Consider the following 115,343-nt stretch of genomic DNA (forward strand, 5'->3'; position numbering starts at 1 on the left):
ATCCATTTCCAGTCCGTATCGATTCCGCCTTCGAAAATCGGAGCATGAGTTGAGTACAACATGTTGTTGGCGATAACCAAGGCTTCAGGCAAAAGTGAGCGGTTTCGTTCACCAATCCCCCAATCAAAGGTAATCGCAGCACCCTTGACGTCAATGATGGTGTTGTTTTCAATCCGGACACGTTTGACCTGTTCGTACCCGTTGTCTTTCGTGTTGACGATACCCGCCGCAAAAGAGATAGCACCGTCCATGCGATCATCGATCTGGGCTATGTAGTTGTTCCTGATGACATGGTCTTCACCGATGATGCGGATCCCACCCGAGCGTGGCTTTTCGTTACCAAGAAAGTAGTTCTGCTCAACCAGAGCTCTGTGCCCGTGACGCAAGGTCAATGTGCCGGCTGACTCGCGGAAGGTGTTCGCGCGGAACACGTTGTCACAGGCCTTATTTGAAATGATCTCGATTTCGCCGTCGACACGTTCGAAGAGATTTCTTTCCACCAACACCGCGGTGCTGGTCTCGTGGTATGTGCTTGTCCCGATGCGGATCGTTTCGAACCCGTTTCCGTCGCCCGGCGGACGGTCAAGAAAATGGTTGTTGTCGATACGGTGGTGGGTGGTGATCTGATCACTGACCCATACACACACGGTCACACCCGAGTGGTTCTGGCCTTTGAATCGGCAGTGATCCACGCGATTATGCTGGCCGTATAGCGACACCCAGAAATAGCGGGTCTTGGGGTCTTCGGGGTTGTATTCCTTGATTTGCGTGTTCGTCAGCCGGCAGTGGACGGCGTCTCCCAACGGCCCGCGGAATTGGATCACGTGACTCAGATCACCGGGTGCGCCGCCGACAAAATTGAGGCCGCTGACCATCAAATGACTGCCAGAGATTGAAAGGTTGGACCGGCCGGTTAGCGTGACGCCGCCAGGGGTCTGGGCTCGTAAGGTGATCGGGTCCGTCTTGGTACCGTGTCCGGCAAAGACAAGTTCGGCGTCGGTCCAAACCCCGTCGGACATCACCACCGTATCGCCCGGCCGGATCGATTCCATTGCGGCCTCGAGTTCTTCAATATTCTGGACCACAACCTCTGTCGCATGGCTCAAGGAAAGCGGGCAAAGGAAAAGCAGTAGGACGAATAATCTCATATCGATGACCTCAGTTTCTGTTCGGTTCTTGAGAAAAGCTGCGGTAGCACCAGGATCAACACCGCCAAACCACCCGGCTCGGGGATCTGCAATTGCCCACTGATATTGGTTCCACCGGCGCCAAAATTGTCCGCCCAAACGGTGTAGTCCGCCGCATCGACCACGCCGTTTCCGTTGCCGTCTGCGGCGAGGTTGGTGGTTGAACCGAAGCTGTCGGCCCAGACGGTGTAGTCCGCCGCGTCTACCGTTCCGTTTAGGTTGTAATCCCCGGAGATGACCATTGCTTCCAGCAACGCATCGAGTTCACCGGAAGTAAGATCACTATCCATGTGAAATATAAACGCATCAAGCTGCGCATCACGCTCTCGGCGGCCCAAACGAAACTCCAGGGGCATACCGACGTTGGACTCGCTGATGACAAACGTCTCGCCCGTTACCCAATCAAATAGACCATCGCTAGACAACGTCTCGGTGACGCTTGGGTCTGCATCGAACCCGTCAGGAGAATAAAAAGAATCGGTCGAGCTACTGAATCCGCGCGCCCGGTAGTAAGCGGTATACACCCCCGCGTTGCTAAACAACAGGTCATAAACGGCGAGGGTTTCGTGGGAAACGCTCAGATCAGTACGGGACCCGGAGGGGGATTCGAGGGCTGCACCGTTCGAAGCCGCGACATCCTGAACGGCGGTCCACACGTCGCCGTCGCTGTCGGGGTCAAGGATGTGCGAGTAATCCTCGGCCTCAATCACGAGGTACGGCCCACTCGGTGCCGTGGGGATGCCGAGAATCCAATCCGCGCCGACGTCATCAGTGGTCAACGGCTTACGGACGATCTGCGCGGTTGAAAATTCATCGGCTCCGATGTCGACCACACCGATACGGGCCTGGCCATCCATATCGGTGGTGATCGAACTGAGAGCGATTCCGCCTTCGATCGCGGGGCTGCTGGAAGACAGCCGCCACAAGCCATCGCCCCCCACCTCGAGCAACGGATCGACTTCGTTGATGCCTGGGCGTGAGGGAATACCAAGGCTTGTGCCGTAGGCGATGTTGTTCTGCCAGGTCCATCCACTGCCTTCATTACCATCGAACAGCGGGTCTTGGGAGGAGTAGATCAGGTTGTTGGCGAGGGTCACGTATTCGGCCAAAACAGTACGGTCGCTTGTGCCCAGGCCATGGTCGAGCTTGATGGCAGCACCATCGACATCAACAATCGTGTTGTTGGCGATCAGGGCGTTCTTGACCTGCTGATATCCGTTTGCGGGTGTATTTTCGACACCCGCAGATATCGAGATTGCGCCATCGGCCCGGCCGTCGGTGTTGGCGATGTAGTTATTGATGATGACGTGATCTTCACCGATCACGCGGATGCCTCCGGTACCGGCCTTGTCTTCCCCGAGAAAGAAATTGCCTTCTACGGTGGCACGATGGCCGTGGCGAAGGGTGAGGGTGCCGGCCGCTTCGCGAAAGGTGTTGTATTGAAAAGTATTCTCGTTCGACTTGTTCGAGATGATCTCGATCTCACCGTCGGTACGCTCGAAGAGGTTATTTTCGACGACAATGTTGGCGTTGGTGCTGCCGAAGGCACTGGTTCCCAACCGGATAGTTTCATAGCCGTTCTCCGGTCCCTGAGGTCGATCGGCGAAGTAGTTTGAGTCGATTCGGTGGTTGGCCGTACTGCCGTCGAGCCAGGCGACCAAGGTGACACCCGAATGGCTTTGACCGGAAAAGGTTGAGTGATCGACTCGGTTGTTTTGGCCGTAGAGCGAAACCCAGAAGTACCGCGTGCCCGAGTCGCTGGGGTTGTAGTCTTTGATCTGGGTATTGGTGACACGGCTGTAGCTGGCGTTGCCCTCCGAGCCACGGAATTGGATGACGTGATCACCTTCGCCAAGCGATCCATTCTCGAAATTCAGTCCATCCACGACAAGGTGGCTACCGGAGATGGCAAGCATGGAGGTGCCGGTGAGCGTGACACCCCCGGGCGTCTGGGCGCGAAGCGTGATCTCGCTGCCAGTCGTACCAAAGCCCGCAAAGTCGATTTGCTGGTCCACCCATGTGCCGTTGGTCATCACCAGCGTGTCGCCGGGCTGGGCCGTCTGCATCGCGGCCGAGATATCCGCGGCAGAAGAGACCGCGATCTCAGCCGCACTAAGCGGCATTGCCATACAGAGCCAGGTAGATGAAAAACCTACCGACACCTGTATGAACAGTGCTTTTGAAAAACTAGATACCAAAACCGTATTCCAATTCAAAGCAAGCGAAATGCATTCAACTCAACCCATTCCATTTAGCCCTAACGGACACTCACCGGCTGTCCTGGGTAATGCCTTCCCAGTCATCGGTACGGAACGGCGAAGCAGGAAGGCCCTCCGCGTTAATCAGATTGGCCCAGTACGGGTTGTCCGCCCAGGCATAGCGCACCGCCAACGGCGTCTTGACCTTGGCTTCAGAGACGACCAACCGATCACCTTCAACCACGGCTTTGGCCCAGCGGAACTTGCGGTCCGATCCGGCGATCACAAAGCCTTTGATGGGGCCTCCTCCTCGAGCTTCGAGGCCAGACCCGATGTTCTCGAACTCGAGATAAACCTTGTCGTCAACAATCTCATAACCGGTGTAGATCGGCCCGCTGTGGATGAGGTCATTACCATACGCCTCGGACAGGGCCCAACGCGCCAGCCGTTTGCCGATGGGCTCTTTATCAACCGGGTGGATGTCGGTGGGATCGCCGATATCGATCGTGACCGCAAGCCCAACTTCGTCTAACTCCTGCGAGACATGCAGCTGTGCCTCCCGCAGTTCCGCCCAGCTATAGACACCAGGCGGAACGCGCGGCGGGACTTCGTAATTGGGCAGCTGCACCACACCAAATGGCAGAGAGCCCTGCCCCCAATGATCGCGCCATGAGTGAATCATCTCGCCGAGCAGTGGCTCGTACTGCATCGCCCGCCAAGTGTTCGACTCGCCTTGGTACCACACCGCCCCGCGCACCGCGTAGGGAATCAGCGGGTGGACCATCGCGTTGAACAAACCACCAGGAGCGTAGCGAGCCGGAGGCTCTGAAGGCTTCTTGGCCTGAGGATCACCTGCAGCGACCGCGGATTCGTAGGCTTTTAGATCCGCTTTGTACTTTGCGATACGAGCTTCCCAACGCTCGGGTATGGGGCTGAGTTCGGGATTGGCCGAGAGACGGCTCAGTGGTGTCCACGCTTCCGCGGGCGTGCCGCCATAGGCAGTGTGGATCAAGCCAACCGTCACACCGAGCTCACGCTGCAACTCCGCCCCCATAAAGTAGGCCACGGCACTGAACATCCGTGCCTCGGACGGCTCACATTCAGCCCAGCGGGCATCGACATCATCCTGAGGCTCGTCCGCGATAGCCCGATCAACACGGAACAGCCGGAGCCCTTCACGTTGTAGATCACGCTCGATTCTCTCATCGTCCCAAATCTTGATCAGGCGCATATCCATATTGGATTGCCCCGAGCAGAGCCATACCTCGCCGACCATGACGTCCACGAGTTTCAGGTCGGTGTTTCCCGAGTTCACTTTCAACTCGTAGGGACCACCCGCGGGCATCGACTGAAACGCCGCCTTCCATCGCCCTTCCGCATCCGCCCGGGTTGTCACGGTTTGTCCATTGAAAACCAGCGACACTTCCTGCTGCGGCTCAGCCCATCCCCAAATGGGCACTTCCTTATCGCGTTGCAGCACCATGTGGTCGGCGAACACAGCTGGCAGCCTGAGCGATTGCGACATCGCGCTTGTCACACAAAAAAGCAGGATCAGCCACAAGCCATGAGTAGCGAGTAAACCACGGCTTTGCATTACTCGGGCTCCGCAGAGTCAGCGGCCTCATCGGCAACTGCAAGAGGCTCGGGCTTATCAAATGTATCGAGGAATACGAGGGATTCGAACTCGACCTTAGACGTGCCCGGGTCTTGGTTGTACACCCCAGCCTTGAAGTAGCTCGGCAAACCATTCCAGTAATTCACATCCATATCGACTTTGGTCTCGCCTTCAATCGTTACAACCATCCGCCCTTGGTGGATCACGATCTCCGCATCGAAGAACCCATCGGGACGCGGGCCAAGGTCAATGTTCTTCGTCGCCAGGTTATCGAGCGAGATCGGCTTGCTGGGGTCTTGGGGGATGCGGATCGCAGCCCAGAGGTGATCCTGGGTCTTGCGGTAATCGCCTCGCCGTGTGATACGTAGCAGGGGCTTGTTGAGTCCGTCGTCACCGCTCTTCTTGTCATGAATCTGAAGGAAGGTGAACTGCTCAAGGCCAGGCGTTTCTGGGACATGGACGCGGACCCTGGCGAGCAGGCGTTGAGGTGTTTGGGTAGCGGTATCCCAATCACCGGTCATCTGGCGCAGCTCGGAACGCTTGCTATCGCCGGTGACCGTAAAGGTCATGTAACGCTTCGATTCATCGAGGAAGAAGTATTCGTTGGCTGCACCCCTGAACTTTCCCTGGTTGATCTTGGTGGGCGAACTCGTCGGGGCCTGGAGCTTCGAGTCATCCAACACCGATCGGAATTGCTCCAAGTCGTACGGCACAGCCTGGCTAGACGCGGGTTGCAACCCGACCATCAATACCACTGCCACGAATAATCGCATCTGTAATCGCAAGACCATGCCTCCATTTGAGTTGTTTATTTGCTATTCAAAAGCGAGGAATCACGAGGGCTCTGCAGCAGTTTCAATCCCCATCGCCTCGGGCTTAGGTTGCGGTGCGCGCGAGCCCGCCCAATACAACAGGCCGCCGATTACCCCCACGAATCCGCCTACAAATAGGATGCCCAGCCGGCCCTCGAGCGGATTTGGCAGCACAATCAAGCAGCAGATGAACCCACCGATCACGATGGCGAAACTACCCATGATTTTCAATTGACTCAGATCATTGCCCTCGCCGACCTCGGCCTTGAAGTCGATCGGTCGATGCATCTTCTCGAAGAATTCATCGACCTGGCCTTGGTACGCAGGTGAAGCTGTCGGCCAGAACGGGATGGTCAACAAAAACCCGACCGCTCCCGCCGCGGAATTCGCAAAGACAACTGTCGCAAACGCCCAGGTAGTTCCAAATAGCGCTTCGCTGTAGAACCCCATGGCCGAAACCGTGAATCCCAGCGTAATCGAAGCGATCGCGGACCAGGCTGGGGCGCGGCGGATCAACAACGCCAGAAGCATCGGGATCGCCATAGGCAAGGCTAACATCGCGCCAACGTCAAGCATCAGGTCAAATACGCCCTTGCCATCCTGGGCCACAAAATACAACGTCAAGCCGATGATGGAGAGACCAAAACCCAGCGACGCGATCTGCGCCATACGCAATCGCGGTTTGGCATGATCCATCTTGACGCCAAACAGGCGAGCAAGCGCGGGAATGATGTCGCGAACCAACATGGCAGCGTTCTTGTTCAGGCCGCTGTCCATCGAGCTCATCGTTGCGGAAAGCATCGCAACCACCATCAGCCCGGTCATGCCGACCGGCAAGAGGTTCATGCTGGCCACGGCGTAAGACGCTTCTTTACGCTTGTCTTCCGCCATCCCCAATACGCCCATGACATCGGCCTCAAACAACAACCGCCCGGTCATCGGGGGGATGAACCAGATCACAGACCCCATGACCATTAAAAGCCCGGCGAGCAAAGCCGCTTTACGGGCGTCCAGGCCGGTCTTCACCGCGTAGTAGCGTTGCGACGCCATGACCGTATTCATCTTGACGATCTGTGCCAGGAAGATTGCCGACGCCCAAATCCAGGTGTACGTGTTTTTACCGGTGAATCGCCCTTCCTTGTTGATCACCGCGTAGTCATCGGTCAAGCCTTTGGAGTCGATCTGTGAGAACAAACCGCCAACGCCCCCGAGTTCCCGGAGGCAGAGGTAAGCCATCAGGATCGTGATCGGAATCAGAATCAGCGTCTGAAGGAAATCGGTCGCCATCACCGCCCAGCTGCCGCCGACGGTCGAGTAGATGAGCACGATAACCCCGATAACAATCACGACGTGCTCGACTTTGTAGCCAAAAACCGCCGAGCAGAAGATGGAGAGTCCAAAGAGCCATAACGAGGCATACGCAAGGCCAAGGACCACAAAAATCCAGGCGTAAAGTTGCTGAGTCGCCGGACCAAACCGCGCGCGGATGGCTTCGGGAACCGTCACCACGCGCAACTGACGGAACCAGGGGGCAAAGATCACCCCCGCCACAAGATATCCCGCAGCGTTGGCCATGAAGATGATCATGACCGACCACCCCGCCTCGTAGGCCGCCCCAGCCGCCCCGGTAAACGTCCACGCGCTGAACTGGACCATAAACGCACTGGCCCCGACCAACCACCACGTGCCCTTACAGCCGTTACGGAAGTAATCGCTATCGTCTTTGTTGAACCGCTTGACGACTGCGCCGATCGCGATCAGCAAGACGAGGTAGACGCCAATGACGGAATATTCAATCCAACCGTTGGACAATGTTCGCTCGCAGTAGCAAAGAATATCAGTGCGGGAAGAGGAAAAACAGAGTGTGCGTTTTACCGCTCACCCTATTAATTTGAGAGTTGTATCCGGAGTGTGCCAATGAATTATTGATGGCCGCCGTAGTCATACCCACGAGTCCCAAGGGGATCCCGTAGAGTAACCGCCGCCTCATCGGTTGTAACCGAAGCCGCATGGCCATCGACATAAACATAATTGGCTCGCGCATCGAATTCATCGAAGTCCAAACCGCTGTGGCGATCCGGCTCGCCGCCGCGGAAGCGGCGATTGATGTCGGGATTAAGACGCCAGAACACGCTTCCGCTCGAAATCGTGGGCTTCAAACCATACGGTTCAAAACTATCACCATTAATGATCCAATTCGAGGGGCCGGTCATTTGATCATACTTGAACCAACCTGTAGTCGAATCGCCCGTACTGCTCGAGTCGTGTGGAGTTGGATCGTATTCAGGCCAATTCAAAGTAGTAGGGGTGGGTGTGCCGTTCAAAATTTGAGGGACTGATCCCTGGATCAAGTAGGGGCTCATACCATATCCCGTTTTTGAATCCCCAGTGCCAGTCGCTTCGGTACGCGACAGGTCAAACTCAGGGCATGTGAAGTTTTCGCTGATGAATTTATCACGATCGCCAGTTGCAATATCTCGTTTGGCCTGATTCATGGTGTAAGCCAATACTTCGTACCAGAACACATTGTTGCTGCCTGCACCGCTAGGATCTAGGTTGGTAAGAGACGTTAGCTGCTGGCCAGGTACGATTACATCCTTGTAGTCATTCCCATAGACCGCATGAGCTTGTCCAATACCGCGAAGATTGCTTAAACACGCCATATCGCGAGCTGCTTTTCGTGCTGCCCCCAGTGCAGGAAGCAAAATCCCAATCAGCAAAGCAATAATAGAAATCACCACTAAAAGTTCAATCAGGGTAAAAGCGTGACGTTTCATGGGACATCTCCGAGTGGAGTAAAGGTGTTCAGATAAGAAAAGCAGGGAAACTCCCGACGCCGCCTCTCGGCGACATCGGATAGGAGGGGATTCGACTTATTTGCTCGACCGACGACGCAGCAGGGCTAGACCACCCAGGCTGATCAGAGCCATCGAGCCGGGCTCGGGAATTGGGTTGTACACGACGTTGACGCGGGTCAGGTCGATACCGTTGTCCATCTCACCAGGGGTATTCGACGTGCCGAATGCATTGGTGGACGCCCCGAAGGCGAGCATGCCGAAATCGAACGATACCGGGCTGTCGTCAGTATCGCTGTGGGTGACACCCAGAAAGGTCGAGGAGATATCCAGTTCATCCGCGAGGGTACGCTCGATGGTGATACTGAGTGTATACGCGGTGTTGGGGGCGAAGACGTAGCCCATGTCAGCACTGCTGCTCAACGAGCTGATCCCCGTGTTCGTACCCAGTAGACGGCCGGAGGTCGACGGGTCGGACCGGCGTATCTGGATGTCCGTAGCAGGGTCTGACGGCTCGACGTCCAGCTCGACCATAAAGCCGGGCAGTCCGCTGTAGTCGGCGTTGGGACTAGCCGTGCTGTAAGACGTGTTCTGGGCGAGCTGGCTCGCATTATCACGGCCGAGGTGATCAAACACCCCAAACTTGAAGTCATCACCGCCGGTGGTACTGATCGAAGTTGGGGTGGTGAAATCGATGGTGGCGACAAGGCTCTCGCCCTGAGCGAGACTAACGGTGTCAAACAGGGCGTGCATTTGACGGCCCGAGGGGCCGGTGACCAGGCCGATGGAGTTCGCGTTGAACTCGATGGCGGTGGAGCTTGACGAGCCGAAGTACGCAGCATCGGTCGAAACCGTGCCGTCCACGGCGAAGTTGTCGTCAACCACGACCACTTGGCCGACTGCGGGCAACGAAAGCGCTGCAGAGGCAACAGCCAACGCTGCGACATGCTTGAGTTCAACAACGGCTAGTGAGTTCGACATAATCAATTCCTCCAATGATGAGCGAAGAAGCATCAGAAAATGAAACAAGAAGAGAGAACGGTTTAACCAAAGCGCCCGAGGCCAAGCCGGCTTAGTCGACATCCACGAGATCCACGAGCGTGGGCTCGACCAGAATGTTGGCACGGGCGTAGATCTCGGGCTTATCGATACGCTGCATCAGCTGTTCAACCGCGAGGGTGCCGATACGGTCCGGGCGGATGTCGATGGTGGCGATCTGAGGCGACAGGCCCGCCAGCATGGGGTCGTTGTCACACGCCACGACTGTGACGTCACGGCCCGGCTCGATAACACGGCTACGTAAAGCCTCAAACACCATGGGCGTCATCTGACCACGCGGGACAAACAACCCCGTCGGCGGCTCGGGCAAAGCGGCAAGACGGTCGATCAAGCTGTTGATAAATTCACGCTTGGCCCGGAAGTCGCCCGCTGCGAAGCTGGGCGATTCCTGGTCACGAATGATTTCACAGGCCACACCAGCGTCTTCAGCCGCCTGGGCGAATGACTCGGCCCGAACAGGGAAGCCTAGGTGAGTCGCATCGACATAAAGAAAAGCCACGCGGCGGTGGCCCCGGTCGATGAGATACTCCGCCGCAAGCCGGCCGATGGCGTCGTTGTCGGTGACCACGCGGTCACCCCAATAGCCCGAGCGCGATCGTGCACTCATTACCCAGACTGCCGGAAAACGACGAAGCTTTTCAGCAAACTCACCCCGAGGGGCGTTGCCGTGCAGGATCAGGCCGTCGATCTCACCCCGATCAACCACCGAAGGCAGCCGGGTGTTATCACGGACCTGGCCAAGCGTCATGCTGTAGCCCTGATCGCCGAGCGCGGTTTCAACCGCATGGATCGCTGCCGCAGAAGCCGGGGCGATCAGGGGCGTCGCCTCGGTCCCAATCATCAAGACCGCCACATTTCCGGTTCGTGCCGCCCGGCCCGATTTGGGCTGAGGGCCGCGACGCTTGACCGGCGGGACATAGCTGAGCTTTCGCATCGCAGCCTGAACCCGAGACGCCACCTCGACCGAGACACCGGGCTTTTGGTTGATGACCCTCGACACGGTGGTGTGTGAACACCCGGCAAGTTTGGCGACCTCGACAATTGACATGCCTCACAGTGTAACAGGACAAAACCGCAAGTCAATGGAAATTCAAAGAAATTAAAATTAAATCAACACACTTTAATTACATGTTTTTATTGTACTTAAGACTTTTATGTCATATTTTCACAATTTATCATGTTAAATACTTGCACATAAATCTGCGGACTGTTATCGTGTTTTCTTAACCTTATCCCCTCACATACAACTCTCGACCACGATGGAATTCACATCATGAATCAAGCCTCTCCACTTAAAACAGGACTATGTGCCGCCGGCCTTTTCTTTGGGCTCACGACTGCAGCCTGCAACGCCGCCCCACCCCAAGAGCTTCCCGAGGTATATCTGACCGATCCTGCCCGACTGGCCGAGGTCCAGGCTCGCGTCCAAGCAGGCGACCCCGCGCTCGAACCCGCTGTAGCCGCGCTCATCGAAATCGCTGAAGAGACCATGGAACTCCCCATGGTGTCGATCGCCGACAAGCCTTCGACGCCTCCCAGCGGCAACAAGAACGACTACGTCAGCCTCTCCCCTTATTGGTGGCCCAACCCCGACACCGAGGACGGACTGCCCTACGTTCGACGTGACGGCGAAATCAACCCCGAACGTGATCTCTATGACGTCAACAAACTCGGCGACTTCGGCAAGGTCGTGAGCTGGTGCGGCTTCGCCTACTACTTCACCGGTGATGAACGCTTCGCAGAAGAAGCGGTGAAGCGTATCGAACATTTCCTGATCGATCCCGAAACCCGGATGACGCCCCGGATGCAGTACGGCCAGTTCGTTCCCGGCGTGAACAACGGCCGGAAGTACGGCGTCATCGAAACACTCCGACTCCGTTGGGTGCCCGACGCGATCAGCCTCCTCGAAGGCTCTGAAGCGATGACCCCCGAGGTCATGTCCGGCGCGAGGCAATGGTTTGCCGATTACGCCATCTGGTTGAACACCAGCGAGTTCGGTACCGGCGAGCGAGACGGACCGAACAACCACGGCACCTGGGCGGAAGCTCAGATCGCCTACTACTCCGCTTTCGCGGGGGACTGGGACACCGTCAAAGAAATGGCCGATCGCGTGCCCGAACGGATCGCTCACCAGTTCGAGCCCAATGGCGAACAGCCCATTGAGATCGAACGGACCAAAGGCCTGGACTACACCGAGTTCAATCTCCGCGCGATGACCGAACTGGCGGTCTTGGCCGAGCGCGTTGGCGTGGATCTATGGTCTTTCCAGACCGATGACGGCCGGAGCATCCGCCAGGGCTTCGACTTTGCTATGCCCTACTTCGCCAGCGAAGCCGATTGGCCCTATAAGCAAATCACCCCGCATCAGAAGAAACACGACTGGTATGTGCAGTCGCTGCGGCGGGCCTCGATCGCCTATGACGACCCTCGCTTTGAAGAAGTCATCTCCAAACTCGACGGCATCACCGGCAAAGGCATCGTCTTCCGCGACCTGATCATCTCGCTTCCGGCTGAATCCGAGTAAATCCGCCGCCGATTCACCAACCCTTTTTACTGACTCAGATAAGCATCTCCAAGGAGTAAAACCCGATGAAGTACGCACGGCTCGGCGAGACCGACATCAAAGTCTCAAAGATCGCATTCGGATGTATGTCCACGGTCGCCAACCCGACCTACGATGGCCTCGAAGACGCCGAGGGTATTGCCACGATCCGCTCGGCCCTCGACCACGGCATCAACTTCTTCGACACCGCACCCGCCTACGGCGATGGCGCGTCCGAAGACCTGCTCGGCCGAGCGTTGCAGGACGTCCGGGACCAAGTCATTATCGCCAACAAGGTCAGCAGCCAGGTGATGTCAGCAAAAGAGGTCGTTGAAGAGTGCGAGAAGAGCCTCAAACTCCTCCGCACCGACTATATGGACCTCTACCAGATCCACTGGCCTCGCCGTCAAGTGCCCCTCGAAGAAACGCTCAAGGCGATGGACGACCTGCTCAAGCAGGGCAAGGTCCGTTCCCTGGGGGTGTGCAACTTCGGCATCGAAGACCTGACCGAAGCGTTAGGAAGCGATGTGCCGTTGGTGTCCAACCAGATCGCTTACAGCCTGCTATCTCGGGCTGTGGAATTCGAGGTAGAAGGGTTGTGCGAACGATACGGGATCGGGTTCCTGTGCTACTCGCCACTCGCCCAGGCTTTGCTGGCCGGCAAGTATGAGTCCGCCGACGACGTTCCCCCGGAACGGGCACGAACACGTATGTTCTCAAAGGATCGCCCCCAGTCCCGTCACGACGAAGACGGCTGCGAAGAACAAGTCTTCGCCGCGATCGCCGCGATCCGAAAGATCAGCCATCGCGTGGGCCGCTCCATGGCCGATGTTTCTCTTGCATGGCTGCTACACCAAGATTCGGTGACATCCATTCTCGTCGGCGCCAGTCGGCCAGACCAGGTCGCGCGGAACGCCGCTTCGGCCCAGGTCCAACTGTCCCAGGACGACTTGGACGAACTGGATGCGGTGACCCAACCCGTGAAGTTGGCTATGGGCGGCAGCCTCGATATGTGGGCAACCCCGTCGCGCATCCGCTGATTCAGCGTCCAGCGCTTAATGTCCTCTTGAGAGCCCATCATGATTAGCGAAGCAAGCCAACCTGTTCACCCGATCCGCACCGGTATTGTTGGCCTGGGACGCAGCGGATGGAACATCCACGCCAAGACCCTGGCGGCACTACCCAAACACTTCCGGGTTTCGGCCGTGACCGATCCCGAATCCGAGCGCTGCCTCGAAGCCCGGCAGGGATTGGGGTGTCGAATCTACAACGACTTCGCAGAAATCATCAATGACGACGCACTCGACCTGATCGTCATCGCCAGCCCGAACCATCTGCATACCGACCAAGCGATCCAAGCGATGGCAGCGGGCAAGCATGTCGTATGCGAGAAGCCGTTCGCACTGAGTATTGAAGATGCCGACCGTGCAATAGCCGCCGCCGAAGCTTACGACCGCGTACTCAGCCCCTTCCAACACAGGCGGTACGAGTCACACTTCCTCAAGGTGCAAGAGATCATCGAATCGGGCGCACTGGGCCGTATCGTGCAGGTGCGTATGGTCTGGCACCAGTTCACCCGCCGATGGGACTGGCAGACCCTGCGTCGCTTTGGCGGTGGGCTACTCAACAACAACGGCTCGCACCTGATGGACCACGCTTTGCAGCTCCTACCCCCCGATGTCGAGCCCGACGTGTGTGCGGACCTCAAGCAGGTGCTGACGCTGGGCGATACCGAAGACCACATCAAGATTGTGATGAAGGCCGAAGGCTGCCCGACATTGGATGTCGAACTTAGCAACGCCGTGGCGTACCCCCAAGACCGCTGGCTGATCAAAGGGGATCGCGGCGGTTTGCGTGGAACGCCCGAACACCTGCAGTGGCGCACGATGGATTGGGACGCTCTCCCCCCACGCCGGCTTGAAACCGCCGCCGCGACCGGACGTGAGTACAGCAAAGACGACATCACTTGGACCGAACATACTTGGTCCCCCCCCGCCGACGAACCCTCGGCCTACGAACGTTACTACCAAGACCTGTATACAACGATCCGAACCGGACAACCTCTGGCAATCCAACCACAAAGCGTCCGCCGACTGATCCGAGTGCTTGAACGCTGCTACGAACAATGCGACGTCATGCCCGCGTCACCAACCTCGCTTTGAACCTATCCCTCGAACAAGCTCTCGGAGGCCCTTCGAAGATGTACCCCAGCCTGATGCCCGATCTCATCGGCATCGACCTCAAACCCCATCAATCGATCGAGCTTGCCGCCAAGCACGGCTTCGCCGGAGTTGATCTCCGGCTCACGCGTCACTTGGCCTGGATTGAGGCGTATGGCCCCGAGGCCCTCGCCGATCTCATGGACGAACACGGAATCCGTGCGGGTTACGCCTCTATGCTGACAAGGACGCTCTCGGCTTCGCCTCCCGAATGGAACGAAACCCTCGAACTGCTCCCACGGATATGCCGCTGCGCCGAATCACTCGGCTACACCCGCGCGGGTGTGGTGGTCTTGCCTTACGACGATCGGTTGGACTTCCCCGCTAATCGCAAGCACCACCTTGATCGTCTGGCCCAAGTCGCGCCGATCATGAACGACCACGGGATCCGTATTGGGCTCGAATACGTTTCACCCAAAACCCGCCGTGCCGACGCCACGTTCACGTTCATCCACAATATGAACATGATGCTGGAGCTGCTGGCTGACGCCCGCCAACCCAACCTCGGCCTGATGCTCGACAGCTTCCACTGGCACGCCGCGAGTGAATCAACGCAGAACATTTCACAACTCAACCGCGAGCAAGTCGTGGTCGTCCATGTTAACGACGCCCCACGCGACACCCCGGTAGAACAACTCGACATCCGTGAACGAGAGCTACCCGGACAGACCGGAGTGATCAATCTCAACGGCTTTATCCAAGCCCTGGCAGAACTCGGCTACGACGGACCCGTTACGTCGGAACCCACCAATGATCGCTGGCCGAGCACTCCGGCAGATATCGCCGCCAACCAGACCTACCAGTCCATTCACAACATGATTGCATCTGCCCGGTCTAACACGAACAACAGGGCGTCATCTTGATAACGATCCGTGACATCCGCGTCATTCTTACCGCACCAATGGGTAGAAACTTGTTGGTCGTCAAAGTCGAAACCTCCGAGCCCGGACTCTACGGCCTGGGCTGCGGCACGTTTACCCAACGATACTTGCCTGTGCGTTCAGCCGTGTTGGACTATCTCCGCCCCTTGCTGGTTGGCCGTGATATCGCCCGGATCGAGGAGCTATGGCGGCTCATGATGTTCAACAGCTATTGGCGTAACGGCCCTGTATTGAACAACGCGGTGAGTGGCGTCGACATGGCGCTGTGGGACCTCAAAGGCAAACTCGCTAAGATGCCGCTTTATGACCTATGGGGCGGAAAATGCAGAGAGGCTGCTGCCGTTTATCAACACGCCGACGGTGAGACACTCGAGGAGCTCTCGGACCACGTGCAACAACAACTCGACCAGGGCATGCGCCATGTCCGCATCCGATTCGGAGGCAGCGCTGCCGGAACCCGCGCAAGCGGAGAAACCGGCGGCTTGGCTTACGGCGGGCCCTCCGACTCACCCGCCCGACGCCCCGACGGAGCATTGGAAGGCGCCTACTTCGACCCGCGCCACTACACCCTCTCCACGCTCAAAGCGTTGCAGCACGTCCGCGAACGATTCGGTGATCAAATCGAACTGCTCCACGATGTGCACGAACGACTCACACCGATCGATGCGATCGGCTTCGCCAAAGACTGCGAAGAGTTCAAGCTGTTCTTCCTGGAGGACGCCTTGTCACCTGAGGATGGAGCGTGGTTCGAGAAGATGCGTTCCGCGACCACCACACCCATCGCCGTCGGCGAGCTGTTCAATCATCCGAATGAATGGATGCCGCTGATCGAAAACCGCTGGATCGATTTCATCCGGATGCACGTTAGTCAGATGGGCGGATTGACCCCTGCCCGCAAAGTCACCGCGACCGCCGAATCCTTCGGCATACGCACCGCCTGGCACGGCCCCGGCGACGTTTCTCCGGTGGGTCATGCCGCCAACCTTCACCTCAACCTCACCGCCCCGAACTTCGGCATCCAGGAGCTGCAGCCGTTCACCGGCCCTACCCCAGAGGTCTTCCCCGGATGCCCGGAATACCGCGACGGCTATTTCTACCCAAACACCAAGCCCGGCATCGGTGTCGATCTGAACGAAGCTCTCGCCGAAAAATATCCGTGCGATCCATCCGTTATCCAGTGGACGCAAGCTCGGCTACCCGATGGAACTTTGGTTAAGCCATAGCCAACCGCTCCCCCACCCAGTAGCGATTGTGTGATCGCTTGAATCGCATCAACTACACCTTCTCCTCCGCTGCTGCGTAGCGGATGGGGGCCGGTTAGCGCACGCGCTGAGCTTTCTTCCACTGCTTATCAAGCCGTTTGTCTGACACCGGGATCGAGGTGCCCAGCTCCTGAGCAAACAGCGACACCCGCCACTCCTCGAGCATCCAGCGGTAGGTCGTGAGTTCGTCGTTGCCCGGCTTCGCGTCCGCGGCAAAACGACGATAAGGGTCGAGACGTGAGGCGAGTTGGGCCGCCAAAGTCTGGTCACGATCGACTTTTCCTTCGTCGAGCTTGCGCAGCCGGGCCTGTGCTGCGCTCAGGTAACGTGGCAGGTGCGCAAGCCATTCGGCCGGGGTCTGCTTCACGAAGCCCGGGGGCAGGAGTTCGTGCAGCTGCTCCTGCGTCTGCCGGATCGCAGGCTCCCAGCCCGGCGGGCAATTCGCGGCCAGTTTGTCGAGTTCCAGTTTTAGCTGTTGAGCCCTCTGCAACACGGACAGCGTGAGCGACACGCCACGGGTAAGCGCTGCGTCCAACTCATCCCGCCCTGCAGCGAGCAACGCCTCGAACGCCGCCGACGATCGCGGCGGGTAGTCGGCGATGCGCTGGCGATAAACCTCGCTCACCGCATGCTCAGCGAGTTGTTGCGACAAATCGTCATAGCTCCCCATCGGGCTGTACAGCAGCCGGAGCTGGTCGGCCTCGGGGGCATACTTAATCTGATCCCGCAGTATCGGCTCCTGCACCAGCGTCGCCAAACGCAACACCCCGGCGCGGTGCATCGCCTCGGCTCGCTCGGGCGTCTCCACCGTACTCAGCCCGATCGTGCTTCCCTCGTCGATCAGCGTGGGATACGCCAGCAGCGTGTAGCCCGCGGGGTTGATCTCGACCTGCACCGGCAACTCGTCGATGTCCGGCCACTCGCGCAACCCCTCGCGTTGCCACGCCGGGTCGCTGAGGTTCGCCGCGGCCTGCCCCGCTTCTGCGCCGAGGTCGTCTTGCAGCTTGCCAACGTCGCGCCCCTGCTCGAGCACCTTACCGGACTCGTCGACCACCGCGATGTTCATCTGGTGATGCGCTTCGATCTTCGAGAGATCGAACAACGCCGGGTCCAGCCGTTCCCCGGCGATATCACTGAGCGCCTCCGCCACCGCCTCGAGAAACTCGCCCTCACCAAACGCGATACGTTCCACCGCCTCGGCGGCCGAGGTCGGCGCGGGGACCAGAGGCTTGCGGTACTGCTTGGGCAGGCTGCGGATCAGCGCCGCGATGCGTTCGGCCAGCAGACCGGGCACACACCAATCCACCACCGTCGGCTGCAGCCGCCCCAGCGCGTGCAGGGGAACCTGAAGCGTCACGCCGTCGTCCGCTGCACCCGAGTCGTACTTGTAATCCAGCGAAAGTTTCATCCCCGCCGCCGCCAGGTGATCCGGCCGGCCGTCGTCTTCCGGCGCGTCACCCGCAAGCAGGTCCGACTCCTGCATGAACAACACCTGCGGGTCGTCGCGCTCGGCCTGCTTGCGGAAGCGGTTGAGCTCGGCCACGCCGAACACGTCCGCGGGCAAACGTTTGTCGTAGAACTCGAAACGCGCCTCGGCGTCGGCGATCAGATCGAACCGCCGCTGCTTGGCCTGCATCTTCTCAATGCGTTCGCGGAGCTGGCGGTTGTGATCGAAGAACGGGGCGCGGATGTCGGCGTCCTGCTCAACCAACGCCTCCTGAATGAACATCTGCCGGGCGAGCGCGGGCTCAACCTTGGCAAAACGGATACGGCGTTTGGGCACCAGCACCAGCCCAAACAGCGACGCCTTCTCGAACGCCGCCACGAAACCGCCCCGCCTCACCCAGTGCGGCTCGCGGTGCGTCAGCTTCACCAGCGAACCCGCGATCGGCTCGACCCAGTCCGGGTTGATCTGGGCACACGTCCTCGCAAACTGCTGCGAGGTCACCACGATCTCGGCGCACACGATCCAACGCGGCTTGTTCTTGTTCTTCGCCAGTGCCGAGCCCGGCCAGAGCTTGAGCTTGGTGTTGTGAGCCCCGGTGTATTCATACACATCGGTCTTGAGCGCGACGTTCGACAACAAACCCGCGAGCAACGCTCGGTGCACCGCGTCGCTCATCTTGTCGATGCCGTCTTCACCCGTGACCCGCCGGGACGATTTAAGCCCGGCCTGCTTGGAGAGGTCCACGAGCTGCCGGTGTAGGTCGAACCACTCGCGCAGCCGTGGGTAGCTGATGAAGTGTTTCTGGCAGCTCTTGCGGAACTGGTTGTTGGACAGCCGGGCCTTCTCTTCGTGGACGAAGTCCCAGAGCTTGAGCAGCGACAGGAAATCGCTGGCCGGATGAATAAACGCGGCGTGAGCCTGATCGGCGGCCTGGGCGTGTTCGTTCGGACGCAGCCTCGGGTCCTGGCCCTCTAGGGCCGAGGCGATGATGAGTACCTCCGCGAGGCTGCCTTCGTCCGCTGCGGCGAGCACCATCCGCCCCACCCGCGGGTCGATCGGCAGCTTGGCGAGTTGCTTGCCGATGGGTGTGAGCCGTCCGTCCGGATGGATCGCCCCGAGCTCACGCAGGGTCTGCGTGCCTTCACGGATCGCCGCGGCCTTGGGGGGTTCGAGGAAGGGGAACGTCTCGATGTCGCCCAGGCGCAGCGCCGCCATGCGCAGGATGACCGCGGCCAAACTGGTGCGCAAAATCTCGGGGGTGGTAAACGCATCGCGCTCGGCAAACTGCTCTTCGCTGCACAACCGGATGCACACACCCGGCGCGACGCGTCCGCAACGCCCCGCCCGCTGATTGGCCGAGGCCTGCGACACCGCTTCGATGGGCAGGCGCTGCATGCGTGTGCGCGGCGAGTAGCGGCTGATGCGAGCGGTGCCGGGGTCGATCACCGCGGTGATGTTGGGCACCGTGACCGACGACTCGGCCACGTTGGTTGCGATCACCACGCGGCGGGTGTTGCCCTTGGGGTTGAACACCTTCTGCTGCTCGGCATTCGACAGGCGGGCGTAGAGCGGCAGGATTTCGATGGGCTTGCCGCGCGAGAGATGCGGGCTGTGCTGCACGTGGCTGCGCAGGGCTTTGGCGGCCTGGCTGATCGCACGTTCGGTGGGCATGAACACCAGCACGTCGCCGTCGGTGGCGCTGGTGACTTCGTCGAGTGATTCGCAGAGTGCGCGGTCGAGCGCGGGGCCGTCGAGCGCCGCGTCGGCGTCTTCCGCGTCGATGGTGTGGTACCGCATCTCCACCGGGTAGGTTCGGCCGGAGACCTCGATGATCGGCGCGGGCTTGAATTCGCCCTCCACCTTCTGGCCGAAGTAGTCGGCGAAACGCTGCGGGTCGATCGTGGCGGAGGTGATGACGAGCTTCAGGTCGGGTCGTCGCGGCAGCAGGCGTTTGAGGTAGCCCAACAGGAAGTCGATGTTCAGCGACCGTTCGTGCGCTTCGTCGATGATGATCGCGTCGTACGCCAACAAGTCCGGGTCGCGCCCGAGCTCGGCGAGCAGCAGGCCGTCGGTGAGGTAACGGATGTGCGTGAGCGGGCTGGACTGATCGTTGAACCGTACGGCATAACCCACCGAATCGCCGAGCCTCACGCCGAGCTCCTCCGCCACTCGGCTGGCCAGCGTGCGGGCGGCGATCCGGCGGGGCTGGGTGTGGGCGATCATGCCGCCGACGCCGTGCCCGAGGTCGAGCAGGATCTTGGGGAGCTGCGTGCTCTTGCCCGACCCCGTCTCGCCGCAAACAACCGTGACCTGATGGTTGCGGATCAGCTCGGCGATGTCGTCACGCTTCTGCGAGATCGGCAGCTCATCGGGATACGACACCGTGGGCTTCGCGGCTTCACGCTGACCGCGCCGTTCGACCGAGGCGTCGAGCTGTTCGTGCAGACGCTTGAGGTTGCGGTCGTGGGGCTTGTTGGCCTTGCGGGCGTCGCGGATCTTCTTCGCCAAACGCTTGAGCGCCGCCTGGTCCGACACCATCGCCTGAGCGTAGCGCTTACGGCCGGGCAGGTCAGCGGATTGGTGGTCGTTCTCGCGGTTCACGGGGCGATATGTTAGCTGGTGAAAAAACCCGGGTGACGGATCGGGGTTAGGCAAAGACCTTCAGCATGCAGCGGAACGCTCAGCTCTTGTGCTTGCGGTGCCCGCGGTGATTGAGCAGCGAGAAACGCGGGGGTTCGTAGTGACGTTCCGCGGTGAACGGCTCGAGGAAGTGATCGCCCAAGTCTTCCTGCCTCACGAAGAACGCGTTCGCCCCCAGGTACTCACAGCCCACCAGCGACATGCCCGCTTCTCGGCTGATGCGCTCCAACGTTTTCAGCCCCGCACCGAAGTAGTTGCTGCCATCGGTCCACTGCCCCGCCGGGTCGTACGGCACCTGCCAATCCACGCTCGGCGGGACCGACGCGTTGTATTCCACACACGCCACCCGCGGCTGGTAACCCGCCTGCAACAACGCCTCCCAGACGTGCCCGGTATTCATGTCGATGTCCAGCGAAACAAAGTCGAACGCCTCGGGCACCTCAGCACCGCGTAGCACGTCCGCCACGTTCTCCCGGGTCACGGCGGTCGATACGATCTTCAGCCGGCCATCCGCGAGCTCTTCGGAAAAGTGTTGCCGGGCCTGAGCCACCGCGGATTCATCCGCCTCGATCCAGACGCCACGCCAGCCGATTTGCAGGAGCAACCTTGTGTTATTTTCCAGGCCGTCGCCCACGCCGATTTCGACGAAGAAGCGATCGCTCGTGCCGACGCGTCGAAAGACCTCGGCGATGATGCCGTCTTCGCCGTTCTGGCTGAACATCTGGGTCTGGTGCGGCACCAGACACTTCGGGTCGGCGTAACGCGGCGCGGTCATGATCGCCACGTCCTGCGCCTGGATGATGCCCGCTTCTTTATCGATCCACGTGTGCACACGGATCGATTCGACCTTTTCATTCAACCGCGAGACTTCTTCCCGCAAGCCGTTGATCGCCTGTTCGAGATCGCGCCCCGAGTGGGCCGGGGTGTTTGGATCTCGCAGCTTGCTCAACCAGCGTCGAAGCACGGCGGGCCTTTCGGGATGGGACGCAGACGCCGGGTCAGGTGGCCGACAGCTCGAGCATGCTCATCGCTTGCTGCACGATGTGCTCGGAGCTGAGGTTGCAGTAACGCAGCAGCTCGTCGGGCGACTGCCCGGACTTGGGCAGGTGCTTCACGTGCATCTGGTTGATGGTGAAGCCGTCGCCCGTGGCGGACAGGGCGTCGGCGACGGCCGAGCCCATGGCGTTGCCGTAGTTGTCTTCGAGCGTGAGGACCATGCCGTTGTTCTCGTTGGCGAGGTCGGCGATGGCTTCTTCGTCGAACGGCAGGCTGTACATGTCGACAAGCGTGGCGTCGATGCCCGCTTCGTCGAGCTGCTCCAAGGCGCGGTTGGCTTCGTGCACCATGTAGCCGCTGGCGAGGATTAAGAGGTCACGGCCTTCGATCAGCAGCTCGTGTCCGCCGAGGACAAACTCGTCTTCGGGGCCGTAGAGGAACTCGGTGTCGGGACGCAGCGTGCGGAGGTAGGCGAAGCCTTCGTACTCGGCCATCTGCTGCACCAAGGCGTAGCACTGATACGCATCGGACGGCGTCAGCACGACCATGCCGGGATGTCCGGTCTGGGTCCGCATCGTGGCGAAGCTGCGAGCGAAAGCGACGTCACACAACGCCATCTGCGAGGGGCCATCCGCGCCGAGCGTCGCCCCGGCGTGGCTGCCCACGAGCTTGATCGGCTTGCCCGAGAGGATCGCCATCTCGATCTGGTCGTAGGCCCGCACCATGAATTTGCCGAACGTCGAAACGAACGGCACCTTGCCCGCGGCGGACATCCCCAGCGCGGCGCTGAGCATGTTCTGCTCGGCGATCTTGCATTCCACGAAGCGCGAGGCCAAGGCGTCGTCTTTCTTGAACGCATCGGCGCCGGTCGAGTTGCTGACCTCGGCGTCGAGGGCGACGACGTTGGAGTGGGCGTGGCCCGCGGCGCGGAGGGCGATGCCGTAGGCCTTGCGGGTGGCGAGCTTGCCTTTTTCCAGCACGCTTTCCATGCCGAAGGCTTTGAGGGCGTCGTCGAAGGACTTCACGGCGTGGTGCGTGGCGGCTTCGGGCTTGTCGGCCGGGAGCATCGGGATCTTCAGGGGCGTGTCGGCCGCGGCGCCGATCTGACGCTCGGTGGCGGAGAGTTCTTCGAGCACGGCATCCAGGGCTTCGCCCGTCGGCGCGGTGCCGTGGTGGCCGTTGCCTTGCTGCGAGGCGCTGCCCCAGCCCTTGACGGTGCGGGCGACGATCGCGACGGGTGCGGCTTCGGGGTCGTGTTGTTTCTGGGCGTGGGTCGACAGGGCTTCGACGATGGCCGAGGGCTGGTGGCCGTCGATGTCGAGGACTTCGTAGCCCGCGGCTTCGAGCTTCTTGACCAAGGTGTCGGCCGACTGCTGCGGCGAGACTTCAGAGGTTTGGCCAAACGCGTTGGCGTTGAAGATCGGGCACACGGCCTTGAGGTCGTGGTCACGGATGAAGTCGACCGCTTCCCAAATCTGACCTTCGCGCGACTCGCCGTCACCCATAATGCAGAAGATGCGTTTGTCCAGGCCGTCGAGCTTGGCGGCGACCGCGAGGCCTGCGGCGACCGAGAGGCCCTGGCCCAGCGAGCCGGTGGCGGCGTCGAAGAACGGCATGCCGAGCGCGGGGTTGGGGTGGCCGTCGATCGGCGAATCGAGCTGACGCAGGGTCATCGCCAAGTCACGGGTCACCGGCTTGAGGTCGTTGTTCGCGTCGCGGTAGTGGATGCCCAGGTCCGCCATCGCGGCGTAGACGACGGGCACGGCGTGTCCTTCGGAGAGCACCAAACGGTCGGCCGAGGGGTGCCCGGGGTTGGCCGGCTCGTGCCGCATGTGGGTGTAGAGCAAAGCCGAGATGAGGTGCACCAGCGAGGCCCCGGTCGAGGGGTGGCCCGAGCCCGCCGACCCGGTGATCTGATAGGTCAGCTTGGCGAGGTCCACGGATTTTTGGTGCAGGGTCGAATCGAGGGACATCGCGGCGGGTTCCTTCCGGGAAAATGGCAAAAATCGGGTCGGGGCTCGGCATCCAGCCTCAAGCCCACACAGCTCCAAAATCGAGCAAGCGGGGATTATACGGGCGATCCACAACCCGCGCGGGCTAGAAAATCATGGGTGGATTAATGTTGAAATCGCCTCGGACCGCGGTATGATACACGTCAGTTTAACCGGTTAACCTCGGCGTTTTCACTTCTAACTGCCACATTTTCCGCCGTTTCCAGCCTCTCGCCCCACCCCACTCACACGCCTGCCCCGGAGTCCCCATGCCTGCCACTCCAAAACGTCTTTCCCACCTCCCCCGATTGCTTGCCCTCCTGGGCACCGTGGTGACCGCCACCCTGAGCCAAGCCGCTCCCCCCGCTGAACGCCTCGCCGAGCGGATCAAACCCGCCGATCTCGACGCCCAATCCGTCCTGATCCTGCACTACCACCGGCCCGACGGAGACTACGACCGCTGGAACGCCTGGGTCTGGACCGACTCGGGCGAAGGCAAGTCCTACGCCTTCGAGCAGGAGACCGACTTCGGCCGAGTCGCCATCATCCCCGTGGATCACCACCCCGACCGCTACGGCTTCATCGTCCGCCGGGGCAACTGGGTACTCAAAGACATCGACCGCGACCGCTTTGTCTCCCCCGACAAGACCAATACCAAACGCCGTGTCACCGAAGTCTGGGTCAACTCCGGCGACCCCGAGGTCTACGTGGATGGACAGGCCATCGACCTCTCGCCCAAACTCATCGCTGCGTTCCTCGATTCACCTAAGCAGCTCGCCTTGGCCAGCACCACGCCGCTCAAATCCCGTGATCTGATCGAAGCAGTTTTACAAACCGAAGCCGGCGACATCGCCCTGGGTTCGATCCAGCGATCTAAAACGCCGTCGCCCGGTTCGGTCGCCTACACCGTCCGGCTCAAATCGGAAGTCGACGCCGCAAGCCTCAACGCCCCGCTCACCCTCGCCATCCCCGACTACGACCCGATGACCGTCTACGCCCGGGCCGTGCTCGACGATCCTTCGCTTGCGCCGCTCGATGTTGAACTCGGGCCCGTGACCAACGCCGAGCAAACCACGTTCACGACGTGGTCGCCCGTCGCCTCGTCGGTTGACCTCCTGATTTACGAAGACGGCATCGACAGCAAACCTTCGCAAACCCTTGCGCTGGAACGAAAATCGGACCACGGCGTCTGGCAAGCGACCGTGGCCGGCGATCTGCACAACGTGCCTTACCAGTTCCGCTTCACGTCCTACGGCCAGCAGCGCACCGTGGCCGACATCCACTGCAAAGCCGCTCTGCCCGGCAGCGACTTCTCGGTCGCCGTCGATCTCGACCGCACCAACCCCGAGGGCTGGGACACGCATCAACCGCCCCGCCTCGCCCAGCCCACCGATGAAGTCATCTACGAAATCCACGTCCGAGATTTCAGCATGACCGATCCCAATACCCCGGAACATCATAAAGGTAAGTATCTGGGACTAATCACGCCCGGCGTCACGGAACCCGGCGAAGAAAGCGTCACCACCGGCATCGCCCACCTCAAAGAACTCGGCGTCACCGCGGTGCACCTCCTGCCGATCCACGACTTCGGCAACGACCGCCACAACTACAACTGGGGCTACTGGACCAGCCTGTTCAACGTCCCCGAGTCCGACTATTCCACCACCCCCGACGACCCGGCCAACACCATCCGCGAACTCAAGACCGCGATCAAAGTCCTTCAGGACAGCGATATCCGCGTGATCCTCGACGTCGTGTACAACCACACCTCGAGCAGCTTCGAGTACTCGCCGTTCGACCAAACCATCCCCAACTACTTCTTCCGCACCAACCCGGACGGCAGCCTCCGCAACGACGCGGGTGTGGGCAATTCAGTGGCGGATGAACGGCTGATGGTCCGCAAATACATCGTGGACTCGCTGAAGTACTGGGTCACGGAATATAAAATCGATGGCGTGCGTTTCGACCTTCTGGGCACGCACCACCCCGAAACCGTACAAAACATTTCGGACGAGCTGTATGCCCTGCGTCCGGACCTGACGATCTACGGCGAGCCGTGGACCGGCGGCGGCCCGATCTACTTCGGCAAGGGCGCTCAGCGCGGTATGGGTGTGGCGGTGTTCAACGACCACCTGCGCAACGCGGTCCGCGGCGACCTCGACGGCACCGCCACGGGGTTCGCCACCGGGCCCAACGGCGACACCCACGCGATCCGCAACGGCGTCGCCGGGGCGATCGACGACTTCTCCGATTCGCCGACCGAGAGCATCAACTACGTCTCTGCCCACGACAACCGCACGCTCTGGGACAAGATCGAGTACACCCACCCCAACGCCAGCGAAGAAGAAAAACGCGCGATGCACAAGCTGAGCCTCGGCATCGTGCTCACCAGCCAGGGCATCCCGTTCCTGCACGGCGGCGTCGACATGGCCCGCACCAAAGGCGGTCACCACAACTCCTACAACCAGGGCGATGAAGTCAACGCGTTCGGCTGGGACCGCAAGGAGCAATACCGCGACGTCCACGAGTACGTGGCCGGCCTGATCGAGTTGCGTCGCGAGCACCCTGCGCTGCGTTTGACCACGCGGGCCCAAGTCCGCAACAACCTGAAGTTCCTGAAAAACACGCCGGAAGGTGTCGTGGCCTACACGCTCAACGGCCAGAACGTCGGCGACGATTGGGACAAAATCCTGATCATCTACAACGGCCAACCCACCGCCGAAAGCGTCAAGCTCCCGCCCGCCGCTTGGCGGGTTGTGGTCGATGCCCATACCGCGGGCACCGAAACACTGGCCGAAGCCCGTGGCAATCAGGAACTGCCGCCCTACTCGATGATGGTGCTGCACCAGTAACACGGGTCGGCTGAATCATTCGGTTTTCAAAGAGGGAGTTTCAGACTCCCCGCCGCACCTCGATCCCCGTCCGTCTCCGGATGCGGGGCACGCTGTGGCATACGTGGTGCGGCGGGTGGGAGCTTGTTCGCCACAGATTTCACAGATTTCGCGGATTCAAGACAAGCAGCATCCACAGATAAGCACGATAAACATGATGAAAGCCAATTTATCAATCATGCTTATCGTGCCTATCTGTGGATTCATCGCTTTAATCAATCTGCTTCATCTGCGAAATCTGCGGCAAAACAAAACATCCCGAATCCAAACCCACGACCGCCTTCCCGTCACGGCTCCGACCCATGGGGTTCCCGGCAAGGTGGTACCCATGGCATCGCCACGTCCGCTCGGGCCATCAGCCCGGAGTCCTCGGGTATGGGCGTGCTTGGCGCCTTGCCTGTGCAACCTTCACACCTGGAATGCCACCGAGGTCCGACACTAGGGGACGAGGCGAATATTCGGTGCGCACGCACACGTCGTTATTACCCATGGCGTCGATGTAAGCGAGGCATTGACACCGCGATAAATTTTTTGGTGCTGTCCTGTTTTATGTTGGCGACGAGTGTCACCTTGTGCGCATATACGTGCCGTAGTACCGTTCGGCCGTGTAATTAAACGGACTGGAACGCCGCCTGCAGCTTGATTCAATCGTGATCCCAACACGACGCTTTCCAAGCATTCGGCGGCCCCGTGCCAGACGACCGTGGGCTTATCGCACGCAAGTTTGTCGCTCTTATGAAACATGCCGAGGGTAAAGGAAATTCCCGAGGCTTAACCCGACATATTCAACTGCAGGATGCTACGATTTGGTGTTCCAGGCCATCCTATGGTCAGCGCTATGCCTTCCAGTATCACGAATCAGTTTTTCGCCTTTAACGCCAAGCTTCGCAAGTGGACGCGGACGCCCCGTAACTGGACCAAAAAGCCAGTCATCGGCACGCTGGCTTTTACCTTGGGGTGGGTCTACCACGGCTGGATGACTCTGGTGTGGTGGACCAGCCGGGTTGACGTCACGGGGTTGGACGAAATCGAGCGGTCGCTGGACGAGGAGCGCGGGGTGGTTGCCGCGTTGTATCACGAGAGCATCCTGATCGGGCCGTACACCGTCCGGCACCTCAATTCGATCACCATCGTGAACCGCTCGGAGTCGGGCAACCTGATCGCGGGCATCCTCCGCCGTATGAATTTCACCGTGATCCGGGGCGGTTCGTCGCGCGGCAAGTCGCGCCACAAGGAAGTCATGGGCGACCTGGCCGCCCGTCTCAAGCAGGAACGCCGCGAACCGGTGTTCATCGCGGTCGATGGTTCGCACGGCCCGGCCCGCGTCGTGAAGCCCGGCATCGTCGCGCTGGCCAAACGGGTCGATGCGCCGCTGTTTATTTTTCACGGCGCGTCGAGTCTCGCGGTCCGGCTGCCGTCGTGGGACCGCACACTGATCCCCCTGCCCTTCTCTCGGATCATCGTGAGATTCCACGGCCCCATCGAACCCCGTGAAGCGGGTCGACGCATCCCCACGGAAGTGCTTCATCAACGGATGCAGCATGAGATCGACCAACTGGTCCAGCAGACCTCCGAGGACCTGAAGGCCAAGCGATAGATTGATCTTGCAGACCAGCAATTAAGGTTTGGTTGAGATCAGCCGTTCTTGTCGGGATCGACTTGTGCGCCGGGGCCAAACGTGATGGCGTTTTTGCCTTGCTGTTTGGATTGCATGGCCATGGTGTCGGCGGCTTCGAGCAGGTCTTCGGGGGTGCGGCCGTCCCAGGGGAAGCCGGCGAGGCCGCCGGAGATGGTGAGGGTGCCGTGGGCCTTATCCAGGAGCTTGGGGAAGCGGTGGTCGCAGACGGCTTTCTGGAAACGCTTGGCGGCGTTGAGCACGTCGTCGGGGTGCTTGGAGTGGGCTTTGCGCGGCTCTTCGCCGGCGTCCCAGAAGATGACGGCGAACTCGTCGCCGCCGATGCGGGCGACCACGTCGTGTTCGCGGACAGAAGACTTCATGAGGTTGGCGACGCCGACGAGGATTTCGTCGCCCGCGGCGTGGCCGTAGGCGTCGTTGTAGAGCTTGAAGTCGTCGATGTCGAAGAGCAGCAGCGTGACCTGTTGTCGGCCGGCGGCGGCGCGGTCGAGGATCTTCTTGAGGAAGTGGTTGAAGTAGCGCCGGTTCCACACGCCGGTGAGCTCGTCCTTCATCGCCAGATCGCGGAGGCGGTTGAACTGCGCTTCGAGGCGGAGCCAGTGGACGAGCCAGTCGGCCCAGACGGTGAGCTGCGGGCCGGCGTCGGGATCGGAGCTGGTGAGGCAGCCGAAGGTCTGGTCGCACTGGGCGACGGGTGCGGAGCTGTTGGCGAAGCCTTCGGGGACCTGGTTGGCGGGGTAGAAGTTGACGTCGGACAGGCCGGACTGGGCGCGGATCATGGCCAGGGCTGTGGACTTCATGCCGCCCTCGCCGCGGAGGATGAGGTTGACCAGGTCGGTGTCGCCGAGGCTGGCGTCGCCGGACTGATCGGAGGGCTGCGAGGTGATCGGCGTGACCGGCGGCGGGTCCTGCATGTCGGGCGGCAGCGCGGCATCGAGGGTGGCCTGGTAGGACGGCGGGTTGATCGCTTCCTGCAGCGCCGCGGTGCCGGGCCGCTGGTTGGATCGGTCGGCAGTGGGCGTGGCGGGGCCGAGGTCGAGGGTGGACAGGTCGTGGGGGTCGGCGCGGCGGAGCGCGGGTTCACGCGTCTCGCTGGCCGGGACCGGCAGGTCGAGCGCCTGGGCGAGGACCGAGAGCTCGGGGTCGCTGGGCAGGGCGTAATCGAAGCCGGCCTCGAGGGCGAGGCGGGCGTCTTCGTCCTCGGCACGGGCGTGGGGGTGGCCCGAGGCGGCGGGTTGGATCAGGATCAGCCGGGCGTGGGGCGCGAGCTTGCGGAGCGACTCGGCGGTGGAGGCGGCCATGCCCGAGAGGGCGCGGACCGGGCCGAGCACGGCGGCGAGGTCGGTACGGGCGGCTTCGCCCAGGGCGCTGAGGAAGCTGGGCACGCGTAGGACTTTTTCGGGCAGCGGCTTGGGCGATTGGGGATCGCTAGCCAGCGCGGCGTCCACGAGCGTCTGGATCTGGTCGGCCAGTTCGGGGTTGCCGACCACGACGATCGGGTTCGGGGCCGCGAGGGGGTCCAGAAACACAGGTTCGAGCCCATCGCCGGGGGCGGCAGGGGACGGGTGACCGGCGGAGGTCCGCGGGGGATTCCGGGGGTCGGAACGGGATGTGCGCTGGCCCGGGGTGGGCACGGGGCTACTCTCTTTCTCCGTCGGGATGGCGCGAATCGGGGCTGATCCCCAGCTTGGCCTTGTTTTGGGCGTCTGCTGACGGGTCCCCCGCCGGGTCGTTTCCGGGGGCAGGGGCGGGATCGGGGCCGAGCAGCATCGCCAACTCTTCCTCGCTGACCAACGGCCCCTGGTCCTGGGGCTGCGGGTCGTCAACTTGTACCACCAGCGACCTCAGCCGTTGGCGTGCTCCTTTTACGCGGCCGGGCTCGGCCGAGATCGAGGAATCGTGTTCTGAATTATGGTTTGTATTGGCACCCGAGTCCACAAAATCTTGCGTGGAGATCGTGACCGTGCGGTCGAACGATGGGATCGCCGGGTCTGGGGCTTCGGCGGGTTTTTCGAGGGGTGGGTCCAGGGCATCCAGGAGCGGTCGGCCCTCGGGGCCGTGGGCCTGGTAACGCCAGCAACGCACCGCGGGGTAGTACGCGGCGATGGCGGCCCGCAGCTCGTCGACCCGGGGCTGCTGCTGCGGCTCGACCACCACGACCGACAGGTCGGGCGTCGGGGGCGTGGGCTGGTCGCGGGGCGCGTCTTGTGGCTCGGGTTTCACGGCGAGCTCGAGCATCACCCGCGGCGGTTGGCGGACGATCACGATGTCCAGCCCGCGGCGGTCGAGCGCCCCGACCAGGCTCGACGGGACCGCGCTCGACTCCCCAACGAGGAGCACGCAACGCGGAACAGCTTGTGCATTGGCGGGCGACCCCGACGGTTGTTGCATCGCTGTAGTTTAGCTTATGGGACGCGGCGCGAGGGGTGGATGTTGGGGGCTTGGGGGAAACTCTCAGCGTGGGAGAGGGGCTCGGTGTCTTAGAAGTGGATCGGGCGTAGGGGGAAAACCCGGGAATGAAATGGAGCAAACCGAAAAGCTCCGCTACAGTGACCCAAGTCAAAGTGCGATTGGGATTTGTTTCATGATGCTACCGCTCCCCACCCTTGCTGCCGGCGCTCTCTCTTACGAGCAGATCACGGTGTTCCTGCTCGCTTTCGGCGTGCTGCTGGGCACAGCCCGGCTGTTCGGGGAGATCGCGCGGAAGTTCGGCCAGCCGACCGTGCTGGGCGAGATCCTGGCGGGTGTCGTGCTGGGCGCGACCGTCCTGGGCAACCCCGCGATCCTCGGCGAGGACGGGGTGAACGTTCAGTTTTATGAGTGGTTGTTTCCGACGTATGAGTTGGAAGCGGATGGGGACCCGGTTGAGTACATCACGTTAGATCAGGCCGATGTTGAGTCGGACAACATCCGTTCGAGCGCTATCGAAACAGATCCGCCGACCTACACGCTGGATGAACGCGATGTCGCGGGTGCAAAACAAAAATACGACGGCGGCTTCCTCTCGATGTCCATGTTCCTCAACCTCGCAGCGGTGTTCCTGCTGCTGGTCGCGGGGCTCGAGGTCGATTTGTCGATCGTGTGGAAGCAGGGCAAGGCGGCGCTGTGGGTCAGTTTGATGGGGATGGTCGTGCCGTTCGCGTTTGGCTTCGGGCTGGCGTACGCGATCCCCGAAGTCATCGGCTACGACCCCGCGTCCGATCTGCAGTTCCCGTTTGCGCTATTCCTGGGCATCGCGATGTCGATCACCGCCCTGCCCGTGATCGCGAAGATCCTGATGGACCTGAACATGTTCCGCTCAGACATGGGCATGCTCATCATGAGCTCGGCGATGGTCAACGACCTGCTCGGCTGGGTGGGCTTTGCGATGGTGTTGGCGCTTGTCGCGGGAGCCGCCACCGTTGGGGCGGACGCGGCCGGTGCGGCGGCCGGTGGCAGCGCGACGACCGACCTCTTGGTCACCGTCGGCTGGACGCTGCTGTTTGTCGGCGGCATGCTCACGGTGGGGCGTTGGCTGATCCACAAGGTGCTGCCGACGATCCAGGCCAACACGTCCTGGCCGGGCGGGGTGCTGGGCTTCGTGCTCACGGTGGCGTTGATCAGCGCCGCGGCGACCGAGGCGATCGGCATCCACTCGATCTTCGGGGCGTTTATCGCCGGCGTCGCCATCGGCGACTCGAAGCACCTGCGGGCCAAGACGCGCGAGACGATCGAGCAGTTCATCAACAACATCTTCGCCCCTCTGTTCTTCGCGGGCATCGGCCTGCGGGTGAACTTCATCGAGGGCTTTGACTTCGCGGCGGTCGCCATCGTGCTGGTCATCGCGATCCTGGGCAAGGTCATCGGCTGCTACTTCGGGGCGCTCTGGGCTGGCCTGTCCAAACGGGAGTCGGCGGCGATCGGCATGGGCATGTCCGCCCGCGGCGCGATGGAGATCATCCTCGGCCAGCTCGCGTTGAACCACGGCCTGATCACCGAAAAACTCTTCGTCGCCATCGTCGTCATGGCGATCGCGACCTCGCTCATCGCCGGGCCCGCGATGCAGGTCATCCTGCGTCAGAAACAGAAGCGCCGCCTCGAAGCGTTCCTCAGCGACAAGAACTTCGCCGGCCAGCTCAAGAGCTCGACCCGCAAGGCCGCGATCCGGGAACTCTCGGAAATCGCGGCGGCCTCCAGCGGGCTGGGCGTTGAACAGATCAACCACGAGGTCTGGCAGCGCGAGCTGATGATGTCCACGGGCCTGCCCCACGGCGTCGCGGTCCCGCACGCCCGGATGGCGGGGCTGGACAAGCCCATCGTGGTGATCGGCCAGTCCAATGCCGGGGTCGACTTCGACTCGTCCGACGGCCAACTCGCGGAGATCATCTGCCTGATCCTCACCCCCGAGGAAGACGGCGAGGTCCAGCTCGAACTCCTCTCGGCCGTCGCGGAAGCGTTCTCCACCGAGGGGGCCCGGCGGGAATGCCTCGAAGCGGTTAACTTCACGGAGTTCAAAGCCGCTTTGATCACCAACACCGACCACCACGCCGCGCACTGATTCGATCCCGCCCGGCGTCCCGCGACTACTCCATGACCCCATCCCCCACCGCCTCGAAAAAGCTCAAGAAGGACCTGGGCCTTTGGGACGTCTACGCGATCAGCACCGGCGCGATGTTCAGCTCGGGCTTCTTCCTGCTGCCCGGGTTGGCCACGGCGTACGCGGGGCCCAGCACGGTGCTGGCCTATCTCGTCGCGGGGTTCCTGATGATCCCGGCGATGCTGAGCATGAGCGAGCTCTCCACCGCCCTGCCCCGTGCGGGCGGAACCTACTACTTCCTGGACCGCAGCCTCGGCCCGGGCGCGGGCACCATCGGCGGGCTGGGCACCTGGCTCGCGCTCGTCCTCAAGTCGGCCTTCGCGCTGCTGGGCATGGGGGCGTATCTCGCGATCGCGCCCGGCGTCGCATCGTTCCTGCCGGGCGATCCGGCGCTGCAGCTGTGGGTGATCAAGGGCCTGGCCGTGGCGCTCACGGTGGGCTTCGCGGCGCTCAACATCTTCGGCGCAAAAGAAACGACACGGCTGCAGGGCTTCCTCGTCATCGCGCTGCTCAGCGTGCTGTCGTTCTTCGTCGTGATCGGCCTGGGACACGTGCTGTTCAATGTCTCGGGCGATGAGATCAAGCAGCAGTACACGCCATTCATGTCGCAGGAAAAAGGCCTGAGCGGGTTCTTCGCGACCGTGGGTTTGGTCTTCGTCTCCTACGCGGGCCTGACGAAGGTCGCCAGCGTGAGCGAAGAAGTGAAACGCCCCGAGCGCAACCTGCCGCTGGGCATGATCCTGTCGCTGACCACCGCCACGACGATCTACGTCATCGGCGTGTTCATCATCATCGCCACGGTCGACAACGAACCGCTCAAGACCGACTACACCCCCGTCGCCACCTCGGCGGCGCAGTTTTTCGACTGGCTGCCCGGGCAGACGGGGCTGATCATGATCGTCATCGCGGCGCTCGCGGCGTTTGCCTCCACGGGCAACGCGGGCATCCTCTCGGCCAGCCGATACCCGCTGGCCATGGGGCGCGACCGCTTGCTCCCCGCGAAGTTCAACGAGCTCGGCCGGTTCGGCACGCCGACACTCGGCATCGTGGTCACCGCGGGGCTCATGATCTTCTTCATCCTCGCGCTCTCGGCCGAGGGCGTGGCTAAGGTCGCCAGCGCGTTCAACCTGTTCGTGTTCGGGCTGATGAACGTCTCGGTCATCGTGATGCGCGAGAGCAAGATCGAGAGCTACGACCCCGGCTTCCGCAGCCCGTTCTACCCGTGGACGCAATTGCTGGGCGTGGCCATCGCCGCAGGGCTGATCATGGAGATGGGCCCGGTGGCGGTGATCGCCTCGTTCATCCTCGGCAGCCTCGGCGCGGCGTGGTACTGGTACTACGCCCGCAACAAGGTCGTCCGCGACGGCGCGATCTACCATGTGTTCTCGCGCCTGGGCCAACGACGATTCGAAGAGCTCGACCGCGAGTTCCGGCAGATCATCAAGGAGAAGGGCCTGCGGGAGAACGACCCGTTCAACGACCTGGTCGCCCGGGCGGGCCTGATCGACGCGGCCCCGGGGTCGACCTACGACCAGATCGCCGACGAGGCCGCCAACTACCTCGCCCGGCAGGACGGGGCGCTGAGCTACGAGGAGACCCGCCAGCGCATCGCCGACCCATACCACGACCCCAACACCGTGCTCAGCCACCAGGCCATGCTCCCGCACTTCCGGCTCAAGGGGCTGCAGGAGCCCGAGCTCGTCCTGGTGCGGTGCAGCACGGGCCTGGCGATTCCCGTCAACCCCAAGCCCTTGCCCGAGAAAGCGGACGCCGACGCCGCCACCCGGCGGGTCCAACGCCGTGAAGAGGAACAACGCGAACGCCAGAGCGAGGCCCCCGATGAGGTCACCGTCCGCGCGATCTTCTTCCTCATCAGCCCTGGCGATGCGCCGGGCCTGCACCTGCGTGTCCTCGCGCAGATCGCCACCCGCCTGGAGTCCGAGGGGTTCATGGAATCCTGGTGCACCGCCCCCAACGAGCAGAAGCTCAAGGAAACGCTGCTGCACCACGAGCGCTACGTCGCGATCCGCATCCAGTCCAACGCCCCCAGCGGCGCGTTGCTAGGCACCGTGCTGGCCGACTTCGATCTGCCCGACGACACGCTGGTCGCGATGATCCACCGCGACGGCCGCACCGTCGCGCCCCACGGCCGGATGATCCTCCAGGAGCAGGACCGCTTGACCATCATCGGGGACACCGAAGGCATCGCCAAACTCCGCGACCGCTTCGGCGGCGATGGGGAAAGTCTGGACTACCTGCTGCCGGACGCGACGGGCTAAGAGTCGGTTACACTGGCACCCGTCTGCTCCCCGACTCACGCCCGGAACATGTTGCCTATGTCACTGCTTGCGGCCGGACCGCTCGAAGTATCGGAAATCACCCGCCTGCTTCTGGCGATGGCGGTGCTGCTGGGGCTCGCTCGGTTCATGGGCGAACTCGCCCGGCAGTTCGGACAACCCACCGTGCTCGGCGAGATCCTCGCGGGCATCCTCCTCGGGCAGACCGTCTTCGGCGCGATCATGCCGGGCAGCTACGAGTGGCTTTTCCCGAGCAACCCCGAGAGCGCGATCGCGGTGGCCGAGGAAGGCTTTATCGTGATGTCCGCCACGCTGCTGCTGCTCGTGGTCGGGCTCGAGGTCGACCTTTCGACCGTGTGGCGGCAGGGCAAGGCGATGGTGCTGGTCTCGGCCTTCGGCATCGTGATCCCGATGGGGATCGGCTCGTCGCTGGGGTGGTTTGCGCCCGACATACTGGGCGGTGTTGAAGACAACATGAAGGTGCCGTTCGCGATCTTCGTGGGGATCGCGCTATCGATTACCGCCCTGCCCGTGATCGCGAAAATCCTGATGGACCTGAACCTGGCCAAGTCGGACATGGGCATGCTGGTGATCAGCTCGGCGATGCTCAACGACCTGGTCGGCTGGATCGGGTTTGCGGTGGTGCTGGCGCTCCTTCCCGCGGCCGCCCCTGAGGTCGTCGAGGGCGTGGTCCATGCTGCGGAGCACGCGGTCGAGGCCACCGGCGGGGGCGACGTGGCCATCACCATCGTGCTGACGCTGCTATTCCTGGCGTTCATGCTGACCGTGGGACGTTTCCTCGCCCACAAAGCGATGCCCTACATCCAGTCGCGGTGGAGCTACCCCGGCGGCGTGTTGGGCTTCGTGTTTGTGATCGCCCTGCTGTGTGCGGCGTTGACCGAGCACCTGGGCATCCACTCGATCTTCGGGGCGTTCATCGCCGGCGTCGCCATCGGCGACTCGCACCACCTGCGCGAACGCACCCGCGACACGATCCACCAATTTGTGACCAACATCTTCGCCCCGATCTTCTTTGCGTCCATCGGACTGCGGATCAACTTCGTGCAGGCCTTCGACCCCGCCGCGGTGTTCCTGGTGTTCACCGTGGCGATGATCGGCAAGGTCGGCGGCTGCTACTTCGGGGCCAAGATCGCGGGCCTCTCGAAACGCGAGTCGTGGGGCGTGGGCTTCGGCATGGCGGCGCAGGGCGCAGTCGGCATCATCCTCGGCACCCTCGCTCAGCAGGCCGGGCTGATCTCCGAAGAACTGCTGGTCGCCATCGTCATCATGGCGCTCGGCACCTCGCTCATCGCCGGGCCCGCGATGCAGAAGGTCCTGCAACTCAAAACTCAGAAGCAGCTCCACACCGTACTCAGCGACAAGCACATCATCATCGACAGCCCCGCCAAGACGATCCACGCGGTGCTGGGCGAACTGTCCAAACGAGCGGCGGAGGTCACGGCGATCACCGACGACAAGCTCATCTTCCGCGAGGTCTGGTCACGCGAGCAGGTCATGCATACCGCCCTGCCCAACGGCCTTGCGGTGCCGCACGCCCGCCTGCCCGAGCTGGGCAAGCCCCACGTGTTCATCGCCCGCAGCCGGGACGGCATCGACTTCGACGCGGCCGACGGCCAACTCTCCCGACTGATCTGCCTGATCCTCACCCCCACCGAGCAGCCCGACACGCAGATCGAGATGCTGGCGTTGATCGCCAAGGCGTTCGAGTCGGCGGACGTCCGCGCCCGGTGCATGGCCGCGAAGAGCCCCGCAGAGTTCCGTGCGGTGTTGAACCAAGCGGCGAGCGACGCCGGGGCCGACCTCACGCCGCACGACTCGGCGACGTTGGGGATGGAGTGAGGTTTAGGCGCTAGGCGCTCGGGATTAGGCGCTAGGAAATGATGGCGAGCGAAGAACGCTACCCGCGATTTCCTAGCGCCTAACGCCTAATCCCTAGCGCCTACCCTCACCCCGCCTCGAAGAACCGGTTGTTGGTGCCGCCCGGGCCGATCATCGCCTTGACCGGGGACCCGCACTTGGGGCAGCGGCCTTCGTAGGCGTCGCCCCGGCGGTTGCGGTACACCCGGCTATAGACCGAGCAGCAGCGCCACTTCACCGACAGCCACGGCCGGTTCTGGAATGAGGGCGGCGTCGAGCTGGCCTGGGGCTCGGTTTTGAGCCCGTCGATCTCCACGATGAAATCCGGCGAATCGCGATTCATACCTCACTTTTTCGGCGAACCACCCGGCCGAGCGCAAGTTAATCCAGAAAAAATATCTCCGAAATCCCGCCTTTGCCCTTCACTCCCCCGATCGTCCTGCCGATGGGGCCAAAACAGGGCAATAACCTCGCCTCCGTGGGCAGATTTATTTGAAAGGCAGGCATCCGGTGGGATTACCCAAGACCTCAATCAGCACCCCCAAAGAGTCCATCCGCTTGTCGGATGCCGCTTGGAACAGCATCGTCGAAAAGCTCAACGAGCACGGCTCCCGTGCCCTGTCTCAAGTCGATCCCAACCAGGGCATCCACGACCGCAGACGCTTCACCATCGTGAGCCGCTGCGTGATCCGACTCAAACGAGACGGCAACCCCGCCTCGATCTTGCAGGTGCGTACCCGCAACCTCTCGCAAGGCGGGTTGGCCTTCTTCGGCGGCAACTACGTCTTCCCCGAAACGCCCTGCCACCTAGCGCTCATGGACCGCGAAGGCAACGGCCAACTGATCTCCGGCAGGGTGCGTTGGTGCCGACACATCGACGGCAACCTCCACGAGTGCGGCGTGGAGTTCGATGAACGGATCGACGTCGAGCAGTTCCTCGATCCCGAAGTTACACCCTGCGATTAATCTTGATACAGCCCGTGTTCCTGGATGTAGTCGGCAACGCCGGGATGCACCCAGCCGTCTAAAGACTGTCCCGCCGCGACGCGTTCGCGCACCGCAGTCGAGCTGACGTCGGTGATGGGCACCTCGACGACACGCTGCCGCCAATCCTCGGGCAGGTCGCGCGGCGTCTCGGGCGGCCGCATCATCACCACGGGCTCGGCCAACTCGATCACCCGCTCCCACTGGTACCACTTCTCGAAGATCGCCACCTGGTCCGTCCCGATGAGCAGCCGCATCTCGGCGTCGGGGTGGAGGCGTTGCTTGAGCGCTTCGAGGGTGTCCACGGTGTAGCTCGGCCGACCGTCCGCGACACGGTCCAGCTCGTCGGTCAGCACTAAGATATGGGGTTCTTCCGCCAACGCTAGCCGCAGCATCGCCAAGCGGTGGGCGGGGTCGGTCTGTTGCTTGTCGAGCTTGTGCGGGGCTTTGCCCGCGGGGATGTAGGCCACCACGTCCGCACCGATCGCTGAGGCCACCCGTCGCGGCAGGTCCACGTGGGCCACGTGCGGCGGGTCGAAGCTGCCACCGAAGATCAGCAGGCGGCGATAGGGCGTGAGATCGGGAGACGCGGATTCGGGCATCACGAAATGGTAACGGCTGCGAGCCCACCGTATCATGCACCGATGCAAGTCATCCTCGATGAACAGACGGTCGAACTCGACGGGCCCAGCCTGGGCGAGCTGCTGCACGCGGCCCGCAAGCGGCTGGCTGACGGCGGCCGGGTCGTGGTCGAGATCGCGGTGGACGGCCACAAACTCGACGACAAGCAGATCACTGATCGCCAGGGCGAAGACGTGAGTGCGATGTCGGTCGCCTTCACCTCGGCCGACCCCAAGGCTCTGGCGGTCGAAACGCTGGAACAGGTGCGCAGCCGACTCACCGACGCCGAGGAAGACCAGAAGGAAGCCGCCGACCTGCTCCAACGCGATCAGAAGCAGAACGCGTTGCAAAAAGTCGGCTCGTCGATCGAGGCCTGGCTCCAGGTCCAACAAGCCGTCCTACAGTCCACTGTGTTGCTGGGCATCAACCTGGACGACCTCTCGGTCGACGGCGAGCCCGCCCACGCCCTGACGACCCAGGCCGTCGAACGGCTCAACGACGTCAAGGAATTCATCCAGGCCGACGACACCGTCGCCCTGGCCGACTCGCTCGAATACGAGTGGCCCGAAACCACCGCCAAGTGGCACACGCTGATTGATGAACTGATCAAAGCCATCACCGCCTGAACCCGCACAACCATGCCTACCCTCGACCACCCCACCCTCGAATTCATCAAGGCCGACTTCACCCAGGACGGCAAGCGCCAACTCTTCGCCACCGAGTTCCGCGGCCTGACCACGATCGTCGTTGGCAAGGACGACCTGCACGACCTGCTGGCGTTCCTCAAGACCGACGAGCGTTGCCAGTACGACTTCCTCAGCGACATCGCGGGCATCGACTACCTCAACTACCCCCGCAACAAGGACGACCAGGCCCCCGCCGGACGTTTCGCGGTGGTGTACAACCTCGAGTCGACCACGAACAACACCCGGCTGATCATCAAGGTGTTGCTCGATCCGACGCTCGACACCAAGGGCATCGAAGACGACCCCGCGCTGCACCTGCCGACCTGCACCGACCTCTGGGCCGGGGCCGAGTGGCTTGAGCGTGAGGTGTTCGACATGCTGGGCATCCGTTTCGACGGCCACCCCGACCTCCGCCGCATCCTCACCTGGGAAAGCTACCCCGCCCACCCCCACCGCAAGGACTACCCCGTGCGTGGACGCGGCGAGCGCGAGGACTACCGCGTGGTGGAGCGCGACGACGCATGATGTTTTTATCCACAGATTTGCAGGATTAATATGATGACAAGGCAAGAAGTAGCCACTTGCTACTCTCGTCTTTATCCATCATCTTCATCGTGTAATTCTGTGGATCAACACTGCCTTGTCGGCTTCTTACTCACACAGATTCTTTCGTTAGCGCCGATGCCACCAACGACTCGAGCCGCGACAGCGTCCGATCGACCTGGGCCCGGATCAGGTTGTAAGGCAACAGCGTGATCAACGCGACCACCAACCCCGCGGCCGTTGTGATCAGCGCCTCGGCAATCCCGCGGCCCACGAGCGAAGGGTCGCGGGTGGTGGACTGTTCGCCCAGGACTTCGAAGCTGTCAATGATGCCCAGCACCGTGCCGAGGATGCCCAGCATCGGGGCGGCGGTGATGATCGTCGAAAGGATCGGCAGGAAACGTTCGAGTCGGCGGCGCTGGGCCTCGAGCGCATCGGTCGCGGCGGCCTCGGTGACTTTCTCATCGAGCAAGCGTCGCACGGTGTCGCCGTAGACGCTGGCGTCGGTGTCGGCGAGTTGCTTGGCGCCGTCTTGGTCGCCGGCCCGGAGGCGTTTGCCCATCGTCTGCACCCGGTCCAGCCGGCCCGGGGCGTTGGTCCGCAGGAAGAACGCCCCGCGTTCGAGCAGCAACGCCACCGCCAGCACGCTCAGCGCCAGGATCGGCCACATTACCACGCCGCCCCGATCGATCAGGTCGGCCGCTCCGGCCCAGATTGCGATGGTCTGCACTTCAAACATCCGCTCAGGATAACAGAGTCGGCCCGTCGATTAATCCCGCCGATCACTCGGCTTGCGTTAGAATGCAGCTATTCATGATCCGTTCTCCGTTCCGCACCGCCTGATACCCGCGAGACCCACCCATGGCCGAAGAACCCGACACCTACGAACTGGTTGACCCCGACGACGACCCGCAGCCGTCAGCCGAGGAGGCGGCCCCGGCCAAGCCGCCCAAGCCCATCACCCCCGAGCCCGAAACGTTCGACCTGGAAGAGCCGGAATTCAACGACCCGCGGGCCAAGAACACCGCGTCGCGTCCGCCCAAGCCGCCGGTGAACCCCACGCCGGACGTCGAGGACGATCAGCCCGAAGAACCGGTTGCCGTCAGCCCCGCCCGCGCCCAGGCCAACCGTGAAGAGCAGCGCATCCGCGCTGCCCAGGAGCAGGCCGAAACGGATGCCCGCAAAAAGAAAATGATCTTCCTTGTCGTCGGCTCGATCGTCGGTTTGGTGATCGCCGGATTGATCGTCATGAAGATTCTGGGCTGAGCCTGTTTCGGCTCCGACAACTCCGCAAAGTAAAAACGGCCCGACGCAAAGTCGGGCCGTTTTACATGGTGTTCAGCTCTATGCGGTCGGGACTACTCAGTCCGTCTCGAGGTCGTCGGCATTGACCACACGCACCGTGGTCATCTGGTCGCCCTTGCGGATCGCGTCGACAACGTTCTGGCCCTGAATCACCCGGCCGAACACGGCGTGTTTGCCGTTGAGGTGGGGCGTGGCGCGGTGGGTGATGAAGAACTGGCTGCCGTTGGTGTTTTTGCCGGCGTTGGCCATGCTCAGGATGCCCGGGCCGTCGTGCTTGAGGTCGAGGGCGGATTGTTCGTCGTCCCATTTGTAGCCCGGGCCGCCGCGGCCGGTGCCCGTGGGGTCGCCGCCCTGGATCATGAAGTCGGGGATGACGCGGTGGAAGGTGATGCCGTCGTAGAACTCGGCATCGGCGAGGTTCTTGAAGTTGGCGACGGTCAACGGCGCGTCGTCGGTGTAGAGCTCGAGGATGATCCGGCCCTTGGTGGTTTCGAACACGGCGTAGAGGGCCTGGCCCTTGACCGCCTCGGCGTCTTCCTGGGTGGGCGGGCCGGCCTTGAACGCCTCGGCCGAGGGCCGCTCGCGATCGGCGGCCGCTTCGCCGGCGAGGCCGGGGTGGGCGAGCGTGCTCTGCATCGAGATGAACAGCAGCAGGCTCAGGACCGCGAGGGTGAGTAACAAACGTGGCAACATCAAACAACTCCGTGTAGTGATACCGAGAAACGAATCGCGTTCACCAGAACGCTCGGGCGGCCTCCATGCCGCCCGCGATGGTTACAATCGGCCCGATGCCATCCGACTCTCCAAACTCCGCCCCCAATCCGTCCGCCGACCACGACCAGACGCTGTACCTCATCGACGGCCACGCCCAGATGTTCCGCGCCTACCACGCCATCCGCGGCGGCATGACCAGCCCTATCACCGGCGAACCCACCAACGCCACCTTCGCCTTCGCCGGGCTGCTGCTTAAATTGTTCACGCAGTACAAGCCCCGCTACGTCGCCATGGCGATCGACAGCAAGGGCGACACGTTCCGCCACTCGATCTACCCCGAGTACAAGGCCAACCGCGGCGACCCGCCGGAGGACTTCGCGCCGCAGATCCCGCGCATGATCGAGGTCGCCGAGCTGATGGGCATCCCCGTCCTGGCGGTGCCCGGCGACGAGGCGGACGACATCATGGCCACCCTCGCCGTCCGCCTAACGTCCGAAGACGACCAGACCAAAGTCCGCCTCGTCGCCAAGGACAAAGACCTCGAACAGGTCATGTCCGACCGCGTCACACTCTTCGATGCCCACACCGATGTCGAGTTCGACATCCCCGCCCTCCAGGAAAAGCGCGGCATCACCCCCGAGCAGGTCATCGACTACCAGACCCTCCTGGGCGACAGCACCGACAACATCCCCGGCGTCAAAGGCATCGGCCCGAAGACCGCCAGCAAACTCCTCGACCAGTTCGGTAGTGTCGTGAACTTGCTGGACAACCTCGACCAGCTCAAGGGCAAGCAGAAAGAGAACCTCGAAAACGCCAAGGCCGACGGCAGCATCGACGTGACCCGCCAACTCGTCACGCTCAAACGCGACACCGAGATCGACTTCGAGATGGATCACGCCAAGGTGGACCTGTCGAAGATCGATGCGGCGAAGCTCGACGAGTTGTTCCAGCAACTCGGGTTCAACCGTCACCGGGCCGACCTGAAGAAACTTGTGGCGGTGCCCGAACCGAAGAAGGCCAAACCCGCGAAGAAGGAATCGACCGCGGGCATGGGCGGGTTGTTCGATCAGCCCGCCGACGACGAGGGCGAAGACGACACCGCCGCGACGACGCGCCTGCTCGACGAGATCGACGGCGACTACTCCGCCATCACGACCAAGAAACAGCTCGCCGACCTCGTGAAGACACTGAAGAAGCAGCCCATCATCGCCGTGGACACCGAAACCGTCGGCCTGGGTCACACCGCCGAGCTGTGCGGGATTTGCCTCGCGTGGGAGACCGGCAAGGCGGTGTACGTGCCGACCAAATCGCCCGAGCCGAAGGATCACCTCGATCAGGACACCGTGATCGAAGCGTTGCGTCCGGTGTTCGAAGACGCGTCGCTGCCCAAGGTCGGCCACAACATCAAGTACGACTGGCTCGTCCTAAAGCACGCCGGGGTCGAGCTCAAGGGTGTTACGTTTGACACGATGATCGCGGCGTTTCTGTGCGGGGCGCCAGGTCTGGGGATGGATCACCTGGCGTTGTCCGAGTTCGGCCGAACAATGGTGCCGATCAGCCGACTCATCGGCGAGAAGCCGCGCCGCAAAGCCGACCCGCCGCAGAAGACCATGGATCAGGTCCCGCTGGACCTCTGCACCGCGTACTCCGCGGAGGACGCGGATGTGACCTTGCAGTTGTACGAACTCTTCCGGGGTCGGCTGGACGAGTTCGAGATGACCGACCTCGCGGCCGAGGTCGAGATGCCGCTGGTCGAAGTGCTTTCCACCATGGAAGCGAACGGCATCCGCGTCGATCCCAACGAGCTCGACCGGCAGAAGGCCGAGCTCGAGGTGCGCATCGAAGAGCTGCGGGCCCAGGTACTCGACGCCGCGCGAGTCGACTTCAACCCCGACAGCCCCAAACAGCTCGGCGATGTGCTGTTCAACCAGCTCGGCTTCCCCGTGCAGAAGAAGACCAAAACCGGCTACTCCACCGACGCCGAGGTGTTGGAGAAGCTCGCCGACCTGCCCGCGGATGAGCTCGAAAAAGTCGCCGAGCACGCCCGGCCGATCCCCAAGCTCATCGTCGAATACCGCATGCTCACCAAGTTGGTCGGCACGTACTTCGGCAACCTCGTCGAAGCGATCTCGTCCAAAGACGACCGTATCCACGCCAGCTTCCACCAGACCGGCGCCGCGACGGGCCGACTGAGTTCATCCAACCCCAACCTGCAGAACATCCCCATCCGCACCGAGGTCGGCAGGCGCATCCGCAAGGCGTTCGTCGCCGAGCAAGACCACATCCTCATCGCGGCCGACTACTCGCAGATCGAGCTGCGCATGCTCGCCCACCTCTCGGAAGACCCCGCGCTCATCGAAGCGTTCCGGGAAGACCGCGACATCCACACCGCCGTCGCCGCGCAGGTCTACGGCGTCGGCCTCGACGATGTCACCAGCGAGCAACGCGGCCACGCCAAGACGATCAACTTCGGCATCATCTACGGCGTCACGCCCTTCGGCCTGGCCCGCCGCATCGAAGGCCTCGACATGGCCGGGGCGACCAAGCTCATCGACGACTACAAGACCACATACGCCGGGATCAACCGCTTCCTCGACGACTGCGTCGAGCAGGCCGTGGCCCAAGGGTACGTCACCACCATCCTCGGCCGACGCCGCTGGATCGACCAGGTCAACTCGTCGAACCCCAACCAGCGTGCCCTAGGCGAACGCCTCGCGATCAACTCCGTCGTTCAAGGCAGCGCCGCCGACCTCATCAAGGTCGCCATGGTTAATCTCCACCGCACGCTGCTCGACGACAGCGTGCCCGCCAAAATGCTGCTGCAGATCCACGACGAACTCGTCATCGAATGCCCCGCCTCCGAACAAGACGCGGTGTCGAAGGTCGTCGTCGACGCGATGGAGTCGGCGATGCAGCTCAAAGTTCCTCTCAAAGTCGAACCCGGCATCGGCACGGATTGGTTTGAGGCGAAATGAGTAATTAGGCTATAAGTTCAATCCAGAATTTTTTTGGCCCGACCAATATTTTCTGGCAAAACCCCGAGGCTCGAATCACATCGCACAAAACTCGATTAATGACCTTTGAATTGTGCTTCCGAAAGGTCATCTAAGATCGCATACCTTTCGATATCTGAGTGCACAAAGAGCCATGTCGTTATCTCTGCTCCACGCGGCACTTCTGTGCGTATCTTCCGAGTGCGAACGGATAGCAGAGGAGTCATCCAGTCATGATTAAAGTCACTGATCTGAAACGCGTGATTCATTTCTGCAATCATGCGTTCAAGCCCGTACAGTTCGCGCCAAGTCGATGTAACTACCAGTTTGGCTTGAGCAAACTGGACCAACTCTTTGACAAGTTCAATCTTCTCAGAATTGAAACGAAATGATTTTGGACTGGGCGGCCCATCGGACAGGCGAATCACTCCATCAAAATCTAAAAAGACAATCTTCAAGCTCGTTACCTGCCAGCAACCAAGGAAGTGTTCATCCCCATTAGGCGATATAAGTGATTTTGGCTTACCCCAACTGTGCCAGGATGTCCTGCGTCAGTTCCCAGAACCTTGTCTCGCGGAAGGGGGTGGCGGTGCCGGGGGCGCTGCCGTGGCGTTGGGTGTGGTGGTTCCAGTGGGACTGGGCGTCGAAAAGCTTGTGGCGGGTGGCCTCGGCGTCGGCGGGGTTTTTGCTCGACTGGTAGCGGCGGAAGGCCACGAGGCCCGCGAGCAGATCACGCAGCGCTTCGAAGAGCGACTCGGTGTAGAGCAGGCCGTTGACGAGCTTTTCGAGTTGCCGGTTCGGGTTTTCGGAGAGCAGGACCTGCAGGTCGTGCCGGGCGTTGGCGATGCTGCGGACCGCGGATTCTTTCTCGGCCACGACGTCGTCGAGTTGGTCTTCCTTGAGGCGCTGCACCATGCGCCAGGCCGAGGCGGCGTCGAGGACGTCGTCCTGGATCCAGTCGGCGGCGGGGTGCCAGGGGCTGGCCTTGTCCTTGGCGAAGGGGCCGATGTAGAACGCCTGGCGGACCATCTCCGGGGAGTCTTCGAGGATGCGGACCAACACGTCCGCCGTCTCGGGGTTCTCGACGCCCAGGCGTTCGGTCACCCAGTCCCGCGCGAGCTGGGTCGGATCGAGGTCGAAGTCATCCGCCAGGCGGGACACGGCGTAGGCGTTGGCGTCGATCCAGGCCTCGTCTTTCACGAACGGCCCGCCCCACCCGCCGCCGCGCACCCAAGCGAACACGCCCACGACGTTCGCTTCGCGTGACGCATCGGCCAGGCCACGCACCAACGAACGATCGGCGGTCTCGGGGTAGCCGTCACGCCAGAGCGGCACCTGCCAATTGGGGACGCCGCCCTTGCCTTCGAACTCGCGCTGGCATTGCAGCTCGTAGATGATCGGCCGACCCCCACAGGCGAGGCTCGCGTCGTTCCACGGCTGATAGCGCCAGAAGTCGGTCTGCGTGAACTTGAAGGACAGGACAAAGCGGTCGTCCTCGGGCTCGCCGGGCAGGCGGTCGACGATGCGTCCGACCAGCTCGGCCGAGTCGTGCATGCCGTTGGGCCGAACGTTCCACGCGCGGGCGATGAGGCGTTTGTTGTGTTTCTCTACGACGGTCTGGTGGGCCTGCTTGAGGACGTGGACCACGCGGTCGGCCCGGCCGAACTGGCTGCAGCGTGGGCAGTGCGGGCTGTAGATGTCGTTGCCCATGAGGTGGGGCAGACGCTGGGCGTCGGTATCGCCGAAGCGCAGCACGATGCCCGCGATGTCGGGCCACCGGCGGATCATCGCGTCGAGCCCGTCGAACGAGAGCTTGAACGCGGCATCGGATGCCGGGCAGAGGCTGTCGGGTCGGTTCTTGCAGGTCAGGCCGGAGATGTTGCGTTGGACCTGGTCACGGGCCAGGACCATGACGTCGTAGAAGAGGTAGACATCCAGTCCCGCGGCACGGCTTTCCTCGATCGTGCGGGTGACGCCGTCGATGGTCTGCTGCACGAACCGGCGGAGTTCGCCGTCGAGGATGGCATCGGGGTTGGGCACGCCGGACAAGCCTGTCGTTTCGAACAGGACACGGGAGTCGAACCCCAAGGCCTTGAGCTCAACCGGATCGAGGTAGCGCGATTCGACGTCGGGCTCGCCGGGGTTTTTAATCGTCGTAGCGAGTTTGAACATAGATTGTCTTGATTCGTGAGTCGAGGCCGGAGTACTGCAGGCAGGTCAATGCATGATAGTAGATTGGCTACGACAGGTGGTATCTCATTCCACTGAAGCTTTTTTATCCGTATCCCAGACGGTCCAGGTCGTCTTCATCCAGACCGAAATGGTGCCCGATCTCGTGCAGCAGCGTGATGTGGATCTGCCGCTGGAGTTCGGCGTCGTAGGACGCCCCCTGCTCACTCGCGATCTCTTGGGCCAACCGCTGGATCGGGCCGCGAAACAGCATGATCTGCCCGGGCATGTCGAACCCCTGCTCGACGCTCTGCTCGGTGTAGGGGGTCGCGTCGTGGAGACCGCAGAGCTCGTCGTCGGGCTGCATGCCCAGGCTCTTGAGCAGGTCGGCCGTGGGCTCGTCGTCCACGATCAACGGCACCTCCTCGAGCAGCTCCAGCAGGTGTTCGGGCAGCGACTCCACCTGGGTGTCGAGTAGCCGATCGAATTCGTCGCGTTGCTGCCGGGAGACCATGACGACCAGTGTAGCCGCCCCGCCCTCAAGCTCCCGCAGCCAGCACGTACAATGCTTCCGCATGCCCGACGACCGCCCCCATTTTTTCGACCACACGCCCGACACCCTCGGCGAGCTGTTTCAGACCTGGGGCCTGGCCCGCTTCCGCGCGAAGCAGGTGATGGACTGGGTTTACGCCAAGGGCGTCGCCGACCCGCAGCAGATGACCAACCTCGCGGCCAAGGACCGGGACCTCTTGGCCGAGAAGATGCGTTTCCTCGACGGCGCGGTCATCCAGCACCAGCGGGCCACCGACGGCACGCAGAAACTCTTGGTCGACTGGTCGCTCGACGCCCGGGCGTCCCACACTGGCACCTCGCTCACCGTGCTCGGCTCAAGCGAAACCCAGACCGAGTGCGTCATGATCCCATCGACCAGCCAGAAGTCGGGCCGGACCCGCCGGACCGCGTGCATCTCCAGCCAGGTCGGCTGTCCGGTGGGTTGCAAGTTCTGCGCCTCGGGCCTCGGCGGGCTCGACGGCAACCTCACCACCGGCCAGATCGTCCAGCAGGCGTGGCAACTCAGCTGGGAGTTGGGAGATGGGGATTGGGAAGTGGGGAACAACAAGGCGGTCGTCCCTAAATCCAAAACCCCAAATCCTAAATCCCAAAACATCTCCAACATCGTCTTCATGGGTATGGGTGAACCGATGGCGAACCTGCGCAACGTGCTGCCAGCTGTGCGCACCCTTGCCGCCGACTGGGGCATGGGTTTGTCTGCCCGCAAGATCACCGTCAGCACGGTCGGCGTCCCCGCAGGCATCCGCAAACTCGCCGACCTCGAGCTGCCCGTCACCCTCGCGATCAGCCTGCACGCCCCCAACGATGAGATCCGCAAACGCATCATCCCCTGGGCCGAGTTCGTCAGCATCGAGCAGCTCACCGACGCCGGCCGCGACTACTTCAACAAGACCGGCCGGGAGATCACCCTCGAGTACATCCTCCTGGGCGGCCTCAACGACCAGCCCGAACACGCCCACGAACTCGTCGGCGTCACCCGCAAGCTCCGCAGCAACGTCAACCTCATCCGCTACAACGAAGTCGCCGGCCTGCCCTTCCTCCGCCCTTCCGACGGCGACGTCCACACCTTCCAAAACATCCTGCAGCAGGCGGGCGTCAACACGCACATTCGAGCCAGCCGCGGCCGCGATATCGCCGCGGCGTGTGGCCAGTTGCGGCACGAAGCGACCAACGTGTAAAATGCCCCGTCCCTGGTCGCGTAGCTCAGTTGGATAGAGCGGCTGTTTCCGGAGCAGCAGGTCGCAGGTTCGAGCCCTGCCGCGATCATTCCTCATTCATCGAAAACGTGAACCGCGAAGGCGCGAAGGACGCGAAGGGATTCCCTTTCGTGTTTTATTTTGGTTCCAGGATTTGTCGGATTGCCTTCGTATCCTTCGCGCCTTCGCGGTTCATACTCTGCCTCTCATCCACGCCTCACCACAAAGCGTTACCCTGCACCGATGTCCGAGACTTCTCGTGAAGACATCCTGCTGAATTACCTCGACCAACTTCCATTCGAGCCGTACCCGGTGCAGGAAGAAGCGTTGATGCGTTACTTCGAGCGAGACGAACCCGGCGGCGGTGTGCTGGCGTGCGCCCCTACCGGCACGGGCAAGACGGTCATCGGGGAAGCGGCGCTGTACGAAGCCCTGGTCACCGGCAGCACCGCGTACTACACCACGCCGCTCATCGCGCTCACCGAGCAGAAGTTCACTGAGTTGCAGGACGCCGCGGAACGCTGGGGGTTCAGCCGTGACCAGATCGGGCTGGTTACGGGCAACCGGTCGGTGAACTCCAAGGCGAACGTGTTGGTCGTCGTGGCGGAGATCCTGCTCAACCGCCTGCTACATCCCGAGGCGTTCGACTTCACGGGCGTGTCGGCCGTGGTGATGGACGAGTTCCACAGCTTCGCCGAGCCGGAGCGGGGCATCGTGTGGGAACTCTCGTTGTCGCTGCTGCCCGAACACGTCCGACTGATGCTGCTCTCGGCGACGGTCGGCAACGCGAGCCTGTTCCTGTCGTGGCTCCGCCAGCAGCACGGCCGAGACCTCACACTTGTGCAAGGCAACGAACGCCGGGTGCCGCTCGAGTACCACTGGATCGGCGAAGAACTGCTGCCCGACCAGCTCGCCGAGATGGTACGGGGTGATGAAGACTCGCGGAAGACACCTGCCCTCGTGTTCTGCTTCGACCGGGCCAAGTGCTGGGCGACGGCGGACCTCTTGCGCGGCCGGGACATGCTGGTCGAAGGGCAACAAGCCACGCTCGCCGAGAAGATCGATGCCTTGGCCTCCGATGGGTTCTTCGATCACGGCGCGGGGCCGAAGCTCAAACGCATCCTGCTGCGCGGCGTCGGCGTACACCACGCGGGACTGCTGCCCAAGTACCGGCGACTCGTCGAGGAGTTGTTCCAAGAGAAGCTGCTGAGCTTCTGCGTCTGCACCGAGACCCTGGCGGCAGGCATGAACCTGCCCGCGCGGTCGGTGGTGCTGACCGAACTGCTCAAAGGCCCCAAAGGCAAGAAGAAGCTGATCGCCGCGAGCAACGCCCACCAGATGTTCGGCCGGGCGGGGCGTCCGCAGTTCGACACGCAGGGCCACGTCTTCGCCATCGCCCACGAAGACGATGTGAAGATCCACCGCCACAAGCTGAAGATCGAGCAGATCCCCGAGGACACCAAAGACCCCAAGCTCATGACCGCCCGGAAGAAGCTGGTCAAGAAAACGCCCAAGCGACGCGAGGGCGTGCAGTATTGGTCCGAGCCGCAGTTCGAGAGCCTGCAGACCGCCGAGCCGGGCAAGCTGGTGAGCAAAGGCCATCTGCCGTGGCGGCTGCTCGCGTTTCTGCTGGACAACGACAGCGACGTGTCGCTGCTACGCGACGCGGCGAGTAAACGGCTGATGCCCGAACCCGACATCGCCGCCGCTCAGCGTCACCTGACCAAGCAGCTTGTCACGCTGCACGAAGAGGGTTACGTCGCCCTCGATCCCGCCCCGCCGAGCAAAGCCAAGCCCGGTGATGCGGGTGATGATGCGCAAGAGCAACCCAAGGACGACGAACCGGCCGCGGTCGCCGAGGACAACCCGCTCGCGGGCCTCACGCTGGGCGGCGGGTTGAACCTTGGCGGTGCCCCCACGGGCAAGCCCAAGCCGGCGCCCGAGAAGAGCCCCAAGAAGAAAAAAACATCCGAGGACGAAACCGAGACCAAGGAAACCTACGCCCCGCTTACCGCCACCAAGACCGACAAGCTCGACCTGCTCCTGAAGTTCCGCGCCGTCCCGCCGTTGTACGGCGTGTTCCTGCTGGACTACCTCGGTCAGGCCGAGCACCACGAACGACTGCAGATCTTCGAGTCGCTCCTGGAGATGCCCGGCTCGGTCGCCCGCAGCGTCCGCGTGCCCTGGCCCCAAGACCTGCCCCCCGGCGCGATGACACTCGAGGCGGTCGACCCCGCGTTGATCCAGGCGGGCCTGTTCACGCAGGACGACATGTACCCGCCCCCGCCGCACGAGCAGGACCGCCCCTTCGGCGAGCCGCCCCGCTTCCCCATCACGCTCGGCGAAAAACTCCATCTGCTCTTCCAACACCGCGTCTCCAACGCGGGCAGCTTCCGCATCACGCCCGTCTGGGTCGCGGGGGACCTGCTGGACTTTGGCGGCGACTTCAACAAGTACATCACCGGCCGCGAGTTGCAGACGCAAGAAGGCATGATCTTCCGCCACCTGCTGCGGCTGATCCTCTTGTGTAATGAGTTCGCCGCGGTGACGCCGCTGGGCGTGGTGGAGTCGACCTGGCAGCAGGAGTTGAAGAATCTGGCTGAATCGTTAACCGCGTCCTGCCGGGCCATCGACCCGCAGTCCACCGATCAGGTGCTGACCACCGGGGCGTAGGGCCAGCGCATCCGGCCAGGCATTCGACAGCCCCACGGCCGAGAGTTTATTGTTTACATACGTTTCATCCCCCCGCTGGGCATGTTGTTGTACGCCCATTGAGAAAGCCCCATGAACACCCGAATGTCATCGTTGATCCGCTTTGCAGCGGTGCTGCTGCTTGGCCACCTCTTGTGGGTGAGCACCAGTGAAGCCCAGAACGCGTTCTTCAAACGCCTGGAAAAAGAGCGGGTCGAGTCGGCGGGTTTTATCGAGTGGGAGCAGGTCGGCCCCGGCAACGCGGGCTTCGCCAACCTCATGCGCTACCACCCCACCATCCCGGGCAAGGTGATGCAGTGCCCGGACATGTGGAACGCCTATCAGTCCGACGACAACGGCAAGCGCTGGTACGCCATCACCGACTCCGACGGCGACGCCTCTCTCTACCACATCCACGACCTCTACTACTCCATGAGCGACCCCGACTTCGGGCTGGCGATCAACATGTCCGAGTTGTGGATGTCCAAGGACGGGGGAAAGAACTGGCGGGTCGTGAAGAACTGCCCGTGGTACAAGATCGACGAAGAGGGGCGAGACAAAGAAGGCTGGCGGAAGAAGGTCGCGTCGCTGGCGATCCACCCCACGCAGAAGAACATGTGGTTTGTCGGAGGCGGCGGCAACGTGCGCGGCCAGATGTGGAAGTCGTGCTACAACGGCGTCACCGCCAAGAACCACCGCGGAAAGGAAGCGCTCAACGAGGGCAAGCTCTGGCGCACCACCAACGGCGGACGCAAGTGGGAACTGGTCAACGAAGGCCTGCACCCCAAGGCGCAGGTCGGCCGGATCATCGTCAACCCCAGCAAACCCAAGCAGGTGTTCGCCTCCTCGAACTACGGCGTCTACCGCTCCAACGACGCGGGCAAGACCTGGAACCACGTCTCCAAGGGCAAGCTCGACAACGACACCATCATGGACATGGACTACTACCACGACCCCGAGTCGGGTAAGTTCATCCTCTACGTCCTCGATCAGGTCCACTACCTCCCGGCCGGCAAAACCACCAAGTGCACCGGCGGCGTCTTCCGCTCGGACGACGGCGGCCAGACCTGGACCAACCTCAGCGCGGGGCTCACACTCGACCTCAACCGCCTCACCGGGGGCGTGCCGAAGAACTACTACAAGTACATCGCCAAGTGGCTGGACATCTCGGAAGGCGATGCGCGTAAGACCTACCCGCAGCTGCCCAAACAGGCGTTGCAATACTTCAACATGATCAGCGCCGATCCTTCACGCGAGGGCACGGTCTACGCGGGTTTCGCCGACCCGCAGGTGCAGGACTCGATCATGCCCGGCCGGTTGTGGGCGACCCACAACGACGGCAAGAAATGGATCAGCACCGCCCGGCTCTACGCCGACGCCTGGAAGAAAGACCGCGCCTACTGGTCGTCCCGAGGCAACCCGACCAGCCAGAACATGCGCGTCGGCCACTCCTCGCCCCACATGCGTTTCGGCAATGACTACGCCCTGCGTTCGATGCGCGGGATCGATGTCGGCGCCGACGGCAGCGTGATGATCATCTCCGACCACAGCACCATGCTCAGCACCAACCGCGGCAAGACCTGGACCCAGGTCGATGAAGACCGCACGCCTTCGGGCGCACTCGTCGGCCGCGGCAACAGCAACCTACCCGCGCTCACCACCGCCCAGGACCGCCGGGAGAACACCACCCTGCTGGGCTCGGGCGAGCACAACCTCTGGATCCCCACCGACGACAGCCCGAACCAGTACCAGGCGCTTAAGTTCATCGACAGCACCCAGGAAACCGTGCGGTGCATCGCTTACGACCCCTACGACGTCAACATTGTCTACGCCACGTCCAGCCGGCAGGCCCACAAACAGAACATCTTCCGCTCCACCGACCGTGGGCGGAAGTGGTCTAACTACGGCGTCGCCACCCCGGCGACCAACAAATGGCTGGACGACTTCTACACCAACAGCCTGATGATCGACCCGATCAACAACCAGTACATGTACCACGGGATCACGCGGGTCATCGACCCCAATAAGAGCACCCAGGGCGGCTTCTTCGTCTCCAAGGACAAGGGCAAGACCTTCCAGCAGAGCAACAAGGGCCTGCCGTCCCCGGCCCGAATCATGGACCTGGAGTTAGACCCGCGGGACAACAGCCGCAAGTCGCTCTTCGCCGCCGCTCAGTTCAACGAGCACAACTATAAGTCGGCCTTGCCCATCGCCAAGGTGGGTGGGCTCTACCATTCGTCCGACCGCGGGGCGTCGTGGAAGAAAATCAAAATCCCTGCGTCGATCAAGGGGATCAACCAGATCACCTTCGACCACCTCAACCGCATATACATCACCACCGGCTACCGAGGCGGCGGTTCGGGCGTGTGGCACAGCGACGACTACGGCAAGACCTGGAACCAGACGTTCAAATACCCCGGCGCGTTTGCCTTCGACGTCTCGCCCTACGACAGCGACCTGATCGCCGTGAGCGTGAAATTCATGTCGCGTAACCCCGGCATCTACTTCAGCCGCAACCGCGGCAAGACCTGGGCCAAAGGCAACACCGGCATCGCCAACCCCCACCGCCTCGAAGAGATCAAGTTCGACCTCTTCGACCCCGGCAAGGTCTGGATCGCCACGCTCGGCTGCGGGTTCTACATCGGACGGCTCGACACCGAGATCTACGCCCAGGTCGTCGAGGCCAAACCCGACGTTGTCGAGCACAAGAAGAGCGGCCCGATCCAGATGGAGGCGACCATCGTCAACGACAAGTACGCAGACGCGAAGATTGTCTGGAAATCCGACAACCCCGGCGTGGCCACGGTGGACGCCAACGGCAAGGTCACGCCCGTCGGCCGAGGCCAGGTCAAGATCTGGGCGACCACCGAGGACGGACGCTTCACCGACTTCTCGGTGGTGACGATCCACAAAGCCCCGAAAGGCAAGAAACCCGAAACGGCCGAGCCTTCCTAACGCAACTTTGCCTCACCGCCTTGCGTCGTTCCACCGACTGCGACTGTCCGGACGGTAAAATCTCGGCATGCGATGGGCACGCCGAATCTGGGAGGACTTCAACGGGCTGGTGACCCCCGCCGACCTCATGGGCGTCGTCGGACTGTGGCTGTACAAGGGCACCGCACGACGCACGATGGCGGTCGCGCTCACCTTCGCCGGCCTCCTGGTGCTGCGTAAGAAAGTCGACACCGGGGTCTCGCTCGGCTCGGCCGTCTCGGGCACGGGGCTGATCCTCCTGGTCAGCTTCCTCGGCGGGATCGCGCTCATGGTGCTCAGCGGATCGGTCGCCCGGCGTGACCTGAAGCTCGCCGAGGCCAAGGGCTCGAACCTGCTGGAAAACATGAAGAAGTCCCGGGCGTCGATCCACGCCGACGTCCTGTGGGACCACGTGTTCAAGTACGAGCAGGACCTCGCGGGCCCCGAAGACATCGCGGCCGAGAAGCAGGCCCTGGCCCTCCACCGCGACGCGATCGAGGAGATGATGGCGGACGTCTTCCGCTGCGGCACCCACCCGCCGAGGGTCTTCCAGGGGCTGGGGCTCACTGAAGAAGGGTTCCACCTGGCGTTCGACTTCGGCGTCCGCGCCCCGCTGTCCCGCAGCGTGCTCCGCCGGCAGTTGCGTTACGACTTCTCCAAGGTCTCGCACTGGTACGACGGAGCCCCCTTCCACCACACCGACACCAAGCTCGAAGAGCAGTTTCAGGCGGGCGACGAGCTGGGCGACGCTCAGCGGATGGCGGGCATGAACTGGTTCGACTCGCTCCGGCAGACCCGGCTGCGTTCGACCCAGATGATGTGGATGCGATTCATCTCGCGGGCGATCCAGATCCGGGTTGCGCAGGCCTGCCGGAGCCTGGACGAGGACTACCCCGGCTTCGACTTCCTGCCGGACCACTTCCTCTGGCCGAACGCCATGGCGGAACAAACCGTTAAATCGACGCTGGGCGAAGAAGCCCTGGTGGCGTTGATCGACACGCGCCGCCGGGTGTTTCAGCGGGTCTTCAACCGCGAGCCGGAGCTGGCGAAGAACCTGATGAAAAAAGCGGTATACCCGAACTTCGAACTGGCGACCGAGCTGCGCCGGCGGTTCGACCCGGAGTATGTCGTAGGTGCGTTGGACCAGTCCTGGCAAGACGGGCTGTGTCGATTTGGACGCGCGATCCCGGCGGAGTCGCGGAGGATGCGGAAGGTCCAGGCGTTCATCGAATCCACACGCCGCGGACTCGAAGAGCTCGACCAACGCCCCGAGGGCGAAGCGGTGCGGGGGCTGACGCCGTTGGAGCAAAGGGCTGTGCGGATCGCCCACCATTGCGGACAGGACGCCGCGATTTCGGCGGTGTTGCCCAAGGCCCGGCGGATCAATCGTCTGCTGCTGGCGGTTCGCGTCCATCACACGCTCGCCCAGCTGGAGATGATGGACTATGAGTTCTATCTGGATGAGATTTTGAATTAACGGAACTAAGGCATGTGGACTGAAGTCCGCACGCCAAAAAAAAATAAGCGACGCGAGGGATCGCGTCGCTTCGTGAAGAAATCGTGGGTTTGTCGATCAGTAGCGGATCTTCTTGGTCGCGCCTTCTTTGGCCGCCTCGACGGCGGTAAGGATCACCTGCAAGGCACGGTAGCCTTCGTCGCCATCGATGGCGGGCTTGCGGCGGTTGATGATGCACTCGGTAAACGCGTCCGAGACGCCGGAGCTGACCTGCTTGTCGTTGGTCGCCACTTCGCCGACGGCGTAGCGGTCTTTGGACCCGTCGGCGTAGTCGACCATGACGCCGTACTCGGGGTCCATGCCGATGCGCATCACGCCGTTGGTGCAGTGCAGGACGGTGCCGTTGTCTTCGATGCCGGCGTAGTTCGTCCAGGAGATGTGGATCGAGCCGATGGTGCCGGCATCGGTCTTGAGGGTGAGGTAAGCGTTGTCGTCCACGGCGATGAGCTTGCCGTTGGGGTACTTCTTGTCGAGGGTGGCGATGAAGCCGCCGACGTGGGTGAACTCTTCGCCGAGCAGGAAGCGCATCAGGTCGGCCTTGTGGATGCCCAGGTCGCCGTTGACGCCGAGGACCGCGAGGTTCTTCTTGAAGAACCAGGACGCCGCGCCATCGACGGACCAGTGGTCGGCGCCGCTGTGCTTGAAGTTGGTTTCGAACGCCAGGATCTTGCCGAGCTTGCCCTGATCCAAGACTTCACGGGCCTTGACGTGCGGGGGCATGAGGCGTTGGTTCATGCCGATCATGAGGTACTTCTTCGCCTTCTTGGAGGCGGCGATCATGGCCTTGGCTTCCTGCTTGGTGGTGGCCATGGGCTTTTCGACCAGCACATGCAGGCCGGCCTTGAAGGCGTCGATGGACTGCGGGGCGTGCAGCGCGTTGGGGCCGGCGACCACCACGGCGTCGAGGTCGGCCTGCTCCAGCATCTTCTTGTGGCTGGTGAAGGCCTGAGCGCCGTAGCACTCGGCCACGCTGTGGGCTCGATCCTTCACGGGGTCGACCACGGCGGCGACGACCGATTGCTCGTTGGCGTGGATTTCAGGGATGTGGCGGCGTTGGCTAATCGCACCGGCGCCGATGATTCCGTACTTGACGATCTTGGGCATTGTGAGTCCTTGAGAGATGGACAGAATACATCCGAGGCTTTGTCGCTTTGCTCCGCAGCCCTCGGCTTGGAGATGAATGGGTTACTTGATCTCGGAGAGCTTCACCGGGGTGCGGTGCTTGGCGGATTGGACCACGGCTTCGAGCACACGCTGGGTCTCGTACGCATCGGCGAAGTCGGGGATGGGAACCAGCGGCTTGCGGTTGCTCACGGCCTTGACCATGTCGGCGGCCTGGTTGATGAAGCCGTGCTCGTACCCGATGGAGTGGGCGGTGGGCCACCACGCCTCGGCGTAGGGGTGGCCGGCGTCGCCGTTGCTGACGTTGATGGTGGACCAGCCCTGCTCGCGTTCGGGCAGCGTGGCGTCGTACCACTCGAGCTCGCACATGCGTTCGAAGTTGAACTTGATCGCGCCCTTCTCGCCGTGGACTTCGAGCTTGTTGCCGTTCTTGTCGCCGGTGGACAGGCGGGTCGCTTCGAAGGTGGCGACGGCGCCGCCCTTGAACTCGGCGGTGAACAGCGCGGCGTCGTCCACGGTGGACTTGGCCTTCTTGGCTTTCTTGGTCTTCGCGCCGCGGCCGGAGATCTCACCACCCGCGCCGCCTTCGAGCACGGTGCGTTCTTTGATGAAGGTCTTGAGGATCGCGCCGTTGACGTTGGCGAACTCGTCGCCGGTGACGAAGCGGGCCGCGTCGATCGAGTGGGCACACAGGTCACCGAGCGAACCGCTGCCGGCTTCCTTGCCGCTGAAGCGCCAGAGCATCGGCGTGTCGGGGCCGGCCCAGTCCTGGAGGTAGAAGCCGCGGACGTGGTAGATGCGGCCGAGCTTGCCGTCTTTCACGAGCTGGTGAGCCAGCGCCAGCGCGGGGCAACGACGGTAGTTGTACCAGACGAAGGTCTTCTGCTTCTTGGCCTTCTTGGCGGCCTGCACCATCTCGCGGGCGGCGTCGAGCGTGTTGGCCAGCGGCTTTTCGCAGGCGACGTGCTTGCCGGCCTCGAGCGCGGCGAGCGCTTGGTCGTGGTGGACGTGGTTGGGCGTGCCGATATCGATCAGGTCGATCTCGGGGTTGTTGACCATCGCCTTCCAGTCGTCGCTGGCGTTGTGCCAGCCCCAGCGGTCGGCGAAGGCCTGGGTTTCTTCGAGGTTGCGCGCGGCGATCGTGTGCATGATCGGCAGGCGGGGTAGGTCAAAGAACTTCGCGGCCTTAAGGTAGGCGTTGGAGTGGGTACGGCCCATGAATTTGGAGCCGATCAGACCGATGTTGAGGGGACGGGGCATCGCAGACCTCCGGGGGTGATCGTGGTGTAGGGCGGGCACCGCCCACCTCGGTGAAAAAATACTCAGTAGTGGTCGTCGACCACCCTACATTCCGTGGCCCCGAACGTCACATGGGCATGCCTTTGATCGTCGCTTCGAAGACCAGGTTGCCATCGACCAGCCCCTGCGCGAGGCAGGTGCAACGGCGGCGGCGGTGTTCGGTTTCATGGATCAGGATGACCAGCCGGTCGCCGGGCTTGACCTGGCCGCGGAACTTGACGGCGTCGACGCCGGCAAATCCCATGAAGGATTCGCCGGTCATCTTCTGCAGGGTGATGAAGCTGGACAGCTGGGCTGCGGCCTCGATCATCAGCACGCCGGGGAAGATCGGACGGCCGGGGATGTGGCCCTCGACCCAGAATTCATCCTCCCCGATGTCGTAGTAGGCGACGTAATCGACCTTGTCGTCAGACTCGTAGACGATGCCATCGAGCAGCCGCATGGCCCCGCGGTGGGGGTTGACGGCTTCGATGGCGGCGGTGTCGTAGAGGTCCTTGGACCAGTCGATGCCGCTGATGTCGAACAAGAGGGTGGGTGCCATACGGGTCTTTCGGCTAGGCAAAGGCCGCCGCAAGCCTCGGGGCATGCGGCGGCTAAGTTTATTTCTCAAAACGATTTAAATCAGGACGATTCGCCTTCGCGGGCCTCGAGAATCTTCTTCCGCAGGTCCTGAGCGATGTTTTTGACCTCTTGCATCTCTTTGCGGACGCGGGTCCCGGCGGCACGGTTGCCACCAGCGGCCTTCTTGATGTCGTCTTCGATGGACACAATCAGGGCCTTGAGCGATTCGTAGGTTTCGAGCATATCGATCTCCTTGATGATGATCTATGGAAAGGCCGCACGCGGCGGGGCTAGCAAAATAGCCTACACAACCCCGTAAAACCCGGCAAACGCTGAATTCCGGAAGGCCCCCGGCGCCCGAAACCACAACCCCGGGCTCGCGCTCAATCACGCGACTGGATGATCCCCCGCAATTCTCGAAACAGCGGCGAGTTGGCGTCGCCCAACAGCTCAAACAACACCGACTCCACCGTCGTCGGCAACACGCCGGCCTGGATCATGCGGTCCACCGCGGCCTTCTTGTCGATCGGCCGACGCGAGCTGACCGCATCCTCACACAACGCCACCGTGTAGCCCCGCTCCAACAGGTCCAGGCAGGTCTGCAGCACGCACACGTGCGTCTCGATGCCCGCGACCACCACGTCCTTGATGTCGAACTTCTCCAACAGTCGTATGACCGACTCCGAACACGCCGAGAATCGCGTCTTCTCGTCGATGCACACCGCGCCGTCGAGTTGCTTGGCGATCGAGCTCACCGTGCGTCCCAGGCCCTTGGGGTACTGCTCGGTCAGCAGCACCGGCACCTTCATCAGGTTGGCCCCCTGGATCAACCGCCCCGCCCGTCGCTCGACGGTCGTCTTTTCGTGCATCACCGGCAGGAGTTTGTCCTGAAGGTCCACGAGCAGTACGGCAGAGCGTTTGGGGTCAAGTCGGGAAACGGTCATCGGGAAGCTCCGGAACAAACAAATGAAATCAAGATACGGATTCGGCGGACGCCACCGCCTCGACTAGCGACGCGACGCTGGCGGTCTCCGATTCGACGGTCACCTCAAGGCCCAGCTCCCGCATCGTCTGCGTGGTGATCGGGCCGATGGACGCGGTCTTCACGCCGTGCAACAGAGCACGCTCTTCGCCCAGAAGCTCGAGCAGATTCCGCACGGTGGACGAACTGGTAAACGTCGCCCAGTCCACGCCCTCGCGCAGCGCGTCCAGCACGCCCTCGGGGAGCGATTCGGGCACACGGGTCTGGTAAGCCACGACCTCGTTCACGATGGCCCCGGCCTCCACCAAAAGCTTCGGCAACGCCGGCCGGGCGATGTCGGCCCGCAGCAGCAGGCAACGCCGACCCTCGACCGCTTGTTCCTCGATGAACTGCTTGGCCATCGCCTCGCCGGAGAAGCTGTCGGGTACGAAATCGCTGCGCAGCCGCAGCCGATCCCACAGCGCCGCGGTGGTCGCGTCGCCGACCGCGGCGATCTGCACCCGGCCGAGCTGGCGAACGTCCCGCCCCGCCGCTTCCAGCCGCTGGGCCAACACGTTGGCCGCATTCGCGCTGGTGAGCAGCACCCAGTCGTTTTCGTCGATCCGATCGATCGCGTCGTTCAGCCGTGCTTCGTCGTCGGCCGAGGGGGCAACGAGTTCGATCGTGGGGGCTTCGATGACCTCCGCGCCGAGTTCCGCAAGCTCACGCCGAAGGTCCGAGGCCTGCTGGCGGGTGCGGGTGACGAGGATGCGCTGTCCAAACAGCGGACGATCGGTGAAGTAGTCGAGCCCGGGTTCGTCGATCGCTGCGACCTCGCCGACGACGATGATCGCGGGAGACGAAACACCCAGCCGATCGACCTCGGCCTTGATGGTGTCGAGCGTGCCCTTGGCCGTGCGCTGGCGCGGAAGGGTGCCCCACTGCACCACGGCGGCGGGGGTGCTGAGCCCTAAGCCGCAAGCGGCGAGCGAGTCGGCGATCTGTTGGAGCCGGCCGACGCCCATGTAGAAGCAGGCCGTCCCACCGCGGTCGATGAGCTTGGCCAGGCCGTCGTAATCGACCGAGGTTTCTCCCTTGGTCGGGTCTTCGTGGCCGGTGACGATGGTGATGGTGGAAGCGACCTTGCGGTGGGTCACGGGGATGCCCGCGGTGGCGGGCGCGGCGATGCCGGAGGTAACCCCGGGGACGACCTCGCAATAGACGCCGTGTTTGGTCAGGAACGCGCACTCTTCCGCCCCCCGGCCGAACAGATACGGGTCGCCGCCCTTCAGCCGGACGACGTCTTTGCCCTCACGGGCCAGATCGACCAGCAGCTGGTTGGTCTGGTCTTGGGTGAGTTTGTGGTTCTTCGCACGTTTGCCCACGTCGATGCGTTGCGCGTTATCGGGCGCTTCGGCGAGCAGGGCCGGGTTCGCCAGGGCGTCAAAGACCACCACATCGCATCCGCGCAGCCGATTGAGTCCGGTAACCGTGATCAGGCCGGGGTCTCCGGGGCCCGCGCCGACGAGGCAAACTTTTCCGATTGAGTTTTTTGCTTTGTCGTTCACAGATCATAAACCTTAACGATTATCCGGCCGATGGTCTCGGTAGGTCGCCCCGAACGACCGATCCAGGAGCCCCATCATGTCGAATTCAGAACTCCGCCTCGTGACCGAAACCGACCGCGTGCCCGACTCGTTCAAGTTTGAACAACGCCGGGAGCCCCGCCACAAACTGTACGCACGGGTCACCGCCCTGGCCGAGAACCCCGTTGACGACCGCGACGACCGCAGCCCCGGGCAGATCTGCTCGCTGGAGCTCACGGACCAGTCGGCCTCGGGCCTGGGGGCCTGGTCGATCGAGCCGGTCGCCATCGGCGCCCGCGTAACGGTGTTCTTCCCCGCCCACGGCAGTGAGCCGGGCTTCAACAGCGTCGGCCGGGTCGTGCGTTGCAACCAGCGCGAAGGCGGCTACAGCATCGGCCTGCTGCTCGAATCGCAGATGGTCGCGGCGTAAGCAGCAAGATGATTCACGTTTAGCGGGTGACGCGAAGCGTCCCGCTCGATCATGATCCATTTTCCGCGGGACGCTTCGCGTCACCCGCTAAACACAGACAATCACACCAACTCCCCCACCGCATCCTTCAGCATGCGGTAGCTCGCGTCGAGCGCTTGCGGGATCACGCGCACGCCGCCGACGACATCCACAAAGTTTGTATCGCCGGTCCAGCGTGGCACGAGGTGCCAGTGCAGGTGGCCGGGCACGCCCGCGCCCGCGGCGCGTCCGAGGTTCAGCCCGACATTGATGCCTTGGGGATTGACGACCTGCTTGAGCAAGCGTGTTCCGAGTTCACACAACTCCATCAGCCCCCCGCGGTCTTCTTTAGACAAGTCCGACAGCTCCGGCACATGCTGTAGCGGCGCAACCAGCAGATGGCCGTTGGTGTAGGGGTATCGGTTGAGCAGCAGCACACCGTGGTCGTCGCGGTGCAGGACCAGGCGTTCTTTTTGGGTTGCCTCATCGAGCCCGGCTTCGCCCGCCGCACAGAGGAAACAATCCTTGGCCCCCGGGGCGTGTCCGGGCGGCTGGCTGCTGCCGAGGTCTTGCAAGTAGTCGATTCGCCACGGGGCCCAGAGGTTCGGCTTACTCATGGCCATAGGGTAACTGGACGCCGAGACGGGGGGCGGCCGATAAGTCCTTCGAACAGGAACGCTTGTCGTTCTCGGCGGTTGCCGCGCCATTCGAGTGCCCCCCAAGCGGCGGCCGATAGCAGAAACACCACCCCCAGATTCAGGTGGTGATCGAGAGAGTGCATATGGATTCGTCTTGGCTTTTGTTGTTAGCGGTACTGGCTCCGGGAGTGGCTGGTCTGTTGACGCTGTGGCTGCCCAAGGCGTGGCTCGCCCCGCGGGTGTTGCTCGCGGTCAGCGGACCCGCGCTGGCGTTTGTGCTGGTGCTGTCGCACCTGGGTGCCCACGGCATCGAGGGTGGGCTGACCCACATTGAGGGCGGGCACCACGACGAACACGTCGAACACGCCGACGAGAAGCACCACGACGAAACGGCTGACCACGGCGAGAAAACCGACGCCGAGTACGACAAGGCCAAAGACAAGTCTCACGATGCGCCCGCGCTGACCCACGAAGCGCCCCAGGGCACCGCCGCGATCTCCTGGATCCCGTCGATGAACCTGAACCTCGCCTTCCTCGCCGACGGGCTCGGCGGGTTCTTCGCGCTGCTCGTCTCGGGCATCGGCGTGCTCATCGTGCTCTACGCCCGCGGCTACTTCGGCAACACCGAAGAAGCCCAGCGCGACCTCTACCGGTTCTACCCCACGCTCGGCTTCTTCGCCACGGCGATGATGGGGGTGGTCCTGGCCGACTACACCCTGCTCACGCTGGTCTTCTGGGAACTCACCTCGATCAGCAGCTTCCTGCTCATCGGCTGGGACCGCTACGACAAACACGCGATCAAGCTCGCCAAGCAAGCCTTCTTCACCACCGGCCTCGGCGGGATGGGCCTGCTCGGTGGCATCGCCCTGTTCGGTTACGAGACCGGCATCTGGCGTTGGAGCGACATGATCGCCCAGGCCGGGGAGATCGACTTCGGCTCGGCGGGCGTGCTGTGGAGTTTTGTGCTCATGTTCATCGGCGCGGGCAGCAAGAGCGCCCAGTGGCCGCTGCACTACTGGCTGCCCGGCGCGATGGCGGCCCCTACGCCGGTCTCGGCGTACCTGCACTCGGCGACGATGGTCAAGGCGGGCGTGTTCCTAGTGGGACGCCTTCTGCCGGTCTTCGCGCCGGGTGTGTACGCCGGGCAAGCGGCGGACACGGGCCTGGACATCTGGCCCTACGTCATCACCTGGTTCGGCGCGGTCACGATGCTCTACGGCGGCATCACCGCGGTCAACCAACACGACCTCAAACGCATCTTCGCCTACACCACCGTGTCGCAGCTCGGCCTGCTCATGGCGATGTACGGCCTGGCGGGTTTCAGCTACCACGACCTGCCCACGATCGACTTCGACATCACCCAGATCGCAAACCACGCGTTCTACAAAGCCCCGCTGTTCATCACCGCCGGGGCCATCGGCCACGTCGCCTCGCGGTCGCTGCCCGAGCTCTTCGGCGCGTTCCACAAACACAAAGCGATCTGCCTCACGATGCTGCTGGCCGGCTACGCCCTCGCGGCGGGCCCCGGCACGATCAGCTTCGCCGCGAAAGAACTGTTCCTCTACGCGATCGTCCACGCCGCAAAGTACGAGCCCTGGCTCTGGCTGATCCTGGTGATGACCATCGTCACCGCGGCGTGCAACGTGGCGATCTTCGTCCGCCTGCTCACCACGCTGATGGGCTGGAAGTTCGGCCTCCAAGGCGACGACGGCAAAGAAGACGACCACGCCCACCACGACCATCACCCCCACGAACACGGCTTCTGGGGCGCCCTGATCTGGCTGCCCGCGGTGCCCCTGGTGGCGCTGCAATACCTCGGCGGGATCATCACGCCGCTGTGGAACGCGATCTTCCTGCCGTTCGAGAAATACGCGTTCTACGAAGGCTTCCACGGGCACGTGCCCTCGCTGCTGCACGCCCTGCTTCACCCGGGCCTGCCGCTGATGTTCTCGCTGCTGGCGATCATCCTGGGAGTGGGCCTGGGCCTGAGCAAACTGCTGCGTGGCCAACACACCGACATCAACGACTCAATCTACCCCGCGGTCGAATCGCTCTGCGTCCGCTGCGGCCGCTCTCTGTTTGCTTTGCTGCAGAACGGGAACCTGCGTTACTACATCCTGCTGGTGCTGGTCACGCTGAGCGCGACATTTGTACTCACCGTGAATCACGACCGGGCGATGATCGACGTGGTCGGCACCGAAGCGGCCAAGGCATTCGAGTTCGCGCCCGGGGTCATCCTGGGTGTCCTGATCTGCGCCAGCGCCCTGCTGCTGCCCGTGTTGAGCCAGCGGGTGATCCGCGTGCTGCTGCTGGGTTCGTGCGGCTTCACCGTGGTGGCGATGTACATCATCTATCAAGCCCCCGACCTCGCGCTGACGCAGTTGATGGTCGAGATTATCTCGGTCTTGCTGTTTGTGTTGGTGCTGCGTCTGCTGCCGGACGATCCTGAGCACAAGCGGCGCGTCGGGCGTTCCTGGCGTGCGGCGGTGGCGATCGTGGCCGGTTTGATCTTCGGCTGGATGACGCTGGTCGCGGCGACGGGCGACCCCGCCCAACAGCTCGGCGAGTGGTTCGTTCAGAACTCGTACCACGGCGAGAAGCTTGCCGACGGGACCTACGGCCGGGGCGGCGGCGGCTTCAATGTGGTCAACGTGATCCTCGTGGACTTCCGCGGGTTCGACACGCTGGGTGAGGTCACCGTGCTGGCGCTCGCGGCGCTGGGCGTCTGGTCGATGCTGCCCGGACGGCGGAAGGAGTTGGAAAACCTATGAGCTCGGTCCTGCTGCGTACCGCAGTCAAACTCATCTTCCCCCTCGTGATCATGTTCGCGGCCTACACCGCGCTCAAGGGCCACAACGCGCCCGGCGGCGGGTTCATCGGCGGCCTCATGGCGGCGGTCGCGTTCCTGCTTTACCGCATGGCCAACGGTCGAAAGGCCCTGGTCAAACTCATGCCGTTCCACCCCCGCCTGCTGGTGTCCGCCGGCCTGGGGATCGCGCTGGCCACGGCGATCGCGCCGCTCTTCTTCGGCCGGCCCATGCTGACTTCACTCGTGATCGACGAGCTGCCGATCGGGTTCGGCCAATCTATCCACTTTGCCTCGGCGGTGTTTTTCGACGCCGGGGTGCTGATGGTGGTGGTCGGCGTGTCGGTGGGCATGATCCAGCGGCTCAATGAAGAAATCGATGTGCGTGAGCTTCGTGCCGAGGCGGAGCGCGAAGCGAAACAGGAGGCTGCGACATGACTTTCGTCCTCGCGGCATGCGTCGCGGTATGTTTTGGTGTGAGCGTTTACCTGCTCCTGGGGCGAGACCTCAAGGGCGTCGCGATGGGTGTGTTCCTCATCGGCCACGCGGCGAACATGAGCATCCTCGCGATGAGCGGATCTCCCGTCCCCACCGAACAGGAAATCACCAGCGGTGTCGCCATCGCCGAACTTAAAGAAGCGCCGCTGTCGGCCTACGACACGCCTTCGCCCGCGCTGGGCGGCATGGTCGACCCCCTGCCCCAGGCGCTGATCCTGACCGCGATCGTCATCGGCTTCGCGGTCATGGGCTTCCTGCTCACGCTGCTGGTCATCACCGCCCGCTCGGCGGGCACGCTGGAGCTGGGTGAGCTCGCCAAGGACGACGACGCGGAAGAGCCAACCGCCGACGCGACCGCAGCCCCGGGAGGTGCGGCGTGAGCGACCCAACCAACAACCTGCTGATCCTGACGGTGGCGGTGCCCGTGGTCATGGGCCTGCTGTGCGTGCCGCTGGTCAACCTGCCCAAGCTCTGCCGCGGCATCAGCCTGCTGAGCTTCGCGGCGACGTTCATCATCTCGGTGGTGCTGCTGGGGCAGCTCGGCTCGTGGGGCGATCCCGAGACCGGCGGGATCATGGTCTCGCAGATGGGCGACTGGGCGGCGCCGTACGGCATCACGCTCGTCTTCGATTCGATGTCGGGGCTGATGCTCGCCGGGGCGTCGCTCGTCGCGCTGTGCACGACGCTGTTCGCCATCGGCTCGCTGCCCGCCCGCACCGAACGCCGCTACTTCCACCCGCTGGTCAACTTCCTCATGCTGGGGGTCAACCTCAGCTTCCTCACCGGCGACCTGTTCAACCTCTTCGTCGCGTTCGAGATCATGCTCATGGCCAGCTACGGCCTGCTGGTCATCGGCGGCGGCAAAGACCAGCTGCGCCAGGCGTACAAATACGTCGTGATGAACCTGCTCGCCTCGAGCGTCTTCGTGATCGCGGCGGGCATGACCTACGGCATGTTCGGCACACTGAATATGGCCGACCTCGGCCGACTGACCACGGAGCTCTCGGCCCGCGGCGAGCTGCCCACCGGGTTCACCGCCCTGGGCGTGTTGTTCCTGTTTGTGTTCACCCTCAAGGCGGGCGTGTTCCCGCTGTGGTTCTGGCTGCCCGATACGTACCCGACCCTGCCGATCTCGATCGCGGGGTTGTTTGGCGGGGTGCTGACCAAGGTCGGGCTGTACGCGATCGCCCGGACGTTCTCGCTGGTTTTCCTGGCGGGCGAAGCCGGTGCGGTGATCATTCCGATCCTCGCGGTGGGTGCCGCCCTGACGATGTTCGTGGGCGTGCTCGGGGCGTTGGCCTACACCAGCATGCGACGCGTGCTGAGCATGATGCTGATCGTCGGCGTGGGCTACTCGCTCTTTGGCATCGTGATCATGACCGAAGGCTCGCTCCAGGGCGCCGCGTTCTACATGGTCCAATCCATGGTGGTCATGGCGGCGGTCTTCCTCTGCTGCGGCCTGATCGAACGGGCCACCGGCACCGACGACATCGGACGCATGGGGGCGCTGTTGCAACAGCCCAAGCTCATCGGGCTGGGTGTGATGGTCTTCATCGGCCTGCTGAGCATCGTCGGCCTACCGCCGACCTCCGGCTTCCACGGCAAACTCATCATCATCCGCGAAGGCCTGACCGACATGTTCTGGGTCGTCGGCGTCACCGCCCTGCTGGTCGGCGGGCTGAGCCTGCTCGCGGCGCTTCGGGTTTGGGGTTCGTCTTTCTGGGGCCCCGCCCCCAACACGGCCGACACGCCCGAGGGCGACGACCACGCACAAATCCAAAGCTTCCCCCGCAGCGAGCGCGTCGGAGCCTGGGGCCTGATCGTGGCTTCGCTGCTGATCGGCTTTGCCGCCGAGCCATTGCTGAACACCGCGGGCCGGGCCGGCCAACAACTCGCCGAGCCGCAGGCGTACGTCGATGCGGTGCTCAACAACCCGCGTTACGCCGCGGACGCCGTGGCCAAAGCCAAGCCCGGCGATGAGAAATCGGAATACGACACCTACGCGAAGCCGAGCAAGGCCGAGGAGGAACACCATTGATTAACAAGTTCCTGCTCAACCTGTTCCTGATGGTCGTGTACATCGCGCTCTCGGGCGACGTCTCGTTCCTCAGCGCCCTGGCGGGCTTCATCATCGGTCTGTTGATCGTCACGGTGATCGGCCAAGACACGGGCAAGGGCGGCTACATCCGCCGGGTCTGGGGCGCATTCCGCTTCGGCATCTACTTCATCTACATCCTGCTTAAAGCCAACGTCGGGGTGGCCAAGGAAGTGCTGACCCCGGGCTTCAGCATGACGCCCCGCATCATCCGCTACCCGGTCGACGGGCTGTCGGAAGTCGAGGTCACCACGCTGGCCAACGCCATCACCCTGACCCCCGGCACGCTGTCGGCCGACATCACCGAAGACGGCAAGACGCTGTACATCCACGCCATGTACGCCGAGAGCCGCGAGGAAGCGATCGCGGAGCTGGACGAGCTGAAGGTCTGGTTGCTGCGGGAGGTGTTTGATCATGAGCTTTGAACTGCTGACCGACCTCTTCAACTCGTATTGGCCCGCGGTGCTCGCGGCCGGCCAGGACGCGGCCCAGGCGGCCGAGGACGACCTGCCCGAGCGGGGTGAGATGATCCCGTTCCTCGAGTTCGCCGTGATCACCGGGGTGTACGTGCTGTGCGCGGGCATGGCCCTGTGCCTGTGCCGATTGGTCAAAGGCCCCGAGCTGGCCGACCGCGTCCTGGCGGCGGACCTGCTCTCGCTGCACGTGGTGGGGCTGGTTGTGCTGCTGACGATCTACGTCGGCAACCTGGTGTTCTTCGACGCGGCCCTGGTCGTGGCGATCATCGGGTTTGTCAGCACGCTGGGCTTTGCCCAATACATCTTCGCCACCGCCCCGCGGACCATCGACCCCGATGCGCCGCGTGTGCCCCAGGCTTCGGACAACCCGCCGGTTGGAGACCCCTCGTGAACACCATGACCGACATCATCGCCGGCTGCTTCGTGCTGATCGGCCTGTTCTTCTTCCTGGTCGGCGCGGTGGGCATCATCCGCATGCCCGACACCTACCACCGTCTGCACGCCGCGACCAAGTCGTCCACGCTGGGCCTGATCGGCCTGCTCGTGGGCGTGATCTTCCACATCGGCACCGGGGCGGTCGACGCCAAGGTCATCACCGTGATCATCTTCGCCTTCGTCGCCGGCCCCGTCGGATCGCACATGCTCGCCAAGGCCGCGCTCCGCGTCGGCGACCGGCAATGGGAAGGCACGCTCTCGGACGAACACGCCGAAGACGGCCTGAGCTGACCTCTTTCCGACACGCCGACAACCCGCACGAAATTCACGCTTGGTCCGATGGCAGAGCGCCCTAAATCGGCCTAGGCTATGCCGATGTTGTGGACGGTGTTGGGTATTTTTGCGCTGGCGGGGATTTCTCCCCTGATGATCAAGCGCCTGGGCGACCGGGCGGGTTGGTTGTTGGCGCTGGGCCCTTTGGCCGTGCTGGCCTACTGGATCTTCCACTGGCCGGACGTGACCGGCGGGCAGATGGTCCAGACCCTGCCTTGGGCCGAGTCGCTGGGCGTCGAGCTCGCCCTCGTCGGCGACGGGCTGGCCGGGGCGATGTCCATGCTGATCAGCGGGATCGGGGCGCTCATCGTCATCTACGCCTCGGGCTACCTCCACGGCGACCCACGGCTCGGCAAGTTCTACAGCTACCTCTTCATCTTCATGGGCGCGATGCTCGGGATGGTGATCAGCGACAACCTGATCACGCTGTTTGTGTTCTGGGAGATGACGAGCGTCAGCTCGTACCTGCTCATCGGGTTCAACCACAAGAAGCTCGACAACCGCGACGCGGCCCTCAAGGCCCTGCTGGTCACCGGCGGCGGCGGGCTGGCGTTGCTGGCGGGCATCATCATGCTCGGGTTCATCGGCACGTCGCTGGGCTTGTCGTTCGGTGAGGCGCTGCGGGTCTCGACACTGATCGATCACGCCGAGGGTATCCAGGGGCATTCGCTGTTTGCCCCGATGCTGATCCTGGTGCTGCTGGGGTGTTTCACGAAGAGCGCCCAGTTCCCCTTCCACTTCTGGCTGCCCACCGCGATGGCGGGGCCCACGCCGGTGTCGGCGTATCTGCACTCGGCGACTATGGTCAAGGCCGGGGTGTTCCTGCTAGGGCGGATGCACCCGGTGCTCGGCAACAACACGCTCTGGATCGCCGTGGTCACGACCGTGGGCGCGATGACGATGCTCGTGGGTGCGGTCCTGGCGGTGGGCCAGCGCGACATGAAGGGCATCCTCGCCTACACCACCATCAGCGTGCTGGGCACGCTCGTGATGCTGCTGGGCGTCGGGACCGACCGGGCGATCGAAGCGGCGGTCGCCTTCCTCTTTGCCCACGGCCTGTACAAAGCCGCCCTGTTCATGGCGGCGGGCAACGTCGACCACGCCACCGGCACCCGCGACGTCACGCAGCTCAGCGGCCTCCGCCGCCTCATGCCCTGGACCGCCGCTGCGGCGCTCATCGCGGCGCTGAGCAAGGCGGGTGCTCCGCCGATGTTCGGCTACCTCGGCAAGAAACTGCTGCTGGAAGCCAAGCTCAACATCGAGATGCTCAGCCTCTACCTCACCGCGGCGGCGGTGATCGCCAACATCTGCATGGTCGCGGTCGCGCTGCTGCTGGTGCTCAAGCCGTTCTGGGGCGAGCTGCGGGAGACGCCACGCAAGGCCCACGAGTTGCCGCTTTCGATGAACCTGGGGCCGATGCTCCTGGCGGGGCTGGGGCTGTTCGTCGGCCTGATCCCCAAGGCATTCGACGAAACGCTGGGCGAGGCGATGGCGTCGTCGATCCGCGGCGAGCCGCTGGAGATGAAACTCAAGCTGCTGTTTGGCCTGAGCATCGAATCGTTGATCGTGGTCGGACTGAGCTTCGGGGCGCTGGGGCTCGGGTATCTGTTGTACCGTTTCCTCCGGCCGGGGCCGACGTTCTGGGCGCCGCTGCGACAGATGGGCCAGCTCGGGCCCAACCGCGGGTACCAGGTGTTGATGGCGGGCCTGCTCAAGTTTGCGGCGGGCCATACCCGGCTGGTGCAGTCGGGCTTCCTGCGGCGTTACCTGATGGTGGTGGTCTCCGTGTTCGCCCTGGCGGCGGGCCCGTTGGCGTACGTGGCATTCGGAAACGGACGCGACGTCTCGACGTTTGGCGTGGTCAAGATGCACGAGCTGCTGCTGGTGTTGCTCGTGATTTCCGGGGCGGTCTACGGCGTGCTCTCGCGCTCTCGACTCGCGGCCGTCGCGGCGATCGGCGGGTCGGGCATCGGGCTGGCGGTGTTGTTTGCGGTGTACGGCTCGGTCGACCTGGCGATCACCCAGCTCATGGTCGAAACGCTGATGGTGGTCATCCTGGTGATGGTCCTGCTGCGGCTGCCCCAACTCACCAAGACCTCGAAGCTGGCCCACCGCGGGCGCGACCTGCTCATCGCCGCGGCGGGCGGGACGACCGTGACGCTCATGGTGCTGGCCACCGCCACGGTCGAGATGCCCGCGAGCGTGTCGGCGTATTACCTGAACAACGCCGCGCCCGAAGCGTTTGGGCGCAACGTGGTCAACGTGATCCTGGTGGACTTCCGGGCCCTGGACACGCTGGGCGAAATCGTCGTCGTCGCGGTGGCGGGTATCGGCGTGGCGTCGCTGATCTGGCTCAGCCACGGCCGACGCACCGCGGCGCCGCCCCGCCGCAAGCGCAAGCCATCCGCAGCGCCGCCCCAAACGCAAACGGGAGGTGACGCATGAACGCCCCCGTGCTCCAAACCACCGCCAAGCTGCTGGTCTTGCTGCTGGCCGTCTTCTCGATCCTCGTGCTGATCCGCGGCCACAACGAGCCCGGCGGCGGGTTCATCGGCGGCCTGCTGTGTGCCCTCGCGTTCGCGACCCACGCCCTGTCGTTCGGCATCCGCAGCACGCGACGGCTGCTCCGCGTGGATCCGCACCGCTTGCTGGGCATCGGCTTAATCCTTGCGCTGGGCAGCGGCGTGGCCTCCATGGTGCTGGGCCAACCCTTCATGACCGGTCAATGGCTCGGCGAGGTGCCGGGCATCGGCAAGGTGGGGTCGGTCCTCGTGTTCGACGTCGGCGTCTACCTCGTCGTGCTGGGCACGGCCACGATGATCCTGGTCGGCTTGATGGGAGAACGCGACTGATGTTTCTGTTCCTCGCGATCACGGTCGGCGTGCTGTTCACTTGCGGGTTGTATCTCATGATGCGGCGCAGCCTATGGAAGCTGATCCTCGGCCTGATTCTGCTCAGCCACGGCGCGAACCTCGCGGTCTTTGTCAGCGCGGGGCTCACACGCTCGCCCGCTCCGCTGGTCGCCCTCGGCGATAAAGCTCCCCCGGACGGCGCCGCCGACCCGCTGCCCCAAGCGCTGGTGCTCACGGCGATCGTGATCGGATTCGCGGTGGTCTCGTTCACCGCGGTCCTGGTCCGCCGGGCGACCCACGCCGTGTCGAGCGACGACCCCGACCGCATGCGGAGCACCGACACATGACGATGCTCCCGGTCCTGCCCATCCTGATCCCCCTGCTCGCGGCGGCGGCGTGTCTGTTGTCGTGGCGCTCGGTGCTGTGGCAACGCGTGGCCTCGACCATCGGCGCGGTGGGCTTACTGGGCAGCGCGATCGCCCTGCTCATCACGGCCGACCGCCACGACATCGTGACCGTTCAGATCGGCAGCTGGTCTGCACCGTTCGGGATCACACTCGTGGCCGACCGGTTCAGCGCGATCATGGTCCTACTCGCAGGCACGATGGGCCTACTGGTCTGTTTGTTCAGCCTGTTCGAAGCGACACGGCGGGACGTCCACCGCGGGTTCTTCCCGCTGCTGCTCATCCTGCTGGCCGGGGTGTGCGGGGCGTTCCTGACCGGCGACTTGTTCAACCTGTACGTGTGGTTCGAGGTGCTGCTCATCGCCAGCTTCGTCTTGCTGGGTTTGGTCGGCGGGCGGGCCAACATCGAAGGCGCGGTGAAATACGTCGCGCTCAATCTCGTGGGCTCAATGCTGTTCCTCACCGCCACAGGGGTGCTGTACGGCGTCACCAAGACCCTGAACATGGCCGACCTCCACGGCGCACTGCGAGAGGTACAGGCTCAGAACCCGACGCTGGTGCTGACGCTGGCCGCGACCTTTGCGGTGGCGTTTGGGCTCAAGGCCGCGCTGTTCCCGCTGTTCTTCTGGCTGCCGGCGAGCTACCACGTCCCGCCCGCTGCGGTCTGTGCGGTGTTTGCGGCGCTGCTGACGAAGGTCGGGGTGTACGCGTTGGTGCGTGTGTTCACGCTGGTGTTCCCGGACGCCGAGCCGGTGCTCTGGGTGATCCTGATCCTCGCGGCGATCACGATGGTCAGCGGCGTACTGGGCGCGGTCACGCAATACGAATTCAAGCGCATCCTCGCGTGGCACAGCATCAGCCAGGTCGGCTACATCGTGGCAGGCGTCGGGCTGCTGGCCGTGCCGGACCCCGAAGTCCAAGCCTTGGGCTTGGCCGCCGCCGTGGTGTTCCTGGTGCATCACGGCACGATCAAGCCGGCGCTCTTCCTGGTCGCGGGCTTGGTGAAATGGCGAGAAGGCACCACCGAGCTGAGGCAGCTCGGCGGCTTGGCCGGCGCGACGCCGTGGCTGGCGGCGCTGTTCCTACTGGCGGCCCTGAGCCTGGCCGGGCTTCCGCCCTCTTCGGGTTTCTGGGCGAAGCTGGCGGTGCTGCGGGCGTTGGTGGTTGCGCAGGAGTGGTGGGTCCTCGCCGCGGCGTTGGCGGCGGGCCTGCTGACGCTGATGAGCATGATGAAGATCTGGAACGAAGCGTTCTGGAAAGACCGCCCCCTGGCTGAAAAAGTTCAGGGCCTGGAGGGCGACCCGGCACTGCCCAAGCCCCACGCGATCCCCAAAGCATTCGCCGCCCCGGTGGTGGCCCTGATCGTCCTGGTGACCGCGATCGGTCTGTGGCCCCAGCCGCTGTTGGGCTACGCCGACCGCGCCGCGGCTCAGCTCCTGACGCCGTCGGCCTACGTCGAGGCGGTGGGCGTGCCTCCGCGTGAGATCAACACGACGCCCGACGACGTATCGTCGGTCATTCTCGATGTCGAGGAGCCACAGCCATGATCCTCTTCCTCACCAACCTGCTGCTCGCCCTGGCGTGGATGGCGATGGCCGGCTCTGCCGGTTGGGCGTCGTTCCTGATGGGCTTTGCGGTGTCTTACGCCGTGATCGCCTGGCTGGGCTCACTGATCGGACAGACCGGCTACACCCGCAAACTCCCGCAGGCGATCGGCTTCGTGTTTTTCATCCTCTGGCAGCTGATCCTCTCGAACCTGCGCGTGGCTTACGACGTGATCACCCCCGCAGCCAATCGTAGCCCCGCCGTGATCGGTGTGCCGTTGGATGTCACCACCGACGCCCAGATCACGCTGCTGGCCAACCTCATCACGCTGACCCCGGGCACGCTGAGCCTGGATTTATCCGAGGACCGCAAGACGCTCTACATCCACGCGATGTTCGCCGAGGATCGCGAGGCGTTTTGCCGGGAGATCAAAGACGGTTTTGAACGGCGGGTGTTGGAGCTCTTGCGATGAGTGGGATCGATCTAGCCGACTATCCCTGGGCCGTGGGCGTGGTGCATGTCTTGCTGAGCGTGCTGGGACTGAGCATGGTGTGTGCCGCGATCCGGCTGCTGCGTGGACCGAGCCTGCCGGACCGTGTCGTGGCGTTAGACCTGCTGGTCGTGGCGGCCGTCGCGGTCGTGGCGTTGCTGGCGTGGGTCTATCGCCAGCCGTCCCTGATCGACCTGGCGGTGCTGCTGGCGCTGACGGCGTTTATCAGCACGGTCGCTTTGGCGTGGTACGTCGAAAGGAGCAAGCGGTGATGGCGGAGCTTTGGCTGGTTCTGGCGTTGATCGTGGCGGCTTTGGGGTGCCTGCTGATCCTTCTGGCTTCGGTGGGTCTGCTGCGCATGCCGGACGTGTACATGCGGATGCAGGTCGCCAGCAAGGCCTCGACGCTGGGCGCAGCGCTGGTGCTGGGCGGCGGCGCGATGGGTCTGGGCGATCCGCCGTCGGTAGTGCGGACGGTGGTGGCGATCGTGTTCCTGGCGATCACGATGCCGGTGGCGGCCCACCTGCTCGGCCGAGCCGCGGCGCGGACCGGCGTGCGGTTCAGCAGCGAGACCCGCTCGATCGAGCTGCCCCGCGACGAGTCCTGACCGGCGTGGTATAACGACGCGCTATGAGCGACTCCACCAAGAAGCAGGCCCTGATCGTCTTCGGCGGTTGGGACGGACACACCCCCCAAGCCTCGGCCGAGGTCTTCGCGCCCCTGCTCGACGAAGCGGGCTACGACGTGCACATGAAGGACACGCTCGACGCCTACGCCGACGCCGAGCTCATGAGCGACCTCGACCTGATCGTGCCCATCTGGACGATGGACAAGATCAGCAACGAGCAGTGGGCCGGCCTCAACAACGCGGTGCAGTCCGGAACCGGACTCGCGGGCTTCCACGGCGGCATGATCGACGCCTTCCGCGAGAACACCGAGTACCAGTGGATGACCGGGGCCCAGTGGGTCGCCCACCCCGGCAACCTCATGGAACGCTACACCGTCTACATCGAAGACGATTCGCACCCCATCACCTCGGGCATAGGCGACTTCGAACTCAAGAACACCGAGCAGTACTACTGCCACCACGACCCGGGCAACAACGTCCTGGCCACCACCGTGTTCGACCAGGCTCAGGGTGATCCCTCGCTTTACACGCAGAACGCCGTGCTGCCCTACGCCTGGACCAAGACCTGGGGCCGGGGCCGCGTCTTCGGTGCCGCCTGGGGCCACACCGACAAGGACTTCGATGTCCCCGAGGCCAAGGAAATCGTCCGCCGCGGGATGCTTTGGGCCAGCCGCTGAGCCCACGAGGCGAAGTAAAAAATCCATAAATCTTTCCCGCCTCGGCACCCCCGCCCGTGCCCGAGTGGATATAACTGCGTCTTAGCCTTCCCATTCCAAAGTCACTGGTGACACCTATGCTCAGCCCGGAACACGCCCGCATCCGCTCGTTCGAAGTCGTCCCCGCGCTCCCCGACGCGCTGGCCCCCCTGATCGACATCGCCAACAACATCTGGTGGTCGTGGCAGCCCCAGGCGGTCGACCTGTTCAAGCGCCTCGACTCCGAGCTCTGGGAGTCCACCGGGCACAACCCCGTCAAGCTGCTGGGCACGGTGCAGCAGACCAAGCTCGACGCCGCGGTGAACGACCCGGAATTCCTCCACGCGATCAACACGGTCAAGCAGGACCTCGAACGCGACAACGCCCGCACCCCCTGGCACATCCAATCCGGCCATGAGCTGCCCGAGGGCTCGACCGTCGCCTACTTCTGTGCCGAGTTCGGCATGGCCGAGTGCTTCAACATCTACTCCGGCGGCCTGGGCTGCCTCGCGGGGGACCACCTCAAGTCCGCCAGCGAACTGGGCATCCCGCTCATTGCCCTGGGCCTGCTCTACCGCCACGGCTACTTCCAGCAGTACCTCTCGGCCGACGGCTGGCAGCAGGAAACCACACCCGACCTCGACTTCGCCAACCTCCCCGTGGAACAAGTCAAGACCGCCGACGGCCAGCAGGTCACCGTCCACGTCGACCTGCCCGGGCGCTCGGTCGCCGTGGGCCTGTGGAAGTCGACCGTCGGCCGCATCCCGCTGTACCTGCTCGACACCAACCTCGAAGCCAACCGCCCCGACGACCGAGCCATCACCGGCCAGCTTTACGGCGGCGACATGGAGACCCGCATCAAGCAGGAGATCGTCCTGGGCATCGGCGGCGTCCGCGCCCTCGAAGCGATCGGGATCCGCCCGGACGTTTGCCACATGAACGAAGGCCACTCCGCCTTCCTCGCCCTCGAGCGCATCCGCCGGCTGATCGAAGACCACGACCTGACCTTCGACGAAGCCCGCGCTCAGGCCGCCGCGTCCCACGTCTTCACGACCCACACGCCCGTGCCCGCCGGCATCGACCGCTTCCCCTCGGACATGGTCAAGACCTACCTCCAGTCGTTCGCGCCGTCGCTGCGGCTCGACATGGAAGGCGTCCTCGCGCTGGGCCGTGACGATGTGTCGAACAAGAACGAGCCGTTCTCCATGGCCACCCTGGCGATCCGCACGTCCGACGCCTGCAACGGCGTGTCGAAGCTCCACGGCGTGGTCTCCCGCGACATGTGGCAGGCCGTCTGGCCCCACGTCCCCCACGAAGAAGTGCCGATCACCCACGTGACCAACGGCGTCCACGCCCGCACCTGGCTCTGCGATGAACTCCTGGGCCTGCTCAACACGCAGCTCGGCGACCACTGGCGCGACCACCCCGCCGACCACGGCATCTGGGACGCCATCCACCGCGTGTCCGACGAAGACCTCTGGAAGATGCACCAGAACCAACGCCGGTCGCTCATGGCCTGGGTCCGCACCACGCTGACCCGGCAGCTCGCCGACCGTGGCGTGTCGCTGCCCAAGATCAAAGAGTGCGTCGACGGCCTGTCCGACGACGCGCTGACCATCGGCTTCGCCCGCCGCTTCGCCACGTACAAGCGCGGCAACCTGATCCTGCGCGACGCCGAGCGTCTGAAGCGCATCCTCATGCACGCCGACCGCCCGGTGCAGATCCTCATCGCCGGCAAGGCCCACCCCGCCGACGGCGGCGGCAAAGACCTGATCCGTCAGCTCGTGCACTTCGGCCTCGAGTCCGAAGCCGGGCACAAGGTCGTCTTCATCGAGAACTACGACATGCACGTCGCCCGCCACCTCGTGCAGGGCTGCGACATCTGGCTCAACACGCCCAAGCGCGGCATGGAAGCGTCCGGCACGTCCGGCATGAAGGCCGCCATCAACGGCGTACTCAACTGCTCCATCCTCGACGGCTGGTGGGACGAGGCCTTCGAATCCGAGGTCGGCTGGGCCATCGGCCGACGCGAGAACTACCCCAGCCAGGACATCGCCGACGACATCGAGTCCAACTCGCTCTACGAATTGCTCGAGCACCAGATCGGCCCGCTGTTCTACGAGCGCGACGAGCAAGGCCTGCCCCGCGAGTGGATCGCACGCATGAAGCAGTGCATCGCCAAGCTCGCCCCGTTCTTCAACACCAACCGCATGGTCCAGCAGTACGCCGAGGAGCTCTACTTCCCCGCGCTGGTCCGGGCCCACACGCTCAAGCAGGACGACCTGTCCCCCGCCCGCGACCTGGCCCACCAGACCACCCGTCTGCGGCACGCCTGGAGCAAGCTGGCCGTCACCGACGTGTCCGCCGAGACCGACTCGCCGCTGGGCGTCAGCGAGCCCCGGCCGCTCTCGGTCGAGGTCGACCTCGCGGGCCTGTCCCCCGAAGAAGTCCGCGTCCAGGTCTACATCGGCGAGCTCGACAACGACGGCCGTGTCGCCCAGGGCCACGCCACCAACCTCGGCCACCACGAATCGCTCGGCGACGGCAAGCACCGCTACACCGGCCAACTCACCGCCCAGGGCAGCGGCCGCCACGGCTTCGCCATCCGCATCCTCCCCGGCGGCGAACTGTTCGAGCCGCTGACCATCCCCGGCCTGATCCACTGGGAAACCTACGCCCCCAAGCCCAAGGCCGAACCCGCCAAGGCTGTGGCCGCGGCGAAGTAACCCGCCGATGACCGACGCGCTGTTCCCGATCAACGACGACGAGCTGCTCATCAACGTGTACCAGAAGCAGGGCCGCACCCTCGACGACCTGCCCTACACCGATGAGTTCGAGACGCTCTACGCCGCGATGTACGGCCCCGACGGCCGCGACGCCCCCAACCCCACCGAGCAAACCCGGGCCAAGGTGTTCCACCGCCTGCACAACCTCCGCAAGGCCGGCAAACTCCCCAAGCTCGGCCGAGCCAAGTCGTCGCCCCCGCGCATCGAACCCGAGCAGGAACAACAACTCGTCGCCATCGTCGAAGAGCACATCGGCCAGATCTCCAAGCGTGACCAACTGCTCTACCAACCAACGTTTGATCAGATCGTTGACACCTTCAACGCCGATACCGGCCTGTCACTCTCGCCTCACGACCTTTGGCGGATCATCGCCAAGCTCGCTAAGTAGCCTCATACAAAGCCGCCGATGCCATCGGCGGTCTTGTTGCTGTTCGGGGCAATAGGCAGTGGGGTGTGGGCAATGGGGTATACATCCCACGCAACCCCCCGCCACCGCTTGCGCCCCACTCCCCAACCCCCACTGCCCACTGCCCATGCAATTCCAAACCGACTACCCCGGTGCCGTTGCCGCCTTCAAGGGCGAGGCCTGTTTCACCCTTGACTACTCTCGTGACCGCCTGCTGCACTGTCTCAAGCAGCTCGACGCCGAACAAATCTGGCAGCGCCCCCACCCCGCCATGAACGCCGTCGGCAACATCGTCCTGCACGTTTCTGGCAACCTCCGCCAATGGATCACCGTCGGCTGCGACCCGATGGAATCCATGCCCGACGATCGCGACCGCCCCGCCGAGTTCGCCGCCGCCCGCGACAACCCTGTGGCGAGTACGCCCACCGAACTCGCCGACCATCTCCGCGTTGCGGTCGATGACGCCAAAGACATCATCGAATCCCTCAACAAAGACAACCTGCTCGAACCCCGCAACATCCAGGGCTTCGACGTCACCGGCATGGGCGCGGTCTGGCACAGCGTCAGCCACCTGGAAGGCCACGCCCAGGAAACCATCTTCGCCACCCGCCTCCTGCTCGGCGACGCCTATCGGTTCAAAGACCAGTATTGATTCCCTCCTACGAAAGCCCGCCACTGCGAAGCTGTGGCGCGGCTCTCCCCCGCACGCATCCCCTACAATCGCATCATGCGAGAAAACGATCTCCTCCAACACGTCTACGCCGGGAACACGGCGTTGCCCGATGCGGTGACAATCCCGCCGGGGGACGACATGGGGGCGATCACCTTCGGCGACCGCTCGCTGCTGGTCGCGGTGGATCAGGTCGCCGACGGCGTGCACTTCGACCTCGCCAACACGCCCTTGGCCAAGGTCGGCCGGAAGGCCATCACCCGTAACCTCTCGGACATCGCCGCGATGGCGGCCAAGCCCACCGCCGCCGTGGTCGCGGCCTGCCTGCCGCGTGACTTCGGCGAGGCCAACGCCACCGCCCTGTTCAACGCCATGCGCGACACCGCCCAGACCTACAGCTGCCCGCTCATCGGCGGCGACACCGCGATCTGGGACGGCAAGCTGCTGCTCAGCGTCACCGTCTTCGCCGAGCCTTGGCGCGATGCGGAAGATCAGCCCATCGCCCCCGTCGAACGCACGGGTGCCCAACCGGGCGACGCGATCTACGTCACCGGCGAGCTCGGCCACTCCTTCCCCACCGGCCACCACCTCGACTTCGAACCCCGCATCGAGCTTGCCCGCGAACTCGTACTCGCTTCCGGGGGCGCGACCCGCCCCACCGCGATGATCGATCTGTCTGATGGCATCGCCCAGGACCTGCCCCGCCTCGTCGAACACGCCGAGCTGCAGATGCGCATCCTGCCGCTGCGTCAGGGAGAATCCGTCGACGGCCGTGAGCCCTGGCAACACGCTCTCGGCGACGGCGAAGACTACGAACTGCTCTTCACCGCCCCCGCCGACGCCGTCATCCCCCACGCCTTCGGCCACGACGAAGACGAATCGAAACACGTCCTCATCACCCGCATCGGCACCGTCACCGACGCCGGCGGTATCGTCGTCGTCACCCCCGAAGGCGAATCGCTCGCGCTCGATCAAGCCGACGCGAAAGGCTGGGAGCACACCGCGTGATCGAACTGCTCTCGACCAACCTCGACGACACCGTCGCCCTCGGCAGGCGCCTCGGCGAACTCGCCCAGCCCGGCGACGTCCTCGCACTTGATGGCGAACTCGGGGCCGGCAAAACCCAGCTCGTCCGCGGCCTCGCCCAGGGCATGGGCCTCGACCCCACTCACGTCAGCAGCCCGACCTTCGTCTTCATGCACGAATACACCCCCGAAGACGAGCACGGCCACCCCATCGACGACGACCCCACACGCCCCGTCCTGGTCCACATCGACGCCTACCGCGTCACCAGCGCCAGCGACCTCGCCACCCTAGGCTACGACGACGAGACGCGCGACACATCCGTCACCGCTGTCGAATGGGCGAAGCTGATCGCCGCCGCCCCCGGCAACCCGCTGGGTGATGACCGCCTGCACCTCGACATCCAACACGTCGGCGACGACCGCCGCCAGATCATCCTCGTCCCCCACGGCCGATGGGTGCCGCGACTATCGACATTCTCGATGCCCGCTGATTCAAACACCCCTTTGCCATAGCTGCGACGCCATGCGTCGCTGCACCTTGTCAACCATCACAACCAGCGACGCGTGGCGTCGCAGCTAAATCCAACCCTCAACCTCAAACGCCATGACCGACCGCAATCTCTCCCCAAAAACCTCGCCCTGCCCCACGTGCAAAACCCCGGTCACCGAAAACGCCAAAACCTTCCCCTTCTGCAGCGCCCGCTGCCAAACCATCGACCTGGGCCGCTGGTTCGGCAAGTCCTACAAAGTCAGCCGCCCGATCGAGCAGTCGGATATCGAAGAAGGCGACTAAAACCAATCAGACGTCGATCTGTCTCAAAAATTCTGCGATGTCATCAGCGCCGAGGATTCGCGCTTCATGGACTCGCTCGCCACTTCGCAATTCGTACAGCTCGACGTAATGCGATGTGTCGAAGACCAGCTCGTATCCATTCTTTTTGAATACAAATGCCCCTGCTTCTACCCAGCCTTGATCAGCAAGGATGAGCAGCACCCGTTGCTGTTCCGGATCGATGAATTTCGATTCATAAGGAACCGGTCTACTCAAAAGCACTTTGCATAGACGGAATAACCCACGGGACAACATTTAGAAATTACGCGTCCTTAGCTGTCTGAATCGGCTTGCTCAGCCTGCTCCGCCTTCTGCGCCTCCGGCGACACCCCATACACCACAAACCGGTGGCTCACGGGATCGAACCCATTCTCTTCACAGATGCGTTGCATGAGCGCATCCAGCTCGGCCGTGGGGAACTCGACGATGCGCTGCGTCTCGACGCACACGAGGTGCCCCTTGGGTGCTTTGCCGAACGACAGCTCGTAGTGGGCCTTGTTCGAGTCGATCAGCACCTCTCGGATGATGCCCGCTTCGAGCAGGTGCTTGAGCGTGCGGTAGACCGTGGCCCGGCTCACGCGGTGGCCGGCCGACTTCATCTCGTCGAGCAGCTCGTCCGCCTCGAAGACACGTTCTTTGCCCAGCACGACGTCGAGCGTCTGGGCGCGTTCGGTGGTGAACTTCAGGCCCTGGCGTTTGAGGAACCGGCGGAAGATCGCGCAGATCGGCGTGATCAGCAGGTCATCCGCGGGCACGGCGGGCGAAGCGGCGGCGTTGGGGGCGGGGGTCTCACTCACGCAGGTAGTGTAGCCGCGCATGCGGGCGACTGGTATCCTGCTCCGCTCCGTTCACCCGATTTCCCGGCCCCGGCCGACCGCTTTAGGAGTTTGAATCGATGTCGCAGCAACCCCTCTCCGTCGCCATGATCGGCTACGGCACCGTCGGCCGCGGCGTGGCCCAACTGCTGCACGAACAGGCCGAGCTCTACACCCAACGCACCGGCCGGGCGATCACCCTCGCCAAAGTCCTGGTCCGCGACACCGCCAAGGCCCTCGCCGCGGGCGGCATCGATGAATCGCTGCTCACCAACGATGCCGACGAATTCTTCGCCACCGACGCCGAGGTCGTCATCGAAGTCGCCGGCGGGATCGACCCGGTGGGTGGTTTCGTCCGCCGGGCACTCGAGGCCGGCAAGCACGTCATCACCGCCAACAAATCGCTGCTGGCCAAAGACGGCCCCGCCCTCTTCGCCCTCGCCCGGCAGCACAACGTGTCGATCGCCTTCGAAGCGTCCATCGGCGGCGGCATCCCCTGCGTCACCGCCCTCACCGCTGGGCTCATGGCCAACGAGATCTCCGGCCTCTTCGGCATCCTCAACGGCACCTGCAACTACATCCTCACCCAGATGACCCAGCACGGCGAGTCCTATGCCGACGCCCTCCAAGGCGCTAAAGAAAAAGGTTACGCCGAGGCCGACGAAACCCTCGACGTGTCCGGCGCCGACGCCGCCCAAAAACTCGCCGTACTCGCCTCGCTCGCCTACGGCGTGAACATCGGCGAAGACGACGTGCCCTGCCACGGCATCGACACCCTCGACCTCGACGATGTCCGCTTCGGCGACGAGCTGGGCTTCGACATCAAGCTCATCGCCTCGGCCGAGCGTTGGCCCGGCCAGCCCTACATCGCGCTCAACACCGCCCCGTGCTTCATCCCCAAGGCCGAGCAACTTGCCCAGGTGCACGGCTCGTTCAACGCGTTGTCCGTCGTCGGCCACGCCGTGGGCCACACCATGTTCTACGGCCGCGGCGCCGGCCAAGGCCCGACCGCCTCGGCCATCGTCAGCGACCTGCTCAACGTCGCCTGCGGCGCCTACCCGCTCGCCTTCGCCAACCTCCAGCTCACCCCCGACCTGCACGACCCCGCCCCGCTCGTCGAGCCCGGCGACCTCGAGAGCCGCTGGTACCTCCGCGTCAACGCCCTGGACGTCCCCGGCGTCATGGCCAGGCTCACCGACGCCCTCGGCTCCCGCGGCATCAGCCTCTCCTCGCTGCTCCAGCACGACGCCCTCGACGGCCAAGACACCGTCCCCGTCGTCATCGCCACCCACGAAGCCCGCCGCGGCGACCTCCAAGCCGCCGCCGACGTGATCGAGAACCTCCCGGAAGTGCACGGTAAACCTGTGATCTACCGGATTCTCGATCTGCCGAGCTGATTCATCGTTTCACATCACTCGAAACGTTTAGCGGGCGATCGCAGATCGCCGTGTGCCATCCAACGTGATGTGTATGTGGCGACCTATCGCCTACGCGGCGGGCGGTCAGGGCTTCGCCCCGACACCCCATACAACCTAATCCGATTCAATGTCGGACCGGTCAATTGGCTTGTCTGGGGTAATCATTGGGGAAAGCGTATCGAATTCATGGCTGCATACCCTGCAGCGATAACGTATCACATTCCCCAACTCTTCGATTAACCCAAGAAATTCAAATTCACCCTCTTTCAGGTCCTGATCACAACCTGGACAATAAACAATATTTCTTTCGAATGGTGTCTCGCCGCTCATTATTTAGAATCCCCTGATTGTCAATCGCTATGAAAACCCCACCTACCACACTGGCTGCCTTATCGGGGTGCAGGGGCAGAGCCCCCGCCGCTCGCCGCGCAGGCGATCCGTAACGAATCGGCCACAAACCCATCCACGTAAAACAACATCGACGCTATGAACCTTTAGTCTTCTTTAGCTTCTCGAAATTTTCTTCCGTAAACGGCAACGCCGTACCCGACTCCCCGTCGAACAGATCGCGCTCGACCTGCGTCAACGGACCGAGGTACACGTGCAGCGCATCGCTCGGCTGATCGCCCACGGCCGTCACCGCGTGGATCGCGTCTTCACCGATCGCCACGACGTCCCCGGGGTGGATCGTGCGGGTGCCGATTTCGTGGAGGCCGTCCTCGTCACGCCGGTAGAAGATGTTTTGCTCGGCCCCGGAGATCACACCGATCCACACCGGCATCTTGTGTTCGTGCGGCGGGATCACCACGTTCGGCTGGAACCGGCAGTTCCAGATCGACACCGTGCCGTCCTCGAACAGGTGCACCTCGTCTTCCTCACGCGGCGGGATCGCGGCCGCCACCGCTGCGGGGTCGGCGAGTGTTTCGCGCAGTAACTGAGCCACCGCTTCGCCGGGGCGCTCTTGCGTGACCGCGTCGCGGACCGCCTGCACAAAGCCGTCGTAGGTAAACGCCATGGCTCAGCTCCCGTGTTGGGTGATCAGTTCGGGCAGTTGGGTTGTGAACGCGCCGCGGGCCATCGACAGGTGTGCCCCCGCTCGCTCGGCCCCGGCCAGGGCATCGACCATCACGTGCGGGCCGAACGCGATCACTTGCGGTTGGGCGTCGTGGGTTGCAGCGAGCTTGATCAAGTCGAACGCGAACTCGCCGAGCTCGAGGTCGACCATGACGCACGTCACCGGGCCGTTGGCTTTGCCATCCTCGACCTGGTCGAGCCGGGCTTGGAGCATGTCGAGGTTGCGGGCCGGGCGTGAATCGATCTGCAACACCTCGGCGGTGCTGCGGATCTTGGTGGCAAAAATCAGGTCACTACAGGAATAAACAAGCATGGTCCGCCCATTGTAATCAGTGTGCATCCGCCGCCGTATTCAATGATGCCAGCACGCGTCGTGGTCGATAATATCTTTAGGCCACGCCACCTCGCCCCCCGGCCGACCGCTCCGCTCCGTCCCGTCAACCAAGGTCCTGCATGCCCAACTCCCCCGCCCGCATCCTCGCCGACCTCGGCTTCCGCTACGACCCCGCCAACGTATACCAGCAGGTCATCACCCAGGTGCTCGAGGCCGGCCACCGGCTCAACCTGCCGCGCCACCTTCAGCTCATCATGGCCGAGCCCAAGTCCGAGGTGATGGTGCACTTCCCCGTGGAGATGGACGACGGCAGCTTCAAACTTTTCAAGGGCTACCGCGTCCAGCACAACAACATCCTCGGCCCGTACAAAGGCGGCATCCGCTACCACCACGGCGTCAGCCTCGACCACGTCAAAGCGTTGTCGGTGCTGATGACCATGAAGTGCTCGCTCGCCGGGCTGCCGCTGGGCGGCGGCAAGGGCGGCGTGCAGGTCAACCCGCGTGAACTCTCGCAAGACGAACTCATGCGGCTGACCCGCCGGTTCACTGCGGCGCTGGGCGACAACATCGGGCCCAACCACGACATCCCCGCCCCCGACGTCGGCACCAACGCCCAGGTCATGGCATGGATGGCCGACACCTACATCAACTTCAACAACGCCACCCACCACGGCAGCGGCGCCGCCGTCGTCACCGGCAAGCCCGTCGCCTTCGGCGGATCGGTCGGCCGCGAAAAAGCCACCGGCCAGGGCGTCGTCTACGTCATCGAAGACCTCCTGCCCGAGATGATCAGCAAGCCGCTGGCCGACACGACCTACTCCGTCGTCGGCTACGGCAACGTGGGCTCGTGGACCGGCAAACTCATGGCCGCCCACGGCAGCAAACTCCTCGCCGTGATGGACCACACCGGCGCGATCGCCCCGAACGATGTCGCGGAGGGCCTGGACGCCATTGCGCTTGCCGACTACGTCACCGAGACGGGCGGCGTCGCGAACTTCCCCGGCTCCAAGCCGATCAGCGAAGAAGCGTTCTACACCACCAAGGTCGACTTGTTTGTCCCCGCTGCCCTCGAGCAGATGATCGGGACCAAAGAGGCGCAGATGCTCAACTGCCGCGTCATCGCCGAGGCCGCCAACGCCCCGACCACGCCCGAAGGTGAGAAGGTCCTGGCCGAGCGCGGCATCGACGTCTTGCCCGCGATCCTGTGCAACTGCGGCGGCGTAGTCGTGAGCTACTTCGAGTGGATGCAGAACCGCCAGAGCGAGATCTGGGAGCTCGATCGGGTGGACGCCGAACTACGCAAACACATGCGCAGCGCCGCCGCCAAAGTCCTCGCCGCCCGCACCGAACTCGATTGCGACATGCGCACCGCCGCCTTCGCCGCCGCCCTCAAGCACGTGGCCGAGGTGTATCGCTTGCGGGGTATTTTTCCCTAATCAGCGATCCCGTTTTCCGTAGGGTGGGCACCGCCCACCGCCACATCCATACACTCTCCAAGGTGGGCAATGCCCACCCTACGCCTCACCACTCTGGTCTTCGAAATCATCAAACGAACCCGGCGACGGCATCCATGAAGGCGGGTAATGCCCGTCCTTTACAAACTTGGCGAAACTCGAATACGGCCAATCAATCGGTCGCTCACAATATCCATGCTTCACCGGATTGAAATGGATGTAATCCAAACGACCCGAAAGTTCGTCTTCATCACGAATCATCCGGTCGTAGAACCGGCGCTGCCAGACGTCAGTTTCACGATGTCGTTGGCGTGAGGCAGAGGATGTCGAACATCCAGCTTTGAGCATACTGCTGAATTTTGCCTTGCAAAGCCCTACTCGCTTTGACAAATCACCTTCACATGCCGGCAAGCTAATTAACAGGTGAACATGGTTGGGCAAGACCACCCCCGCAAGAACGTCAAAAGGGAAAACCTGTTGTGATTGCCGAATCGCCTCTCGCCAAAGTTGGACGGACGAGTCATTGGAGAAGATGGCACGCCGCTGGTGCGTCATAATCGTGACAAAATACGTAACGCCCGGAATCCATAGACGTCGATAATTCGGCATCTTGCCCCCGTATTGGGCATGTTGCCCCGTAGGGTGGGCAACGCCCACCACGCACATCAGAAAACACCGCCGGTGGGCAGTGCCCACCCTACATTACTATTCCGCCTTATCTTCAACTGCTTGCAGCCCAATCAGCTCACCCTCCCACTTGCTCGTGTGGAGAAACAAATGTTTCTCGTGGGTATACGTGAAAGCCAGACCGACCTGATTAGAACTGGGGGTCAAGATCTTGCCACCCACTTGTATCCCAAGCTGCTTGCCCTCACGATCCAACTGAACATCGACAGCGTCGAATACATCCCCACGAAAAACCACATCGCCATCACGTGTGATCTCCGCAATCGAGGATTTGATGCCATCGACGTTTATCTCGCCATAAAGGTCATCGCCTTGAATTGACTCAACAATCACCACGGTGTCGGGCTCTTCTACTTCGGCATACACCCAGGTACAACACAAACCCAAAGCGACAAGGCCAACGAACACGCCAGTCGATTTGATTCGCATACAACACACTTTTCAGTTGATTGTGTACGGATATCAAACTAATTGTATTGCTCAATTCAGGCAGATCAGCCTGAAAACCATGCCGGAAAATTCTAAAACTCGGTCTTCGAGCGCATCCAGCAAAACCCCGGGCCATTGGCCCGGGGCTAAAGTTTGCTTGGCTTAGATGTCCTCGGGAGCGTCGAGGGGTTCTTCGTCGGGTGGGGTTTCGCCGACGGGGATGACGCCTTTCTTTTCGAGGACCAGTTTTTTGATCTCGTCGAAGAGGTCTTTGTTTTCGCGGATGAAGGTCTTGCTGTTTTCGCGGCCCTGGCCGAGACGGACTTCGCCGAAGCTGAACCAGGCGCCGGACTTCTGGACGACTTCTTCTTCGACGGCCATGTCGAGCAGGTCGCCGGAGGCGGAGATGCCTTCGTTGAACATGATGTCGAACTCGGCCTGGCGGAACGGCGGGGCGATCTTGTTCTTCACGACACGGGCGCGGGTGCGGTTGCCCACGGCCTTGTCGCCGTCTTTGATCGAGGCGGTGCGGCGGATGTCGATGCGGACCGAGGAGTAGAACTTCAAGGCGCGTCCGCCTGGGGTGGTTTCGGGGTTGCCGAACATCACGCCGATCTTCTCGCGGATCTGGTTGATGAAGATGACGGTGGTCTTGGAGCGGGCGATGGCACCGGTGAGCTTCCGCATGGCCTGCGACATGAGGCGGGCCTGGAGGCCGACGTGGCTGTCGCCCATCTCGCCTTCGATCTCGGCCCGGGGAATCAACGCCGCGACCGAGTCGACCACGATCAGGTCGACCGCGTTGGACTGGACCAGCAGCTCGCAGATCTCCAGGCCCTGCTCGCCGGTGTCGGGCTGGGAAACGAGCAGTTCTTCGAGGTTGACGCCCAGGCGGCGGGCCCAGGAGGGGTCGAGGGCGTGCTCGGCGTCGATGAAGGCGGCGACGCCGCCGGTCTTCTGGACCTCGGCGATGGTGTGGAGGGTGAGGGTGGTTTTACCCGACGATTCTGGGCCGTAGACCTCGACGATACGGCCGCGGGGGATGCCCCGGCCGCCCAGGGCGAGGTCGAGGGAGATCGAGCCGGTGGAGATGCCCTCGGGGAGGTTGGAGGGGTCGTCGTCCAGCCGCATGATCGAGCCCTTGCCGAAGGAACGCTCGATCTGCGTGACGGCCTGGGAGAGGGCTTTTTCGCGGTTGGCGTCGGTGACGGGGGCGGAATCGGCGGATCGAGAAGATTTGGACTTGGCCATGGATTTGGATTTCTTGCCGTTGAGGGAGGAAGCGGGTTTGCTGAGGGTTGCGACCATGGTAGGGCTCCGGGGGCTGGCGTCAATGTTTGGGGTTTGGCAGGATAGGACTAGGTTAGGACATGTTCGGGTTGTGTCAAGGGGTTGGTTTAATTTTTATGGCAAGTATGTACTTAGCTAAAACGAACCGTAAGCCCATACAAGAAAAGGCGTTGCCGATAAATACAACGCCAAACACAATATTTACATCCAAAAAAGTTTTCGGAAATTCCCGCAATACGACCTAACAAGCTGCTCTTAAGCCGAGATCAATCGGCGTCATCATCCCCGCCGCTTTGTTCAACATCTTCAGGCCAACCCTCTTCGGGCTTCGGCTTGTTCAGAGCCTTCTGAACCGCAGATTCCCAGTCCTCATCTATCTTCAGTCGGTCGGCTTCTGGGCCGGGCGAAGATTCTTTCTTTTCGTCAGACATCTGTAAGTCCCTTTGCATTCAATAGTTAACAAAAGCGCTGAAAATTACCGCAATAAACAGCTTTATTAAACGCTTGGCGCTGCGGGTATGGCGCCTATAATCTTCTTATGACCAGCACCGACTACTCCACTTTGACGGAACTCAAGAACCGTTATTCCGCACGCGAATCGCTGATTTCAGCCGTTCTCAACCATATTACCAGCGATCCCGAGTTTGGCGAAGAGCTTGCACAAGCATTGCTGGAAGCGGGATGTAAGACAGGCGCGGTGTCCGCACAAGGTAGCCGAAGGGGAACGCAAGCCGAGCAGATCATGGCTTACTTCAGGTCGCGGGGGAACGAGTGGGCTGAAGTATCGCAAATCCGCAAGGCTACCGATATCGGTCGCGGTGCAATCGCCAACGTTCTTTACAAAACCCACGTTCATCGTTTTGAACACCAACAGCACCCAAGCCACAAGTCGCGGAAAGTTTGGCGGCTCAAGCCCAAAAGCGAGCAGGAAAGGCTGCTCACACCCATTGGGGGTGATGAGCTAGATTTCAAGGACCAGGATTAAATGAAAGGAGGCACGGATGCCCCCTCCGTTACCAGCCTTATTAGCTGATGGGTTGGCCTGCTACGGCTGGCAACGCCAACCCCGCCGAAACGTAAAAGAACAGACCCGAGCTACCACTCAGGTCTGCATCTAGGCCGAAGCCGTTTAACCTTTTTGCCTCGATCCGCTTTGCGGCGGGTCTTGGCGTTTGCTCCTGTGGCGAAATTGGTAAACGCCGTGCGTCTGGGACGCACCGTCTGGCTGGACTTGCGGGTTCGAATCCCGCCAGGAGCATTGATAAAGCGTAGCGCGACTACGGCAATCGTGCAAGCACCAAATCCAAAGCAATGTATCGCGCGCGCGAGTAAGAATTTGCGGCAATTTATTTCTTTATACTTGACGTAAATATTTACTCAAGTAAAATGATGCAATGAACAACAAGGGAAGCAAAACCAAGGTCGGACAAGACAAAAGCGAGCTGGTCGCCAAGCTTCCAATGGCTTGCGCTGATGAGCGATCGGCCATTGAGTTCTTCGAGAAACAACGCTGGGGCGATACACCATGCTGCCCCGAGTGTGGCGACACCGATGTCTACCAAATGAAAGACCGCGATGGCAATCGCCAAAAGAACTGCCGTTGGCGGTGCCGTGGTTGCGGGAAGCAGTACACATGGCGCACCGGCACCGTTATGGAAGACAGCCGTATCCCCGCCCACAATTGGGCGTATGGCTTTTGGCGGGCCGCTACGTCGAAGAAAGGCGTTAGCGCTCTTGAGATCAAGCGTCACACCGGCCTGTCGTATAAGAGCGCGTTGTTCCTGATGCACCGCATCCGCTTTGCGATGGCCCCAACCGATGGTGGCCCCAAACTTACCGGCACCGTTGAAGCTGACGAAACATTTGTCGGCGGTAAACCCCGTAAACGCACGCCTCAAAAACCATTCGGCAAGCCCGGCCAAGAGCCCAGCAATGCGCAGACAATGAAAGATCGCAAGACACCCGTGTTTGGCGTGGTGTCCCGCGAGACTGGCGAGGTTCGCGCCCGCGTATTGCCCGACGTAAAAGCCCACAACCTCAAGGCCGCGTGCGATGAATTGATCGACAAATCGGCCAAGCTGATGACCGATGAGGCGATGGCCTACCGCACCATCGGCAAGGCGTATGCGGGCCACGAGACGGTTACCCACGGTCGGGGCGAGTACGTTCGGGGCGATGTAACCACTAACACTATCGAGGGCTTCTGGAGCCTTCTAAAGCGTGGCGTTTACGGCACGTTCCATAACGTCAGTCGGGCGCACCTGCAGCGCTACGTTGATGAGTTAGAGTTTCGGTACAACCACCGAAAGCTAGAAGACGGCCAGCGAACGCTTGCGGCGATCGCAGGGGGCGAGGGCAAGCGGCTTATGTACTGCGATCCAATTTAAGGTGGGCCACTACAAAAAAGTAGGCGACTCGATCTCTCGAAGTCGCCTGCAATAGACTCACGCCTTAGAAGGCGTTATCTGTTTTTATATCGTCAAATAGATCGCATCAATCTATTTTCTGTGTTCTATCGTAGACGCACGATCCGTCCGCGTCAAGATGCTGGGCGAGATATCCGGCTAGGTAGGTTTTATTTTCCGTACTCTTAAGCCTCTTTCCAGACTTCACTTGTGACTCAAGCTCAGGGTACTTCTGCCTGGCGAACGGGTCATCTCTCAGTCTGATTGTCGCGTTAAGTAAAAGGTCGCAACACTGGAGGCAGTCGTTGTTTCGGCTGTCAAGGTGGTAGCAGCGACGTATGCCCGATGTTCTCTGAATCGAATTTTGGATGTCGCTACGACTGTGTTCGTTATCAAAATCTAAGAAAGCGACAACGTCATACGGCTTACTAAGCTGCTTATTTCTCACGAACTCATCAAGGAATGACAGGATCTCGTATTCCTTAGTTCTTGAATCTTCCCACCGTTCCACAAAAAACTTGGTTCCCCGATGCTGGAAAGTTCGATAAATCCACTTCTCGGCCAACTCCCGACAATCGCCCCTGATGTTCGACCAGTGAACCTCGTGAGGACGAAAGGCTCCAGCTATATTTCTGCATAAGTGCAGCTTGTGCAGAAAGGAAGCGGTATTTGGAACCACTAGGAAGCCAAGCGCCCTGTCCCCCTTTACCTTTCTTTCATCGATGTAGATATCCCACGGAGTAGACATTCGTTCAGAATAGCGGATGGGCACCCGATATACCGCAATCTAATTTTACTCAAGTACATACTTGCCATTTTTATCGTATTTTGTTCGGATAGGTGTTTGTAGGTTTGGAAATGGGGTTTCGGAGCGCCTACGCGGCGGGCGGTCAGGGCTTTGCCCCGACACCCCCCCAAGGCAATTCGAGGCAATGAGGGATCTGAGGGCATCTGCTAAACGGGGCGAGGGGTTTGACTTGTGCTGCGGAAATGGGACATAACGCCCGGTTTGTTGCGGGGTTTATGCGAGGGTGGCGTTATGCTGGTGTCATGGCCCGGGCGTTGTTGCTGGGGCTGGAACATGTGAGCCTGCGGGGTGCCCCTGAGGGGTTGGCCCGTGATTGGAAAGGAAAGTACAGATGGAATCGATGATGAAGTTGTTGGCCTCGGCCTTCCTGGTGTGCGGCCTGGTGATGGGCGCGGGTCTGGTCACGGGTTGCGCGGAAGAAAGCTCGGACACCGGAGCCGCGATCGAAAGCGCAGCGAGCGACGCCAAGGACGCGGCGGAAGACGCGGCGAAGGAAGGCGAGAAGGCTGCGGAAGATGCGGCTGATGCGCTGAAAGACGCCACCGAGTAATCGGCGCGGCGGATAAGACTCATAGAGCACTGGGCCCACGCGGGAACGCGTGGGCCTATTTTTTTGGGGAGGGGGCGATACCAGACGCTTCGCCCCCGGAAGGGGCTCAGCGTCGGCGTAGGGTGGAGGTGGGGTCAGTTGGTTGGTGGGGCGAACCGCGCGGGGCCGAGCTTGTCTTGTGTGGGTGGGGGCGGGAGGTGGTCGGGGCGACGACGGACCAGGAAGTAGAGGACGATGCCCAGCCCCCAGAACACGGGCAACGCCAGGAGCACCGTGACGATCCACCAGCCCTTGGGCATATCGCTGGAGTAGCTGAATTGGTTGGCGACCGAGAATTGGATCGGCGTGAGGTTGGTCAGCCCCTGCGTGGGTTGAGCCTGGATGATCTGGAGCAGTTCGTCGGCCTCGGCGATGACTTCGGGCTTGGTGACGTCCACCCCGCCGGACTTCATCCACGCCAGCAGCACCGACTGATCCAACACCGCGGTCGCGGGCTGGCCGGGGTTGGACGGCGAGGTCGCGGGCACCGGGGGCGTGAAGCTGACGTAGGACGGGTCGTAGGTCATGTTGACCGCATCGACCTCGAGCCAGGCGTAGTTGTTGTTCTGTCCCTGCAGGCTGATGTCCAACACATCCAGGGACGGCGCACTCCCGGCGGGGATGAACCAGTACGCCCATGCCCCGATGGCGGAGTGGTCGTTGAGATCGATCGATACGTACTCCCCGGACTGCACGGGGTTGAGCGTCACGTTTTCGACCATGTCTTGGTGCTTGGGGCCGATGGAGATCATCACGACGGCCAAGGTCAGCGCGGGCACGGGGTAGCAGAGGGTCCAGAAGAGGATGAAGCCCACCGGGCCGAGGGGGCGTCGGCGTTGGGACGGGGTGACGATCCCCACCTCGCGGAGGTCGGCCCCGCACTCGGAGCATTCGAGGTTGACCGCCCCCCGCGTGGGGTAGCCGCAGGCTCCGCACTGAGCCAGGGCGTCACCCTTGGCCTTGATATCTCGTCGGTCGAGGCCGACACGCACCCAGATCCAGATCAGCCCGACGATCGAGGCGACCAGCAACATGCAGGGGATCAACGCGAATAACCCGAAAGCAATGCCCATGGGTTTATCTTCGGGATCGGGGGGTGGGCGTCAAGGGTTGGTGTGGGTTGGTAGGGATACCAGACGCTTTGCTCGCAGACTCGCTCAGCGTCGGCGTAGCTGGGAATGGCGTGCGTGTCAGCTGCTGGCGCTGGTGTAGTGGCGCAGGGCGAAGCGCCAGAACCACCGGGACAGGAGCAGCAGGCCCACCGCGACGCCGAGCGCAGCAAGCAAGGCGGTCGAGCCCGCGTCGCCGGTGACGAGTTGCGCGGGCACGGTGGTCATGAAGGCGACGGGCAGGATGAACGTGAAGAAGATGCGGTAGGCGTGGGGGTAGGCGGTCACGGGGTACCGCCCCGCTTCGAGCAGCGACTGCATCGCGATCGTGATGTTGTTGAGCTTCACGAACCAGATCGTCAGCGTCGAGAGCAGGTAGCCCAGGGCGTAGACGATCACGAAGCCGATGAGCATCGGGGGGATGAAACGCAGGAGGCCGAGGAAGCCGACCGACGGGTCGAGCTGCGACCAGGCGAACACCGCCAGCGCCACGCCCAGCACCAGGTTGGGCACGCCCCAGATCTTCACGTGGCGGACCGACAGCCAGAACTGCGTGTCGATGGGTTTGAGCAGGACGAAGTCGAGCGTGCCTTCGCGGACCATCTCGCCGACCTGTTGGCGGTTGGGCGCGAGCAGGGTGTTTTGCAAGCCGTCGAGCAGCGTGTAGGCCGCGACGACGAGCAGCGCCTCGGGCCAGGTCCACCCGCCGAGTTGGTAGCCGGTGCGAAAGAGCGACCAGAGCACGAAGACCGCGCCCGCCAGGCCGAGCGAGCTCTGGATCGCGGTGAGCACGAAGTTGGCGCGGTACTCCATCTCGGCGGAGACCGAGGTGGTCCAGAAGAGGCGGAGAGTTTGGGCGTAGCGTTTCATTTGGTGATTTTGTGATTTGGCGATTTAGTGATTGAATTGAAATCGCAAAATCACGAAATCACCCAATCGCCAAATGCCTACGCTCCCATCGCCGAGTAGTGTTTCAGACCCTTGCGCCACAGCCAGCGGTTGATGAGCCACAGCACCACGATCCACCCCGCCAGCGTCGCGAAGCCGCGCACCAGATCCACCTCGCCCCCGGCGATCAGCGTGGCGGGCAGCCAGACCATGTACGGGAATGGCGTCCAGAGCACCGCCTCCCGCGCCGCGTCCGGCATCACCTGCAACGGCACCACCAGCCCCGACAAAAACGTGTACGGGATCATCGTCAACGAATCGATCGCGCTGACCCGCTCCAACCAAAACGCCAGGAGCGCGATCGTGTACTGAAGCAGAAACCGCAGCAAGAACGCCGCGTAACACGCCACGACCGCCAGGATCACCCGCCACCACGCGGGCAACCACATGCCCGGGTCTTCCTCGCTGCCCCACAGCGCCTGCGGCTGGATGAAGAAGCACAAGCCCACCAGCAACACCCCGAACGGCCAACGCGCCATCTGCTCACCCAACAACTCCGTGATGTACCGCACCATCGGATCGATCGGGTGCAGCAGCAACGGCGAAAGCTTGCCGCTCACCACGTGATACTCAAACTCGTAGATCACCCACACAATCGTGAGCTGGCGGATCGCAAAGACCGCGATGAAGTACCGCGCCGCGTCCACCGCGGTGAACCCCGGGAACTGGCCGCTGTTCCCCGCTTCGACCCACACGCCCATCATGATCAGCGGCAGCGACGTCGCGATCGCCCACAGAAAAATCTCCGCCCGGTACTGGCACATGAACGCGTACCAGGTGGTCAAAAAGGTGCGGAGGGTGCGGGCGGTGTAGGCGGACATGAGGGGAAGGAGTTGGGAGTTAGGGGTTTGGAGTTGGGAGTTGGGACGAAGCGTCGCGGCTCTGCCGCGCGAAATTCAGGTCACCGCAGCGTCGGTCGCCTCGGGCGTCGTTTTCCCCGAATCAAACAGCCGCGCAATCACATCCTCGATCGGCGGGTCGGCAATCGTCAGGTCGGCAACCTCCAACTCGCCCAGCAGCCGCGTCACGGTGTCGGTCAATACCTCGCGTTGCACGAGCAGGCGGACCTGGTTGCCGTCGTTGGATTCGATCTCGCCGTAGGCAGACAGCACGTCATCAGCGACGGGCGCGCCGAGGTCCAGCCGGACCTCGCGCAGCGGCGCGAAGCGTTGGATCACGCCGTCGAGCGTGCCGTCGTAGAGGATCGTGCCTTTGTCGATCACCACGACACGTTCACACAGCGCGGTGATGTCGGCCATGTAGTGGCTGGTGAGCAAAATGCTCGCGCCGTGCTCGGCGTTGTACTGCTGCAAAAACTCACGCACCGCGGTCTGCGCGTTCACATCCAGCCCGAGCGTCGGCTCGTCCAGAAACAACACCTTGGGGTGGTGCAGCAACGCCGCGACGAGTTCGCACTTCATCCGCTGGCCCAGCGACAGCTTCCGCACCGGCTGGGTGAGTTCTTTGTCGAGCTCGAGCAGCGAGGCAAACGCCTTGATCCGCCGATCCGCTTCGTCTTCGGGGATCGCGTACACCGCGGCGTTCACGCGTAGCGAATCCATCGCGGGCAGGTCCCAGAGCAGTTGTTGCTTGTTGCCCATCACCAGCGTGATCTGCCGGAGGAAGTCCGCCCGGCGTTTGAACGGCTCGTGGTCGAGCACGCGCACCTGGCCCGCCGAGGGGTGGATCAGCCCGGTCAGCATCTTGATCGCGGTGGTCTTGCCCGCGCCGTTGGGGCCGAGGAACCCGACGATCTCGCCCGGCTGGATGTCGAACGAGATGTCGCGCACCGCTTCGATGTCGCGGTGCTTGCGTTTGACGAAGTGTTTGACGGTGCCCACGAAGCCCGGCTGCTTGTCCGCGACGCGGTAGGTCTTGCTGAGTTGCTGCACAGAAACGATGGGCATGGCGGGATTGTACTCAGGATGAATCGCCCGCCGACAGCTCGTTACAGATTATTGAGATTTCGATTGAGCGCCACGGAATTTATCCCCCTCCCTTGAGGGAGGGGCTAGGGGAGGGTGCCGAGTCATCGAACGTCAACGGAAACTCGGCACCCCCACCCGGCCTCCCCCTCAAGGGGGAGGAGTGAAGACATCATCAGCCGTTGCGCAACCGATGGGTTATGGAGATTTCACCGCACGGGCCGCGGCGAACCCGCTGCGGGCAGCGCCTTCCATCGTGGCGGGCCAACCCGTTGCGCACCAGTCGCCCGCCAACAGCAGATTCGCTATCGGGCCGCTCGTCTCCGGGCGCAGCGCATCCACCCCCGGCACGCACGAAAACGTCGCCCGGCGTTCCTTGATCACCCGCCCTTCCACCAACTCCGCCTCCGCACAGCCCGGCACAAGCCGGTGCAGTTCTTTCATCGCCACGTCGAGAATCTCTGCGTTGGGTTGGTCGACCAGATCGTGTGCCGCACTGACCACGCCGTGCAGGTGCTGCACGCCTCCATCGTCGGTGCCCTGGTCGAAGACCCAGTGCAACGGCGAACCCGTCAGCGCGATATGTGGCAGCGTCATCGTCGGCCCACCGCCGGGCGAACGCACCCACAGATGCAACCCCACAATCGGGCTGACTTCCAACTCACCCAACCGTTGCAGTCGCGGATCGTCCGTCTTCATCGCCTCGCCCACCACACGATCCAGCACGTCAAACGGCAACGCCGAGACATAGGTATCTGCCTCGAGCCGAGTCCCGTCGTTGAGCACCACGCCCCGTACCGTTTGCGATACCGCGTCGTAGTCCAACGACTTGGCCGATGCCTGCAACACCGTGCCGCCGTGCTTCGAGATGATCGTCTCGGCCGGGTCGTACAGCCCGACCAACGGCACGTCACTCAGCCCCATCTCGTAGCCGGAGTTCGTTTCGAGGAAGCCCTCGCGGAACACCTGCAGCGCATAACCCGCCGCGACACGATCCAGCGTTTCGTTGCACGCCCCCACCACCACCGGCTCCCAGAATCGCTCGATCGCACGCGCAGTCTGTTTACGTTTCGTCAACCAATCCGCAAAGCTCTCGGCGTTCACCCGATCGCGGTCCTCGGGTTTGGGCGGCGACCAAAACACCTCGTGCATCGCCCGGGCGATGCCGAACTTGTCGCGCAAGGACAGCCCTTTCAGTGTGAGGAACGGCAATGCGAAGTGCGTCGGCGCGGGCAGCCGGGTCGCTTGCAGCGACGCACGCGTGCCGTTGGCGTGCACAAAGTCGAACTTGCGATGCCAAACCATCCGCTCGGCCACGCCCAGCGTTTCATAGAGCTCCAGCAACGCGGTACAGCAGCGCATCACCACGTGTTGGCAGTTGTCCAGCATCTGCCCCGACGACGGATCGGGGATGCTCGTCGCCCGCCCGCCCAGGCGCGGCCGCATCTCCACCAGCGTCACCCGCACCCCCGCCTCGGCCAAGCGCACCGCCGCCGCGATCCCCGCGACCCCTCCGCCGAGGACGACGGCGGATTTCGGATTGGGGATTTCGGATGGCGGGGTTGTCATTTGAGGCCAAGTCTCCGCGGATGCTCGCATTGCGATATCCGAAATCATAAATCCGAAATCCGAAGTTGTTTTTTCACCCCCACGAACGCTTGAGCTTCGCCCCCGCCACCACCGCGAGCTTCGTGTGCAGCGGCAGGCTCACGCGTTTGTGCAGCACCTTCTCGGGGTTCTCGGCGATGCGGTCCAGCAGCACGCGGTAGGTCCGCATGATCGCCCAACACGTCGATCGGCAGTCAGGCTCGAGGTGGCGCTCGAGCGTGGCTGACATCTCGTAGTAGCTCCGGGCCCGCTCGAGTTGGAACTGCATCAGCCGGGTAAACGATTGGCCGCCCTCGCCCAGGCGGATCTGCTCCGGGGTCACGCCGAACCGCGTGAGGTCTTCCACGGGCAGGTAGCACCGGCCGCGCTCGGCATCCTCCGCCAGGTCACGCAGCACGTTGGTCAGTTGCAAGGCCACGCCGCGGTACTCCGCCAGCTTCGCGACCGCCGGATCGCCGTCGTCGCCCCACACCTTCACGCAGGTCAACCCCACCGTCGACGCCACGCGGTAGCAGTAGCGATACAAATCCTCAAACGTCTGGCACGACACCGGCTGCAGGTCGCTCCGCTGCCCGTCAAGCATGGTGTAGAGGTGCTCACCCGGCAGGGCATACGTCTCCACCGTGTCGCGGAACGCCGGCCAGATCGGGCCCGCCGGCAACGGCTGGGCGGGGTCCATCGCCGCAGCGGTCTCTTCGTGGAACACAGTGAGTTGATCCGCCGAATCGTCCCCCGGCTCACAGTCGTCGGCCAGGTCGTCGGCCGCCCGCATCCACGCATAAACCGCATAGATCGCCGAGCGTTTGGGCTCGGGCGTCAGACTCATGCCGCGGTAAAAATTCCCGGCGGCCCGCCGCGCCACGGCCCGGCAATGTTCATAGGAGGCAACCACTTCGGAGGAGACAGTCATAATCACACCGGTGAAGTCTAGGCCGAACACTACCGGCCGACATTCCGATCCGCAGGCCGTTACAGCGTACCCGGTTTCACGCCCCAACAACGCGCCCGCCAGCACTCGTAGGTCAGGCATGCTTGCCTGACATCGGGAAACAGAAGCACCGCGTCAGGCAGGCATGCCTGACCTACGGATCTCACCTCCGCTACCCGCCGAACACGCGTCCCGCCAGCACACGCAACATCAACTTCGCCTTGGTCAGGTTGCCGATCACCGGCCGCTGGGTCCACGTGTCGTAGCGCAGCCGTTCGATCTTCCGCAGCACCGTCTCCCCGCCCAGCGTGTAGAGCTTCAGGTCGCTGCGGACCCGCGGCCCCACCACCGGCCAGAGCTGCCTCCCTTCCTCAAACAACGGCCAGGTCTTCTGCACCAACGCGTGCAGCGTGGCGCGATACGCCGGCATCAATTCGCCCAACCCGCCCGAGGCCTTGCCCAGGCCCGAGTTGGCGAGGGCAGCGGTCCCGCACGCGGCGCAGCGCACCGCTTCGTCGAGGCGGGTGAGTCGGACCATCGCTTCGAGTTCCAGGCCGTGGACCGTCGCGAGGTCCGCCGGGATGTAGACCCGGTCGCGTTCGAGGATGTCGCGCCGAACGTCCTGCCAGAAGTTGGCCAGCTGCAAGGCGGTGCACGTCGCGTCGGCGAGTTGGTCCGCTTCGTCGTCGTGCGTGCCGTACAGCCGAAGCACCAGTCGGCCGACGGGGTTCGCGCTGCGCGTGCAGTAGTCCAGCACCTGGTCCCAGGTCTCGTAGCGTTTCTGGTACTGGTCCTGCGTGAACGCGGAGATCAGGTCCGCGAAGGGTTGCTGGGGCAGGTCGTGCTTCTGGATCGTTTCGTGCAGCGCAACGAACACCGGGTGGCGTGGCTCGCCCCGGTAACAGCGCTCCAGCTCGTCGGACCACCACTCGAGTAGCTCGATGCCGCGCGAAGGGTCGTCGCCCTCGGCCCGCTCATCGCCCAAGTCGTCCGCCCAGCGGCAGAAGGCGTAGACCGCGTGAAAATCGTCTCGCAGCTCGCGGGGCAGAAATCGGCTGGCGACGGAGAAATTCTCGTGGTTGGCCCGTGTCATGGCCTGGGTGTACTCGCGGGCCTGGGCCGGCGAGAGGGCGTCGCTGCGGTCCGGGCCGTAGGTCTCGAGTTCCTGGATGATCGGGCGTGGCATGGTAAAGACGGTCCGACCCATCATATCCACCCTGATAGCGGGGGCCCGGCCGATAACAGGCGGATGTGAGGGTTTGATGATGAATCCACCTAGGGAACATGCCGATGGTGAAGGGCCCGGAAATCTGGAGAATACTGACCGCTTGGGTCGGCAGGACCTGCCGCTTCCACCCGAGAGAAAGTCAAGAGCATGAAATCGATCAGCCCCCCCTTTTCCCCCGCGACGGCGTCGCTACGCCCGTTATCCCGTGAACGCGCCTCCTGGCGTTTCTCGGTCCAATGCCCCAAGGCCGAGCAGGTCATGCTCGTGACCGAGGACGAGGCGGGGATTAGCTCGTGGGCGCCGATGAACGCCGCCGACGACGGGGTGGGCACGTGGCACCTCGACATCCCCGAGAACAGCGTGATCGGCCCGGTGCGTTACTACACCATCGAGGCCGGCTCGGTGCTGAACTGCGGCACCGCCGGTCTCAGCGCCACCCGCGTGCCGGGTTACCCCAACGCCGACAGCACGCTCGCCGCCACGGCGTAAGACACTCCCGGACGCTTCATCTAGATGCAACGACGGCGGCTCCACGGCCGCCGTTATTTTTTGGGCGGGTCAGCCGCCCATGAGCTGATCCATGCCCGGCAGGTTCAGCCCGCCGGTGACCGAGGCCATTTCGTCCTTGATCATGAGTTGGGCTTTGGCCATCGCGGCGTTGGTGGCCGAGGCGATGAGTTCCTCGACCATGCCCTTGTCCGCTTCGGTGCCGCTGCCGACCAGCGCGGTGGTCATGGCGGGGTCGATGTGGACGCCGACGACGCGCAGGTGGCCGTTCACCGTCACCCGCACCGCACCCGCCCCGGCGTCGGCCTCGGCGGTCTTGTTCTCGAGCTCGGCCTGCATGGCTTCAAACTTGGCTTTGATCTCACCCGCGTTGCCCATGAGGCCGGCGAGCTGCTTGAGGTTTTTCATTTGGTCGAACATGGCGGATTGGGGGCTTGGGTGTTGGGGGCTTGGGCTTGTGTGTGGTGGGCATTGCCTACCACGTACGTCACTTGTCATCGGCGGTGGGCGGTGCCCACCCTACGTTACTCGGCTTGAGGGGGCGGGTCTTGTTTGCGGGTGTTGATCAGGGAGGCGTCGGGGAAGACTTCGAAGACGTCGCGCACCAGCGGCAGGTTCAGCGCCTCGCGTCGATCGACGGCGTTGCCACGCATCGAGTTGTCGGGGGCGCCGCCCTGCTGCGGGCCGCCTCTCTGGGATGTGTCGCCGGTGGCGGGGCGCTGGGTGTCGGCGAGTTGGGCCTGGGTGGCTCGGCCGATGATCTGGGTGATGGTGTCGGCAACGCGCTGGAGGCGTGGGCCGGTTGCCACGTTGGCCGCGCCGCCGGCGAAACTCATGGTCGACACCAGCGTCGCGACCGCGGGGTTGGACGAGGTGTCGATCGAATCGATGCGGAAGTGGTCCATCCACGCCGCGGCGTTGGACTGGCCGACGGTGTCGAGGACGGCCTGCCAGACGGCGGCGGGGTTGCTTGCGTCGGCGGTGGGCATCGCCCCTTGGGCAGTGGGCGGTGGGGTTTGGGCAGTGGGGTTGGGGGCGGCCGCTTGCGGCTTAGCGGGGGTCGCGTGTGATGGGGTCGTACCCGCGCGGGGGGTATCCGGGGCTTTGTCGCTGCGCTCCGCAGCCCTCGGCTTCGCCTGGGGGTTAGCGGTTAGCTTTTTTTTTTCGGCGATGGCAACGCCGCCGGACAGAACGGCGCTGACGTCGGCCATCTTCTCGGCGAGCGCCAAACGCACGATCGTCGCGTCGAGCAAAGCCCGGGGGTTGCTGCTGGCTTTGGCGTGGCGGTGCAGGTTTTCGCAGAGCGCGATCATGTGCACGAGGCCCGCGGCGTCGAAACGCTGGGACTGCTCAACCGCCTGAGGCTTGGCGTCCTCGGACAGCTCGATCAATTCGCTGTCGGGGCCGCACGCCGCGACGAGCATGAGTTGGCGTAGCCGTTCGATCAGCACCTCGACGAGTTGGTCCTGGCCGATGCCGCGACCGAGCAGGTCGGCCGTGGCGGTGAGGGAAGCCTTCACGTCTCCATTCGCCAACGCATCGATCAGCGCCGCGATCAGCTCGGCGTCCGGCAGCCCGAGCATGTCTTGCAACACCTTCGCGGTCAGCGGCGACTCACCCGTCGCCAGCAAGCGATCCATCAGCGACAGCGCATCCCGCATCGAGCCGTTGCCCAGCCGGGCGACCTGCCACACGACTTCGCTGTCGGCCTCGACGCTCTCGCCCTTGAGCACCTCGCTCAGGTGATCGGCGATCTTGCCCGTGGCGATGTTGCGGAAGTCGAACCGCTGGCAGCGCGACTGGATCGTCGGCGGCACCTTGTGCGGCTCGGTCGTGCACAGGATGAACTTCACGTGCGACGGCGGCTCTTCCATTGTCTTGAGCAGCGCGTTGAACGCGGCGCCCGAGAGCATGTGCACCTCGTCGATGATGTAGATCTTGTAGAGAGCGTTGGCTGTGGGCGAGAGCCCGGCATTCGCGATGAGTTGGCGGGCTTGGTCGACCGAGTTGTTGGACGCCCCGTCGATCTCGATGACGTTGAGGTCCTCGCCCTTCATGATGGCCTCGGCCATGCGCTGCTGGACGTCGTCCTCGGGGTACTCGGTGCCCTCGACCGCGGGGGCGTCGTCGATCGTGGCCGGGGCGTTGAGCGCCCGGGCGAAGATCCGCGCCATCGAGGTCTTGCCGACCCCGCGCGTGCCGCAGAACAGGTAGGCGTGGGCCACCCGCTCGGACTTGATCGCGTTGATCAGCGTCGACGCGATCGGCTCCTGGCCCACGACAGAGCCGAAGGACTGCGAGCGGTAGCGTCGGGCTAGAACCGTATAAGCCATGATTCAGTGACGAGTGATCAGTGAACAGTGATGAGTTCAACGCATGATACCGGCCAGGACGGTACAGCACTGTTCACTGGGTACTGTTCACTCATCACTGCGTTTCGCGGCTTCGCCGCAAACGCCCCGTGGAGAGACGGCCAGGACACCGACGGCACCGGGCCGACGACACTTAGGGCTGCTCCGGTCAAGGCCTGACCCGATTCGTGAGCCGTCCCGTGCATCGAGCCCAGCCGCCTCTCCAACAAGGCGTTCACGGCCCGAGATCACCTCAAGCCGAGCCACGAACAATAACCGCCCCGACGCCCCCCGGCAAACCCGCCACCCTCTCTTACCCAAAGCCCCAAACTACGCGCCCCGGCCCCCGACAAGGCCTGGCCTGAACCCGCCGGAGCCGCCCTCCGTCTACGCGACCGCAGCCAACTCTAGACACCCCGGGCAAAGGCTTTATGCTCTATAGGTATACATCTGTCGGCCGCATCCCCATCCATCCCCCGCCGACTCCGCTCTCAGGAATCTCGACATGATTTTGTTCATCCTCCGCGGCGCGTTTCTTGTCCTGGTCGCCGCTGTGATCTCACTTTTTGTGGGCAAAGAGTTTCAGGCCCAGGCCGGGCTGGGCTTCGGGCCAATCGCCGCGATCATCGGGATCGCGATCGCCGTGGCCGTGCTGGTCATCGGGCTGGACACCGGCACCAAGGACAAAAAACTGTCCTCGGTCTCGGGCGTGTTCCTCGGGTTGATCGCGGGCCTCATCGTGGCCTACGCCTTGTCCTTCGTCGTGGACCTCGTCGGCGCCTACACCGAACCCACGGTTGACGGCGTCAAACCCACCATCACCGAAACCGAGTTCCAGGCCCTCAACTCCGAAGAGGTCATCCTGTTCGAAGCCCGCGTGGCCGAGTATCAGGCCCAGCTCGACCGCGTCGAGGCCTTCGGCAACCTGCTCAGCGGCATCAAGGTCATCATCGGCCTGATCACCTGCTACGTCGCCATCTCGCTGGTCCTTCAAACCAAGAACGACTTCCGCTTCGTCATCCCCTACGTCGAGTTCGCCAAGGAAGTCCGCGGCAACCGGCCGACGCTGCTGGACACCTCGGTCATCGTCGACGGCCGGATCCTCGACATCATCGACACCAAACTGATGCAGGGCTCGCTCATCGTGCCCAAGTTCGTGCTCGACGAGCTGCAACTCATCGCCGACTCTTCGGACAAGATCAAGCGCTCCCGCGGACGACGGGGCCTGGACATCCTGCAGAAGCTGCAGGGCTCGACCATCATCGACGTCCACATCGAAGAGAAAGACGCCGAGGGCAACAACGTCGACCAGAAACTCATCGCGCTGGGCCAGGAACTCAAAGCCCGCGTGATGACCAACGACTTCAACCTCAACAAGATCGCCACCCTTCGCGGCGTGGATGTGATCAACCTCAACGACCTGGCCAAGGCGCTGCGCCCGGTCGTCCTGCCCGGCGAACACCTGCACGTAAAACTCGTCAAGCCCGGCGAGTCCGGCACCCAGGGCGTGGGCTATCTCGATGACGGCACCATGGTCGTGGTCGAGGGCGGTCGCACCCACCTGGGCCATCAATGCGATGTGGTTGTGACCTCGACGCTGCAGACTTCCGCGGGCCGCATGATCTTCGGACGGTTCGCCCACGAAGACGACCCGGACGAAGAAACCCCTGAAGACGGGGCATCGCAGTCCGACCCGGAGCCGCCTCAACCCGCCGCCCCGGAGACTCCTTCCGAATCGCACACGCATCCAGCCCCTGCCGCCACCGCGCCGCCCAAGTCCAACCCCCGGGCCGCATCCACCCGCCGCAACCCCCGACGCGGATAACCCCCGGCCGCTCTCGGCCTCCGCTACGTTCCGTGGCAGAGGCGTGGCCGTTTACTGATCCCTACAGGCGTTACCGCCAACACGGGCCACCGGGTCCGTTTGAGGTTATCCCGTCTCACGCTTCACCGACCGCCACAAGGCGTCGATGCGATGGCGTGAACTCGGGGATGTCTATCGGCCTGTACACGCCGATTCTGATTCAGGAGAAAACTGTGCTCGAACCCTCCCGCCACCCGCGTGGTTTTACCATCATTGAACTGCTGGTGACCATCGCGATCATCGCCGTCCTGGTGGCCATCGCCACCCCCGCCATCCTCAAGGCGAACACCGCCGCGCAGGAAGTCAAATGCCTGACGAACATCCGCTCGATCGGCCAGGCCACCCTGCTCTACACCAACGACCACACCCAGAACTTCCCCGTGGGCCTCGGCAACGACCTGAACCTGCTGAACCTCGTCGGCAAACGCGGAACCAACAACGGCATCGGTGGCGTCGAGCCCGAAGACCGCCTGCTCTACGACTACGTCAACCAGCAAACCGACATCGCCGCCTGCCCGTTGGATATAGGCTTCGACAACAGCCTGAGCTGTTTCGATCTATACGGCTCGTCCTACCTTTATATGGACAGCAACACCAACAGCCCCACCACCCGCTACCGGGGACGCAACGACATCTGGTCGCTGGAAGGCCACCGGACAACCCGCGTCACGGCCCCCAAGAAGAAGATGCTGATCGGCGAAGCCACGGTCATCCGGGCATCCTCGAACCCCAACCACCACTGGCACAACGACGAGGCCAACCTGAAGGGCTCGATGTCCTTTGTCGACGGACACGCCGAGGTCGTCGAGCACAAGACCGACGAGAACGGTAGGTACCGGAACTACAACCGGGCCACCATCGAAGGATGGGCCACTCAAGACGACTATTACTAAGTCGCCCAAAGCACCATCAATCCAGATTTCGTTTTAAACCCGCGGCAAAACCGCGGGTTTTCTCTTATTTCCACCGACTCGGAGCCACACGATCGGGGCCGGGTTGTAACGGTTATGCCTGAACTACGGCCACTTGACCACGGTCTTCTGAAAAATAGTGGGTTTTGGGGATGAAGAGTTCGCGTGCTCTCGGAGCCGTGCTACTTTTCGATCGAACGAAGGGGGTGGACTCGCCGCCAAAGGCACCACTCAGCATCTCAGACGCCTTGATCCGCCGACGTCGGCGGAGGGTATCCCTACATACGGGCACATCTATCATCGCCCACCGATCAAGAGGAACAGCATCATGAAGAAACTCCTTACCACGCTCGCCGCCGCTGCCATCGCAGTCACCTTCACCGCCGCCCCGGCCCAAGCCGGCTCCGCCTTCGGTGGCAACAAATCCTTCAACCTCAAGAAGTACCAGGTCAACTGCTTCCCCGTCCAATTCGCGGGTGACCGCGACCGTGGCGGTGACCGCGACCGCATGGACCGCAAAGACCGCAACGGCAAGAAAGCCCAGAAGCCGCTCTTCAAGAAGTTCGATCCGCCCAAGAAGGCCAAGAAGAACGACGGCCCCAAGAAGAACAAGAAGTACAACAAGCCCGGCAAGAAGTTCGGCAAGTTCTGCCTGCCCCCCAAGGACATCTGCAAGCCCGGCAAGAAGGACCGTCGCCCCAAGCGTGGCGGTGGTAAGTGCGAAGCCGTGCCCACCCCCAGCGCCGCCGCGGCCGGCATGATCGGCCTCGCCGCCCTCGCCGCCCGTCGCCGTCGTGGTACCGAAGACGCTGAAGACTAAGCCTCAACACCGCTCTCCAAATCCGAAAGCCCACGCCATCCCGGCGTGGGCTTTTTTACGTCCCCACCCCGCGTTGCCTAAAGTTAATCAGCGTAAACAGAGCCAAACTCGGAACCGATCATGCGACACGCCTCCCATATCCGCCGCGTCTTCCCCCCGCTCCTGCTCGGACTCGCCGCCACCCTGATCGGCTGCTCCGCCCTCTACGACGCGGGGTTCCGCTCGAACGAGGCACGCTACGAGGAGTTGGCCGCCCCCGACGTCTCCGGGCTGTCTCCCGAAGAGGCGCAGGAGAAGATCGACGCCGCCGAGAACCACGCGCGTCGCGTCGAGTTCATCGAACGCCAACGCAAACTCCGACAACTCGGCGGCGGCGCGAGAACGCCCGGAGGCTAAACCCCGCCAACCAGACCCATCGCAATAGGCAGGCGTTACCCGCGTTTCATCGCTATGAAGATTTCACCGCCATCTCTCATCGCTCTCGCCATCGCCCCGCTGATCGCGCTCTCGTGGCCCGCCCCCTCCGCCGCAGACCCCACCCCGGTGTTGAATCAGCCCTACGTCGAGAACGCCGCCGACCGGCAGACGCTCGACATCTACCCGGCCTCTGAGCAGGTCACACCCGATCAACCCAAACCCGCGATCATCTTCATCCACGGCGGCGGCTGGATGCGGGGCGACAAACAATCCGCCGCCCGCTTCGCCGACACGTTTACCGAGTCGGGCATTCACGTCATCAGCCTCGGCTATCGCCTGGTCCCCGATGTCGCCTGGCCGGAGAACGCACGCGATCTCGCCGCCGGTGTCGACTGGGTGTTCCGGCATGCGCAAGAGCTGGACATCGACCCGCAGCGCATCACGCTGATGGGGCACTCTGCGGGAGCACACCTGGCCGCCGTCCTCGGCGCCGATGCGCGTTGGCTGGCCGAGCACGACCAAAGCCCCGCCCGGCTGCGCAGCGTCGTGCTGCTCGATGGGGCCGGCTACCACATCCCCAACGTCATCGCGGAGAAGGTCGCCCTCCGCCCCGAGCTGTATTCCACTGCGTTTGGCAACGACCCCGAAGGCTGGGCCGACGCTTCCCCCGCACTGAACGTCAGCCCCGACGAGGGCTGCGGCACGTGGGTGTCGATCATCAACGACGACCGCGAGGTGTCGCACCACCAGTCCGGGTTCCTGTTCGAGGCACTCCGCCAGGCGGGCCACGAAGACACCACCCTCCTCCCGGTCAAGGAATCCCACCGCGATGTCGCGCTCAGCCTCGGCAACCCCGACGACCCCGAGGCCTTGTACATCATCGAGCTCGCCAAGTCCCCGCGACCGTAGGCCCCCACGCCTGCGGCTCGAGGCATTTCGAATCCGGATCGAGTCGCGGTAAACTGATTCGATGTCCGCACCATTCGCCGTCGCTGCGCTCTACCGCTTCGTCCGCCTGCCCGACCCCGCGTCGATGCAGCCGGCGATGCAGGATCGCCTGCGCGACGCCGGGCTCTGCGGGACGCTGCTGCTCGCTGAGGAAGGTATCAACGGCACGATCGCCGGGCCGCCCGAGGCGTTGCGTGGGTTTGTCGAAGCGCTCAAGACCGACCCGCAGTATGGGGGCCGTTTCGCCGACCTGGATGTGAAATGGTCGACCGCCGAGGACAAGCCCTTCCGCAAGGCACGCGTCCGGCTCAAAAAAGAAATCGTGACCATGGGCGTGCCCGAGGTGAACCCCGGCGACCCGGAGAACGTCGGCCGATACGTCGACCCCGACGAGTGGAACCGGCTTTTGGATGACCCCGAGGTCGTGCTCATCGACACCCGCAACGACTACGAATTCGAGATCGGCACGTTCGAGTCCGCCGCCGGCCCCGCGGTCAATCCCAACACCCACACCTTCCGCGAGTTCCCCGCGTTCGTCGCCGAGCAGCTCGATCCCGGGAAGCACAAGAAGGTCGCCATGTTCTGCACCGGCGGCATCCGCTGCGAGAAGTCCACCGCCCTGCTCAAATCCCAGGGCTTCGAGGACGTCGTGCACCTGCGTGGCGGGATCCTCAAGTACCTCGAGACCGTGCCGGAACCCGAGTCGAAGTTCAACGGGGCGTGTTTCGTCTTCGACCGCCGGGTCGCGGTGACCCACGGCCTGGAAGAGACCGACCACGAGCTCTGCTACGCCTGCGGCTGGCCAACCACCCCCGCCGACCGAGCCCACCCGGACTACACCCCGGGCATCGCCTGCCCCCGCTGCGTCGGCCAACACACCCCCGAACAGATCGCACGGTTCACGATGCGTCAGAGCCAGATCGCTGCGGGCTGACCCAGTTCCTGCCGCTGTCGCAGACCGCAGGTTAGACGACTGGGAGATGCAGAATTCATGACAAAATCGTATTTGGATTACGTGTTTGCCCCATTATGATGATCTAAAGTCTGGATTTGGTTTTAATCCAGGCTTGAATTCTCAGTCTCTTGTTTAGGTCAAACCCCTCTGGAACTTACCCTAGCTGAGCCCACGAGAAAGTCAGGCCTACGGTCTTCGTAGACCTATCTGACAGCCCCCATTCTTCTCTAAACAGTTGTTTTTGTACGGAAAATTTCAAATTTGATGGATTCAGGCACCTTTGGCCTTGCGTTTGGTTTCAAACACGGTATATTATTGTAGACAATTGACACTCAACGTATTCGTTTATTTTTCTTCTGTTAGCCAGCTCCCGCTCGGGTCTGCTTCTCCCCATTTCTCCGACCCACATGTTCACTGAACCTGTGCGTCAAAACGTGATCGAGTACCGCCATGCATACACATACCCCTTCATCGACTCACTCGCGTCATCACCAAGGCTTTACGCTCATCGAGCTGCTCGTAGTCATCAGCATTATTGCTCTGCTGATCGGCATCCTGCTGCCCGCTTTGGGTGCGGCACGTCGGCAAGCCCGAATTGTCGCATGTGCGACACAGCAACAGCAGATCGGCCGGGCGCTTGCCGCCTACCAAGCCGACAGCGATGACTTTTTCCCCTATATGTCCATTTCAACCGACGGTACCGGCCGGGTTTCTGCGGGCTTTGCGGATGAAATGTCCTGGGACGGTAGCTTGGGACGCGGCGGCTACGACGGCCGGGCGTTGACCGATATTCTGCAATATCGTCGTAACCCTGACGCCGAATTTGGACTTTACACCTGCCCGTTCGATGAAGCTTCTCGCCCGGGTATCGAAAAAGTTCGCTCCTATGCCCTTAACGCCGGCGGTGTGAATAACTACGCCCCGGGCTTGACCATGAGCGAAGACCGAGCCACTTGGCCATGGCAAAAAGGTGCTTCAATCGCTGCGACTCAGCGTGTGATTGAGATCACCAAACCCAGCAACACGATTATCCTCTCCGACGCTCGCGTGCTCTCCCCGCCGGCCACCGACACCTCGCAAGCCAGCAACTGGCTCGGACGTCACAACGGTGGATTCATTATTCCTAACGCACACAACCCCACCGGTGCTGCCGCGACCACCATCGATCACCACCGCATCGACGATGGTACCGGAGCCAGCGCCAAATACCGTCCCAACTATCTCTTCGGTGACGGCCACGTCGAAAACCTTGATGTGAACGTGACGTTTGAGAACGCTCTGGCCTTCCCCGGCAACTTGGATGGCTCCATGTGGGATGTAACCCAATAAGTCTAATCTTCGATTTACACCAAACTGTCCAATCAATAGATTAAAACTGCACAGGCCTGGCGGGCAATCTCCCGGGGCCTGGGATCCCACCTTGGTTAATTCATGGAAAAGAACAACATTATCAAGCTGAGCGTTTCAGCAGCAGTTCTGGTTCTCGCCGCGATTCTCTTGATTAATAATCTTGGTAAAGCCGGTTCCCAACCCGATTCGAGATACTTCATTGATCTCGCCACCCAAGAACTCCATGTCGGCGACGCTGGTTTAGTCCCGCCCACCATGGAACTCGGGGGGGCGGAATGGGACTACGAAGGCATGGGAACCGCAGGCAGTGTGGTCGAAGCCATGATCTTCGGTTGCGGCGGGACCCACGACAAAGTGAAGTTCAAGTCTGTTCAAGATATCCAAGATAAGGGCGCGAAGCTTGGCTTCGTTCGGCGTCTGACGCCGATTGCCGCAGAAGTCGCGAACACCGAAGAGCCGACGGCAGAGCAAATCATGCAGATGGGGCAAGCCCCGTATGTCCATGCTTCGCCGGAAGGCAAGACTTGGTACTCCGAGTTGAGTCCCGATGGCCGAAAGCTGGCGAGTGATTTTTCGGGACTGGATTGCACGCCAGAACAAGTCTTCGTCATGCTCCCCTGAACCATACACCCAAACGTGTGAATACTTAAAGAGCCCCCGCCATGGGGGCTCTTTTCATTTATCCAAGCATCCGTTTAGACCTTATTGGATTTCGGGCTATTGAGAAACATAGGCCATATATCCCTACCGCATGCCATTCTCCGTGCAGGTTCACAGAACGGCTCCCCTCAAGACATTGAACTGAAACTCAAAAGGCCCAGCTCTCTTGATCATTGGATTGCCAAAGAGCGAACGCTCGGCGGATAGCGGATCGTGTGCATCGGCCCATACGATCCGCTTTTTCTTTGCGCCGTCGTCCTCGACCCGCGTGTTTGGGGGTGGCTACGCGATTACGCGGTAGTCCATCGTGTCTGTTGCCGGCAAGGTGGCTCACCGACGAACGCCGAAACCCCCGCACTTCAAGACGCGAACCCGGCCCTCCCGACGCGCCCGGCGAGACAGTCCTTGCCTGCCACCGCCCCGCCGCCGTCGGGTGCCGATACATCTCCCTCCATCAAGGGATGCGGCGATTGGGGTGTGCGCATGGCGATGACGTTTGCCCGGTGGGTAGCGATTCAAACCCTGTGTCCCACAACAGATGAAAATTCTTGCTGGCTTGCCGATTTCACGCCTCTTGTTGTCACCGTTGTGCGCACACCACAAGCGGTTCCCGCTTACCCATCAAGAGTGCCGCTTTCAGTCCCCTCCCTTGAGGGAGGGGTTAGGGGGGGGCCATGCGCTCTCACCGCACACACGGGGCGGCACCCCCACCCAACCTCCCCCTCAAGGGGGAGGAGTCAAGACACGCGATACCAAGCTAATCAGTGCGGCCTCAAACAAGTTTAAGGATGGTTAGCGATAGCCCGTGCGCTGCACCTTCGTCGCCCGTGCCGCATAAGCAACCCGAGGGTATAGTCTTGCTGTCACACACTCCCCCTCCCCTGAAATGAAAGCCGAGCCATGAAGACGCTGGAGATCAACAGCTTCCTCGCCGTGACCCTCGGCCTGCTCGTGTACTTCCTCGGGGGCTTCCTCACCCGGCACGTCGCGTTCCTGCGCAACTACAACATCCCCGAGCCCGTCTCCGGCGGGCTGGCCGCCGCGGTCGCCACGGGTGTCCTCTACGCCCTGGGTACCGAGGTCGTGTTCGATCTCGAAGCACGCGACATGCTGCTGGTGATCTTCTTCACGACCATCGGGCTCAACGCCCGCTTCGCCGACCTCAAGGCGGGCGGCAAGATGTTGGGCGTGCTGCTGGTGCTCACCGTCGGGTTCATGGTGCTGCAGAACACGGTGGCGTTGCTGGGCGTGATGGCGTTCGATCAGCCCCGGCCGGTGGGCGTGTTACTCGGCACGGCGTCGCTCATCGGCGGGCACGGTACGGCCATCGCGTGGGGGCCGACCATCGGCGAGCAGACCGGATTCGAGGCCGCCGCCGAGATCGGCATCGCCGCGGCCACGCTCGGCCTGGTCTGCGCCTCGGTTGTCGGCGGGCCCATCGCCAAGTTCCTGATCAACCGCAACCAGCTCGAAGCCGGCCAAGCCGACGGGCCCGTCGTCGGCCTGCCCTACGACAGCGACGACGACAAAACCGAGGCCCAGGCCAAGACGCGCCGCCCACCGCTCGACCACGTCGACCTCATGCGGGCGATGCTCGCGGTGAACGTCGCGATCATCCTCGGCTACCTCGCCCACCAGGTCATCCTCGACCTCGGGCTCAAGCTGCCGCTGTTCGTGCCCTGCCTGCTGGTGGGGATTGTCTTGTCCAACACGGTCCCGCCGATTTTTCCGAAGCTGCCCTGGCCGGCACGGACACCCGCGCTCGCGGTGATCTCCGACTACAGCCTGATGGTGTTCCTCTCGATGTCGCTGATGAGCATGAAGCTGTGGACCCTCGCGGGCCTGGGCGGGCCGCTCGTCGGCGTGCTGGCGTTGCAGGTCGCCGCGGCGGTGCTGTTCATCCTGTTTGTCGTGTTCCCGTTGATGGGGCGGGACTACAACGCGGCGGTGCTCGGCGCGGGCTTCGCGGGGTTCACGCTCGGGGCGACGCCGACCGCGATCGCCAACATGTCGGCCGTGACCAAACGCTACGGCCCCGCCCCGCTGGCGTTCATCATGCTACCGCTGGTGTCGGCCTTCTTCGTCGACCTGGCCAACGCGTTTTTGATCAAGTTCTTTACGTCGCTGTAGACCGGGACGGCGATTTAAAATCGCCGGCTAACGGTTGCGTCCACGACGCAAATTAAAAATACACGCGCAGGCCGATCTCGCCGCCGACGGCGGCGGTGTCGACCTCGAGGAACTCGTTGCGGATTTTGCCCGAGTCGGTGTAGCGCACGCCGCCGTAGAGCTGCAGGTTGGGGTCGATGGTGACGGTCACGCCGGCCATCGCCTGGATGAACAACCCGTCGCCGGAGATCGACGACTCGCTGCCGCCGCTGCCGCTGCTGAAGCTGAACGAGCTGAGGCGGAAGCCCACGCCCCCGCCTGCGTACACCCCCACAGGGCCGAGCAGGTTGGATTGGTCGTACAGCACGTTGATCGCGAACGTGTGCAGCGACACGTCGTTGTCCGACACGAAACCCGCGACCGGGTCGGTGTAGGAGTCGTGGCTGAATCGGCGGAACATGTACTCGAACTCCCACGCCAACGGCAGGTAGTCCATCTTGAACCCCGCCGCCGCGGTCAGCCCGAAGCCGTCGTCCGTGTCGACCCGCTGACCGTCCGAACGGGCCCGCACATCGTTCGTCGGCTCGACGCCCATCAACGAGCCGCGGAAGTAGTAGCCCCACACATCCTGCCTATCACCAAGGAGGTCCTGGCCTGTCCACTCGGGCTCGGAGGTGTCGGCATTCGACGCCACGCCGAGGGCCAGCGCGTTGGACCACGCCCCCGCGTCACCCGCCGCCTGAACCCCCGCGGATTGAGCCAGCGAAGCGCCGCCGAGGGAAACAGCCAAGCAAGAAAATAGAAGGTGGCGAATGAACATGAAGACACTCCTGAGCGATCAAAAGACCCCGCCATCATAACGGCGACCGCCTCGCTCGGAACGTCTCGCAGCCCGATGCGATTCAGTACTCGGGGAACGGCTCGCCGGGAAACTCCTGGTCCCAGAACTGTTTCAGGCGGGTGGCGTTGAACAACATCGCAGACTGGCGGGTGCCCTGGATCACCTTGTTGGCTGCGTCGGGTTGCTGCTGCAACAACTCCCGGGCCGACTGCACCGCGATGAGGGCTTCGACGCTGCGGACCTGATCGCGTTGGCGTTGCCAGACGTCGTACATCACACGCTTCGCGCCGGTGCGTTCGTCGTGGGCCGCGTCTTCGACGAAGCGGACAAACTCGTCGTAGTCCAGATCGCCCGACAGGAAGTTTTTGAATTGCCCCAGGTACTGCGTCCGCAGGTTGCCGGCCTGGGTGTCGTAGGGATTCGTCCGGTCACCGCTGGCGAGCCCTTCGGGGTTGGGGATGAACGCGGCCAACTCGGCCTTGGGCAGGCCGCCGATCACCATGGGCAGGCGCTCGGCCCGGCGGTTGAACTCCACGTTCACCGAATAGCTCGTGAGGTACCGCAGGAAGTCCAAGGCCCACGCCTTGTTGGGCGAGCGCTGGGAGATCATGAACTGGCCGCTGCCGTTGGCCTGCGCGTCGCTGGCGGGGTGGGTGATGTGGTCGTGCCAGCGTTCGTCGGGGCCGGGCAGGGGGAAGCCCATGATCTTGACGCCGAAGCGGTGGTTCTTGTGCGGCAGGCCGCGGAACTCGGTGGCGATCTCGCTGGGCAAGAGCGGGTTGTCTTCGGTGACAACGGTGCCCTGCGCCGCATCGAACAGGCTCTTGGCGTCCCACGCGCCGGTGGCGATCATGCCGGCTTGAGCCGTGACGAAACGCCGCCGGGCCTGCTCGCGGTCGAGGCCGAGGAAGCCCGGGGGGAACTGCTTGCAGATCTCGCGGAGGCAGTCGAAGTACGCCGCATGGGCCGGGTCCTCGAAGCTCCACCGCCCCGCCATCCACGACAGCCACGCCTCCGAGCCGCTGACCCACGTGTCGCCGTCGTAGTTCATCGACTCGGCCAGCGTCGAGGTGAACGGCACCGC

General features: G+C 62.9%; 103 protein-coding genes, 2 tRNA genes and 1 other RNA gene (2 of these 106 cut by a window edge). 58 read left to right on the forward strand and 48 right to left on the reverse strand.

The window, feature by feature from the left end; all coding sequences use genetic code 11:
• The 8 genes from HNQ40_RS00970 to HNQ40_RS01005 form a co-directional block, all read right to left on the reverse strand.
• Positions 1 to 1,148 carry the 5' portion of a polysaccharide lyase 6 family protein gene (locus tag HNQ40_RS00970; protein WP_184675478.1) on the reverse strand. The gene continues 250 nt to the left of window position 1, outside the view, so only the first 1,148 of its 1,398 coding nucleotides appear in the window; its start codon is at positions 1,146 to 1,148; the stop codon falls past the left edge of the window.
• Complete coding sequence (locus tag HNQ40_RS00975) at positions 1,145 to 3,385, reverse strand: chondroitinase-B domain-containing protein (RefSeq protein ID WP_221435320.1); 2,241 nt, start codon at positions 3,383 to 3,385, stop codon at positions 1,145 to 1,147. Before HNQ40_RS00975 ends, HNQ40_RS00970 begins: the two co-directional genes overlap by 4 nt.
• A 70-nt stretch (positions 3,386 to 3,455) precedes the next feature.
• Entirely contained in the window at positions 3,456 to 4,910 is a 1,455-nt protein-coding gene (locus HNQ40_RS00980; RefSeq protein WP_221435321.1) for a sialate O-acetylesterase, read from the reverse strand.
• Between the two features lie 68 nt (positions 4,911 to 4,978).
• Entirely contained in the window at positions 4,979 to 5,773 is a 795-nt protein-coding gene (locus HNQ40_RS00985) for a polysaccharide lyase family 7 protein (protein WP_221435322.1), read from the reverse strand.
• Between the two features lie 60 nt (positions 5,774 to 5,833).
• Entirely contained in the window at positions 5,834 to 7,624 is a 1,791-nt protein-coding gene (locus HNQ40_RS00990; protein ID WP_221435323.1) for a sodium:solute symporter family transporter, read from the reverse strand.
• Between the two features lie 110 nt (positions 7,625 to 7,734).
• Entirely contained in the window at positions 7,735 to 8,589 is an 855-nt protein-coding gene (locus HNQ40_RS18180) for a type II secretion system protein (protein WP_184675488.1), read from the reverse strand.
• Between the two features lie 96 nt (positions 8,590 to 8,685).
• Positions 8,686 to 9,588: a PEP-CTERM sorting domain-containing protein gene (locus tag HNQ40_RS01000; protein WP_184675491.1), complete on the reverse strand. Its 903-nt coding sequence runs from the start codon at positions 9,586 to 9,588 to the stop codon at positions 8,686 to 8,688.
• 91 nt (positions 9,589 to 9,679) lie between these two features.
• Positions 9,680 to 10,714: a LacI family DNA-binding transcriptional regulator gene (locus HNQ40_RS01005; protein WP_184675493.1), complete on the reverse strand. Its 1,035-nt coding sequence runs from the start codon at positions 10,712 to 10,714 to the stop codon at positions 9,680 to 9,682.
• Positions 10,715 to 10,939: 225 nt separating this feature from the next.
• Here HNQ40_RS01005 and HNQ40_RS01010 point away from each other — a divergent pair, with 225 nt between their 5' ends.
• From HNQ40_RS01010 to HNQ40_RS01030, 5 genes are all read left to right on the forward strand, one after another.
• Positions 10,940 to 12,190, forward strand: a complete 1,251-nt coding sequence (locus tag HNQ40_RS01010; RefSeq protein ID WP_184675495.1) for an alginate lyase family protein — start codon at positions 10,940 to 10,942, stop codon at positions 12,188 to 12,190.
• Between the two features lie 65 nt (positions 12,191 to 12,255).
• Positions 12,256 to 13,248 carry an aldo/keto reductase gene (locus HNQ40_RS01015; protein ID WP_184675497.1) on the forward strand — a complete coding sequence of 331 codons (993 nt, stop codon included), beginning with the start codon at positions 12,256 to 12,258 and terminating at the stop codon, positions 13,246 to 13,248.
• A 39-nt stretch (positions 13,249 to 13,287) separates the two neighbouring features.
• The gene (locus tag HNQ40_RS01020) at positions 13,288 to 14,370 is read left to right on the forward strand and encodes a Gfo/Idh/MocA family protein (protein WP_184675500.1); all 1,083 of its coding nucleotides are present in this window, start codon (positions 13,288 to 13,290) and stop codon (positions 14,368 to 14,370) included.
• A 53-nt stretch (positions 14,371 to 14,423) separates the two neighbouring features.
• Entirely contained in the window at positions 14,424 to 15,290 is an 867-nt protein-coding gene (locus tag HNQ40_RS01025; RefSeq protein ID WP_184675501.1) for a sugar phosphate isomerase/epimerase family protein, read from the forward strand.
• Complete coding sequence (locus tag HNQ40_RS01030) at positions 15,284 to 16,531, forward strand: enolase C-terminal domain-like protein (RefSeq protein WP_184679153.1); 1,248 nt, start codon at positions 15,284 to 15,286, stop codon at positions 16,529 to 16,531. The genes HNQ40_RS01025 and HNQ40_RS01030 overlap by 7 nt, the downstream gene beginning before the upstream one ends.
• A gap of 94 nt (positions 16,532 to 16,625) precedes the next feature.
• On the opposite strand, the gene hrpA is transcribed toward HNQ40_RS01030, so the two are convergent.
• The 3 genes from hrpA to HNQ40_RS01045 form a co-directional block, all read right to left on the reverse strand.
• Positions 16,626 to 20,618 carry an ATP-dependent RNA helicase HrpA gene (gene hrpA / locus HNQ40_RS01035; RefSeq protein ID WP_184675503.1) on the reverse strand — a complete coding sequence of 1,331 codons (3,993 nt, stop codon included), beginning with the start codon at positions 20,616 to 20,618 and terminating at the stop codon, positions 16,626 to 16,628.
• Between the two features lie 79 nt (positions 20,619 to 20,697).
• Positions 20,698 to 21,621: a hypothetical protein gene (locus tag HNQ40_RS01040; RefSeq protein ID WP_184675505.1), complete on the reverse strand. Its 924-nt coding sequence runs from the start codon at positions 21,619 to 21,621 to the stop codon at positions 20,698 to 20,700.
• Positions 21,622 to 21,655: 34 nt separating this feature from the next.
• Positions 21,656 to 23,626 carry a transketolase gene (locus HNQ40_RS01045; RefSeq protein WP_184675507.1) on the reverse strand — a complete coding sequence of 657 codons (1,971 nt, stop codon included), beginning with the start codon at positions 23,624 to 23,626 and terminating at the stop codon, positions 21,656 to 21,658.
• A gap of 287 nt (positions 23,627 to 23,913) precedes the next feature.
• On the opposite strand from HNQ40_RS01045, the gene pulA reads away from it, so the two are divergent.
• Together pulA and HNQ40_RS01055 are read left to right on the forward strand one after the other, a co-directional pair.
• Positions 23,914 to 26,496, forward strand: a complete 2,583-nt coding sequence (pulA, locus tag HNQ40_RS01050) for a type I pullulanase (RefSeq protein ID WP_184675509.1) — start codon at positions 23,914 to 23,916, stop codon at positions 26,494 to 26,496.
• 877 nt (positions 26,497 to 27,373) lie between these two features.
• Positions 27,374 to 28,132 (forward strand): lysophospholipid acyltransferase family protein, encoded by a 759-nt coding sequence (locus HNQ40_RS01055; RefSeq protein WP_184675511.1) that lies wholly within the window; start codon positions 27,374 to 27,376, stop codon positions 28,130 to 28,132.
• Between the two features lie 38 nt (positions 28,133 to 28,170).
• Here HNQ40_RS01055 and HNQ40_RS01060 read toward each other — a convergent pair whose 3' ends face one another.
• Positions 28,171 to 29,700 carry a GGDEF domain-containing protein gene (locus tag HNQ40_RS01060; RefSeq protein ID WP_184675513.1) on the reverse strand — a complete coding sequence of 510 codons (1,530 nt, stop codon included), beginning with the start codon at positions 29,698 to 29,700 and terminating at the stop codon, positions 28,171 to 28,173.
• 109 nt (positions 29,701 to 29,809) lie between these two features.
• Complete coding sequence (locus tag HNQ40_RS01065) at positions 29,810 to 30,562, reverse strand: hypothetical protein (RefSeq protein WP_184675515.1); 753 nt, start codon at positions 30,560 to 30,562, stop codon at positions 29,810 to 29,812.
• A gap of 193 nt (positions 30,563 to 30,755) precedes the next feature.
• Between HNQ40_RS01065 and HNQ40_RS01070 the strand changes: the two genes are divergently transcribed.
• Genes HNQ40_RS01070 through HNQ40_RS01080 form a run of 3 tightly spaced genes read left to right on the forward strand, consistent with a single transcriptional unit; the run spans position 30,756 to position 36,904 of the window.
• Entirely contained in the window at positions 30,756 to 32,708 is a 1,953-nt protein-coding gene (locus tag HNQ40_RS01070; RefSeq protein WP_184675517.1) for a cation:proton antiporter domain-containing protein, read from the forward strand.
• A gap of 32 nt (positions 32,709 to 32,740) precedes the next feature.
• Complete coding sequence (locus tag HNQ40_RS01075; RefSeq protein WP_184675519.1) at positions 32,741 to 35,026, forward strand: amino acid permease; 2,286 nt, start codon at positions 32,741 to 32,743, stop codon at positions 35,024 to 35,026.
• Between the two features lie 57 nt (positions 35,027 to 35,083).
• The gene (locus HNQ40_RS01080) at positions 35,084 to 36,904 is read left to right on the forward strand and encodes a cation:proton antiporter domain-containing protein (RefSeq protein ID WP_184675521.1); all 1,821 of its coding nucleotides are present in this window, start codon (positions 35,084 to 35,086) and stop codon (positions 36,902 to 36,904) included.
• A gap of 106 nt (positions 36,905 to 37,010) precedes the next feature.
• On the opposite strand, the gene HNQ40_RS01085 is transcribed toward HNQ40_RS01080, so the two are convergent.
• Complete coding sequence (locus tag HNQ40_RS01085; protein WP_184679294.1) at positions 37,011 to 37,265, reverse strand: hypothetical protein; 255 nt, start codon at positions 37,263 to 37,265, stop codon at positions 37,011 to 37,013.
• 215 nt (positions 37,266 to 37,480) lie between these two features.
• Here HNQ40_RS01085 and HNQ40_RS01090 point away from each other — a divergent pair, with 215 nt between their 5' ends.
• Complete coding sequence (locus tag HNQ40_RS01090) at positions 37,481 to 37,888, forward strand: PilZ domain-containing protein (RefSeq protein WP_184675523.1); 408 nt, start codon at positions 37,481 to 37,483, stop codon at positions 37,886 to 37,888.
• Here HNQ40_RS01090 and nadD read toward each other — a convergent pair.
• A complete protein-coding gene (gene nadD, locus HNQ40_RS01095) occupies positions 37,885 to 38,508 on the reverse strand; it encodes a nicotinate (nicotinamide) nucleotide adenylyltransferase (protein ID WP_184675525.1) in 624 nt (207 codons plus the stop codon). The two genes, HNQ40_RS01090 and nadD, sit on opposite strands and share 4 nt — an antisense overlap.
• 42 nt (positions 38,509 to 38,550) lie before the next feature.
• Here nadD and HNQ40_RS01100 point away from each other — a divergent pair, with 42 nt between their 5' ends.
• A complete protein-coding gene (locus HNQ40_RS01100) occupies positions 38,551 to 39,153 on the forward strand; it encodes a hypothetical protein (protein WP_184675528.1) in 603 nt (200 codons plus the stop codon).
• A 12-nt stretch (positions 39,154 to 39,165) separates the two neighbouring features.
• Complete coding sequence (locus tag HNQ40_RS01105; RefSeq protein WP_184675531.1) at positions 39,166 to 39,738, forward strand: NADH-quinone oxidoreductase subunit C; 573 nt, start codon at positions 39,166 to 39,168, stop codon at positions 39,736 to 39,738.
• A gap of 130 nt (positions 39,739 to 39,868) precedes the next feature.
• Here the strand turns inward: HNQ40_RS01105 and HNQ40_RS01110 are convergent, their stop codons facing one another.
• Entirely contained in the window at positions 39,869 to 40,495 is a 627-nt protein-coding gene (locus HNQ40_RS01110; protein WP_184675533.1) for a MotA/TolQ/ExbB proton channel family protein, read from the reverse strand.
• A 122-nt stretch (positions 40,496 to 40,617) separates the two neighbouring features.
• Here HNQ40_RS01110 and HNQ40_RS01115 point away from each other — a divergent pair, with 122 nt between their 5' ends.
• Positions 40,618 to 41,022, forward strand: coding sequence for a hypothetical protein (locus HNQ40_RS01115; protein WP_184675535.1), 405 nt, complete (start codon positions 40,618 to 40,620; stop codon positions 41,020 to 41,022).
• A gap of 96 nt (positions 41,023 to 41,118) precedes the next feature.
• On the opposite strand, the gene HNQ40_RS01120 is transcribed toward HNQ40_RS01115, so the two are convergent.
• Positions 41,119 to 41,754 carry a peptidylprolyl isomerase gene (locus HNQ40_RS01120; RefSeq protein WP_315852755.1) on the reverse strand — a complete coding sequence of 212 codons (636 nt, stop codon included), beginning with the start codon at positions 41,752 to 41,754 and terminating at the stop codon, positions 41,119 to 41,121.
• Between the two features lie 95 nt (positions 41,755 to 41,849).
• On the opposite strand from HNQ40_RS01120, the gene polA reads away from it, so the two are divergent.
• The gene (gene polA, locus HNQ40_RS01125; RefSeq protein ID WP_184675537.1) at positions 41,850 to 44,750 is read left to right on the forward strand and encodes a DNA polymerase I; all 2,901 of its coding nucleotides are present in this window, start codon (positions 41,850 to 41,852) and stop codon (positions 44,748 to 44,750) included.
• A gap of 95 nt (positions 44,751 to 44,845) precedes the next feature.
• Here polA and HNQ40_RS01130 read toward each other — a convergent pair whose 3' ends face one another.
• From HNQ40_RS01130 to HNQ40_RS01140, 3 genes are all read right to left on the reverse strand, one after another.
• A complete protein-coding gene (locus HNQ40_RS01130) occupies positions 44,846 to 45,226 on the reverse strand; it encodes an HAD domain-containing protein (RefSeq protein WP_184675539.1) in 381 nt (126 codons plus the stop codon).
• Positions 45,227 to 45,290: 64 nt separating this feature from the next.
• A complete protein-coding gene (locus tag HNQ40_RS01135) occupies positions 45,291 to 46,940 on the reverse strand; it encodes a hypothetical protein (RefSeq protein WP_184675541.1) in 1,650 nt (549 codons plus the stop codon).
• Between the two features lie 103 nt (positions 46,941 to 47,043).
• Positions 47,044 to 47,514 (reverse strand): metallopeptidase family protein, encoded by a 471-nt coding sequence (locus HNQ40_RS01140; RefSeq protein WP_184675543.1) that lies wholly within the window; start codon positions 47,512 to 47,514, stop codon positions 47,044 to 47,046.
• Here HNQ40_RS01140 and rlmN point away from each other — a divergent pair.
• The 5 genes from rlmN to HNQ40_RS01165 all read left to right on the forward strand — a co-directional run bounded on the left by rlmN (position 47,513) and on the right by HNQ40_RS01165 (position 55,847).
• Complete coding sequence (gene rlmN, locus HNQ40_RS01145; protein ID WP_184675545.1) at positions 47,513 to 48,688, forward strand: 23S rRNA (adenine(2503)-C(2))-methyltransferase RlmN; 1,176 nt, start codon at positions 47,513 to 47,515, stop codon at positions 48,686 to 48,688. The genes HNQ40_RS01140 and rlmN overlap by 2 nt on opposite strands.
• Before the next feature lie 14 nt (positions 48,689 to 48,702).
• Positions 48,703 to 48,776, forward strand: a tRNA-Arg gene (locus HNQ40_RS01150).
• A gap of 173 nt (positions 48,777 to 48,949) precedes the next feature.
• On the forward strand, positions 48,950 to 51,379 hold the full coding sequence (locus HNQ40_RS01155) for a DEAD/DEAH box helicase (protein ID WP_184675547.1): 2,430 nt from the start codon (positions 48,950 to 48,952) through the stop codon (positions 51,377 to 51,379).
• A 111-nt stretch (positions 51,380 to 51,490) separates the two neighbouring features.
• The gene (locus tag HNQ40_RS01160; protein ID WP_184675549.1) at positions 51,491 to 54,352 is read left to right on the forward strand and encodes a VPS10 domain-containing protein; all 2,862 of its coding nucleotides are present in this window, start codon (positions 51,491 to 51,493) and stop codon (positions 54,350 to 54,352) included.
• Positions 54,353 to 54,419: 67 nt separating this feature from the next.
• Complete coding sequence (locus tag HNQ40_RS01165; protein WP_184675551.1) at positions 54,420 to 55,847, forward strand: hypothetical protein; 1,428 nt, start codon at positions 54,420 to 54,422, stop codon at positions 55,845 to 55,847.
• Between the two features lie 96 nt (positions 55,848 to 55,943).
• Here the strand turns inward: HNQ40_RS01165 and HNQ40_RS01170 are convergent, their stop codons facing one another.
• From HNQ40_RS01170 to cobA, 6 genes are all read right to left on the reverse strand, one after another.
• Positions 55,944 to 56,990 carry a Gfo/Idh/MocA family protein gene (locus HNQ40_RS01170; RefSeq protein ID WP_184675553.1) on the reverse strand — a complete coding sequence of 349 codons (1,047 nt, stop codon included), beginning with the start codon at positions 56,988 to 56,990 and terminating at the stop codon, positions 55,944 to 55,946.
• A gap of 81 nt (positions 56,991 to 57,071) precedes the next feature.
• Complete coding sequence (locus HNQ40_RS01175; RefSeq protein WP_184675555.1) at positions 57,072 to 58,268, reverse strand: Gfo/Idh/MocA family protein; 1,197 nt, start codon at positions 58,266 to 58,268, stop codon at positions 57,072 to 57,074.
• Positions 58,269 to 58,374: 106 nt separating this feature from the next.
• The gene (locus HNQ40_RS01180) at positions 58,375 to 58,848 is read right to left on the reverse strand and encodes a 3-hydroxyacyl-ACP dehydratase FabZ family protein (RefSeq protein WP_184675557.1); all 474 of its coding nucleotides are present in this window, start codon (positions 58,846 to 58,848) and stop codon (positions 58,375 to 58,377) included.
• An 80-nt stretch (positions 58,849 to 58,928) separates the two neighbouring features.
• Positions 58,929 to 59,111 (reverse strand): histone H1, encoded by a 183-nt coding sequence (locus HNQ40_RS01185; protein WP_184675559.1) that lies wholly within the window; start codon positions 59,109 to 59,111, stop codon positions 58,929 to 58,931.
• Positions 59,112 to 59,251: 140 nt separating this feature from the next.
• On the reverse strand, positions 59,252 to 59,812 hold the full coding sequence (locus HNQ40_RS01190) for a hydrolase (RefSeq protein WP_184675561.1): 561 nt from the start codon (positions 59,810 to 59,812) through the stop codon (positions 59,252 to 59,254).
• Positions 59,813 to 59,840: 28 nt separating this feature from the next.
• Entirely contained in the window at positions 59,841 to 61,397 is a 1,557-nt protein-coding gene (gene cobA, locus HNQ40_RS18570; RefSeq protein WP_221435325.1) for a uroporphyrinogen-III C-methyltransferase, read from the reverse strand.
• A 76-nt stretch (positions 61,398 to 61,473) separates the two neighbouring features.
• On the opposite strand from cobA, the gene HNQ40_RS01200 reads away from it, so the two are divergent.
• Positions 61,474 to 61,845 (forward strand): PilZ domain-containing protein, encoded by a 372-nt coding sequence (locus tag HNQ40_RS01200; RefSeq protein WP_184675563.1) that lies wholly within the window; start codon positions 61,474 to 61,476, stop codon positions 61,843 to 61,845.
• A 101-nt stretch (positions 61,846 to 61,946) separates the two neighbouring features.
• Here HNQ40_RS01200 and HNQ40_RS01205 read toward each other — a convergent pair whose 3' ends face one another.
• Positions 61,947 to 62,480, reverse strand: a complete 534-nt coding sequence (locus tag HNQ40_RS01205; protein ID WP_184675564.1) for an HIT family protein — start codon at positions 62,478 to 62,480, stop codon at positions 61,947 to 61,949.
• 164 nt (positions 62,481 to 62,644) lie between these two features.
• Between HNQ40_RS01205 and mbhE (HNQ40_RS01210) the strand changes: the two genes are divergently transcribed.
• The 21 genes from mbhE (HNQ40_RS01210) to HNQ40_RS01310 all read left to right on the forward strand — a co-directional run bounded on the left by mbhE (HNQ40_RS01210) (position 62,645) and on the right by HNQ40_RS01310 (position 81,438).
• Complete coding sequence (mbhE, locus tag HNQ40_RS01210; protein ID WP_221435326.1) at positions 62,645 to 65,272, forward strand: hydrogen gas-evolving membrane-bound hydrogenase subunit E; 2,628 nt, start codon at positions 62,645 to 62,647, stop codon at positions 65,270 to 65,272.
• Positions 65,269 to 65,745: an MnhB domain-containing protein gene (locus HNQ40_RS01215; protein ID WP_184675568.1), complete on the forward strand. Its 477-nt coding sequence runs from the start codon at positions 65,269 to 65,271 to the stop codon at positions 65,743 to 65,745. Before mbhE (HNQ40_RS01210) ends, HNQ40_RS01215 begins: the two co-directional genes overlap by 4 nt.
• Entirely contained in the window at positions 65,742 to 66,185 is a 444-nt protein-coding gene (locus HNQ40_RS01220; protein WP_184675570.1) for a sodium:proton antiporter, read from the forward strand. Before HNQ40_RS01215 ends, HNQ40_RS01220 begins: the two co-directional genes overlap by 4 nt.
• Positions 66,182 to 67,843 (forward strand): proton-conducting transporter transmembrane domain-containing protein, encoded by a 1,662-nt coding sequence (locus HNQ40_RS01225; protein WP_184675572.1) that lies wholly within the window; start codon positions 66,182 to 66,184, stop codon positions 67,841 to 67,843. Before HNQ40_RS01220 ends, HNQ40_RS01225 begins: the two co-directional genes overlap by 4 nt.
• Positions 67,840 to 68,325, forward strand: coding sequence for a Na+/H+ antiporter subunit E (locus HNQ40_RS01230; RefSeq protein WP_184675574.1), 486 nt, complete (start codon positions 67,840 to 67,842; stop codon positions 68,323 to 68,325). Before HNQ40_RS01225 ends, HNQ40_RS01230 begins: the two co-directional genes overlap by 4 nt.
• A complete protein-coding gene (locus tag HNQ40_RS01235; protein WP_221435327.1) occupies positions 68,315 to 68,767 on the forward strand; it encodes a monovalent cation/H+ antiporter complex subunit F in 453 nt (150 codons plus the stop codon). Before HNQ40_RS01230 ends, HNQ40_RS01235 begins: the two co-directional genes overlap by 11 nt.
• A gap of 5 nt (positions 68,768 to 68,772) precedes the next feature.
• Positions 68,773 to 69,102 (forward strand): monovalent cation/H(+) antiporter subunit G, encoded by a 330-nt coding sequence (gene mnhG / locus HNQ40_RS01240; protein ID WP_246402968.1) that lies wholly within the window; start codon positions 68,773 to 68,775, stop codon positions 69,100 to 69,102.
• Positions 69,103 to 69,186: 84 nt separating this feature from the next.
• Entirely contained in the window at positions 69,187 to 71,589 is a 2,403-nt protein-coding gene (gene mbhE, locus HNQ40_RS01245; protein ID WP_221435328.1) for a hydrogen gas-evolving membrane-bound hydrogenase subunit E, read from the forward strand.
• The gene (locus HNQ40_RS01250; RefSeq protein ID WP_184675580.1) at positions 71,586 to 71,996 is read left to right on the forward strand and encodes a Na+/H+ antiporter subunit B; all 411 of its coding nucleotides are present in this window, start codon (positions 71,586 to 71,588) and stop codon (positions 71,994 to 71,996) included. Before mbhE (HNQ40_RS01245) ends, HNQ40_RS01250 begins: the two co-directional genes overlap by 4 nt.
• Positions 71,996 to 72,343: an NADH-quinone oxidoreductase subunit K gene (locus tag HNQ40_RS01255; protein WP_184675582.1), complete on the forward strand. Its 348-nt coding sequence runs from the start codon at positions 71,996 to 71,998 to the stop codon at positions 72,341 to 72,343. Before HNQ40_RS01250 ends, HNQ40_RS01255 begins: the two co-directional genes overlap by 1 nt.
• Positions 72,340 to 73,947: a proton-conducting transporter transmembrane domain-containing protein gene (locus HNQ40_RS01260; protein ID WP_184675584.1), complete on the forward strand. Its 1,608-nt coding sequence runs from the start codon at positions 72,340 to 72,342 to the stop codon at positions 73,945 to 73,947. Before HNQ40_RS01255 ends, HNQ40_RS01260 begins: the two co-directional genes overlap by 4 nt.
• On the forward strand, positions 73,944 to 74,417 hold the full coding sequence (locus tag HNQ40_RS01265; protein ID WP_184675586.1) for a Na+/H+ antiporter subunit E: 474 nt from the start codon (positions 73,944 to 73,946) through the stop codon (positions 74,415 to 74,417). The genes HNQ40_RS01260 and HNQ40_RS01265 overlap by 4 nt, the downstream gene beginning before the upstream one ends.
• Positions 74,414 to 74,707, forward strand: coding sequence for a monovalent cation/H+ antiporter complex subunit F (locus HNQ40_RS01270; RefSeq protein ID WP_184675588.1), 294 nt, complete (start codon positions 74,414 to 74,416; stop codon positions 74,705 to 74,707). The genes HNQ40_RS01265 and HNQ40_RS01270 overlap by 4 nt, the downstream gene beginning before the upstream one ends.
• A complete protein-coding gene (gene mnhG, locus HNQ40_RS01275; RefSeq protein WP_221435329.1) occupies positions 74,680 to 75,042 on the forward strand; it encodes a monovalent cation/H(+) antiporter subunit G in 363 nt (120 codons plus the stop codon). The genes HNQ40_RS01270 and mnhG (HNQ40_RS01275) overlap by 28 nt, the downstream gene beginning before the upstream one ends.
• 23 nt (positions 75,043 to 75,065) lie before the next feature.
• Positions 75,066 to 75,740, forward strand: a complete 675-nt coding sequence (locus HNQ40_RS01280; RefSeq protein ID WP_184675592.1) for a ThuA domain-containing protein — start codon at positions 75,066 to 75,068, stop codon at positions 75,738 to 75,740.
• A gap of 116 nt (positions 75,741 to 75,856) precedes the next feature.
• Positions 75,857 to 78,484 carry an alpha-glucan family phosphorylase gene (glgP, locus tag HNQ40_RS01285; RefSeq protein WP_184675594.1) on the forward strand — a complete coding sequence of 876 codons (2,628 nt, stop codon included), beginning with the start codon at positions 75,857 to 75,859 and terminating at the stop codon, positions 78,482 to 78,484.
• A 7-nt stretch (positions 78,485 to 78,491) separates the two neighbouring features.
• Positions 78,492 to 78,932: a hypothetical protein gene (locus tag HNQ40_RS01290; protein WP_184675596.1), complete on the forward strand. Its 441-nt coding sequence runs from the start codon at positions 78,492 to 78,494 to the stop codon at positions 78,930 to 78,932.
• 145 nt (positions 78,933 to 79,077) lie between these two features.
• Positions 79,078 to 79,602 (forward strand): DinB family protein, encoded by a 525-nt coding sequence (locus HNQ40_RS01295; protein ID WP_184675598.1) that lies wholly within the window; start codon positions 79,078 to 79,080, stop codon positions 79,600 to 79,602.
• A 75-nt stretch (positions 79,603 to 79,677) separates the two neighbouring features.
• Complete coding sequence (locus HNQ40_RS01300) at positions 79,678 to 80,628, forward strand: thiamine-phosphate kinase (RefSeq protein WP_184675600.1); 951 nt, start codon at positions 79,678 to 79,680, stop codon at positions 80,626 to 80,628.
• A complete protein-coding gene (gene tsaE, locus HNQ40_RS01305) occupies positions 80,625 to 81,158 on the forward strand; it encodes a tRNA (adenosine(37)-N6)-threonylcarbamoyltransferase complex ATPase subunit type 1 TsaE (RefSeq protein WP_184675602.1) in 534 nt (177 codons plus the stop codon). Before HNQ40_RS01300 ends, tsaE begins: the two co-directional genes overlap by 4 nt.
• 91 nt (positions 81,159 to 81,249) lie before the next feature.
• Positions 81,250 to 81,438 (forward strand): DNA gyrase inhibitor YacG, encoded by a 189-nt coding sequence (locus HNQ40_RS01310; RefSeq protein WP_184675604.1) that lies wholly within the window; start codon positions 81,250 to 81,252, stop codon positions 81,436 to 81,438.
• A gap of 6 nt (positions 81,439 to 81,444) precedes the next feature.
• Here HNQ40_RS01310 and HNQ40_RS01315 read toward each other — a convergent pair whose 3' ends face one another.
• Together HNQ40_RS01315 and HNQ40_RS01320 are read right to left on the reverse strand one after the other, a co-directional pair.
• Complete coding sequence (locus HNQ40_RS01315) at positions 81,445 to 81,693, reverse strand: hypothetical protein (RefSeq protein WP_184675606.1); 249 nt, start codon at positions 81,691 to 81,693, stop codon at positions 81,445 to 81,447.
• A gap of 56 nt (positions 81,694 to 81,749) precedes the next feature.
• Positions 81,750 to 82,274, reverse strand: coding sequence for a Fur family transcriptional regulator (locus HNQ40_RS01320; RefSeq protein WP_184675608.1), 525 nt, complete (start codon positions 82,272 to 82,274; stop codon positions 81,750 to 81,752).
• A gap of 98 nt (positions 82,275 to 82,372) precedes the next feature.
• On the opposite strand from HNQ40_RS01320, the gene HNQ40_RS01325 reads away from it, so the two are divergent.
• Positions 82,373 to 83,689, forward strand: coding sequence for a homoserine dehydrogenase (locus HNQ40_RS01325; RefSeq protein WP_184675610.1), 1,317 nt, complete (start codon positions 82,373 to 82,375; stop codon positions 83,687 to 83,689).
• Between the two features lie 505 nt (positions 83,690 to 84,194).
• Here HNQ40_RS01325 and HNQ40_RS01330 read toward each other — a convergent pair.
• Positions 84,195 to 84,725: a hypothetical protein gene (locus tag HNQ40_RS01330; protein WP_184675612.1), complete on the reverse strand. Its 531-nt coding sequence runs from the start codon at positions 84,723 to 84,725 to the stop codon at positions 84,195 to 84,197.
• A gap of 3 nt (positions 84,726 to 84,728) precedes the next feature.
• Positions 84,729 to 85,097, reverse strand: a complete 369-nt coding sequence (locus HNQ40_RS01335) for a hypothetical protein (protein WP_184675614.1) — start codon at positions 85,095 to 85,097, stop codon at positions 84,729 to 84,731.
• Between the two features lie 140 nt (positions 85,098 to 85,237).
• On the opposite strand from HNQ40_RS01335, the gene HNQ40_RS01340 reads away from it, so the two are divergent.
• A complete protein-coding gene (locus tag HNQ40_RS01340; RefSeq protein ID WP_184675616.1) occupies positions 85,238 to 86,554 on the forward strand; it encodes a Glu/Leu/Phe/Val family dehydrogenase in 1,317 nt (438 codons plus the stop codon).
• 78 nt (positions 86,555 to 86,632) lie between these two features.
• Here HNQ40_RS01340 and HNQ40_RS01345 read toward each other — a convergent pair whose 3' ends face one another.
• The 4 genes from HNQ40_RS01345 to HNQ40_RS01360 form a co-directional block, all read right to left on the reverse strand.
• Entirely contained in the window at positions 86,633 to 87,181 is a 549-nt protein-coding gene (locus HNQ40_RS01345) for an REP-associated tyrosine transposase (RefSeq protein ID WP_184675618.1), read from the reverse strand.
• A 96-nt stretch (positions 87,182 to 87,277) separates the two neighbouring features.
• Entirely contained in the window at positions 87,278 to 87,688 is a 411-nt protein-coding gene (locus HNQ40_RS01350; protein WP_184675627.1) for a hypothetical protein, read from the reverse strand.
• A 162-nt stretch (positions 87,689 to 87,850) separates the two neighbouring features.
• Positions 87,851 to 88,939 carry a recombinase RecA gene (gene recA, locus HNQ40_RS01355; RefSeq protein ID WP_184679157.1) on the reverse strand — a complete coding sequence of 363 codons (1,089 nt, stop codon included), beginning with the start codon at positions 88,937 to 88,939 and terminating at the stop codon, positions 87,851 to 87,853.
• A gap of 305 nt (positions 88,940 to 89,244) precedes the next feature.
• Positions 89,245 to 89,409: a hypothetical protein gene (locus HNQ40_RS01360; protein WP_184675628.1), complete on the reverse strand. Its 165-nt coding sequence runs from the start codon at positions 89,407 to 89,409 to the stop codon at positions 89,245 to 89,247.
• Between the two features lie 107 nt (positions 89,410 to 89,516).
• Here HNQ40_RS01360 and HNQ40_RS01365 point away from each other — a divergent pair, with 107 nt between their 5' ends.
• The 3 genes from HNQ40_RS01365 (at position 89,517) to HNQ40_RS01375 (ending at position 91,365) form a co-directional block, all read left to right on the forward strand.
• Positions 89,517 to 89,963: a hypothetical protein gene (locus HNQ40_RS01365; protein ID WP_184675629.1), complete on the forward strand. Its 447-nt coding sequence runs from the start codon at positions 89,517 to 89,519 to the stop codon at positions 89,961 to 89,963.
• A 189-nt stretch (positions 89,964 to 90,152) separates the two neighbouring features.
• Positions 90,153 to 90,236: transfer RNA gene (locus HNQ40_RS01370), tRNA-Pro, on the forward strand.
• Between the two features lie 136 nt (positions 90,237 to 90,372).
• Positions 90,373 to 91,365 carry an IS1595 family transposase gene (locus HNQ40_RS01375; protein ID WP_184675630.1) on the forward strand — a complete coding sequence of 331 codons (993 nt, stop codon included), beginning with the start codon at positions 90,373 to 90,375 and terminating at the stop codon, positions 91,363 to 91,365.
• A gap of 106 nt (positions 91,366 to 91,471) precedes the next feature.
• On the opposite strand, the gene HNQ40_RS18675 is transcribed toward HNQ40_RS01375, so the two are convergent.
• Complete coding sequence (locus tag HNQ40_RS18675) at positions 91,472 to 92,131, reverse strand: DUF3800 domain-containing protein (RefSeq protein ID WP_184675631.1); 660 nt, start codon at positions 92,129 to 92,131, stop codon at positions 91,472 to 91,474.
• Positions 92,132 to 92,522: 391 nt separating this feature from the next.
• Between HNQ40_RS18675 and HNQ40_RS01385 the strand changes: the two genes are divergently transcribed.
• Positions 92,523 to 92,741, forward strand: a complete 219-nt coding sequence (locus tag HNQ40_RS01385; protein WP_184675632.1) for a hypothetical protein — start codon at positions 92,523 to 92,525, stop codon at positions 92,739 to 92,741.
• Positions 92,742 to 92,875: 134 nt separating this feature from the next.
• Here HNQ40_RS01385 and HNQ40_RS01390 read toward each other — a convergent pair whose 3' ends face one another.
• The 7 genes from HNQ40_RS01390 to HNQ40_RS01420 form a co-directional block, all read right to left on the reverse strand.
• Positions 92,876 to 93,853 (reverse strand): hypothetical protein, encoded by a 978-nt coding sequence (locus HNQ40_RS01390; protein ID WP_184675633.1) that lies wholly within the window; start codon positions 93,851 to 93,853, stop codon positions 92,876 to 92,878.
• Between the two features lie 117 nt (positions 93,854 to 93,970).
• A complete protein-coding gene (locus tag HNQ40_RS01395; RefSeq protein WP_184675640.1) occupies positions 93,971 to 94,759 on the reverse strand; it encodes an ABC transporter permease in 789 nt (262 codons plus the stop codon).
• Positions 94,760 to 94,836: 77 nt separating this feature from the next.
• Complete coding sequence (locus tag HNQ40_RS01400) at positions 94,837 to 95,658, reverse strand: ABC transporter permease (protein ID WP_184675642.1); 822 nt, start codon at positions 95,656 to 95,658, stop codon at positions 94,837 to 94,839.
• A gap of 75 nt (positions 95,659 to 95,733) precedes the next feature.
• The gene (locus tag HNQ40_RS01405; RefSeq protein WP_184675644.1) at positions 95,734 to 96,744 is read right to left on the reverse strand and encodes an ABC transporter ATP-binding protein; all 1,011 of its coding nucleotides are present in this window, start codon (positions 96,742 to 96,744) and stop codon (positions 95,734 to 95,736) included.
• Between the two features lie 216 nt (positions 96,745 to 96,960).
• Positions 96,961 to 98,331: a hydroxysqualene dehydroxylase HpnE gene (gene hpnE / locus HNQ40_RS01410; RefSeq protein ID WP_184675645.1), complete on the reverse strand. Its 1,371-nt coding sequence runs from the start codon at positions 98,329 to 98,331 to the stop codon at positions 96,961 to 96,963.
• Between the two features lie 73 nt (positions 98,332 to 98,404).
• Positions 98,405 to 99,400, reverse strand: a complete 996-nt coding sequence (locus HNQ40_RS01415; protein WP_315852757.1) for a phytoene/squalene synthase family protein — start codon at positions 99,398 to 99,400, stop codon at positions 98,405 to 98,407.
• Between the two features lie 70 nt (positions 99,401 to 99,470).
• Complete coding sequence (locus tag HNQ40_RS01420) at positions 99,471 to 100,484, reverse strand: squalene/phytoene synthase family protein (protein ID WP_184675649.1); 1,014 nt, start codon at positions 100,482 to 100,484, stop codon at positions 99,471 to 99,473.
• Positions 100,485 to 100,673: 189 nt separating this feature from the next.
• On the opposite strand from HNQ40_RS01420, the gene HNQ40_RS01425 reads away from it, so the two are divergent.
• A complete protein-coding gene (locus HNQ40_RS01425) occupies positions 100,674 to 101,015 on the forward strand; it encodes a hypothetical protein (protein ID WP_184675651.1) in 342 nt (113 codons plus the stop codon).
• A gap of 69 nt (positions 101,016 to 101,084) precedes the next feature.
• On the opposite strand, the gene HNQ40_RS01430 is transcribed toward HNQ40_RS01425, so the two are convergent.
• From HNQ40_RS01430 to ffs, 3 genes are all read right to left on the reverse strand, one after another.
• Entirely contained in the window at positions 101,085 to 101,453 is a 369-nt protein-coding gene (locus HNQ40_RS01430) for a YbaB/EbfC family nucleoid-associated protein (RefSeq protein WP_184675653.1), read from the reverse strand.
• A gap of 104 nt (positions 101,454 to 101,557) precedes the next feature.
• Complete coding sequence (dnaX, locus tag HNQ40_RS01435) at positions 101,558 to 103,366, reverse strand: DNA polymerase III subunit gamma/tau (RefSeq protein ID WP_184675655.1); 1,809 nt, start codon at positions 103,364 to 103,366, stop codon at positions 101,558 to 101,560.
• A 135-nt stretch (positions 103,367 to 103,501) separates the two neighbouring features.
• Positions 103,502 to 103,601, reverse strand: an RNA gene (gene ffs, locus HNQ40_RS01440) — signal recognition particle sRNA small type.
• A gap of 288 nt (positions 103,602 to 103,889) precedes the next feature.
• Here ffs and HNQ40_RS01445 point away from each other — a divergent pair.
• The 9 genes from HNQ40_RS01445 to gltS all read left to right on the forward strand — a co-directional run bounded on the left by HNQ40_RS01445 (position 103,890) and on the right by gltS (position 113,439).
• On the forward strand, positions 103,890 to 105,209 hold the full coding sequence (locus tag HNQ40_RS01445) for a PIN/TRAM domain-containing protein (protein WP_184675657.1): 1,320 nt from the start codon (positions 103,890 to 103,892) through the stop codon (positions 105,207 to 105,209).
• Between the two features lie 167 nt (positions 105,210 to 105,376).
• Positions 105,377 to 106,141 carry a type II secretion system protein gene (locus HNQ40_RS01450; RefSeq protein ID WP_221435331.1) on the forward strand — a complete coding sequence of 255 codons (765 nt, stop codon included), beginning with the start codon at positions 105,377 to 105,379 and terminating at the stop codon, positions 106,139 to 106,141.
• A 346-nt stretch (positions 106,142 to 106,487) separates the two neighbouring features.
• The gene (locus tag HNQ40_RS01455) at positions 106,488 to 106,979 is read left to right on the forward strand and encodes a hypothetical protein (protein WP_184675661.1); all 492 of its coding nucleotides are present in this window, start codon (positions 106,488 to 106,490) and stop codon (positions 106,977 to 106,979) included.
• Between the two features lie 120 nt (positions 106,980 to 107,099).
• Positions 107,100 to 107,375, forward strand: a complete 276-nt coding sequence (locus tag HNQ40_RS01460; RefSeq protein WP_184675663.1) for a hypothetical protein — start codon at positions 107,100 to 107,102, stop codon at positions 107,373 to 107,375.
• A gap of 54 nt (positions 107,376 to 107,429) precedes the next feature.
• The gene (locus HNQ40_RS01465) at positions 107,430 to 108,305 is read left to right on the forward strand and encodes an alpha/beta hydrolase (protein ID WP_184675665.1); all 876 of its coding nucleotides are present in this window, start codon (positions 107,430 to 107,432) and stop codon (positions 108,303 to 108,305) included.
• 61 nt (positions 108,306 to 108,366) lie between these two features.
• Entirely contained in the window at positions 108,367 to 109,278 is a 912-nt protein-coding gene (gene trhO, locus HNQ40_RS01470; RefSeq protein ID WP_184675667.1) for an oxygen-dependent tRNA uridine(34) hydroxylase TrhO, read from the forward strand.
• 471 nt (positions 109,279 to 109,749) lie between these two features.
• Positions 109,750 to 110,628, forward strand: coding sequence for a type II secretion system protein (locus tag HNQ40_RS01475; protein WP_184675670.1), 879 nt, complete (start codon positions 109,750 to 109,752; stop codon positions 110,626 to 110,628).
• A 102-nt stretch (positions 110,629 to 110,730) separates the two neighbouring features.
• Positions 110,731 to 111,270, forward strand: a complete 540-nt coding sequence (locus HNQ40_RS01480) for a hypothetical protein (RefSeq protein WP_184675671.1) — start codon at positions 110,731 to 110,733, stop codon at positions 111,268 to 111,270.
• Between the two features lie 939 nt (positions 111,271 to 112,209).
• The gene (gltS, locus tag HNQ40_RS01485; RefSeq protein WP_184675673.1) at positions 112,210 to 113,439 is read left to right on the forward strand and encodes a sodium/glutamate symporter; all 1,230 of its coding nucleotides are present in this window, start codon (positions 112,210 to 112,212) and stop codon (positions 113,437 to 113,439) included.
• 52 nt (positions 113,440 to 113,491) lie between these two features.
• Here gltS and HNQ40_RS01490 read toward each other — a convergent pair whose 3' ends face one another.
• Positions 113,492 to 114,208, reverse strand: a complete 717-nt coding sequence (locus tag HNQ40_RS01490; protein ID WP_184675675.1) for an opacity family porin — start codon at positions 114,206 to 114,208, stop codon at positions 113,492 to 113,494.
• A 112-nt stretch (positions 114,209 to 114,320) separates the two neighbouring features.
• On the reverse strand, positions 114,321 to 115,343 hold the 3' portion of the coding sequence (locus tag HNQ40_RS01495) for a hypothetical protein (RefSeq protein WP_184675678.1). The gene runs 888 nt beyond the window's last position; the window shows 1,023 of its 1,911 coding nt (coding positions 889-1,911); the start codon falls outside the window, past its right edge — the gene reads right to left on this strand; its stop codon occupies positions 114,321 to 114,323.

Origin of the sequence: Algisphaera agarilytica, assembly GCF_014207595.1 — a bacterium.
GTDB lineage: Bacteria > Planctomycetota > Phycisphaerae > Phycisphaerales > Phycisphaeraceae > Algisphaera > Algisphaera agarilytica.

Bases quoted from the DNA above. Each gene is read 5' to 3' on its own strand.
- HNQ40_RS01400 (WP_184675642.1), bottom strand. From the start codon at position 95,658: ATGTCCGCCTACACCGCCCGCACCCTCCGCACCTTTTTGACCACCTGG.
- HNQ40_RS00980 (WP_221435321.1), bottom strand. From the start codon at position 4,910: ATGTCGCAATCGCTCAGGCTGCCAGCTGTGTTCGCCGACCACATGGTG.
- HNQ40_RS01290 (WP_184675596.1), top strand. From the start codon at position 78,492: ATGACCGACGCGCTGTTCCCGATCAACGACGACGAGCTGCTCATCAAC.
- trhO (WP_184675667.1), top strand. From the start codon at position 108,367: ATGTCCGCACCATTCGCCGTCGCTGCGCTCTACCGCTTCGTCCGCCTG.
- HNQ40_RS01345 (WP_184675618.1), bottom strand. From the start codon at position 87,181: ATGCCGAATTATCGACGTCTATGGATTCCGGGCGTTACGTATTTTGTC.
- HNQ40_RS00985 (WP_221435322.1), bottom strand. From the start codon at position 5,773: ATGCGATTATTCGTGGCAGTGGTATTGATGGTCGGGTTGCAACCCGCG.
- HNQ40_RS01420 (WP_184675649.1), bottom strand. From the start codon at position 100,484: ATGCCACGCCCGATCATCCAGGAACTCGAGACCTACGGCCCGGACCGC.
- HNQ40_RS01335 (WP_184675614.1), bottom strand. From the start codon at position 85,097: ATGCTTGTTTATTCCTGTAGTGACCTGATTTTTGCCACCAAGATCCGC.
- HNQ40_RS01270 (WP_184675588.1), top strand. From the start codon at position 74,414: ATGAGTGGGATCGATCTAGCCGACTATCCCTGGGCCGTGGGCGTGGTG.
- HNQ40_RS01100 (WP_184675528.1), top strand. From the start codon at position 38,551: ATGCAAGTCATCCTCGATGAACAGACGGTCGAACTCGACGGGCCCAGC.
- HNQ40_RS01180 (WP_184675557.1), bottom strand. From the start codon at position 58,848: ATGGCACCCACCCTCTTGTTCGACATCAGCGGCATCGACTGGTCCAAG.
- HNQ40_RS01175 (WP_184675555.1), bottom strand. From the start codon at position 58,268: ATGCCCCGTCCCCTCAACATCGGTCTGATCGGCTCCAAATTCATGGGC.
- HNQ40_RS01005 (WP_184675493.1), bottom strand. From the start codon at position 10,714: ATGTCAATTGTCGAGGTCGCCAAACTTGCCGGGTGTTCACACACCACC.
- HNQ40_RS01385 (WP_184675632.1), top strand. From the start codon at position 92,523: ATGGAATCGATGATGAAGTTGTTGGCCTCGGCCTTCCTGGTGTGCGGC.
- HNQ40_RS01295 (WP_184675598.1), top strand. From the start codon at position 79,078: ATGCAATTCCAAACCGACTACCCCGGTGCCGTTGCCGCCTTCAAGGGC.
- mnhG (WP_246402968.1), top strand. From the start codon at position 68,773: ATGACCGACATCATCGCCGGCTGCTTCGTGCTGATCGGCCTGTTCTTC.
- rlmN (WP_184675545.1), top strand. From the start codon at position 47,513: ATGCCCGACGACCGCCCCCATTTTTTCGACCACACGCCCGACACCCTC.
- glgP (WP_184675594.1), top strand. From the start codon at position 75,857: ATGCTCAGCCCGGAACACGCCCGCATCCGCTCGTTCGAAGTCGTCCCC.
- HNQ40_RS01205 (WP_184675564.1), bottom strand. From the start codon at position 62,480: ATGAGTAAGCCGAACCTCTGGGCCCCGTGGCGAATCGACTACTTGCAA.
- nadD (WP_184675525.1), bottom strand. From the start codon at position 38,508: ATGCCCGAATCCGCGTCTCCCGATCTCACGCCCTATCGCCGCCTGCTG.
- HNQ40_RS01280 (WP_184675592.1), top strand. From the start codon at position 75,066: ATGAGCGACTCCACCAAGAAGCAGGCCCTGATCGTCTTCGGCGGTTGG.
- HNQ40_RS01000 (WP_184675491.1), bottom strand. From the start codon at position 9,588: ATGTCGAACTCACTAGCCGTTGTTGAACTCAAGCATGTCGCAGCGTTG.
- HNQ40_RS01085 (WP_184679294.1), bottom strand. From the start codon at position 37,265: ATGAATCGCGATTCGCCGGATTTCATCGTGGAGATCGACGGGCTCAAA.
- HNQ40_RS18675 (WP_184675631.1), bottom strand. From the start codon at position 92,131: ATGTCTACTCCGTGGGATATCTACATCGATGAAAGAAAGGTAAAGGGG.
- HNQ40_RS01395 (WP_184675640.1), bottom strand. From the start codon at position 94,759: ATGAAACGCTACGCCCAAACTCTCCGCCTCTTCTGGACCACCTCGGTC.
- HNQ40_RS01350 (WP_184675627.1), bottom strand. From the start codon at position 87,688: ATGCGAATCAAATCGACTGGCGTGTTCGTTGGCCTTGTCGCTTTGGGT.
- HNQ40_RS01110 (WP_184675533.1), bottom strand. From the start codon at position 40,495: ATGTTTGAAGTGCAGACCATCGCAATCTGGGCCGGAGCGGCCGACCTG.
- HNQ40_RS01065 (WP_184675515.1), bottom strand. From the start codon at position 30,562: ATGCAACAACCGTCGGGGTCGCCCGCCAATGCACAAGCTGTTCCGCGT.
- HNQ40_RS01200 (WP_184675563.1), top strand. From the start codon at position 61,474: ATGTCGAATTCAGAACTCCGCCTCGTGACCGAAACCGACCGCGTGCCC.
- HNQ40_RS01080 (WP_184675521.1), top strand. From the start codon at position 35,084: ATGTCACTGCTTGCGGCCGGACCGCTCGAAGTATCGGAAATCACCCGC.
- HNQ40_RS01020 (WP_184675500.1), top strand. From the start codon at position 13,288: ATGATTAGCGAAGCAAGCCAACCTGTTCACCCGATCCGCACCGGTATT.
- HNQ40_RS01325 (WP_184675610.1), top strand. From the start codon at position 82,373: ATGTCGCAGCAACCCCTCTCCGTCGCCATGATCGGCTACGGCACCGTC.
- HNQ40_RS01215 (WP_184675568.1), top strand. From the start codon at position 65,269: ATGAGCTCGGTCCTGCTGCGTACCGCAGTCAAACTCATCTTCCCCCTC.
- HNQ40_RS01190 (WP_184675561.1), bottom strand. From the start codon at position 59,812: ATGACCGTTTCCCGACTTGACCCCAAACGCTCTGCCGTACTGCTCGTG.
- HNQ40_RS01460 (WP_184675663.1), top strand. From the start codon at position 107,100: ATGCGACACGCCTCCCATATCCGCCGCGTCTTCCCCCCGCTCCTGCTC.
- pulA (WP_184675509.1), top strand. From the start codon at position 23,914: ATGCCTGCCACTCCAAAACGTCTTTCCCACCTCCCCCGATTGCTTGCC.
- HNQ40_RS01120 (WP_315852755.1), bottom strand. From the start codon at position 41,754: ATGTTGCCACGTTTGTTACTCACCCTCGCGGTCCTGAGCCTGCTGCTG.
- HNQ40_RS01340 (WP_184675616.1), top strand. From the start codon at position 85,238: ATGCCCAACTCCCCCGCCCGCATCCTCGCCGACCTCGGCTTCCGCTAC.
- HNQ40_RS01445 (WP_184675657.1), top strand. From the start codon at position 103,890: ATGATTTTGTTCATCCTCCGCGGCGCGTTTCTTGTCCTGGTCGCCGCT.
- HNQ40_RS01265 (WP_184675586.1), top strand. From the start codon at position 73,944: ATGATCCTCTTCCTCACCAACCTGCTGCTCGCCCTGGCGTGGATGGCG.
- HNQ40_RS01330 (WP_184675612.1), bottom strand. From the start codon at position 84,725: ATGGCGTTTACCTACGACGGCTTTGTGCAGGCGGTCCGCGACGCGGTC.
- HNQ40_RS01450 (WP_221435331.1), top strand. From the start codon at position 105,377: ATGTCTATCGGCCTGTACACGCCGATTCTGATTCAGGAGAAAACTGTG.
- hpnE (WP_184675645.1), bottom strand. From the start codon at position 98,331: ATGACAACCCCGCCATCCGAAATCCCCAATCCGAAATCCGCCGTCGTC.
- gltS (WP_184675673.1), top strand. From the start codon at position 112,210: ATGAAGACGCTGGAGATCAACAGCTTCCTCGCCGTGACCCTCGGCCTG.
- HNQ40_RS01375 (WP_184675630.1), top strand. From the start codon at position 90,373: ATGAACAACAAGGGAAGCAAAACCAAGGTCGGACAAGACAAAAGCGAG.
- HNQ40_RS01015 (WP_184675497.1), top strand. From the start codon at position 12,256: ATGAAGTACGCACGGCTCGGCGAGACCGACATCAAAGTCTCAAAGATC.
- HNQ40_RS01045 (WP_184675507.1), bottom strand. From the start codon at position 23,626: ATGTCCCTCGATTCGACCCTGCACCAAAAATCCGTGGACCTCGCCAAG.
- HNQ40_RS01300 (WP_184675600.1), top strand. From the start codon at position 79,678: ATGCGAGAAAACGATCTCCTCCAACACGTCTACGCCGGGAACACGGCG.
- HNQ40_RS01070 (WP_184675517.1), top strand. From the start codon at position 30,756: ATGATGCTACCGCTCCCCACCCTTGCTGCCGGCGCTCTCTCTTACGAG.
- HNQ40_RS01260 (WP_184675584.1), top strand. From the start codon at position 72,340: ATGACGATGCTCCCGGTCCTGCCCATCCTGATCCCCCTGCTCGCGGCG.
- polA (WP_184675537.1), top strand. From the start codon at position 41,850: ATGCCATCCGACTCTCCAAACTCCGCCCCCAATCCGTCCGCCGACCAC.
- HNQ40_RS01390 (WP_184675633.1), bottom strand. From the start codon at position 93,853: ATGGGCATTGCTTTCGGGTTATTCGCGTTGATCCCCTGCATGTTGCTG.
- HNQ40_RS01220 (WP_184675570.1), top strand. From the start codon at position 65,742: ATGACTTTCGTCCTCGCGGCATGCGTCGCGGTATGTTTTGGTGTGAGC.
- HNQ40_RS18180 (WP_184675488.1), bottom strand. From the start codon at position 8,589: ATGAAACGTCACGCTTTTACCCTGATTGAACTTTTAGTGGTGATTTCT.
- HNQ40_RS01140 (WP_184675543.1), bottom strand. From the start codon at position 47,514: ATGCGGAAGCATTGTACGTGCTGGCTGCGGGAGCTTGAGGGCGGGGCG.
- HNQ40_RS01155 (WP_184675547.1), top strand. From the start codon at position 48,950: ATGTCCGAGACTTCTCGTGAAGACATCCTGCTGAATTACCTCGACCAA.
- dnaX (WP_184675655.1), bottom strand. From the start codon at position 103,366: ATGGCTTATACGGTTCTAGCCCGACGCTACCGCTCGCAGTCCTTCGGC.
- HNQ40_RS01075 (WP_184675519.1), top strand. From the start codon at position 32,741: ATGACCCCATCCCCCACCGCCTCGAAAAAGCTCAAGAAGGACCTGGGC.
- HNQ40_RS01010 (WP_184675495.1), top strand. From the start codon at position 10,940: ATGAATCAAGCCTCTCCACTTAAAACAGGACTATGTGCCGCCGGCCTT.
- HNQ40_RS01250 (WP_184675580.1), top strand. From the start codon at position 71,586: ATGAACGCCCCCGTGCTCCAAACCACCGCCAAGCTGCTGGTCTTGCTG.
- HNQ40_RS01310 (WP_184675604.1), top strand. From the start codon at position 81,250: ATGACCGACCGCAATCTCTCCCCAAAAACCTCGCCCTGCCCCACGTGC.
- HNQ40_RS01105 (WP_184675531.1), top strand. From the start codon at position 39,166: ATGCCTACCCTCGACCACCCCACCCTCGAATTCATCAAGGCCGACTTC.
- HNQ40_RS01465 (WP_184675665.1), top strand. From the start codon at position 107,430: ATGAAGATTTCACCGCCATCTCTCATCGCTCTCGCCATCGCCCCGCTG.
- HNQ40_RS01360 (WP_184675628.1), bottom strand. From the start codon at position 89,409: ATGTCTGACGAAAAGAAAGAATCTTCGCCCGGCCCAGAAGCCGACCGA.
- HNQ40_RS01475 (WP_184675670.1), top strand. From the start codon at position 109,750: ATGCATACACATACCCCTTCATCGACTCACTCGCGTCATCACCAAGGC.
- HNQ40_RS01425 (WP_184675651.1), top strand. From the start codon at position 100,674: ATGAAATCGATCAGCCCCCCCTTTTCCCCCGCGACGGCGTCGCTACGC.
- HNQ40_RS01165 (WP_184675551.1), top strand. From the start codon at position 54,420: ATGCGATGGGCACGCCGAATCTGGGAGGACTTCAACGGGCTGGTGACC.
- HNQ40_RS01235 (WP_221435327.1), top strand. From the start codon at position 68,315: ATGAGCTTTGAACTGCTGACCGACCTCTTCAACTCGTATTGGCCCGCG.
- mbhE (WP_221435328.1), top strand. From the start codon at position 69,187: ATGTTGTGGACGGTGTTGGGTATTTTTGCGCTGGCGGGGATTTCTCCC.
- HNQ40_RS01160 (WP_184675549.1), top strand. From the start codon at position 51,491: ATGAACACCCGAATGTCATCGTTGATCCGCTTTGCAGCGGTGCTGCTG.
- mbhE (WP_221435326.1), top strand. From the start codon at position 62,645: ATGGATTCGTCTTGGCTTTTGTTGTTAGCGGTACTGGCTCCGGGAGTG.
- HNQ40_RS01405 (WP_184675644.1), bottom strand. From the start codon at position 96,744: ATGCCCATCGTTTCTGTGCAGCAACTCAGCAAGACCTACCGCGTCGCG.
- HNQ40_RS01170 (WP_184675553.1), bottom strand. From the start codon at position 56,990: ATGCCCAAGATCGTCAAGTACGGAATCATCGGCGCCGGTGCGATTAGC.
- HNQ40_RS01185 (WP_184675559.1), bottom strand. From the start codon at position 59,111: ATGCTCGAAACCTACGAATCGCTCAAGGCCCTGATTGTGTCCATCGAA.
- recA (WP_184679157.1), bottom strand. From the start codon at position 88,939: ATGGCCAAGTCCAAATCTTCTCGATCCGCCGATTCCGCCCCCGTCACC.
- HNQ40_RS01455 (WP_184675661.1), top strand. From the start codon at position 106,488: ATGAAGAAACTCCTTACCACGCTCGCCGCCGCTGCCATCGCAGTCACC.
- HNQ40_RS01135 (WP_184675541.1), bottom strand. From the start codon at position 46,940: ATGTTCAAACTCGCTACGACGATTAAAAACCCCGGCGAGCCCGACGTC.
- HNQ40_RS01115 (WP_184675535.1), top strand. From the start codon at position 40,618: ATGGCCGAAGAACCCGACACCTACGAACTGGTTGACCCCGACGACGAC.
- HNQ40_RS01430 (WP_184675653.1), bottom strand. From the start codon at position 101,453: ATGTTCGACCAAATGAAAAACCTCAAGCAGCTCGCCGGCCTCATGGGC.
- HNQ40_RS01025 (WP_184675501.1), top strand. From the start codon at position 14,424: ATGCCCGATCTCATCGGCATCGACCTCAAACCCCATCAATCGATCGAG.
- HNQ40_RS01480 (WP_184675671.1), top strand. From the start codon at position 110,731: ATGGAAAAGAACAACATTATCAAGCTGAGCGTTTCAGCAGCAGTTCTG.
- HNQ40_RS01255 (WP_184675582.1), top strand. From the start codon at position 71,996: ATGTTTCTGTTCCTCGCGATCACGGTCGGCGTGCTGTTCACTTGCGGG.
- HNQ40_RS01415 (WP_315852757.1), bottom strand. From the start codon at position 99,400: ATGCCTGACCTACGAGTGCTGGCGGGCGCGTTGTTGGGGCGTGAAACC.
- HNQ40_RS01365 (WP_184675629.1), top strand. From the start codon at position 89,517: ATGACCAGCACCGACTACTCCACTTTGACGGAACTCAAGAACCGTTAT.
- HNQ40_RS01055 (WP_184675511.1), top strand. From the start codon at position 27,374: ATGCCTTCCAGTATCACGAATCAGTTTTTCGCCTTTAACGCCAAGCTT.